Here is a 115,343-nt window from a genome sequence, read left to right on the forward strand (position 1 = left end):
CGGAATCTTCCAGGTAAAAGTTGCCGTTATAGGTGTTGACATTGGTGACGGCGGAAGTCCAGAAGCTTTCCACCCCGATCGGGTCGATGGTGTAAGTAACGGTCAGCATCGGCTTTTGCGAATTGTTGTCCGGATAGTCACTCGAACGGAACCCTTTCCAGTTATCGCTTTCCTGATTCAAGCGGAGCATCATGCCATAGTTGGAGGTGGTCCCACCATACCACTGTTTGACCAAAGATGTAATGTCAAAATCATAGAAACCCACATCAGAAACCGTGGTGCTGGTGATCAAGGACCCGGTTGAAGGCAATTGGCTCCATTTGATCCCAGTCGATTGCCAATCGCTTGCTACAGAGTAGAGGTCAACTTGTTCCGATTGGGTCGTTGCGTATTGGTACAACGTAAGTTTGGCGGATGTAATATTAGCTGAGCTCAATAGGGGAGCGAGTCCAAACTTGATGTAAGAGCGGTATACTCCCGTGCCATAGGTTGGGTCGGTGTAGGTACCCGTGAGCAAATACGAGTTGGTGCCAAAGTTGACGTTCTGTGCATTCCCACTACCGACCGTGGCATCATAGGTGTCGGTTGCGCCCTGTACCGAAATGGACGGGTCAATTGTCACCGGGAAAGCGCGGTTTGGATCTTTGAGCCAGTTATCGTCCGGTTTCAGGTCAATGTATGTTTTATTTCCTTCGGTTCTTAATGCAAATTTCACATTGTTTGATATCCCATCTTTCGCATCGTACATGCAGGGACGCGGAATAGAAAACAACGTTTTTCCCTTGGCATCGACAAACGTGATCGAACCGTCTTCCTGTTCTTTCGGTTGCACGTTTTTAGTCTTGATGGAAAGGGTATATACGGATTGTCCCGTATATTTGTGCAGTACCCACGCTTCTTTGACACCGGTGTTGGTGACGGTGTAGGTGAGATCGGTGTCCGGGTACACATCGGGATAGGTAACCTGATTCTCTTTTTTCTTTCCCGTGGTGTTTGCTCCGCCAATCAGGCCGAAATCCACTTCAGCCTGACCCAGGCGGAAGCGCACCACTTTTTTTCCGCGGCTATGGTTGGCAAAGCCGACCCGGAACTTGTTACCGCCATTGATATAGGGAAGATCGGAGTCAAGGGCACTTTTCCCTGCGGCTTGGACGTTGTTATTAATATCTACCCATTTCCCGTTTTGCTTATAGTGGATCGGTTGCAAATATTCCTGCAATACATAGGTCTTTTGGTCTGGCTTGAGGAATGTTTTGGAATTTTCCGTGCGCAACGCTTCGATTTCCACCGGTTTGGGGTCCGGTGCAGCCAATGCCTGGTAAACCCAGTCTGGCCACAAGGTGAGGATCAGGGTGAGAATGACGGCCAGAAAGACCATTCTGCGGTAAGGTAAGTAATGCCTGGAGTAGAAGAACTGCAAACGCATCCCTCGCTTTTCATAGAACTGTCTTCTTTTTGTAACAATATTTTCAGATTTACGAAATAAATTTACCTCTGCCACACCGAAATTGCAAGATAGTTTATATTAAATTTATATTACAAATTTTATATTTTAAATAAATATTCCTTATAAATGGGTAATTTTACTTTAGATATAAAATATAGTATTTATTCGATTGTATTTATTGGAAAATATTGGTGATCCTTCCTACTCATCCCTATCGTAAATCAGCATTTTTATCTGTCTTGAGGGGAAAAAGGGGCTTGAATCCCCCTTTCCCCAAATAATCCATACAACAAAAACCCCTGCCTTCTTTGCAAATGCGGCAGGGTCACATGCAGACTATATCTTTAATTCGCCCAGTCTTACCAACTCCACTACGGCTTGGGATCGTCCTTTCACATTCAACTTTTGCATAACGTTACTGATGCGTACCTTTTGCAAACTTTGGGACAGCTATATTGACAACTCTTATCTTTGAGAACACAAGGCAAAACCCTTAACATTCCTAATTTTTACCACATTGACGTTGATCTACCCCTAAGTATTGCTATTTTAATCGTACTGTACCTACCCTTTCTCTTGTTATCAAATAAAAAAGAATTTCATGGGTTATCAATGAGCCATTGAAAGAAGTCTTTCAACACTTCCCTAGGGTTTTCATAACATTCCTTTACCCGATACGGACGAATCAGGATGTTATGATTCTGGAACCATTTCATCCGGTCCCCTTCTTTTTCCACACTTGGATGGTACATGAAAATCGCCCATTTGCCCTTATAACAGATCAAAAAGTCCGGCTCTTTATGTTTATCTCTGGAAACAGCCAATATCTTTTGTCTGAAAGCGTTTTGGGTCAGGTATAATCCTCCAAAACGCTTATTCTTTAGGCGATCGAATTTGTAACAACTCAACAAATACTGTCTTTTTCATTTATGCAATGTAAGCAAGGTCTTGTCGCCACGCTTCCATAGGTTTCACCTTGTCCCGGAAAAAAATCAAGGAGTTTCTGATTCTTTAATGAAAAAGACTTCATACAAATGCTGTTGTTCAAACACATCGAGTTCAGGATCGACGGTGGAGCGGATTTCGTACCCCTGAAACGCACCAACAATCAAGTTACCGATGATCCGGGCATCTATATCCGACCGAATTTGCCCCAACTCCTGTCCTCGCCTGATCAATGTCGACATGAACCCTTCCCAAGATCGATATTGCTCTTGAAGCCACTTCCGAATGATTGGATTTTTCCGGTGCATTAGATAGACTTGATAAAAGGTGGAGGCCCATAAAGCCGGATCTGATCCTATGGAACCCTGATAAACCTGCTCCAGCATTTGCCGGATGATCTCCCGTACATCACACTGTTCCTCCTTCAACTTTTTGATTGTCTCTTCGGCAATGACTTCGAATTTCCGATCCAGCCGGGTTCGCATCACTTCGTACAGCAAGTCCTCTTTGCTTTGAAAGTGCGTGTAAAACGCCCCTTTTGTCTTCCTGATCTCCGACATGATATCGTCAATAGACATGGCATCATAGCCTTTCTCCGCAATCAAACGGAACGCTGTGTCAATGATTTGTTGTTTCGTTCGTTCACCAGACTGATATTTCATCATTGTTCCACCCAACCCAACAATTAAAATTGAATGAAATATTTAAATATTAATACATAAAGTGTATAATTAAATCGTACCAAACGTTCATTCATATTTCAATTACAAAACGGTGCATGAGGAAGAACCGTGTATACGAACTGTGATGGTGCAGTATATCTTGAGGATTGGGACTCTTAACTCCGCGATTTTCGTATGTTTATTTCATATGGTAAGTTGAAAGGAGGAAATTTGCTTGAGTAATAAACCAGTCAAAAGTATTTCATTATCTATATTTTTTTCGATATTTTTCTCAATATTCTTCTCTTCATTATTATTTTCAAGCATGTTTGGTTCAAAAGGAATAAAAATATTCTTAAACACATTTTTGTTACTCTCTCTTGCTTCAATCATGATTTTTTATATTCGCAAGTATTTTTTAATCAAACAAAATAAAGACAATACGCAAAAGGAATCAAAAAGTACAGAAGTAAAAACAAATCAAAAAGGAATGATTCAAATGGGTTACTATGATCAAACAAATGAAAATCAAAATCTCACATCAGATTCTCCACAGTCCACCCAAAACATTTTCAATATAACTGAATCAGAAAAAATAGTAGTAGCACAAGGGCAAAGTCGAGTTGTATCCGCCAAAAATTTCTTCCAAAACTTTATTTATACAATCGATAGAAAACCGGCATCTTGGAAGTTGATTTCGCTAATAATATTTGAATATATTCTCTTCATTGCTATTCCTTATCACGTTGAGCACTTTATTAATAACTTTCCTTACTTTTAGAACTGGCGTCAGACTTTATAGTCTTTGGGTAAGCTTCATGTGGGGAATGTATACCGTTCTCTTTCTGACTTTTGTTCTTAAGTTTCCTGATGTTATTTCTTTCCCGATTGGAATAGCAGTTTATGTTTGCTCTATATATTTACATTTTCTTGTATTTGGGGTGCAACAAATCATTGAAGTAAAATCGAAATCAAAATTACCCTTTGATAATAAAACTTATAGCGGATAGGAGGATCACTCAATGGAAAATGAAAAAGAAAACTATCAAGCTAAAAATGTTTGGAATATCAAGAACAGTAAAGACATAAGCATTGCACAAGACAAAGCCAAGATTATTATCAACAATGGGACAAGATTAGATAACAGTTATGTCGAAAAACTTATAAATTCGATCAAAAAATTCGAAGAAGCTTTAAGCCAACCACATGATTCTTTTACGAAAGAGCAATTAGAAGCCAAAGTGAAAATGCTTGAGTGTATTCCTGATATTAAGCAGGAGTTAGAAAAGCCCCAACCTAATGAAGAACCTATTCAGAACTTTAAGAAGGAACTTTCCCAATCCCCACTTCAAAGTGTTAGTGCTCTTACAGGGATTATTAGTATGATTATTGCTTTAATCGACCTTGTATTTAAGTAAGTTTAATTGATATTTAATATTCTCTTAGAATCCCAGCCTTTTAAAAAGCTGGGTTTTTTCTGGTTTAACGTTTTTTGCCGTTTGCTAAACCATTTTTTTAAATTGCCGTGTTACTATGTTACTAGGGCGTGTCTGGTGAATCAATAATTGATCCAAAGCATCAAAGAAACAAGAATGATAGCGGCATGAAAATAGACTGCCCTTTTCTCATAACGCATGGCGATGCCACGCCATTGCTTAAGGCGGTTGATACAACGTTCAATGACATTCCGACATGCATACCGTTCTTTATTGAAGGAAAGAGGACGACTTTTTCCATCACAAGCGAGATGGATTTTCGTAGTCAGTCCTCCACGACTACGTTCAAGTTCCTCATTTTGGAAGTGACATCCCCCCCTTTTTTTATTGACCGGCTTCGCAGATAAAAGCTCATTTTTGCTCACCTTTGGATTCAATAGGTAAACGTTCTTACTACTAGAGCCATTTGGACACTATTTTGAGACACATAAAAATAGGATATACCCACCAAATCAAAAAAGCCCATTCCTATTTGTATTAAAAGGGACAACAATATTAGCTCTATCAACGATGCTTATTGTGAAAAAGAGTAGGGACTTCAATGTGAGAAGCCCCCTCATTAAAATTAATCCTCTTCATTTATTCCAAACCATTGGAGGTCCAGGCTTTTGTCTTTAATAATCGCACCAATCATGCTTACTTTCTTTTCAATCATATCACAGAAATACTCGTCAATATCAAAACCTGGTGGATATTTCGTTCCCGATGTACGCATCCATTCTTCTACAAATACTTTTTGAATCTGTTTTTTGTTTTCTTTTTTGCCGCGTATAATGAGATAATCATAATCAGGTGTATCAAAATCAATATGGTATAACAAGAAAATATTTTTATCCTCCGGATGGGAAATGACTAAATCCTTAAATCGACCTTCAGATTCCCAAGCTTCCTCAAATTTTTTTCAACCTCATCCCGGTCAAATGGAATCTCCAGAACAGAAAGGAGCCGCTCCAATTGATTATCCAGTGCTGTAATTTCATAGATTGCCCAATTATGTTCAAACTGGCAGTAGTCGGTTAGTTTGCTCATATTTCTCTACTAATCCTTTTCATTTAATCTTCATTTATACCAATCCACTCTATATCTAAGGATTTATCTACAATAATATCTTCAATAATACTGATTCCAGACTCTATACGATCACCAAAGTATTTATCTACGTCCTGGTAAAAAGGCCGTTTTGGATGGGAAGTCCGATTCCATTCCTCCACAAAGACCCTTTGAATTTTTTCTTTATCTTGTTTTTTGCCACGAATAATAAGATAGTCATAATCAGGTGTCGCAAAAGAAATATGATACAATAAGAAGATATTTTTATCATCTGGATGCGTTATCAATATATCTGTATATTCTTCTTCCGACTCCCAAGCCTCTTTAAACTTTTTTACGACTGCTTCACGATTGTATGGAATACCTAAAACGGAAAGGATATTATCCAACTGATTTTCTAATGCAACAATCTCATAAATCGCCCAATTCTGTTCAAACTGGCAGTAGTCGGTTAGTTTCCTCATATCATTTACCTCCAGTTAGTTTTTTATATAAATCGGGATATTTTTTCTTTACTAACTCTGGATACTCTTTAAACACCAACTCCGGAAAATCGTCAATCCCTCTACGAATGAGCTTCCTTCCTTTGCTGTCATACATTTCAATCGTCACATTCGGGTGTTTTATAGCGAATTGCTCAATGACACCCATATATGGCTTTTTATTCCCATCTTTATCATATACATATCGAGTCACTCCACCGCAACTGGGGCAAACATCGTATTCAGAGAAAGCTACGATCTTGTCTGTTTCTTTTCCTGGATTTTTTTCACCCAACAGCTCTGATATTTCACTAAATACTTTTGGTTCTGTATCTTCAGATCGATCAGTGACACCATCTAACCTCTTTTCTCCATTATTTTTTAGAATTTCTGCTATCTTTTCTGGCGTAACATCTTCTTCAAAACCATAGTTTAAATCTTGTCGTGTAAACATCGTCTTAAAATTCACTTGCTTAGAACCTTCCGTCCATCCTTTTAGTAACCCCTCTGGCATACTCCCTGAAAAAGCCTTTAATTGAATCTCTTTGCCACCAATATTCGCTATTGCTGCCAAAAAGTTAGCCGGCCTTTTCCCTTTGGCCTTTTGTTTGAGGACTTTTAATTTTGAAATCACTTCGGGTGAATACTTTTTTTGGAACTCCTTGTCATTCTGCAATGCTGTAATCTCTTCGATTAATTGTTGTCGATCCTTCTTTACCTGTTCATAAAGGCCATGGGTTTGTTGGTTTAACTCTTCAGGAGTCGGTGGTTTGACTGGCGTATACCAACCATTCGAATCTGGTTTATCCTGATATTTAATCACATCTTTTTGTGCAATCTCCGTGACCTTAGGCGGCTTGGCTTCCCCATTTCCACCACCGCCCGTCCCTGCTTTATCCGGCGAATATAAACATTTAATTTCAAAAGAATTTGTAGCTATTGCGAAGTAGCCCGGCATTTGATTGTACGCGAAGCAATTATCCAAATTCTTGACGATCGGAATCTTGGCCAACAACGGTTTGATTGACGCTGTGGCTTTATCGATCACTGGTTGGGCAAAACTGACAACCCCTACCATTCCTGCTCCGAACAAACCGGCGAAAAACGCCATTTTCCAATTGATCTTTCGACCGTGCAACAAATCATCAGAAATGCTGGTTCCCGCACCCTCTACCGAACCGATAAACCCCGCTTTGGAGAAAATCTTTTGAATCGGACTAGGCAGTTTACTGATCAGCTTACCCCCGTATCTAATGAGGGGGCCAAATGCTCGGGATTCCACCAACCAAGTCACCAATCTCCGGCCAACTCCGCTCTCCAATGCTCGAGAAACCCCTCCGGCAATGCCGCCGCCAATCGGGCCGAGCAAACCGCCGATTGCCGCATCCATAAAGGTGTTTTTATCAATTTTCCCACCGTTCATCAAAACACTCATGATAAAAGACAAGGCCACACCGGCCAGAATCTCTTCCCCCAAAGGCGGGACCAAACATAACGCAATTCCTACGATTACAACTGCTGTAAAAGCTACATATTCTTTGTATTTTACAATCCAGTCCCAAGCGGATGACAACCCATCTACAACGACTTTCGTGATCTGGTCGCAGACCTTACAAATCCAGTCCCATGCTTCGGAACAGAAGTCCTTTGTTTTATTCCAGGCGCTGGAGACGGCTTCCTTGCTCCATTTCCATACACGAGAAACTGGCTTGGTAATCCAATCCCAAGTTCCATTCTCTTTTTTGGGTGCCTGAGACAATGACGATTCTTTCTCCGGTGCCGGGCCTTGTTGAACCTTTTCAAAATGGTCATTCACTTGGGGAACGTTAAAGCTGCCACCACTGGCATAAACTTCGCCGCTACCCAAAATGCCTACGCTAACAAAGGTTAAGAGAACGATGATCATGAATCGATAAAAATACTTATTCATATGCACCGTTACGGATAATTCATAGTCCGCTCTCCGTAACGGGACTCACCCCTCTCTACCAAAAATGATTCGATATAAGAGCAAAAAAGACAGACTCGACCTTAGGTCAACGCTGTCCAGAGAAATGTTTAAAAGGAAACTGCTTTCTTTGCACAAGAACCCTTGGTTAAGCTTGGTCCGTTTGGCGGAATTTCATGGCGATTTGGGTCAACGCTTGCGAAATGTTATCTAGAAGCTGCACGAAGTTGTCCATATTTCTCTTGGCTTCTTAAAAGTCTTGGAAAAAATGTTGCTTCGTCATCCCACCCCAGTGATCAAGCCCATGGATTCTTGGATCAAGACTATGTATGATTTGTTGGCTTGTTCACGTTTGACCTGACTCTTTTGCTACAGCATCCACTTCATCGGGATTAATCAAAATCCATGAAATCTTAAAACCCCTCTCCAATCTACTAAATTTATATACTTTAAAATTATACGCAAATATCTATTTTGTTTCTCATATTATTTGTTTTATTTTTGTCCAAATAGGTAATATTTCATATTCAAAAACTATAGTGCTCCATTTTAAAACACGACCGTTTACTGCGATTGATAGAATCAGAGAGGAAATCAGTAAAGCGTTGCGAATGGACCCCAAAGGAAAAAATGATTATCGTCTAGCGAAATTGAAGGGGAACATTTCGCTCGCTGAATTATACCGTCAGCACAATATCAGCGAAACCCTCTATTACCGTTGGAACAATGCTTTAGTCAAGCAAATACCCAATGTAGTACAAAGTTGGGAAACGGGTAAAAGGGGCTCCCATTCCCCTTTCCCCAAATAATCCATACAACAAAAACCCCTGCCTTCTTTTCAAATGTGGCAGGGTCACATGCAGACTATATCTTTAATTCGCCCAATCTTACCAACTCCACCACGGCTTGGGACCGTCCTTTCACATTTAACTTTTGCATGACGTTGCTGATATGGTTACGTACTGTTTTTTCGCTGATGAAGAGTTGTTGGGCTATTTCTTTGGTGGTCTTGTCTTGTACCAGCAGCTCAAAAACTTCCCTCTCCCGGTTTGTTAATAAGGGTTTGCCTTTTTGGTTAGTCAAATGATGCCACCCTTCCTTGCTCGAGCACTTGGAATACAAGGGGTCAGGGACCAGTCAAGTTATATTATGAGCGTGTATTTGTTGTCGTGAAGCGTTACTGAAAATTTAGGCTAAATCCCTTTGTTATTCTCAGTACTGCTGTTAATTTCTCCTTATCTTATGCCCCGGGAGGGGGGGATGTTACGGGGATGACAAGCGGGTAACGACGTGATCCGCAAAAAAGCATGGAGGAGGTTCTCCCTCCCCCCCATGCTCTTTACCATGTTCTTATTTTTCAGGAATGCGGATGATCTCTTCCGGAGCGATGGTGAGCGCTTTCAATCCTTCTGCGGTGACGACGTAGGTATTTTCAATGCCGATGACGCCGCGGCCGGGGAAGGTGAATTTGGGTTCGATGGCGATGACCATGCCTTCTTCAAGCGGTTGATCAAATCCGCGTGCCAGAATTGGCAGTTCGTCCATTTCCAGCCCGACGCCGTGGCCCAAAAATTTGACCTGGTCTCTGCCGTAGCCCATGAAGTTTTCACTCAGTCCCGCTTCTGCGGCCATTTCCAGTGCACGCTGGTAGAGCGCTTGCCAGGGAGTCCCGGGTACGCCCATCCGCTCGGCTTCGCGAATGATGCCAACTGCGATCTGATAGGCACGTTCCAATTCGGGATCGAGGTCACCGATTACGGCCATGCGGGTTTGGTCGATCAGATATCCTTCAACCACGTTACTGATATCTACCAGAATCGGTTCACCAGCCTGGAGCTTTTTGCGGCTGGCGCTTTGCGGACTGGCGATTGACAGCCCCAAACCGCCGGCCGGGCCGTCAAAATAGGTAGGCGTTGCCGCAGCCGATCCGGACGAAACCATGCCCAGGCAAAGCTCCTGGTTATATCCGCGCATCCGAAAAATCCCGATATTTCCTTTCAGGCGCAAGGCATATTCAATTTTGGCGGAAAGCTCCAATTCGGTCATCCCCGGCGCAATGATACCGGGAAGTGACGCGATGATCTCATTTAAATGTTTTCCCGCTTCGCGAATGTGTTTCAGTTCATATTCCGATTTCACTGCGCGAATCTGGCGCAGAGCAAAGGCGATATCTGCCGCTTCGGCTCCGGGAAAGAGGCTGAGATAGCGTTTCGCCAGTCCGTACGGCAACACATCCATTTCCAGTCCTATTTTTTTCGGCTGGCCAAACCGGCTGGCGATTTTCTGTCCCAATTCCCGTTGCCGCCCCATTTCGACAACAGGGATCACGGATTCAAAGCTGGCGCGGTCAATGCTTTTCTTCGCATAAAATAACGGTTCACCCGATTGTGGGACATACAGAAGGCCATTTTGCATGGTGCCGGTTAAGTAAAAAATGTCGATATTCTGGGTAATCAGTGCTCCGTCTATCGCAAGGGCACTCAAAGTATTTTGAAAACGCCGGACTCTGGTTTTGATTTCGGTTTCCGGTACTTTGGGCAATGGATGCATGACGGCAACATTCCTTTCCAAATGAATTGGCGGGGAATCGAACCTACTATTAAGTATAACAGAGAACGGAAAAAGCGATGACCCAAAAAACCGTATAACATCACGTCCCCGTGAAAAGACTAGAACTATCTTATGAACAGAGGATGAAATCCAAATGCTCTTAACCTGGTTTTTCCTTATTCTCGCGCTAATTGTCATTGTCTTGCTGTTGGCTGCAAAGCCGCCCGCAGGTGCAGGAAATCGCCCGGAAGAAAAAACGGACCTGGGCGCTTCAACCCGCCCGGTGATTTTAATCGTGATCGATTCTCTGATGGACGCTCCGCTCAGGGAAACGATCCAGGCGGGAAAAGCACCCGCACTAAAATACCTGCGGGATCACGGTCATTATTATCCACGGGTGATCTCTTCTTTTCCAACCATGTCGGCGTGCATTGACACCACGCTGCTCACAGGAATGCCTCCGAATCGGCACCATATATTCGGACTCACCTATTTTCACAAACAGGAAGGGCGGGTCGTCAACTTCGGTACCGGTCTGAAAGAAACCTTCACGATCGGGTTGAAAAACGTGTTAAAAGATGGCTTGCTCAACTTGAACCAGCATTTTATCAATAAAGAGGTCAAAACGATTCATGAAGAGCTGGCGGTACCGACAGCTTCGGTCAATGCCATCATTATGCGCGGGCCGCATGAGCAAACCCTGACCGTACCATGGATCGCGACTTTGTTGGGCTTGCTGCCCCGCACCATTGCCGCGAAGGCGCCGGCTTTCTTCTCTTTCGGGGCCATGGCCCGCCTCTTCCGTACAAGCAGACCGGCCAGCGGTTTTTTTCGCTACGGCTTTAATGATCGCTACAGCAGCGCTGAATTGGCTTCGCTCATACAGAATGGTCAATTGCCCTTGTTTACCATCGCTTATTTCCCATCCAACGATGATGCGGTTCACAAAAAAGGCCCCCAGGAGATCAAAGGGATTGCAAAGGCCGACGTCGAACTGCAGAAGGTTCTAAGCGCTTTTGGTTCATGGGAAGAAGCGATTCGCAAGGCGACTTTTATTGTGATCGGAGACAGCGGACAAACAGCAATGCTTCCCAACAAGCAAGAGGCTTACATCGATTTGACCAAACTGCTGCATCCGTTTCAGATTATGCCAACAAAAAGAAAGAAACCAAGTGCCCGGGATCAGCTGGTGCTGTGCGTCAACGAGCGGATGGCTTACATTTATTTGATCGATGAAACGCTGACGGTGGAACAAGTGATTCATGTTTTAAAGGAAGAGACAAGACTGGATGTGATCGCTTGGCGGGAACAGGACTGGGTTTACGTGGTCAGCGGAAGTACCGAGGGAAAATTGCAGTTCAAACCAGGCGGAGGATATACGGATACGTATGGACAGGCCTGGGAGATCAGCGGAGATTTGTCCATATTGGACATCCGAATCCAGGAAAATCAAATATTGGAGTTCGGCATCTTCCCCGATGTCTTGTTTCGCCTTTGCAATGTGATGGATACGGGGGAACGGGTTATCGTCGTTACGGCTGCTCCAGGCTATGAGTTGATCGGTGACAGTTCCCCGACGCACAAAGGGGCATGCCACGGTTCACTCCATCATCTGGATTCCATCGTACCGATGATTGTTTGCGGAACCGACTCTTCGCCGGACCATTTTCGCATCATTGATCTGAAAAAATGGATCATTGACATGTTAAGCCAAAAACAATAATGACGGGGCACTGGAGGGAAGAAGCTGGCCGCCGTGTTTTTTCCGTGAGGAATGGGTCAAGCCATATCAATCATACAACTTTATAAAAACGGCAGGAATGGAGGGAAAATGTGAATAAAACTACACCCTCAATCAGGCGGAAACACCTCCATGAAGTAACGTTGGACGATTGTCCCCAACTCCCCCCTTTTTATCTTTTTTTTGCGGAAATGGAACAGGACGAATTATATCCATACCTTTCCAAGGAACAAGTTCCTGCTCTCATCGAACAAGCAATCGCAACAGGCGAACGGATCGCCTCACTCCATGGGAAAAAACGCCCGCTGGGAAGTTTTATCAACCATCTGTTGAAACAAAAAGTGCGAATCAAATTCCTGGAGAAACATTCTGCTGATCCGTCCATCCGGGCCCAGTATATAAAAAAGCCGCCCACCATTGCCATTTACCGCCATTCCCTCAAACAGATCCGTCAGTTTTTTCAAAGAAACGGTGAGGAAGTGCCGGAAGAGGAAATTTGGTTACTGCATTTATATCATGAGTGGTTTCATCATTTGGAAGAAACGAAATACGGGCGGACGGACAAAGTTTTGCCCAAAGTGACGGTGAAGCAAAAAGGGCCTTTTGCCATTAAAAAACCTTTGCAGTGTTTACGTGAGATCGCGGCCCACACCTTTACGCAAACGGTTTTGGGATTATTGTGGTCCCCCCTGCTTTTGGACCATTTATTAACATTCAAAAACAAAGGATGGAGCAACGGACAGATCCGCGAGTATTTCGGAAGGTATAAATCCACCATCGATTCCTTGCTGGAGGAGGCAAAAAAACAGGAAGGCCCCCACGATCCTCAAGATGAACCACTGCCGACGGAGAAAATAATGTAACAAAGATCCACGGGAGTGGATGAGTGTATTTCCGCAGCGACCTGACCGGCATCAAGCGGGATTTTTTTGTGCCGGATTGGGCCAAGCAGTCCTGATCTCCCTTCGGTTCAAACGGACTGCCCCGTCTGACTTTCATCTTGACCAGAGACGAATGCTTTCCGTTTTATTCCCCGGGAAATGCAACGCGTATTGCCAACACCCTGGATTTAACAATTCTTCAAGCCGAATCAAACAACCCGCTTCAAACAAACAGCGAAAGATGCCAAGCCTGCAAACATCTGCTAAGATATAAGTGAGGTGAGAGGAATGGAACGTTGCATATGCCCGAAGTTTGAAGCGGCAATTGAAATACTCTCCAAAAAATGGACCGGTTTGATTATTCGCGTTTTAATGGAAAAAACCAGACGTTTTCGTGATATTCGTGAACAAATTCCTTTAATGAGCGAGCGGATGCTGGCAGAGAGATTAAAAGAACTGGAAGCGCACGGTATAGTCGAGCGGCGCGTTTATCCAGAAACGCCTGTCCGTATCGAATATGATTTGACTGAAAAAGGGAAAGCACTTGCCCCCGTACTCGATTCCATCCAAGACTGGGCTGAGCAATGGATCGGGGCAGAATTGCATGAGAGCATGACTAGACGGGAAACGTAATGTTGGAGGTGGTTATTTCCAATGCCGTTTCCTTATCTTTGCCCCCATTGCGGCAATAACCGCAGCCGGTTTAACCTGATTGAACAAGTGGTCACCCCTGTCAAAAAAGATGCGCAAACAGGGGAGATCATTGAACACGTCTCTGACCAGGATCCCTTTCAATACCGCTACCATGGTGAACAATACCGTGTGCAATGCGGAGTATGCGGAATGATTGATTCGGAGGAACTTTTTATTAAAAATGCCCTGCGAAGCTTGAATTAACCTGCTTTTATCCATCCCCCGGTCATCGTTTTGATGATCAGGGGTTTTTTTCATCTTTTAAGGAGCGATATAATAGAGGATGGATAAAAAATGGGAGCAAAGAGGGGTTATTCATGCACGCTTTAAAAGAATCCATTCTGAAACTGATTACCGAAACATCAACCAATTTGCCACCGGATGTCAGGGAAGCCATCCGCTCCGCGCGCGAAAAAGAGAACGCCGGCACCCGCTCCGCACTCGCGCTGGCCACCATCGACCAGAATATCAAAATGGCAGAAGAAAACGTTTCCCCCATTTGCCAGGACACCGGGATGCTCACTTTTAAAATCAAGGTTCCGGTTGGAGTAAATCAACTGAAAATGAGTGAACAAATACGCGAAGCGGTGAAGGAAGCGACAAAATTGGGGAAATTACGCCCCAATTCGGTTGATTCTTTAACAGGCGAAAACAGCGGTGACAACCTTGGTGAAGGCACCCCTGTGATTCAATATGAACAGTGGGAAAAGGATGACATCGAAGTCCGTCTGATCCTGAAGGGAGGCGGCTGCGAAAACAAAAACATCCAATACAGCCTGCCTTGCGAATTGGAGGGGCTTGGACGCGCCGGCCGTGATTTGGACGGAATCCGCAAATGCATCTTGCATGCCGTCTACCAGGCACAGGGGCAAGGATGCAGCGCCGGTTTTATCGGAGTGGGAATCGGCGGAGACCGGACCACCGGTTATGAACTGGCCAAAAAGCAGCTGTTCCGCAGGCTGGATGACACCAATCCCAATCCCTCGCTGGCCCAACTGGAAGACTATATCATGGAAAAAGCCAACACCCTCAGCATCGGAACGATGGGATTCGGTGGAAATGCCACACTGCTGGGATGCAAAATCGGAGCGATCAACCGTATTCCCGCCAGCTTTTATGTATCCGTGGCCTATAACTGTTGGGCTTTCCGCCGCCAGGGCGTTTACCTTGATGCCAATACCGGAGAGATCAAGGACTGGATTTATAAAGATACCGGCAAAAAGCCATCCGTTCAGGCTGAGGAAAAGACAAACCCGGTTGCAAGCGGCCGCAAGGTGGAACTGTCCGCGCCCATTACCGAAGAGCAAATCCGTCAGCTGAGAGTGGGGGACATCGTGATTTTAAACGGTCCCATTCACACCGGGCGGGATGCGCTTCATAAATATCTGATTGACCATGATTCACCCGTCGATTTGCAAGGCGGCGTCATCTACCACTGCGGTCCCGTGATGCTTAAAGACAAAGACGGCAATTGGGAAGTGAAAGCGGCCGGTCCCACCACCAGCATTCGCGAAGAGCCGTATCAAGGGGATATCATCAAAAAATTCGGCGTTCGAGCTGTCATCGGCAAAGGCGGTATGGGACAAAAGACGTTGAAAGCGCTTCAGGAACATGGAGCCGTTTACCTCAATGCGATTGGCGGCGCAGCGCAGTACTATGCCGATTGCATCACCCATGTGGATGGAGTCGACTTTATGGAGTTCGGAATTCCGGAAGCGATGTGGCATTTGCAGGTAAAAGGATTTGCCGCGATTGTGACAATGGATTCACATGGCAACAGCCTTCACGCCGACATCGAAAAAAGTTCGCTTGAAAAATTGGCGGAACTGAAAGAACCGGTTTTCAAATAACACAATCCTGATTGTTTGAACAACCCGAAGATCAACGTAAAACAAAATCGGGAAGGGAGTGGAGCCCGACTGACCGCCCATCAGAAACACAGAAAGGTTGGCAGGGTACCGCTCCCCTTGCCCGCAATGCACTTGGATTTCATTGCCTGAATACTGCTCCCTTGCTGTCTCCCCCTGGGGAAGCAGCTTTTTTTATTGATAAATATAAAGTTCCCTACTTTTTTCTTGTTCACAGATGACGCGGAACACGCTACAATTAGATTTGAGCCGCTTTTTGCTCACCGGATTTTCCCATTTTCGCCGTGAAAAAACATCCGGGTGTGCAGCGGAAATAGCGAAACCCATCTTTTACTTTTCTCGTTTTCTCTTATGAAAAGGGGGATTTCATTTCACATGAAAAAACACTGGAAGAAATTTAGTATTTTGACTCTTTCCTTCATCACGGCCATGACGATGTTGCTACCTTCGCTTGCCTCTGCTGATGCCATTGAAGCGCAGACTGTTGTCACTTTGGGTAAAGACTTGACAGGTACGCAACGTGACAATATCTTGGCAGAAATGGGTGTCGATGAAAATTCCGGCAATGTGCGGATCGTCGATGTGACCAACCAGGAAGAACACCAATATTTAGGGAAATACTTAAGTGATAATGTCATCGGAACCAAAGCGATTTCCTCCGCTAAAATCACGATAAACAACTCCGGAGGCATCTCGGTCAAAACAAAAAACATCACCAATATCACACCCAGCATGTATGCAAATGCCGCGATCACCGCAGGTATCAAAGATGCTGATATTTATGTGACAGCTCCGTTCCGCGTATCGGGAACGGCTGGTCTGACCGGGATCATCAAAGCATTTGAAACGGCAACCGGGCAAAAAATCGATGAAAACAAAAAAGAAGTGGCCAACGAAGAAATCGTCGTCACCTCCCAGCTGGCTGACCAGATCAAAGATCCGAACAAAGCAGTGCAGTTCATCAATAAAGTAAAAGAAGAGGTCTCCGATCAAAAACCGGAAACCCCGCAGGATTATCGTGACATTATCGTTAATGTATCGAACGATTTCAATATTAACCTGAACCAGGAAACCATCAATAACCTTGTTCAATACGCACAGAACTTCAACAAACTTGGAATCGACTGGGATCAAATCAGCAGCCAATTGCAAAGCCTGCGCGGCGACATTAAGGATATCCTGAACTCGGATACGACACAGGGAATTATCGATACGATCTTTGAATGGCTGGGAGATTTCTTCAGCTCGATCGGAGAATTTTTCACCAACGCTTCGGACAAAAAGAATTAATCGAAATGAACGGGAACCACGAATCAGTGGTTCCTTTTTTATACAGAAAAAACCGCCAGCATGTCGCTGACGGCCACTTTCTTAGAAAGACAACCATTTTTTAAACATGTGTTTGGTTGCATCGCGGTTGGACTTGGCAATCGCAGTGGTAAGCGGGATGCCTTTGGGACAGGCACGAACGCAGTTTTGTGAGTTTCCGCATTCTTGCAAACCGCCTTCGCCCAGCAATGCCTCAAGGCGCTCTTCCTTGTTCATGGCCCCTGTCGGGTGGGAGTTGAAGAGCTGGACTTGTCCGACGACAAACGGACCGATAAAATCAGATTTCGTATTGACGTTTGGACAAGCTTCCAGACAGACGCCGCAGGTCATGCACTTGGACAACTCATAACGCCATTGCCGCTCGTTTTCCGCAATGCGCGGCCCCGGACCAAGATCATACGTCCCGTCGATCGGAATCCACGCTTTTACGCGTTTCAGCGCGTTAAACATGCGGCTGCGGTCGACAACCAAATCGCGTACGACCGGGAAAGTTTTCATCGGTTCAACGCGAATCGGCTGTTCCAGTTTATCGATCAAAGCCGTGCACGCCTGACGGGGTTTGCCGTTGATCACCATGGAGCACGCACCGCAAACTTCTTCCAAACAGTTGGATTCCCACTGTACCGGAGACACTTTTTCGCCTTTGGAATTGACCGGATTGCGCTGAATTTCCATTAACGCGGAAATAAGATTCATGTTTTTTCGATAAGGGATTTTAAACTCTTCTTTGTACGGCTTTCCATCCGGACCGTCCTGCCGTGTGACGATGAGGTGTACAAATTGTTGTTCGCTCATTGTTTTTTGTTCCCTCCCTTATCCACATCATAGCGACGCGGACGAGGCTTGATCAGAGAAATGTCGACCGGTTCATACTCAAATTCAGGACCTTCCGGAGTGAATTTCGCCTTGGTTGTTTTCAGCCACTCTTCATCGTTACGATCAGGGAAATCAGGTTTATAGTGAGCCCCGCGGCTTTCATTCCGGTTGTAGGCACCAATGGTGATGACGCGGGCCAGTTGCAGCATGTTCCACAGCTGGCGGGTAAACGATGCTGCGCTGTTGCTCCATTTGCTGGTATCAACCATGCTGATATTCTGATAGCGCTCCATCAGTTCCTGGATCTTTTCATCCGTTTTCTTCAAGCGGTCGTTGTAACGCACGATGGTCACGTTGTTGGTCATCCATTCGCCCAGTTCCTTGTGCAGAACATATGCATTCTCGGTCCCGTCCATTTTGAGGATGTTTTCGTATTTTTCCTCTTCGGCTTTCACTTGGGACTCAAACTGGCTGGCATCAATTGAATCAATGTGTTTGTCAAGGCCACGCACATATTCGATCGCTTTCGGGCCAGCCACCATTCCGCCGAAAATGCTGGACAGGAGCGAGTTTGCGCCCAGACGGTTCGCCCCGTGATACTGATAATCGCATTCGCCGGCTGCAAACAGGCCGGGGATGTTGGTCATTTGGTTATAATCAACCCACAATCCGCCCATCGAGTAGTGAACGGCAGGGAAAATTTTCATCGGGACTTTGCGCGGGTCCTCTCCCATGAATTTCTCATAAATCTCAATAATACCGCCGAGTTTGATATCCAATTCTTTCGGATCTTTGTGCGAGAGGTCCAGATAGACCATGTTTTCGCCGTTGATCCCCAGTTTCATATCCACACACACTTTAAAAATGGCGCGTGTGGCAATGTCACGCGGTACCAGGTTTCCATAGGCTGGATACCACTCTTCGAGGAAATACCACGGTTTTCCGTCCTTATAGGTCCAGACGCGTCCGCCTTCTCCCCGGGCCGATTCCGACATCAGGCGAAGTTTGTCATCTCCCGGAATCGCTGTCGGGTGAATCTGGATAAACTCGCCGTTGGCATAATAAGCCCCTTGCTGATAAACAGCGCTCGCCGCCGTACCGGTATTGATCATGGAGTTGGTCGATTTACCAAAGATAATTCCCGGTCCGCCGGTCGCCAGAATGACCGCATCTGCCGGGAATGCCACAATTTCACTGCTTCTTAAATTTTGCGCAACAATCCCCCGACATACTCCTGCGTCATCCTGCAAAATTCTCAGAAACTCCCAATACTCATATTTAGTAACGCGTCCTTCCACTTCGTAGCGGCGCACTTGTTCATCAAGCGCATACAAAAGCTGCTGCCCGGTGGTTGCACCCGCGTAGGCAGTACGGTGGTGTTTGGTTCCGCCAAAGCGACGGAAATCGATCAACCCTTCCGGTGTGCGGTTGAATGGCACACCCATCCGGTCCATCAGATAAATGATTCCCGGTGCCGCTTCGCACATCGCTTTTACCGGCGGTTGGTTTGCCAAAAAGTCGCCGCCGTAGATCGTATCATCGAAGTGTTCCCACGGGGAGTCCCCTTCTCCTTTGGTATTCACAGCACCATTGATGCCTCCCTGTGCACACACGGAGTGAGAGCGCTTTACGGGGACAAGGGAAAAGAGTTGAACATCGGCGCCTGCTTCAGCCGCCTTGAGCGTAGCCATTAAACCGGCCAGCCCGCCGCCTACAACAATGATTTTTTCATTCATTGGCATGTGCTCCCTTCTAATGCTGTGCCAATTGTTGGATGAATTCTGGTCTTGCAAATGCTAACAGCGAAGACACACCCATGTAGGAAACGATCACGAAAACAACGCCCCAGACCCAGGTGGATACCCTTTGTGCGCGCGGTCCGACCGTTACCCCCCAGCTGACGAGAAACGCCCACATTCCATTGCTGAAGTGGAAGACGGCGGAGATCAATCCGATCAGGTACAGGGTCAGGAAAACCGGATTTTGCAGGATCGTTGCCATGAGTTCCGCCAGTTGTTCCGCTGTCAAATGATCCAGCGCCACATGAACCCGCGTTTCCCAGACGTGCCAAATGACGAAAATCAACGTGATCACGCCGGTAACCCGTTGCAGAAGGAACATCCAGTTGCGGAATGTACCAAAGTTCCCCACATTGTTTTTCGCCCGAAAAGCGATATACAAACCGTAAATCCCGTGATACAAAAGAGGCAAGAAAATAAAAACGATTTCCAGAACAGTTAAGATGGGAATATGCCAAAGCCACTTAACCTGCTCTACAAAAGCGCCTGCCCCTTTGGTGGCGTAATAGTTGGTATACAAGTGTTCAAGTAAAAAAAAGCCCACCGGTATTACGCCCAGCAACGAGTGTATCCGACGGTTGAAAAAACTGCGTTGCGTGCTCATCTTTTGCCTCCAATCCAGGTCATAATCGCAGTAAAGAGAATTGAAAACTCTTCCAAAATAACAATAATAGAAAAGGGTTTCAACTCGGTATTTATTTTACTCCCGAAATGGAAGTACCGTCAAGGAACCATCAAGGGGGGGAAACTAGCCGCTTACCTCCAAAAATTGCCGTATTTTGGGGCCAAATTGGTTAAATTCCACCAAAAAGGCATCATGTCCGTAATATGATGAAAATTCATGGTAAACTGCGTTTTTCCCTTTATTTAAACAAAGCTGATGAAAGGAACGCTGCTGCCTGACCGGAAAATACATATCTTCCGTAATCCCGATCGTTAAGATCCTGGCGCGGATCATCTCGACTGCTTTCTCGATTCCACCGCGTCCCCGCCCGATATCATGCCCGTCCATTGCGGAAAGAAACAGGAGATAGGAATTGGCATCAAACCGGCTGACCAGTTTTTCACCTTGGTACCGCAAATAGCTCTCAACCTGCAAATAAGGATTTTCTTCTCCCTCCCGGCGGAAGCGCCGTTCAAATAAATCTTCGGTCCGGTAAGTGACCATGCCCACCATGCGTGCCGTCGATAACCCGTTGAGGGGGCCGGAACCCGGGTAATAATCCCCGCCTTGCCACTGCGGATCCAGCATGATCGCCCGGCGCCCGATTTCGTTATGAGCCATCGACAGCGAGGACAAGGTTGCCCCGGTCGCAATCGGAATGCAGGCGTCCATAAAGTCGGGGTACATCACCGCCCATTCGAGGGCCAGCATGCCTCCCATCGATCCCCCGATCACCGCTTTCACGTGTCTGATCCCCAATTTTTCAAGGCAAATATATTGGGCCTTGACCATATCCCGGATGGTCACTTTGGGAAAACGGCTTCCATAAGGAGTGCCTGTCTCCGGATGGGGTGAGGAAGGCCCCGTGCTCCCGTTGCACCCGCCGAGCGTGTTCATGGTGATCACTGCATACCGCTGCGTGTCGATATAGCCTCCAGGCCCGATCAAGCCGTCCCACCAGCCTGGTGACTGTTCATCCCCGACGGTGTGAGTATCCCCCGTCAATGCATGACAAACGACAATCACGTTATCCTTTTCAAGCGTCCATTTTCCCGCCAGCTCGTACGCCACTTCCACCTCAGCGAGTTTTTCACCGGACTCCAATTGCAGCGAACCGATTTTTTCTGTATTTTTCCGGCTGATGGCCCGTGTCAACATCCTCATTCCTCCAATGATTTTAGGTAAAAGACCTATGTCATGAAAACAGAAAACCCTCTTCAAAAAGAAGAGGGCTTCTTTGCTCACGCTATTTATCTTCAAGCCTCTTCTCATCTCTCAGAACGATTCTGCGTTCTGCAGGAATTGGCACCAACCGCTAATGATCATAGCGAGGTTGCCGGGCTTCATCGGGCCAGTCCCTCCACCACTCTGGATAAGAAGAATTTTCAATTTTTCTTCATTCATCATTCTGATCATATCGCCAAACTGCCCGGGTGTCAAGCTGCTGTCTCTCAATCGGAGAAATGCACTGCCTTTTCGGGAAACTCAGCCGATGATTCGCTTTTTCCTCTCTACCGATGGCGCAGCCGGGTCTTCCAGCCAGCAAAAAACCTGATGGGTGGAGGTAATCTGGGTGACCGGCGGCATTTCTTCATGACAGATATTCATGGCATGAGGACAGCGGTCGGCAAATGGACAACCGGCTGGAGGAGAGAACAAGTCGGGGGGCGAGCCGGGAATCGGTTCCAGATGCCGGTCACGCGGCAGATCCAAGCGTGGCATGGAATCAAGTAATCCCCAGGTGTAGGGATGGCGCGCATCCGCAAATATTTCTTCCACCCCGCCGGTTTCCACCAGCCGTCCCCCGTACATCACCGCAACGCGATCTGCGGTTTCCGCGACAACCCCCAGATCATGCGTGATGAGAATAATCGCCGTATCCGTTTCCCGCTGAAGTTTTTTCATCAGCTCCAGGATCTGGGCCTGAATCGTAACATCCAGTGCCGTCGTCGGTTCGTCGGCGATCAGGACTTGCGGATTGCAAGCGAGGGCCATGGCGATCATCACCCGCTGGCGCATTCCGCCGCTAAATTCGTGCGGGTATTGCGTCAATCTTTTTTCTGGATTGGGAATTCCGACCAATTTCAGCATTTCCACCGCTTTTTCTTTCGCTTCGGTCACGCCCGTCTGCTGATGCCAGCGGATCCCTTCAATAATCTGTCTTCCCACGGTCATGGTCGGATTTAAGGAAGTCATCGGATCCTGAAAAATCATCGCGATCTTTGAGCCACGGATTTGAAACATTTCCCGCTCGGAGAGTTTTGTCAAATCCTTGCCGTCAAATATGATTTTCCCCTGCTTGATCCGGCCCGGGGGATCAGGGATGAGCCGCATCAGCGACAAGGCGGTGACGCTTTTGCCGCTGCCCGATTCACCGACTACCGCCAGCATCTCCCCTTTGTGCAAGGCAAAAGTAACACCGCGGACCGCCTGCACTTCCCCGCCGTCCACCTGAAACGAAATGTGCAAATCGCTTACCTCCAAAAGCGGATTCGTCCCCATTTTTCTCTTCCTTTCTATTTGCGCATCTTCGGATCAAGCGCGTCACGCAGTCCGTCACCGAGGGCGTTAAAAGCAAGCATTGTGATACAGAGGAACAACGAGGGAAAAAAGAGGCGCCACCATTCACCGGAAAGAATCGTGATCAGTGAATCGTTGATCATCGTTCCCCAGCTGGCAATCGGTGCCTGGACACCCAATCCCAAAAAACTTAAAAACGCTTCGGCAAAGATGGCCGACGGGACGGTCAAGGTGAGCATGATGATGATCGGGCCCATGGCATTCGGAATCAGATGCTTGAACAAAATCCGTTTTGTACCGGCTCCGAGAGTCCGGGCGGCCAGCACAAACTCCTGTTCTTTCAACTGAAGAACCTGTCCCCTTACCAAGCGGGCCATATTCAGCCATCCGGTCACGGTCAGCGCGAGAATAATCGTTCCCAACCCCGGCGGCATGACCACCATGAGCAAAATGACCGTCAATAAATAAGGCAGTCCCCATAAAATATCAACGATTCGCATCATCACTTCATCGGTTCTCCCTCCCCGATAACCGGCAATCCCTCCATAGATCACCCCGATCAGCAGATCGATCAATGCGGCCATCAGCCCGATCGTCAGGGAGATTCGTCCCCCTTCGCAGACGCGGACAAAAACATCCCGCCCCAAATCGTCCGTCCCGAACCAATGCTCGCTGGAAGGTTCCAGATTGATGCCGTCTTTCAAGTTTTGATCACTGTAATCATAAGGGGAGATCATCGGACCGAAAATGGACATCAGGGCGATCAGCAATATCAGGACAAGTCCGGTCATCGCCAGAATGTTTTTTCTCAGCCTCCGCCAAACATCCTGCCAATAGGTTGTATGCGGGCGGCTGATCTTTTCCAGTTCGGTACGCGACCGGACAGAGGGAAGAAAACGCGTTTGATCGGTTGCCGGTTCCACTTTACCTCTCCCCCTTTTTCGTGATCTGAATCCGCGGATCAATCCAGCCGTAAGCGAGATCCACCAGAAAGTTGACAAAGATGAGCAAGGCGGAATAAAACAGGGTGATGCCCATGATCATCGGATAATCGCGATTGGAAATGCTGTCGACAAAATACCGGCCGATTCCCGGCATGGAAAAAATGTTTTCAATTACAAAGCTGCCTGTCAATACCCCTACGGAAATCGGGCCGAGAATTGTCACCACCGGCAAGATGGAATTGCGCAGGGTATGCCGCAAAATCACCCGGCCGGGTGGCAGCCCTTTGGCCCGGGCGGTCCGGATATAATCCTGGGTCAGCACTTCCACCATGCTCGCGCGCATTAACCGCGTTATGGTCGCCAGCGGTAAGGCCGCCAGGGTGATGGTCGGCATGATGGTCGAGGTGAATCCCTCCCATCTGGCCACGGGCAGCAATTCCCATTCGACTCCCAGATACTTCTGGAGCAGGGGAGCCAACACAAAACTGGGAATCGAAATCCCCAGGACGGCCATAACCATTGCCGCATAGTCCGTCAGGCGATTTTGCCGAAGGGCGGCCACTGCGCCGAGAATGACGCCGGCAATGATGGCCACGACCAGCGCTTGTGCTCCCAGTTGCGCGGAAACCGGAAAACCGTCGGCAATAATGTCATTCACCGTCCGGGTCTGATCTTTTATCGAAAATCCCAAATCAAAGGTGAGTAAATCCTTCATATACACCAAATATTGAACCGAAACGGGTTCATCCAGGTGATAGTACGCCCGCAGGTTGTGAAGCACTTCTTCCGGAAGTTTTTTATCGCTTGAAAAAGGGTCTCCCGGAATCGCTTTCATCATGAGAAAGGTGATGGTCGCAATCACCCACAGCGTAACCACCATCTGAACAATGCGGCCCAAAATGTAGCGCAGCAAGCTTTCCACCTCCAAGGCAACGGGCATCTGAATAAAAAAATATTTTAATATATAATGCAATTTCTTAATCATTTTAATCATCCCTTAAACAATTGTTTTCAGTCAAGCCGATTCCATAAAAAAACCGGCAGGTTCACCTGCAACCAGGTGAATGCCGGTCAAATGATCTTTACACAACGGAAGGGTTTAATTCTTTTTTTCCCGACGCCGTTTCCTCGTGCCCATCCAGCCCAAACGCAGTGTGAAGCCGCTGAACCGCCGTTTTTGCAAGTTCACGGTCAATTACGCACGAGATTTTGATTTCAGATGTGGAAACCATTTTGACCCGGACTCCGGCTTCACTCAAGCAGGAAAACATTTTGGCGGCAACCCCCGGCTTGGTCATCATGCCTACCCCTACCGCCGATACCTTGGCCAAACCGGACTCCGCCAAAATTTTGACAAAGTTCAGCTCCTCTTTAGCGCTTTGCAGAACCCGCTCTGCTTCCGCTCCCTCGTTTTCGGCGACGCTGAAGGCGACATCGATGGTTTCCTGATCATGTTCACTTTGCACGATAATATCCACATTGATGTGCGCGTCGGCCAGAAGACTGAACAACCGGGTTAATGTATGTTCATGGTTGGGCAATCCCAATACTTTAATCCTGGCCACATTGAGATCGTGAGCGATCCCTCTCACATTTAATTCCTGTTCCATTGTGCTTTCCTCCTTCACCCAAGTTCCCGGTTCATCGACAAAGCTGGAGCGCACGATCAGATCAACCTGATTGATGAGCGCTGCCTCGACGGAACGGGGATGCAGCACCCCCGCGCCCAAATGCGCCAGCTCCAGCATCTCTTCATACGAGATCTCTTCCATCTTTCTCGCGCTGGGAACAATCCGGGGATCAGCCGTAAAGACGCCGGTGACATCAGTATAAATCTCGCAATACTCTGCTTTCAGGGCCGCCGCCAAGACCACCGCGGTCGTGTCGGAACCTCCGCGCCCGAGCGTCGTGATCTCGCTGTTTGGGGAGAGCCCCTGGAAACCGGCCACGACAACCACTTCGCCCCGATTCAGGCAGTTCAGAATCGCATCCGTGTTCACATGGCGAACCATCGCTTTCCCGTGAACGTGATCGGTTTCAATCCCGGCCTGCCATCCCGTCATCGAACGGGCCTTCAGCCCCTTTTCCTGCAGTGCCATCGACAGCAAGGCGATGCTCACTTGCTCCCCCGTCGTCAAGAGCATGTCCATCTCCCTAGGTGAAGGATTTTCACTGATTTCTTTCGCCATTGCGACAAGCTGGTCTGTTGATTTCCCCATGGCCGAAACCACGACTACGCACTGGTGTCCTTTTGCCGCCGTTTTCGCAACGATCTCTGCCACGGCACGAATGCGCTCGATGCTGCCGACTGAGGTGCCGCCAAATTTTTGCACGACGATGCTCATTGTTCCTCTCCTCTCTGCTCGGTACTCGCTCATCCACTACTCTCCTGAAAAAAAAACAGAAGGCCACAGCAGAGAGTCGCTAGCTGTCGCCTTGTACCTACCAATGCTCCAGTTCGCTCGTTCCCTGCGGATTAGCGCTCCACAAAAGCAGTGGCTTCTGTGACAATACCGCCCCTGTTCGGGCACGGTACCAGCCTGCTTCGGGCCGGCAACCCAAAACAAACTTCGGCGGCATTTTCCTTTCCCTGTCCTTCCTCGTCCCCGAACTCCAGACAAGTACTGATAAAAGCCGCACCTCTATTCCACATGATCAGCGAGTCATTTCATTTCAATTGTTGTTCAGATGATAACATATCCAATATTTATACGCAATAATAGAATTTTGGTCTCATTTATTTCCTTTTCCCTGTCGATCCCATCAGCGGCGCTCACGTGCAAACGGCAGCAAATATCACCGCAGAATGTTTGGATCGGGGCAAGTCTCAAGCGATTTTGCAAGATGCTTTTCCATGAAAGCAACTTTCGGTTCCGGTTTCAGGGCCGCCTCCAATCACCGGCGCTCGATTTTTTCCGGCAGCATGTGTGTCCACGAGTGATCCTCAGCAAAAATGAATAATCATGCACATCATCTTATAAAAGCTGCACTCACCTAACTGCTCCGGCTCTCATTTCCCCCTTCCAATCCTCCTCGATCCGCTTTGCCGTCCGAATACCACCCAATGCGGCAAAGGAAGGATCTTCGGCAAAATCGGCCACAGAACTCGTATAGTAAAGCCCTTTTATCTGCCGGTCCCGGATCGGATCGTGGAACCGGGGCCGGAAACGACGGACCATTTTCCCGGGCGATACCGCCTCCTGCGTACCAATCCGTAAATCCAACTCATCCGGCCCATATACCTCTTCCACTTCCAAGGATTCCTCCAATCCTTTCAACCCCCACACCTTTTCCAGCAGAAAAAGCAAAAGATCGCGATAAGCGGTGTAAGACGGCTTCTCATTGTCCATCTTCCGAAGCGGCACGTTCACCTTCACATGCAAACGGCTTTCCGTCGCCACTCTCCCCTGTCCGGAAGCAGATGGATTCCCCACATAGATAATGGGCGACTCCGTCCATCTTTGCTGATCAAACAAGTCAATATCATGCCGCCAGTAATCGCTCGGATAAAAATAATTGTGATGGTGCAAAAAAGGAAACGGCTGCTTGACGCCCCACAGGCAGAGAAAAGCGGAACTGCCCGGCTGGTCTGAGTGCTTGACCTTCGTTCGTTCGAGCAATTCCGTTTGTGTCTGTATATTGTCAACGGCGGAAACCACCAATTGCGCGCTCCAGTTCTCTTCTTTTGCCCGGACCCCTGCCACATGGCTGCCGGAGACAAGAATCCTTTCCACCGGACAGTTCAGATGAATCGCAACCCCCAGCGATCTGGCCCGTTTCTCCAACAGCTCAATCAACCGGCCGCTCCCCCCTTCCACAAAACAGGTTCCTTGCACCAGATGCAAATAAGCGATAAAGGAAAGAAACGAAGGGGCTTCATAGGGTGAAACCCGGCCGCCGGTCACCAAGCGATTCATCATGGCAATCAAACGGGGATCTGAGAAAAAGCGGCGATGAAACGAGTCGAGGGAAACAAAAGGATGAATGGAAAACCACGCTTTGAGCCACTTCGCCGAAAACCGTTTACCGCCCTGCCCTCCGCTCTCTTCCAGCATCCACTCTTCCACCGTCTCATAGAGCCGGCCTGTTTCTGTGAGATAATCGAGAAACCCCTGCCGGTCCTCCGGTGAAAACCCGTCCAGCTGTTCAGCCATAATATCAGGGTCTGCCGATAAATCAACAATGGTTTTGTTATAAAAAAAATGGCGGCTGTTGACCTCAAGCGGAACAAAGGGCAATGGCTCAGACTCTCCTGACTGACGCATGAAGCGTTCAAAAACCCAGGGCATCAGAACCGTTGAGGAACCCGTATCGAAAAAGTAATCCCCCGCCTGCACAGAGCGAAATCTCCCGCCCAAGGCCGCTTCTTTTTCAAAGAGCGTCACTTTTACTCCGCGGGCGGCTAACTGGATGGCCGTAACAAGTCCCGCTACTCCCCCTCCGATCACCACTCCCGTTCTCATCATTCTTTCCTTCCTTTCCTGCATAGTCGATGAGTTCAAGATAGAAAATTTATCATATCCTCTTATGGCGTTCTGCAAAAAGCAAAAAAAACCTTCGCCTGGGCAACCCTCTCCATAAAGCAAAAAAGACCGCTATGCAAAGTTGAACATAACGATCGTTGGATTTGGCTTTCCGTTATTTAAACAAATCTGTCAATTGCCCCAACTGGCTTTCGATGCGGTCCAGCTGTTTTTGAATCTGCTGGAACCGGATATTCACTTCCTGGCGCACTTCATGAAGTTGTCTGGCAATCAGGGCGATATTGGTCTCCACATATTCAGAGTTAAAACTGTCGAAATTTCGCGTTTTCTGTCTGTTCCCGGTTTTGCTTTGCCTGGAATCTGCCTGCAGATAAGCAAAAACATCCTGCGCGGTTCGCACCATTGCCGCCCCCAGCCGCTCTGCCATGTTCATCACATGGGAACGAACGATTTTATAATCATTTTCCTCCAGGCATACCTGAAACAAAGCATTGATCACACCGTTGGAGAAAGCATAATTTTTTTTCAGATCATAAACCAACTGGCCCAGCGGTTTGGCAACAGGCTGTCCGCCTGTGAACTGGCCCAAAAATTCAAGCGGATCCATCGTCTCCAGTTTATGTAGCTGCTTATCTGATCCTGTCATGGCAACCTCCCGGCAAAATGGTTTAATTCTATTATACCAGCGGGCAAAAGGAAAAAGTTTCAGAAATTGAAATTGATCCCCTAAAAAAAAGATATAGCAAATGTAAAAATGATACAAGTTATCAAAAAAATAATCATAAAATGTTTGAAATAAAAAAGTCCCGCCCCTTGCGATGCAAAGAGCAGGTTACTCTGTATTGCGCAGTGATTCCTTGATCGTATGCGCCAGCTTATCCCCGATTCCCGCTTTGCGAAACTCCTCGACGGATGCTTCCCTCATTTTAGCGATGGAGCCAAAATGACGATACAGTTGCTGCTTCCGCTTGGGCCCAATTCCGGGAATCTTGTCCAGTGCCGATTCGAGCAGGTGTTTCCCCCTCGTCTGCCGGTGGAAGGTGATGGCAAAGCGGTGAACCTCTTCCTGAATGCGCCCGATCAGATAAAATTCTTGACTCCCCCGCTTTAAATTCACATTTTGCGGCGGATCCCCGGCGATTAGCCCCGCCGTCCGGTGTTTGTCGTCTTTTACCATACCGGCCAACGGAATATAAAGGCCGAGCTCGTTTTCAAGCACATCACGCGCCGCGTTGATCTGTCCCTTTCCGCCATCGACCAGAATCAGATCCGGCAACGGAAGATTTTCCTTCAACACGCGGGTATAGCGCCGCCGGATCACTTCCCGCATCGTTTTCACATCATCCGGCTGGTCGACTGTGCGGATTTTAAACTTTCGGTACTCCTTTTTCGCCGGTTTTCCGTCAATGAAGCACACCATCGCTGAAACGGGATCGGTTCCCTGAATGTTGGAGTTGTCAAAAGCTTCAATGCGGCGCGGCAATCCGATGCCAAGAACTTCTGCCAAATTCTCCAGGGCGCGGACGGTTTTCTCTTCGTCTCTTTCCATCAGTTGGAACCGCTCCTTGAGAGCGATCCGTGCATTTTCCATCGCCATGTTCACCAGATTTGCCTTCACCCCGCGCTGCGGAATCTGCACGTGAACCTCGGGCAAAAGACCCTGTAACAGTTCGAGATCGATTCCCTGTGGCAGGTGAATCTCCTTCGGCAGGCCGGGCATTTCGTGGTAAAACTGGGCGACAAACGTCAAAAAATCCTCTTCCGGCTCTTGATGGTGAGGGAAAATGGAAACTTCGCGCTCGATCAATTTCCCCTGGCGCACGAAAAAGACCTGAACACACATAAGCCCCTTTTCGGCCGCATAACCAAACACGTCACGATCAATTTGATCCTGAAAGACAATGTTTTGCTTCTCCATCGTCGCCTCAATATCCCGGAGCAGATCCCGGTACTCTTTGGCCCGCTCAAACTCCAGCCTTTCGGCTGCTTCTTCCATCTTTTTCTTCAGCTCCCGCTTCAGTTCCGGATAACCGCCGTTCAAAAAGCGGGTAATCTTTTGAGTGATCGCTTCATACTCCTCTTTATTCACTTCAAATTCACAGGGAGCCAAGCATTGCCCCATATGGTAATACAAACAAACGCGTTTGGGAATCGTTTTGCACTTTCTGAGCGGAAACAAGCGATCAAGTAATTTTTTGGTGTGCTGCGCCGCCCCTGCATGGGGATAAGGGCCAAAATACCGTGAACCGTCTTTCTTCAGATTTCGCGTCACTTCCAGGCGCGGGTGACGCTCCTTGGTCAGGCGCAGGTAAGGGTAAGACTTGTCATCCTTCAGCATGATATTGTAACGCGGCCGGTGCTTCTTGATCAGATTGCACTCCAAGATGAGAGCTTCCAGAGGGCTGCCGGTCACGATATATTCAAAATCGGCGATATCCATGACCAATCGTTGCGTTTTTCCGTCATGACTGCCGGTAAAGTAAGAACGAACCCGGTTTTTCAAGCTCTTTGCCTTGCCGACATAAATAATTTCCCCATCTTTATTTTTCATCAGGTAGCATCCCGGTTGCTCGGGCAAAAGAGCCAGCTTATCCTGAATCAGTCCCATGATACCCCTCTTTCAACATATAAAAAACTTTAAAATATTATTGGTTATCTAGATATGCAAACATGGTATATTTATCTTATCTTAACTAAAGGAGGAATTTTCTTCGTGTTACGTTTTTCCGATATTCTGCGTCAGCACGGAGTCAAAGTATGGCTCTCCAACCTGGTCGGATCGCTTGCGGTCGGCATTGTTGGAGCCTTTATTTTTGTTCTCTTCTTCTTTGCGCTCATGATTGTCGGCGGTGCTCTCCTGGTCGGATCACTGCCATCGGGAATCAGTCTGGACACCATGACCGGTGACGAGATCATCCCGATGCTCGATTCCTTTTTCTCGTCCGGCACGTTATTGATCCTGCTCCTGTTTCTGCTCATCGGCGGGATTTTGTACTTGCTTCTCGAAGCATTTCAAAACGCCGGGTCGATCAGCGTCGCCGTCCAGGCTGTCGCGGAAAACAAATCAGACATCTCTACATATTTCAGCAAAGGCTTCAAATACATGCTGAAAGCCTTTCTCGTATACCTCTTGTCTAGTTTAGCATATCTCGTGCCAGGCTTGCTGCTGTTAATCGGAATTATCGCAGCCGGGATGAATTCGCCTGTCATCGGCGCATTATTGATTCTGATCGGACTGATCGGTTTCTTCATTTTGGGCCTGGCCTTCATGCATGCTCCCTATATTCTGATCAGCGAAGATACTGACGTGATCTTATCACTCAAAAAATCCTTCCGGCTTTTCACCAAAGCGTTCGGCCGGGTGTTTGGAAGTTTCTTCTTCGCCATGTTGTTGACTGTTGCAATCGTGGTTGTTTACTTACTGGTCAGCTTTGTCTTCGTCTTTCTCGGAAATTCGGGAAATCAGGGTGTGCTCGCTGTGATGGAGCTGATTCAGTTCCTGCTCCAGATCGCAATCACTCCGTTCATCATGATGATCATCACTTTGATGATCGCCTATCGATATCATAAATATTTGCGCCCATTGATTGTCAATGTGGAGGCCGAACCTGCCGCCCCGGCAACAGACGATGCGGATGTTTCCTTTTCCATTAAGAAATCTGATCCGGATTCCCCGTCAACCGAGCGCAAAGACGATGAATAGTAAAATGCCACCAGCTTGGCTCTGGTGGCATTTTTTCTTATAAATCGCTTTTGTTCCGGTTTAGATGTGCTCTTTAATCCAGGCAACCAGTTGTTCTTTCGGTTGCAGCCCGACGGCTTTGGAAACCATTTCGCCGTTTTTGAAGAGCATCAGGGTCGGAATGCTCATTACCCCGAACTTGCCGGCTGTTTCCGGGCTGTTATCCACATTCACTTTTACGATTTTCACCTGATCGCCCATTTCACCGTCCACTTCTTCCAGGATCGGAGCCAACATGCGGCACGGACCGCACCATGGTGCCCAAAAATCGACCAACACCGAACCGGCATCAGCAGATTCGACTTCTTTATTAAAAGTTTGATCTGTAATTTCTACAATAGCCATTTGAAAAATCCTCCTCATAATCTGTTGCAAACCTGCAAACCGAACAAGCCATATAGACTGTTCTACAGAGATAGTATACCACTTGAAAAAAAAAAGTTACAACCATTCCAGACGGTGACAATACAGCAAAGAGCACAATAATCATATTGTGCTCCAGCTTGCGAATGATTGCTGATGATTTTTAATTCTGGGCGAGCAGTTTTTTAAACTCCTCTGTCAACAGAGGGACCACTTCAAACAAATCGCCGACGATCCCGTAATCAGCCACCTGGAATATCGGTGCTTCCGGATCTTTGTTGATGGCCACGATCACTTTGGAGTTTGACATGCCCGCCAGATGCTGAATCGCCCCGGAAATTCCGCATGCAATGTACAAATCAGGTGTAACCACTTTCCCGGTCTGCCCGATCTGCAGGGCATAATCACAATAACCGGAATCGCAGGCACCGCGCGAAGCCCCGACAGCACCTCCGAGAAGGCTGGCCAATTCCTCCAGCGGCTTGAAACCGTCTGCGCTTTTGACACCGCGCCCGCCGGAAACAATGATTCTCGCTTCGGAAAGATCGACTCCGTCAGTCGATTTTTTAACCACATCTTTTACAATGGTGCGCAAGAGATCAGCCGGTACATCTACTCGCAATTCCTCAACGTTGGCCTTGCGCCCTGAATCCGCTTCTCCCTTTTCAATATTGTTGGGCCGAAGCGTGGCAAAAACCGTACCTTCTTTGAACACTTTCTTCACAAACGCTTTTCCGGCATAGATCGGCCGGGTAAAGACGATTCGTCCTTCTTCAAGCTCAACTCTGGTCACGTCGGAAACAAGCCCCAATCCCAAGCGTGCCGCAATTCGCGGGGACAGATCTTTGCCGACGGCGGTATGCCCGGTGAAGATCACATCCGGGTTTATATGTTCAATCACCTTTTTAAAGGCGGCGAAATAACCATCGGTCGTATACTGATCCAATTCATGATTGGTAACGACGAGTACTTTGTCAGCCCCATGCTCGGCAAGCGGATCAACCAGGTCTTTGGCAAAGCTGCCAAACACGGCGGCTGTCACGCTCCCTCCTTCTGCCACTTTACGGGCTGCCGCCAGGGATTCCAGACTCACGTTGCGCAATTTGCCATCGCGGACATCGGCCAACACAAGTACGTTTTTGCTCATGAATTCGTTCCCCCTCGCTGTTAAATCACTTTCGCTTCGTTCCTAAGCAGTTGAACCAGTTCTTTTGCTTGGTCTTTAATATCCCCTTGCAGGATTTTCCCCGCTTGTTTTTTCGGCGGAAGGAAGACATCGATCGTTTCCGTTTTGGCCGCGATCTCTTCTTCGTCTAGATCGAGATCATCCAATTCCAAGCGCGTAAGCGGTTTCTTTTTTGCTTTCATAATACCCGGAAGCGAAGGATAACGCGGGTCGTTCAGCCCCTGTTGGGCCGTGACCAGGATCGGAAGACTGGAGTCAATCAGCTCGACATCCCCCTCCACATCTTTTTCCACCGACACTTTGTTCCCATCGATATCCAGCTTGGTAATAGTGGAAATATGAGGGATTTCCAAAAGCTCTGCCAAACGCGGCCCCACTTGTGCCGAGCCGTCATCCACGGCCATATAACCGCACAGGATAATATCGAAGGCGAGATCCTCTTCCTTGATGGTGGCAGCCAGGATTTTTGCAATGGTATGTTCATCCGGCTCTTCTTCCAATTCTTCGATGTCCACGATCACCCCTTTGTCAGCACCCATCGCCATCGCCGTGCGCAAAGCTTGTTCCGCGCGCTCCGGCCCGATCGTGATCACCGTCACCTCGCCGCCGTGCTTCTCCTTGAGGCGAATGGCTTCTTCCACGGCATATTCATCATAAGGGTTGATGACAAACTCCACCCCGTCTTCGCTGATGCGGCCATTCTCAATGGTAATGCGCTCTTCGGTGTCAAAAGTCTGTTTGAGGCATACAAGGATGTTCATGGTCACTCTCCCCCTAACCTTACGCGAAGATTTTCTTTAATCCCCCATACCAGAGATGAACAAACGGTGAATCTCATCCACTTGATCGAGCAAACTGTATTTATGGTTGTTCATAATCCATGATGTCACCGTCTCATCCAACGTCCCGAAAATCATTTTCCTTGTGATGCGCACATCGAGATCGCTGCGGAAAATGCCTGTTTCGATACCACGCTCGATGATCTGGTCAATCACATTCAAATACCTTTTCAAGATCTCCCCAATCCCCTTGCGCACTTCAGGATTGGACTGCCTCAATTCGATCTGGGTGACAAGGGCGAGCTCATGATCCCGCTCCAAATGCTGAAAATGGAGTTGAATCAGTTTATAGAGCTGATCTGAAGGGGATTTAATCTGTTTGAGCTCCTCTTCAACCTTGGTGATGAAAGAACCCATTTTTTCACTGAACAAAGAGATCAGTACATCATCTTTGTTTTCAAAGTATAAGTAAATGGTACCGTCTGCCACCTTGGCTTCACGGGCGATCTTTGACACCTGTGCATTGTGATAGCCATATTTCGCGATCACGCGAATGGCAGCCTCAATGATCGCTTCATACTTTTCTCCGGTCCGTTTAGCCATGGCTCAAATCCTCTCAGTATTTTACGATGAATGACTATTCATTCAATTTAAGTTTAGGTTAATACTTCCCAATTGTCAATGCATTTATACACATTTTACAGGTTATAATTAAACGTATTATTTGACTTTTCCTTCCGGCATTTTCTGGAATTACTGCGCTTTTTGTTGCAACTTCACTTTTTCCTCTTCAACCAAAACGCGGCGCAATACTTTGCCAACGGAAGATTTGGGCAGTTCATCGCGGAATTCATACAAACGCGGAACCTTGTAACTGGCAAGTCGGGCCCGGCAAAACTGGTTCAGCTCATCTTCCGTCACCTGCTGTCCTTTTTTCAGCACGATGAAAGCTTTCACCGTCTCCCCCCGATACGGGTCGGGCACACCGACAACCGACGCCTCTTCAATCGCCGGATGCTCAAACAGGATTTCCTCCACTTCGCGCGGATAGATATTGAAGCCGCCGGCAATGATCGTATCCTTCTTCCGGTCGATAATATAAAAGTAGCCGTCTTCATCCATGCGCCCGATATCTCCCGTGCTTAACCAGCCGTCTTTCAATACTTGCTTTGTCTCTTCCGGCCGGTTCCAATATCCTTTCATCACCTGAGGCCCTTTCACTTGCAACTCTCCCACTTCTCCGGGCCGCAGCACCTCGCCAGTCTCGGGATCTACAATGCGCGCATCCGTATCCGGCCATGGCAACCCGATCGTCGAATTTTTCACGCGTTCCCAGACGAGATTGGAATGGGTCACAGGTGAAGTTTCCGTCATTCCGTAACCTTCCAGCAGCCTTCCTCCGGTCAGCTTTTCAAACTGTTCCTGCACTTCGACCGGCAGTGGGGCAGACCCGCTGAGACATGCCTCGATCGACGACAGATCGTACTGATCAATTGAGGGATGATTGATCAGCCCCACATACATGGTTGGTGCCCCGGGAAAATATGTAGGTCGGTATTTGTTAATTAATTGCAAAATCAAATCTCTGTCAAACTTGGGCACCAAAATAATGGTGGATGCCAGCCGAATTGCAAAATTCATCACCACCGTCATGCCATAGACATGAAAGAACGGCAAAGCGCCCAGGATCTTGTCCTTTCCCCTTTTCGCTTTGTACAGCCATGCTTCCGCCTGTAAACAATTGACGACCAAATTGCGATGGGTCAGCATGGCGCCTTTGGCCAAGCCCGTCGTTCCGCCGGTATATTGCAACAGGGCCAGGTCGTCCCCCGACTCGTACACGGCATCAACCGGCTTGGGAAGCGCTTTCTTTAGCAGCCTGACAAAAGAATGAACGTGATCGTTGTATTCCACCTTGACCGATGTCCCATCTATTTTTGATTTTAACGCAAACAGCCAATTTTTCGGGAACGGAAGATAATCTTTGATCCCGGTCACAATGATTCTTTTCAGTTCAGTGACCGGTTCTACTTCCCTGACCTTCGGCAGGACGGCATCAAGACAAACAATCGTTTCGGTCCCAGAATCCTTTAATTGATGCTCCAACTCTTTTCGCATATAGAGCGGGTTGATCTGGACGACGACTGCTCCCAAAAAAAGCGTCGCATAATAGGCGATAATCGCCTGGGGTGAATTGGGAAGCATGATGCCGACCCGCTCTCCTCTTTTAACCCCCAATGATTTCAAGGCATTTGCAAAGCGGTATACCTGGTCGAGCAGCTGACTGAAAGTGAGGCGTTTTCCCAAAAAAATAACTGCATCGCGATCAGGAAAATCCTTAGCCGCATCAATTAAGAAGCGGGTAATGGGGATATCGGGATAATTCAGTTTAGCCGGCACCTCTGGAGGATAATGCTTGAGCCAAATTCTTTCTGTCCCAGCCATGAGAACGCCCTCCTTTGCTGACTGAACAGTCATTCAAGAATGGGGTATAACTATTTAGAATATATTTTATGATCACTCAAAATTATTTTATCTAATTTTCCCGCTTTTTTAAACCTCAATTTTATGTTCTGCCGAAAATGAAAAAGGGATTTGCATGCGATATTCCGTCTTCACCACTATATGTTTGCAATCCATCCAATGATATGCTTGAAATGCCGGGACACGATCAAGAATGCCGGCTCAATCCCGGAATGAAAACTTAAGCATTGATCAGGGAGCGAGTGCACCACGCGCCGATCTGAAACCAATTTTTAAGAAAACGGGGGAAAGAGATGTATTTCAAAATTTTAAAATGGCTGGGATATCTCATTATGATTATGGCTGTATGCATCGCTGCCATCTTATTTCTCGTCAGTCATGACCCTGAAGTATTGCAAAAACTGAGTTATGATATGTTAATTTTGGGCTTGATCGGCTGTGCTTTGGTCTATTTCAGCCTGTTTGGGCAGCGCTTTCCTCAGTTCCATTCCCATATCGAAAGAATTGCCACGATCTCTTTGTTAATCATTTCATTACTTTTAATCAAGCCGGATGGAGAAGTGATTGCTTCGGTCATTTCCGCGATTGTCACCGCTTTAACCTTTGTCATCGGTCTCTACTTTAACACCCGGATCATCAACGAATCCAACCAAAACAGGCATGCAAAAGATATCCTCATGAACAGCCTGAAATGGGAACGGTTCATTCATGATCACCTCTGGCTTCTGCCTGACCAGATCCTCCAAGATGTCCTGGACATCCGGCAGATGTTGCACTCCATTGATCTGAAACTGCACGATCCTGCCTCCGCACAAACAAATGAGATATCAGAAGAGTTAAAAAATGATCTCCATTCCTTGCACGAAAAGATCGGACTCCTCTTTCTTCACATACGGTCAGATTTACAAATTCCAACCTCAGAAGCGTCTGTCTCCGTTCTGACCAGGCAAGCATCCGACAGGAGCAAAGGCGTCTGAAATGACGATCGCAAGGCAAATGCCAAACCGGCGCGGGAATCCGAAGTCTCTCATAACCGGGAAGTTTCGCATAGCGTTGCCTCGTTCTGTGTTAAACTGAATCCTGTAGCCGAAACAACGAAATGAACTCAGCAGATGGCAACTTCCAAGGAAGCGATTTTTGACAGGGGCACCTGCTTCGTTCCAACTTTCTAATCCATACCTTAAGCTGAATTAAAAGGAGCTATGATATGAACTACGATGTTATTGTCATTGGCGGCGGCCCCGCCGGTTTGATGGCAAGCGCCTCGGCTGGAATGCACGGGGCCAGGGTCCTGCTGTTGGATAAAGGCGAAAAACTGGGTAAAAAGCTGGCCATTTCCGGTGGCGGGCGGTGCAATGTGACAAACAATAAAGAAATTGATGAACTGATCCGGAATATTCCCGGAAACGGGCGCTTTTTGTACAGCGTCTTTTCCATTTTTAACAACCGTGACATCATCCGCTTTTTTGAAGATTTGGGGGTCAGTCTGAAAGAGGAGGACAACGGGCGGATGTTTCCGGTCACAGACAGCGCCAAATCGGTAGTCCAGGCTTTTATCAAAAAAGTGAAAGCCGTCGGCACGGAAATTCGCGTCAATCTGCCGGTCAAGCGCATCCTTTATGAAGGGGGGAAAGTAAAAGGCGTTGAATGCCGGAACGGGCAATCTTTTTTTGCCCCTGCCGTCATCGTGGCGACAGGCGGGAAAGCCGCCTCCCATACCGGTTCGACCGGTGACGGATATGCGTGGGCAACCGAAGCGGGCCACACGATTACCGAACTTTTTCCCACTGAAGTCCCGCTTACGTCCGCGGAACCCCTGATTAAAAACAAAATATTGCAGGGCTTGTCCCTTCGCGATGTAGTGTTAACCGTCTACAACCCAAAGGGAAAAAAACTGGTCGAACATCGCGGTGATGTCCTCTTCACCCATTTCGGGCTCTCCGGTCCCGCCGCGCTTCGCTGCAGCCAGTTTGTCGTGAAAGCACTGAAGAAATTCGGAACGCCTTCCATCCCTTTGGCAATCAATCTTTTTCCGGATGTCAGACCTGATCAACTGGAACAAGAGTGGGGAAAAGTTTGCCGAAAACAGCCCAAAAAAACCGTGCGCAACGCCCTGAAACCCTTTCTTCCCGACCGGATGATCCCTGTGCTCACCGAGCGGGCGGAGATTTCCGGGGACTTGACCTGCTCCCATCTCTCCCGTGAACAGCTGGAAAAACTCTGCCAGACAGCCCGGCATTTTACCCTGGCCATCAACGGAACATTGTCCCTGGAAAAAGCATTTGTCACCGGGGGCGGCGTCCATGTAAAAGAAATTGATCCCAAAACGATGCAATCCAAAAAAATGCAAGGCTTATATTTTTGCGGCGAAATTCTGGACATTCATGGCTATACCGGCGGTTATAACATCACAGCTGCCACCTGCACGGGATATGTCGCCGGAAAAAGCGCCGCGGAGCAGGTGATCGGGCAGCGGGCATCCCTATCATGACTTGACATGAAACCGAAGAAATCCGCCTCCTCTGACCAGACATCCGCTATCACGAAAAAGGAGACAAATGGAAGAGTCCTTTTCCCTTTTTTCCTGAAACGGGCTCTCATATAATAATAGAGAAGCACTCATCAATGGCAGGAGTGAATGGAAGTGAAAACAACTTGGTTGAAACGTTGCGGTTTCTGTTTGGCAGCCGCCGGTTTATCTTTGACTCTGGCTTTTGGTTCAATCTCTGATGCACATGCTGCGGCAGAGTATGTAAATCCGCACAGTGACGAGATTCAGTTTGAGGGTACCAGCGGATGGATCAACGGAGGAAAATATTTCGATTTTGACGGTAAAGACGACAACATCACCGGAAAACTCTTTTTCAACAAAGAGGGAGTGGCCGAAGTCATTTTTGACATTTATGATGAGCACGGAAACTTGGTGCGCACCCATCACAAGCTGGCCACAGAACCGCCAAATCCAGGCGGGAGTGATTTTGTCGGCTACAACTTTTATCCCAAACTCAAGGCAGGAAAATACCGGATCATGGTAAAACGGACAACCGGCCTGGGCATGGGCTGGGTTAACTATTAACCAATCCCCGTAACATTTCCCCCGGGAGGATGATCAGCGTTTGGCCGTAAAAAGGAAGCATGGGAAACTGCCGATGCCGTTATCCCTCTTCCTTTTCATTAATGAAGGCCAATCTGCGATAATCCTCCCCTTTTCATTTTCTCCCTGCAATGCCTTCCTTTTTAGATACTGCAAGCGGAAAAATATTAAATCTCTTCTTGCAATTTCATCGTTTCCTGTTTCTTCCAATCGAATCGTTATCTTAAACCTCCCTCTCTTTTTTTAAATCTTACCGTTCATACCTGTGCAATCTGATTAAATACGGATTTTTAAATTCATTTTTTTTAAAAACATCAAATTTGAACCTCTTTTTCGTCTAAAATATAGACAAACGAAACAGGAACCAATATGATAAAAGCGGAGAGGTGATTTTAAGTGAATGCACAAGATTTGAAATCCTTGGGCGAAGCTCTCCGAAGAATCCGAAAGGAAAAAGGGTTCCGTCTCAAGGACTTGGAAGATCATCGCATCTCCTTCGCCACCATCAGCAGCATTGAACGCGGTGTTCCAACAGTCAAACCGCAAAATCGCATTTACTACTGCCAAAAACTCGGGTTTGATATTGAGGATCTTCCTTCACTCATCAATAAAGAACGGGAAAACCGAAGCCAGATCGAAAACCTGTTGTTTCTGATCGAAACCTGCATCAATCTCGATTGCGACGGTGCCCTGGAACGGTTGCGCATGTTGCAACAAGAGAGCAAGGGGCAGTTTATGGATATTATCCTTTACTTAAAAGGTTTATGTTACATGAAGAAAAATAACTTAAAAGCAGCAGAAAAATATATAAACCAAGCAATCGAATTGATTGATTCCGGGAAAGGCACCATGAACGAAAATAATATTAAAGCTGCCTGTTTCAACGAACTGGGGCGAATCTACTATTTGCGGGATAATAACCTGAATAAAGCACTCGATTTTGTTAATAAAGGGCTGAACGTGTTCATCAAGAGCGGAGACCGCCAAGAATTGCAATATGAATTATTAATTGGAAAAGTTTCCTATCTGGAAAAATTGTACCGCACGGATGAAGCTTTGCAAACCCTCGATGAACTATGGGCCTCGATCCAAAATATAAATCGCCTGGATGTCAAACTCAATATGTATGAACTGAAAGCGACATTGTTAAACCAGAAGAAAAAATTTCAAACCGCCCTCACCTTTGCCAAAGAAGGCTTATACATCGCCAGGGCAAACGGAACGCATGAACAAGCGGTCCGCCTGTTGACAGTATGGGGCAATATCCTGCAGAATGCCGGTGATCTGCAAACGGCGGAAAACTGTTATCAACTGGCGCTCCGGTTGGAGAATAAATTGAAGGATAAGAAATATGTTCTCGTCTCCACCTTGACCCAACTGGGCAAACTGTACGGAAAAAGGGGAGAATGGGAACAATCGTTCAACTGTTTGAATATGGCGGTGAACAGGGGAAGAAAATATAATGATGCACACCGCTTCTGCGAATCGTTAATGGCACTGGGCGATTATTATCTGGAAACAGACGAATATGCCAAGGCGATCACCCCCTATGAAGAGGCTCTGGAAATAAGCACACAATATAATTTCTCCCGGCAAAAGGAAAAATCACTGCTCAACCTGTCAGAATGTTGGAAGAAGATGGGGAATACAGAAAAATATGTCGCCCTGCTCGACGAGTTGCAATCCGAACTCCGTCTTCGCGAACAAGAAGGGTTGGAAACTTGACACTGTCAAGGCCAATCCTTCTTCTGTTCTCCCCTCCCGTCCTCACCGGGAAGAGGCAATCCCGGAATGGATTGCTCAACCGGGATAATATCCCCTTTTCGGCCATAGTACAAAATCCGCAAATACTCTCCATAGACGATCTGCCGGTGATCAGGCCGGTTCATCCAACCCGTTTCAGTCACAGCCTCCTGATTGATCGAAGTATAAGCCGGATACGGGGCGCAATACAGATCGCCGGGCAGATGCCGACGCAGGGTCCGCCATTGCCGTCCGGCAGCATAAGCCTTGCACACAAACAGAAGCCGCCGGATTCGGGTAAAATCGAATATCTCCTTGGCAAACAGCACGTTTTCCAAGGAATTGGCCGACCGGTCCTCGATGAAAATGCATTCGCCCGGTACCCCGAGCTCCATTAACTTCTGCCTGATCACGCGGGATTCGGGAGTTTTGCCGTAAGTCCAGCTTTCGTGTCTGGTCGCTCCCTCCTTATATCCTCCCGTCACTAGAATCAACGGTGCCAACCCCTGATCGTAAGCCTTCTTCGCCGTCTCCCAGATCATCGGATAGGAACCGCCGAAGACAAAAAGCAAATCAAACGGTTTTTCATAGTCAAAGCGGTCACGATGCAGAAATGTCAATTTCGTGATTTCCTCCATCTGCTCCTGCGTCAAAGGAGGCAGTTCCGGAAATTTTGGAATATCCATTTCGGCTTCCCTCCCGCCACTAATGTTTGGAATCCATTTGTGGTATAATGGCACAAGCTTGAATGCGAAATGTTCCCGACCATTTTTGGGTACTGCCCAAAGGAGGACAACAATGGTTTCACTCCCTGTTGATTATCTGGAACAAATGAAACAACTGTTACAAGAGGAATACCCATCTTTTTACCATACCTATGAAGAGCCGCCTACCCGCAGCTTGCGTGTCAACATCTTGAAAACATCTCCGGAGCAACTGAAAGTACGGGTGCCTTTCCATCTTGAATCCGTTCCCTGGTGCCCGGAAGGATTTTATTACAATCACGAGCTTGACCGGCCGGGCAAACACGTCTATCATGCTGCAGGTCTTTATTATATCCAGGATGCCAGCGCAATGGCACCGGCAGAAGCCCTTGAACCCCAGCCCGGGGAAAACATTTTGGATCTTTGTGCCGCTCCAGGAGGCAAGACAACACAGATTGCCGCCAAAATGAAAGGGAAAGGGATCCTCGTCGCCAATGAAATAGACGCAAAACGAATTAAGGCGCTGGTGGAAAATCTGGAGCGCTGCGGTGTGACCAATGCGGTCGTGCTGAATGAGAATCCCGGCCATTTATCGGAGCGATTTTCCGGTTATTTCGACCGGATTTTGGTCGATGCCCCCTGTTCCGGTGAAGGAATGTTCCGCAAGGACGCCGATGCATGTGAGCGCTGGAGCATTCGGGCGACGGAAAAGTGCGCCGACCTGCAACTGGAAATTCTTGAGGCGGCCGCACCGATGCTTCGCCCCGGGGGACGTCTTGTCTATTCGACATGCACATTTAACCCCCGTGAAAATGAAGAGCTGATTTGGCGGTTTCTCCAGCTTCATCCTGATTTTAAACTGATTCCGGTTCCACAGCGGCAATATTATCGTTCCGGCAGGCCCGATTGGATCAGGGAGGCAGACAATAAACTGGTCAAAGCCGCCCGCCTCTGGCCGCATCACCTTCGTGGAGAAGGGCATTTTGTCGCTGTATTGCAAAAAGAGACAACAGCGGAAGGAAGTAAAAAACGCCCCGGCAAATGGCCTCCCGTCCATGCACAAGCCCGAAAGCTGTGGGAACGGTTCGCCAGTGAAACGTTGACGGATACAAACTTTTTGTCAAATGGCACTTTCACCCTGTACGGTGAACACTTATATTACGTTCCTGTTGACATCCCTTCGCTGAAAGGACTCCGGGTGGAACGCCCTGGGCGCTACCTGGGACAGGCCAAAAAAAATCACTTTGTTCCTTCTCACGCCTTGGCTCTGTCGCTGGATCCGCAGATGGTGAAAAGGCAATGCAACTTCACCGTCGATGACCCCGACTTGCTGCGCTACCTTCAAGGTGAAACCCTTCCCTCCGCTCAAAGCAAGGGATGGACGCTCGTCACAGTCGACCATTTCCCGCTGGGTTGGGGAAAAGTGTCCGGAGGGCTGTTAAAAAATCACTATCCCAAATGGCTTCGCTTCGACAAAAACGATTAAAAAGGCGGCCCGCCAAAGGGTCGCCCATTTTTTTCCTCTTCTCATAATTCAAGCGTTCAACCGCATATCTTATGGTAAGAGCCGAAGGAGGGATTCCCATGAGCAAGCCGGACGAAAAAACATATTGGACCCGCTATTTGCCCGTTGCCATGGGAATGATTCATCCGGAATGGCTGTTTATGGGCCATCTGTTTGAAAATGAAGAACCGGAGAATGAAGCAGAGAATGACACAGATGCTTCCGTCTCTCCCGTCCCATCCCTTCCCCTCAGGTCATCCATAAAGGAAATCCAGATCAATTTTCGTTCACGCAAATAGATTTCCATCCTATTGAGTGGAGATTCCTCGCGCCGCCCAGATTTGGTCAATTTTCGCCCCGTGCATCCCTCCGAACAAGATCACATCCGCTTGTTTGATCGCTTTTGCACCATCGTGGAAAGTCGCGTTTGGCGTTAATGACCAATGCGATTGCAAAATGATCTTGGTGGCCACATCCCGCCCAAATGCCTGAGCCATCTCATACAACCCCTGGGACCAAATTTCCCCGTCGGCATGAACCTCTCCCTGCAGATCGTCCGGATATACTTTGTTGGTATCGAGACGGCGCAAGCAAGGCGGGTTGCCCGAGGAATACGCGGTCGAATCCCACTCCGCCACACAGGCCTTTCCGAAATCATCCTGCGTCAGGGCATCCTCGTAGGTGGCTCCCATGTAATCGCCAAAACCTTCGCCCATCGCTCCTCCTTCTTCGCTGTTTCCAAAGCCGGGAACCTGATTGTCTTGGATCGCATGACCCAACTCATGAACAATCACACCGGCATCCTCTGCGTCATCCACGCCACCGGTGCCAAAGGTAAGATCTTTTTTCGTCGGCGAATAAAAGGAATTATCCTCTTTATAGGTATCCACATTGGCCGTGATCGTTCCGTTCATCACATTGGTAAAGCCAAGCCCGTGAATATACCGGATTATCGTATCCAGATGGTAGTAAGCCATCACATCCTCAAAGCTGTTTTGATTCCGGGTATAATTAAAGGTAAGAGTTTGAGAAAATGTTTTTGATCGCGATTGAATGTTCACAAACTGGCCTTTTAAGTTGCCGGATCCGTCCAGCCCCTGGAGAATCACGGGTTTCAATTGTGCATCCAGCGCCGGGGAGTCGGCATCGTTCCGATCAGAAAGACCGGAAACGGACCGCGCTGTCTCTACCGGGTTGGGCAGAAAAACTTTGCCGGAGCCGGTGGCATGCCGGTTCAAATCCCTTTTTGCCAACAGCTTGCCGTCGCCGGCTCGCAAATAGGTCTCCCATGCTCCAAACGGGTTGACGGAATGGACGACGACGCGGTAAACCGGAATCGCCTGTCCGTCTTGCACGAGATAGCCGAATTCTTGTTTCGTCGGTCCCCAGGTTTCTTTATCTTTGGCACCGATCTGTTCAAACGCCCGGTCTGTTCTTTCTTCCTGGGAAATTTGCTTGGACGGGATTTTTTGCACTTCCCGCGCCGGTTTAAAATCGGATACGACCAGTTGCACTTTGCCCGCCCGGCTGACCGTCACGACCACCTGGTTCGTAAACACAGGATGGTTGCCGATGACCTGTTGGTATCTGACATAATCCGCCAAAGGGGTTGTAATCGTGGTTGAATATTTCAATTCGGATAAATCTGACTTCAGATGATACGAACTTGCGTGTTCTTTTAAATATTGATCAGCAATTTGTTTGGCAACCGAAACGGTTAACATTTCCGGTTGATGCCCGGGTTCAGCCATCGCCAGCGGAATGCTCAACATGAACACCGACAGAAACGCGACCATCGCCCACAAGCGAAGCTTTTTCGATTTAACCAATCATTCATCCCCCAATTTAATCATATTCAAAAATATTTTATTATTCGGACCCGTATGCGTCCACCGTTTTTATATAAAAAAGCAGGAGCATTTTTCCGCTCCCGCTTGGTTCATCCGCTCTTGAGCCATCGAGGCAACAGTTTCCGCAGCATAAAAGGCTTCCCTTTCCGTCCTGAAGGTTTTAATGCTTCCTTGTGCAGATCCCGCTTGATAAGCAAATAGCGTCGCATCTCATTGAGAAAGTGCAACAAAGCAGCGCGCGTTTCAAATTCTTCCCGGGTGACGGGCAAAGGGGACTTTTTAAATTCCGCGCGCATCTGTTCAAGCTCTTCCAAAAAGAGATGCGCCGTATTCCCCGGGTGCACTGCATCGGAGAGTTTATCGAGGAAATGGGCGATGATATACCCCTGGACACAGCAGGTGTTTAAGGAAGAAACCGTAGGCGCGATCCGCTCCAAAATCTCAAATTGCTTTCCGCGCATTTCAAAGTAACGGTAATAACTGTAGTTAGCATCGTTCAGGCGATTTTCAATATCCTTCAAGGCCAATTCTTTCGCTTGTTTGAGCATATCGGATGTTTCGGTAATCTCTTTTCCGTCCCAGTCGCTGTTGCCGTTACGCAAATAACTGGCAAATTCCTTTAAAATCGTTTTAAAGTTCTGCTCAATCTCTTTGCGGATGCGCTCAAGATCCTTCTCGACATTGGGCATGTGCATATTTACCAAAACTGCTGTTCCGATCCCGATGATCAGGAGCATGGTTTCATTAAAAATTGTTTTGAGATCGATATTCTTTAACAGAAAAAAATGCAAAATGATGACCATGCTGGTGGTAATCCCATCCTTCAGGTTGAGAAAGACGAGCAACGGGATCAGGATAAACAGGAGAACAGACAAACTGAACAGATGGTAGCCGATGGTCTCAAAGATGGCAAACGACAAGCCCATGGCGATAAAACATGCCGCCAGCCGTTCCCATGCCGTTTGGTACGAACGCTTCTTGGTCGGCTGGATACAGAGGATGGTCAGCATGCCGGCGGAAACATAAAATTGAAGTCCCATCCATTCCGCCAACCCCATCGCCAAAGGCATCCCGATTACTGTTTTGATCACACGATATCCAATCTTCATGGGGCCTCACTCTTCTTCTAATAATCATTGCCCATTATAACGCAACCCCCGGCTTTGTAAACCGGAAAAAGCAGCGGGCATTCGTGAATGTTTTATTAACAGCACGATTCCCTAAACTTAACAAGTTTGGTATGATATTAGATGTGAGAACTGTCTGAATCAGGGAGCGATATATATGAGCACGATCACTTCGGCCGGCATTCCTGCCAAAAAAAGTTACTATCGTTTGCTTGAAGCCAGTTTTGACCGCGCCAAGCGCCTTTTGGATGAAATGAATTCCCATCCTGAGAAGTATACCCCCGAGCGAAAGAGGGATACACTGGCTTATCTCACACATCTGCAAAACGAAATGAGAAAATTAAAAATAGATCCGCAATGACTGAGCCATAAAAAGGATAGGAAGTAACGAGCGCATGCCGAAGCCTTTTTCCCGGAAAGGCTTCTTTTTTTCATCCCCCTGCCACCGGACTTTTGCCCGCCTTGCATGACAGAAAACAAATTCCAATCGCTTTCAAAAACCTCTTCATAAAATCCTGCAACACTAATGAAAAATGAAAAACAGCTGATTTCACCGGTAATAACTTCTATTCTCATCCTGTAATTTCAGAAAACGAACACCGACGGTCGCAGGATCAGCCATCAAGAAAATTTCCCTTCTTAATGGAAAATAATCAATAAACTGGCAATCCACTCTTTATATGATATACGGATTCGGATCAAAATTCTACATTTATAATGATGAATTATTTTTGTTTAGTTTGAAATATTTATATTATTTAAGAAATAAGGGAGGAATTTTCATTTGAAAAGAGAATGAATAAATAGATCATGCAAAAGGAGGGTTGCCGGATAAGAATAAAGTATCTTACTGTTATATGTCTGAATGATCGGAATTGGCGTTGAATTCATCAAAAAGGAGAGTGCCGTATGAAACGCATCTTGAGTGTAGTGGCAGCTTTGTTGATGTTGGCGCTGCTCATTGTTCCTTCGTCCATTTTCGCAAGCCCTGCCCATCCAACAAATTATGTTCCCGGGGAGTTAATCGTCAAATTCAAGCCGGGCGTTAATACCGCTTCCGTCGAATCGCTCAGTGACCAGCTTGGAGCAAAAGTGGTCGAATCATCAAAATACGGCTGGCAAGTTGTCAAGTTCGACAAAAATACCTCCATTCAGGACATGATCAAAAAATATAAAGCAAACCCCAATGTACAATATGCAGAACCAAACTACTATTTCCATGCAGAATGGACTCCGAATGACACCTATTTCAGCAGCCAGCAATGGGGCCCGCAAAAAATTCAGGCTCCGCAAGCCTGGGATGTCACCAGAGGCAGCAGCTCCGTAAAAATCGCTATCGTTGACACCGGAGTGCAATACGACCATCCAGATTTGAGCGGCAAGGTGATCAAAGGATATGACTTTGTCAATAACGATTCTGATCCTTATGACCAAAACGGGCACGGAACCCACTGCGCCGGGATTGCCGCCGCTGTAACCAACAACAGCAGAGGGATTGCCGGTATCGCGCCCAATGTGAGCATTCTGGCAGTTCGTGTTCTGGATGCTAACGGCAGCGGCACATTGGCCAATGTCGCCAACGGAATCCAATATGCTGCCGATCAAGGAGCAAAAGTCATCAGCCTGAGCCTTGGCGGTTCTGCCGGTACCTCCACTTTGCAAAATGCGGTGAACTATGCTTGGAGCAAAGGAGCCGTTGTCGTGGCTGCGGCCGGTAATGAAAGCACTTCTGCTCCGAGCTACCCGGCTTACTACAGCAATGCCATCGCCGTAGCATCGACCGATTCCTCCGACAGACTCTCTTATTTCTCCAACTACGGCAGCTGGGTTGATGTTGCCGCTCCCGGCTCCAGCATCTTCTCAACCTATCTCGGCAGCACTTATCAAACCCTGAGCGGCACTTCGATGGCCACCCCCCATGTGGCTGGTCTTGCTGGTCTGCTCGCCTCCCAAGGCAGAAGCAATTCGCAAATCCGCGCAGCCATTGAAAACACCGCCGACCGGATCTCCGGCACGGGTACTTACTTTACCTACGGCAGAATCAATGCTTATAAAGCTGTAAATTATTAATCCAAAAAATTGCCCGCAAAAAAACCAGCCCCCGCTTGAACCCGGGCGGCTGGTTTTTTTATGATAAACGAAAATCACCTGGCATAAAGCAGAAACCAGACAAGTCCGACCACAAAAAACAGTACGGCGATCGTTCCTAAAATCCGCGGCAGATATTGCATAGAAAACCTCCACTGCTCACCGGTAGTCAGCGCAATTCCACGATGGTTACGCCCGAACCTCCTTCGCCGTGGGCTCCGAGGCGGAATCCTTTCACACTGCGATGTTTCCGCAAAAACTCCTGTACGCCGGTGCGAAGTGCGCCGGTCCCTTTCCCGTGAATCAGCGAAACCTGTTTATATCCTGCGAGGAGGGCTTTATCCAGATAGCTGTCAATTTCCAGGATGGCTTCTTCCACCATTTTCCCGCGCAAATCAAGTTCCGGTTTTACATCGGTTCTTGAGCGTTTCACGGTTGATTTGATTTTGACAGCGGGAGCGGGTTTGGCTGACGCCCGCTTCTCGAGGCCGTCGCGGTGAATTTTCATTTTCAAAAAGCCGATCTGCACCTGAAATTCATCGTTATCCAGCACTTCCACCACTGTTCCGGTCTGATTGATCGAGAGCACCGTCACCTCGTCACCGACCTCGATTTTTCGGGATTTTCCGGCTGCCTTCTTCGTTTTTTTGGGCAACTCCCAGTCCGGAACAGCCTGATCCAGCCTTTTTTTCGCTTCAATCAATTGATGTTCCTTGATATCTTGCGGTTTCTGTTTCGCCCATTCGCGCAACTCTTTCAACACCGCTTCTGCTTCGCGCTGGGCCGTGCGCACGATTTCCCGCGCCTCCATGCGCGCTTTCTCCTTGATTTTCGCCTTCTCTTCTTCCCACTGATCCAGCTGCCGGCGCATATCCTCATACAGCGCTTCCGCTTCCCGGTGCAACTCCGCGGCTTTGATCCGTTCCTCTTCCGCTGCTTTTCTTTCCGCGGTGAGGCTGCTGATCATCTCTTCCAACCGGTTTTCCTCGCTGGAAAGATGCTGTTTCGCCACTTGGATCAATTCTTCCGGCAATCCGAGCCGTTTTGAGATCAGAAACGCATTGCTTCGCCCGGGAACACCGACGAGCAGACGGTAAGTCGGCCTCAATGTCTCCACATCAAATTCAACGCTGGCATTGACTGCTTGTGGATGCGTATGGGCAAACAATTTCAATTCGCTGTAATGGGTGGTGGCAATGACCAAAGAGCCACGGGAAATGACATGCTCCAGAATGGCGATGGCCAGTGCAGCCCCTTCGGTCGGGTCGGTCCCTGCTCCCAGTTCGTCAAATAAGACCAAACTTCCCTCATCGATTCGCTTTAAAATGCGGATAATATTCCGCAGGTGTCCCGAAAAGGTGCTCAAGCTTTGCTCAATGCTTTGTTCGTCTCCGATATCGGCAAATACTCCGCTGAAGACGGGCATCGTGCTCTCTTCTTCCGCCGGAATCGGAATTCCCGACTGCACCATCAGCGCAAACAAGCCTACCGTTTTCAGCGTCACTGTTTTCCCGCCGGTGTTCGGTCCCGTAATGATGACAGACCGGTATCGTTTCCCCATCTCAATATCGATCGGAACGACCTCTTCCGGCGAAATCAAGGGGTGGCGCGCTTTTTTCAGGCGCAACGTCTGATCGGTCGAAAGCTGCGGACAGACCGCTTTCATCTGATAACCGAACCGGGCCCGGGCCGCGATCAAGTCAAGTTCAGCCAGGGCGGCCACATTCGCTTGCAGATGCTCAGCCTCTTCCTGCACCTTGGCTGTCAGGAGACCGAGCACGCGATCCACTTCTTTCTGCTCCGACAACTCCAGTTCACGCAAGCGGTTGTTCAATTTCACCACCGCTTCCGGCTCAATGAACAGCGTGGCTCCGGAAGCTGATTGATCATGGATAATCCCGCCAAATTGCGCCCGGTACTCCTGCTTCACCGGAATCACATAGCGATCAAAGCGCTGAGTGATGATCGGTTCCTGCATCATTTTCTGATAGTGGGCACTTCGGATCATGTTATTTAACGTCGACTGAATTTGCCCGCGCACGTCCCCCATCTGCTGACGGATTCTCCGCAACTCCGGGCTGGCCTGATCCTTCACCATCCCCTGATCATCAATGCAGGCGAGGATTTCCTTTTCCAAATGATCCAAGCTTTCTATGCTCTCCGTCAGTTCCCTGAGCAAAGGGAGTTCGGCCGTTTCCTCTTCCAGTTGCCGCAACAGCGACTTCACTTTTCTTCCGGCGGAAACCGTGCTGGCAATCTCCAGGCACTCCGCTTCATTCAACAATCCGCCCAGAGCCGCACGGCGCAAACTGGCACGAATGTCGCGCACACCGCCGAGCGGAATATCCCCTTTTAAACGGAGAAGATCCATCCCCTCCTGCGTCTCCGCCAAACGGCGCTTCACTTCTTCCCATTGATCCGAGGGAACCATCGCCTCGACTTTTGCCTTGCCGAGGCTCGTCGCCGCATGGCTTTTAACAATCTCTTTTACTTCATCATATTCCAACGAATTCAGCGTCCATTGTTCCACGCCGACATCTCCTCTTTAATAAAAAAATCCCTTTCTATTATAGCACGACTGCAAACGGAAAAACCGAATCCCTGCGGGAAGGATTCGGTTATTTGCAGAAGACATGTTTTCCGATTCTCTTGATGATCGGCCGGCTCCAAATCCATTTGGATGTGGAACGAGCAGGGTTGAAATAATACAAAGCTCCGCCCGAGGGATCCCAGCCATTGATCGCATCCATTACAGCCTTGCGTGCGGTTTCATCCGGTTCCATCCAGATCTGCCCGTCAGCCACTGACTCAAATGCCAACGGCTGATAAATAATCCCCGGAACCGTATTGGGAAATTGGGAGCTGTCAACCCGGTTTAAAATAACCGCAGCAATCGCCACCTGGCCGACATAAGGCTCGCCCCGGCCTTCGGCGTAAACGGCCCGTGCCAACAGATTGATGTCGCTCTTACTAAATCCGTGACTGCTTTTGGGCAGCGTGAACGCCTTCCTGGCTTTTTTCGGAGCATAGTTCCTGGTTGCCTTGCGCAGCTTCGCCATCGTTTCCGGACCGGCGATCCCGTCGATTTTCATCCCAAAACGGTATTGAAACAGGCGAACGGCGTGATAAGTCCGATTGCCGTAAACACCGTCAATTTTCCCTGTATAAAAGCCGAGAAACCCGAGTCGCCCTTGCAGTTCCCAGACTCCCCCGCCGCGCGCCCCGCGTTTGAGCACCGGCCCTTTGGGCTTCTCTTTCGTCATCTCCGGTGTCCAATGCTTGGTTGCCTTCCACAGGCGAAGTTTCGTTTTGGGGCCGACGATCCCGTCGATTTTCATGCCAAAGGCATACTGGAACAGACGGACGGCCCGGTAGGTTCGGTTACCAAACACGCCATCCACCGGGCCCGTATAGTAGCCCAGCAATTTCAAACGGCCCTGCAGTTCCAGTACATCTTTTCCGGAAGAACCCTGCTTCAAAATCCCGGAGCCAAAGGCTGGAACCGGATTTGCCTTGGCGGCCGTCTGCGCCCACAGATCCGTGTGGATGCCGGTAACCGCCACCAAAACGACCGCCAAAAGAAGGAGCGCGATTTTGATAAAAGTTCGGTTTCGCATACGGAAAAACAACCCTTTCCAGGTTGGTATTTTCCGTTATTATGCTTACCTTTCCCGCAAATCATACGGAAACCCTTTGATAAGGAACGACGCCCGTGGACGGTTTCCGATGATCAGTGACATGTGAGACTGCCATGAAAACACAACATTAAATCGTCCATCCCTTTTTAACCGGGGTCATCCCAAGCGGGACATGATCAGCTACTTCCCATTTTCGGCTTTCGATTTCCCTGTCTTTTGTTTCAAGCGTTGCAAGAGTTCATGTAACGGCAACGTGTTCAGCACATCTTTCGGTTCCAGCCAACCCCGCCGGGCGGTGGCCACTCCATAGGCGATATTGCCCAGCTCTGCGGTGGAATGGGCATCGGTGTTAATGGCAAAGGTGAGTCCGTACTCTTCTTTTGCTTTTTTTATAAGCTCGTCGTTTAAATCGAGGCGGTGCGGGTTGCTGTTCAGTTCCAAAATCGTGCCTGTCTCCTTTGCCGCCTGAAAAATGCGGTCGACATCCACGGAATAAGGGTCGCGCCGCAGGAGAAGGCGCCCCGTCGGATGGGCGATCATGTTGACGTACGGATTTTCCATGGCCTGGATGATGCGTTTGGTCATTGCTTCCTCGTCCTGGTTAAACCGGCTGTGGATCGAGGCAATGACAAAATCCATCCGGGCCAGGATTTCATCAGGATAATCAAGACGCCCATCCGGTAAAATATCCATTTCCACCCCTTTTAATATCACGATGCCCTCCAGTTCGGCATTGATCCGCTCAATCTCCGCCCACTGTTCCATCAATTCCTCCACCGACAGCCCGCCGGCCACTTTCAGCGATACTGAATGGTCGGTGATGGCAATATACTCGTATCCTCTCGCCTTGGCTGCCAACGCCATGTTTTTAATGCTGTCGGCTCCGTCGCTGTACAGGGTGTGCATATGCAAATCCCCGCGAATCTCTTCCGGACGGATCAGCCCGGGCAGATTGTCCTGCTCAGCCCGCTCCATCTCGCCCCGGTCCTCGCGCAGTTCCGGGGCGATCCAGGGCAGATCCAGGGCGGCAAAAAACTCCCGCTCGTCGGCAAACGTCATCGTTTCATCCGTTTCGCTGTTAAAAATCCCGTATTCGCTCACTTTCAGGCCATATTTTTTGGCCCGTTGGCGAATGCGGACATTGTGTTCTTTGGAACCGGTAAAATGATGAAGGGCGCTGGCAAATTGAGCCGGTGTCACCAGCCGGAAATCGGCTCCCATTTCGATTCCCTCCACATTTACCCGCACGCTCACCTTGGTTTCTCCCTGACCGATGATCTCTGTCACGACGGGCAAGCGGACGATTTTCCTCCCCAGTTCCACGGGAGAGACGGTGGCGATGACAAAATCGATATCCTTGATTGTCTCTTTTCTCCGGCGGAGGCTCCCCGCCAGTTCCATTTTCAGGACTTCTTCCTCATCCTTGAGCTGTTCGGCCAAATGGCTGGCAACAAAGAGCGCCTCATGCAGCAAACGGCGTTCCGGCCTGTTCTGCACCTGGGCGATCGCCTCCAGGATCTTCTGCTCCTTTTTAGGGCCGAATCCCGGCAGAGAACGAATTTTTTGCTTTTCCGCCGCTTCTTTCAATTCGTCCATGTTTTTAATGTCCAGTTCCTTATAAAGCGTGTGAACCGATCGCGGGCCGAGCCCCGGAAGTTTGAGAAGTTCCGGAAGACCTGGCGGCAATGTGCTTTTCAGCTCTTCAAGCATGCCGATCGATCCGGCGGCAACCAGTTCCTCAATCACCCCGGCCGTCCCTTTTCCAATCCCCGGCAGTTCTTCCAGGCGATCCAATTGTTTTGCAATCGGAAACCGGCAGTTTTCCACCGTTCGGGAGGCACGGCGGTAGGCATTCACCTTGAAGGCATTCTCCCCGCTGATTTCCAGCAGGTCGGCCAGTTCAAGCAAAGCGGCGGCTATTTGTTTGTTATGCATTGCATCACGCTCCTCACAAAAAAGAGGCTACGTTTTCCGTAGCCCCGATTTTTCACGTCTGATGGGAACCATGCAGCAAATTCTGCACTTCTTTTGTCAAATCCGGTGTGATCTTCAGACAGGTTTGGGCCAGGGCCGATGATTTGACGGCATTCTGCCCCGGTGCCCATGGCAGGACATGAAGAATATTCACGACCACCACGATGACGACGAACGTTTTTACAAAAGCGAACAATACTCCGCCGGAACGGTTGAACAGAGACAGAACCGGCAATTTCGCCACTTGATTGATCACGGAAACCGCGATGGACAAAACGAATTTCGTTCCCACGAACAAAAGGAAAAATGCCATGGCAGAGTAAATCATTTTTTCCATCGGCAGGAGCGAAAGCCACCCGTTATGAACCGAATCGGGCATCTGCCACAATTTGCTCAATTCAGGTGCCAGCTCATCGGTAAATTTGTACGCCACCCACAAAGATGCAAAATAGGTGATCAGCGAGGCCAGCTGCAATACCAGCCCCCGCTGATACCCCTGAAATAACGCACCGATGAGAAGGAGTATTAAGATCCAATCAAACAAGTTCAATGACAAGTCCTCCTCAAGGTTGCTCATCTTCAATCAGATGCATGATTTCATCATATTCTTGTTTCAGCTTAAGATAATCATCCGCAATATTGACGGCAGACAAAACAGCCAGTTTCGTGGCATCCAGACGCGGATTGTTATCGGCGATCTGCCTCATCTTTTCATCAACATGGCCAGCCACCTGGCGCATATGACCAGGGCTCGCTTTTCCGGTCAAATGATACTGCTGACCGTAAATCTCCACAGTCAATTTGTTTTTCATTTTGCAGCGCCTCCCTCACCGAGTGAAGGTTACGGTCAGGGCAGGAATCGACAGCCCTTCGATGTTATTGTCTCAGCTTCGCACCAAATGCAGAAGAGAGGAACGCGACAACCGAATCATGCACCCGATTTACTTCTTCATCGGTCAATGTTCGGTTTGAAGCGCGGTACACCAATGAAAAGGCTACACTTTTCTTTCCTTCCCCAATTTGCTCTCCTGTAAACACATCAAACAAGGATACAGATTGAAGAAGTTCTCCAGCCTCTTCCCAAATTCCTTCTTCCAGCTCCCCTACGGGCACGTTTTCGTCAACGATGACAGCCAAATCACGGGTTACTGCCGGATAACGGGGAATCGGTTCATAGATGATTTCTTCATCAATGGCCGACAGCAGTTTTTCCACATCAATCTGGAAGGCGACCGGATGTTCGAGATCATATTTCCGGGCCAGCTGTGGATGGATTTCACCCAAAATCCCGATCACCTGCTCCTCGATCACCATTTCTGCCGTTCTGCCGGGGTGGAACCCTTTTGGCCGGGCAGCGCGGAATTCAACTCCGTAAACGCCGAGACGGGTGAACAATGCTTCCAGCATCCCTTTCACTTCATAGAAATCTCCGGCGGGAAGCTCTTTCTCTTTCCAGATGGACGGCTCTTTTTTGCCCGTAACCACGCCGGCCAGTTCATAGCGTTCCAGCGGGAGTTGCTCCAATTGCTCTTCTGACGTGAGATAGGTCCGGCCCAATTCAAAGATGGAAACCCGGTCATTTCCGCGATTGATATTGTAGGCAGCCGTTTCAATCAGTTGCGGAAGCAAAGTCGTACGCAAAATCGCATGCTCGCTGCTCATCGGCATCGCCAAATGAATCGGCCGTGCTTGCGGCTCGAGCGATTCCACTTCCGCTTCCGTTTGCTCGGAGGTCAAGCTGTAGGTCAAGACCTCATGAAGCCCCATGTTGCGGAGCGTATGGCGGATGGTGCGGCGCAATTTTTGCTCCCTGGTCAAACCGCCCGGCGGTTGCTGTCCCCACGGCAAAGTGGTCGGGATCCGATCATACCCGAAAATCCTCGCCACTTCTTCAATCAGATCGACTTCGATCATCACATCAGGGCGTCGGGTCGGCACCTGAACCTCATACAGCCCGTCATCCATACGTACAGGGAAACGCAAGCGGCGGAAAATATCCAACACCTCGGGCTGGCTGATTTGCACTCCCAGCAGGTTGACCAGCCGCTCGTGCCTCAATTCGACAATAATGTCATCGATGTCACCCACTTTGTGCACAACCGGCTCCGAACCGGCAACGCCTCCGGCCAACTGGCACAACAACTGGACGGCACGATTGAGGGCCGGCACGATTTGTTCCGGGTCAACTCCTTTTTCAAACCGGGCGCTCGCCTCCGTGCGCATGGCTAATTTGCGCGCTCCCTGGCGGACCAGCATCGGGTCGAAGAAAGCTGATTCAATGAGGACGGAAACGGTCTGCCCGGTCACTTCCGAAGACTCTCCGCCCATTACACCGGCAACGGCCAGCGGCTCTTCCCCATTGGTGATCAGAAGCATTTCCGGGTCGCAGGTTCTCACCGTTCCATCCAGCGTGGTGATTTGCTCCCCTTCCTGTGCGCGCCGGACCACAATCTGGCCTCCGCCGATCCGGTCATAATCAAAAGCATGAAGCGGCTGCCCCATTTCCAGCATCACATAGTTGGTGATGTCGACAATGTTGTTGATCGGACGGATTCCGGCAGAGATGAGCCGGTTCTGCATCCACTGCGGGGACGGGCCCACCTGCAGATTATGCACAACCTGGACGGCATAAAACGGGCAGTCTTCTTCCGATTCAATGTAAACATTCACGGGAGAGTCATATTGCGGCGCCGTTTCGGTAATCATCGGCAGGCGCAGTTCCCGGTCAAAGATGGCGGCGATTTCATAGGCGACACCGACCATCCCGAGACAATCGGAACGATTGGGCGTCAGCTGCAATTCGATCACCTGGTCATTCATGCCCAAGTACTCTTTAATATCCCCGCCGACCGGTGCTTCTTTTTCCAGGACAAGAATTCCTTCCGTCTGCTCTTTCATCAGCACTTTTTCCGGGAAGCCCAGTTCCTTCGCTGAGCAGATCATCCCGTTCGATTCGATTCCGCGCAACTCTGCTTTTTTAATATGAACACCGCCCGGCAATTTCGCACCGACGAGGGCGACGGGAACGCGTTGTCCGGCTGCGACGTTTTTCGCCCCGCAGACAATTTGCAATATCTGCCCTTTGCCGACATTCACCATGCAGACTTTGAGGCGGTCCGCATGGGGATGGGGCTCGACGGATAAAACCTCTCCGATGACCACACCGCTGACTCCGGGATCACGCGTATAGATCACTTCCACTTCGATCCCGGTACGGTTCAATTCTTCTGCAATATCCTCCGGCGTAATGCCTTCCAGATCCACATACTGGGACAGCCATTCATAAGATACAAGCATGATACTTGAACACTCCTCTCACACCGTTTTGAATTGACGCAGGAAACGCAAATCATTGTTGTAAAAATGGCGAATATCATCAATGTCGTACTTCAGCATGGCAATTCGCTCAACTCCCATGCCAAAGGCAAAACCGGAATAGCGTTCCGGGTTGTACCCCGCTTTTTCCAGGACGCGCGGATGAACCATTCCGGCACCCAGAATTTCGATCCATCCTTTTTCCGGGTGATAGATATCCACTTCCACGCTTGGTTCGGTAAACGGGAAATAGCTCGGGCGCAAGCGCATTTCGGTTCCTTCGCCAAAGATTTTTTCAATAAACGACAACAGGACGCCATTGAGCTCACTCATCGAAACCCCGCGGTCAACAACCAGACCCTCGATCTGGGTAAATTGGTGAGAGTGGGTGGCATCATCGTCATCGCGGCGATACACTTTGCCCGGGCAGATGATCCGCACCGGAACATATCCTTCTTTCTTTTCCAAGGTCCTCACCTGAACTGAGGAAGTGTGCGTGCGCAGCAGCAGTTCCGGCGTGATGTAGAATGAATCCTGCATGTCGCGTGCCGGGTGTTCCTGCGGCATGTTCAATGCTTCAAAGTTGTATTTATCCGTTTCCACTTCGGGTCCTTCAGCGACTTCAAATCCCATGCCGACAAAAATATCCTCAATTTTTTCAATGATCAAATGAAGGGGATGAAGCGAACCAACATTTCGTTTCACGCCCGGAAGCGTGACGTCGATTGTCTCTTTTGCCAGTTGCTCTTCAAGGGCTGCCGCCTGCAAAGCCGCTTCTTTTCCCGTTATCAACTGATCCAGGTGATTGCGGATTTCGTTGGCCAAACTCCCGATCACCGGGCGCTCTTCGGGCGACAAACTGCCCATCCCGCGCAACACGCCGGTCAGTTCCCCTTTTTTTCCCAAATACTTCACCTTCAGCTCCCGCAATTCTTCCAGCGTAGTCACCTGTTGAATCGCCAGAGCCGCCTCACTGCTCAAAGCTTCCAATCGCTCGCGCATGAAAAACGCTCCTTTCTCATCAAACTCTCATTTTTTTCGGCACAACCCCGGGACACAAAGCTGCATTTTCACATCCCAAGGCTGAAAGTTAAGTAAAACCAGGGGGCCCACGACCTGACATGCGATTCAAAAAATAAAAAAATCCCGTTCCCATAAGGGACGAGAGATTCCGCGGTACCACCCTTGTTGAAAAGAAAAGGGAAAGTCCCTTCCTTTTCCTCTTGGACTGAAATAACGGTCAACACCGGTTCCCTCTACTGTAGACATTCCGTCTGGTTCAAAGGACAGCTCCAGAGCGAACTTCGGCAGCCGTTTCCTGAAAGTGCTTCCAGTCACGGCACTTTCTCCCTGGTCAAGGACGTACTGCTTACTCCTCTCCATCATCGCCATGCCAATATAATAATTATCCATCTGAAAATTATTTTATTATTATAAGCGAACATATGCGAGCCAGCAACCTCTACTTATGCTGATATTGCTGACGCACGCGTTCAAAAAGGAGAATCGCTCCCACAGAGGAGACATTTAACGATTCCGTTTGCCCTGGCATGGGGATTTTGACTTGCACATCGGCACGGGCCAGCAAATCAGGGTGAACTCCACGGCCTTCGTTGCCCAATAAAATCGCCACCCGTTTGGGATAGGGATAATCGAAATGATACACACCGGCATGCGGTGTCGTCCCCACGACCGTCACCCCCTGTTCGCCAAGCATACCAATCGCCTCAGCCAGATCCGCCTGCACCAGCGGAATGCGAAAGATGGAGCCCATGGCGGCACGAACCGCTTTGGAGTTAAAAGGATCAACCGTTCCTTTGCCCAGCAGAATCCCATCGACTCCCGCCGCTTTGGCCGTACGGATGATCGTTCCCAAGTTGCCCGGATCTTGGATCGCATCGAGGAGCAGATAGGTGGCCTCTTGCTTTTGCCGGGCTAAGAGCTCATCCGGCGACCACTCGGGAAGACGAATAACCGCGGCAATCCCCTGGGGGGTTTCCGTTTCAACCAAGCGGCGAAAAAGGGGAGGAGCCAATTCATAGACGGGAACCCGTTCCCGAAAACGGTGAAGAAGCGGCTCTGTGATACCGGTTTTTCCCTGCTCCAGCAGCACCGCGAAAAAGGGAATTCCGGCCTTAAGCGCTTCCTCCATTAAATGTTCGCCCTCGATCAGCAAAGCCCCTTGCTGTAATCTCCCTTTTTTTGTTTTCAACTTTTGCCATTGTTTCACCTGTTCATTTGCCTGTGAAGTAATCAACCGGATTTTTGTCATTCTTCTGCGCCTTGTTCCTTCCTGTTTTATGATTTTTCTTCAAATTCTCCCGGGCCCTGCCCATTCCCTCGTACAACCAAACCGCTCCTTGTGCTCACACCGGGCCATATCAAAATGTTTCCCGGCACAGCCGCTGACGATCAACGGCATCGCCTGCCAATTTTTGCGATCAGCCTTAACTAACATATCCAATTTCCGGATAAAGTCCTTTTTTCCGCACATCCTAGTTAAAAAAGGAGGTCAGATGATGAATTTTGACATTCGCGGTGCAGTAATCCACAACATTCATACCATGAATACACAAGAACTGCAAGAGCTTGTGGTTGATTCCATTCAGCGCGGTGAGGAAAAACTGCTGCCCGGGCTCGGGGTTCTCTTTGAAGTGATCTGGAAAAACAGCAACCCCAATGACCGGAAGGCGATGATCCAAACCCTGCACAATTCCCTGCCCAAAAGTTGAATGCGAAAAGCAAGAAGTGAGTTCAAATCCTGGCTGCCGAGCTCACTTCTTCCCAAAACTCAACCAATAAAAAAAGCCCGTCCTTTTAAAAGAACAAGGCTCAAGAAATGATACCGCCCATCTTTTACCAAAATCCCCCGCCAAATCCTCCCCAGCCAAATCCGCCAAATCCCCACCACCAGAAGATAAAGAACAAGAAAATAATCACCAGAACGGCGATTACAATCCACCAAGCCCAACCAAACCCGCCGAAAAAGACGCTGGTCAACTTGGTTTTTGGCTTGTTGCGGTTCGCATCCAACGCCTGGACCGGAGTAATCTGGCGGTTTTTATCCCTGAGTTTGGGTTTGTTCATGGCACCGATCTGTCTCCTTTCTTATCCAGTTCACTACTAATGTATGTAGAAAATGGTTGGATGGTTGGACAGATGGTAACCCCCATCACCCAATTATTCGCTTTCTGTTCTGGCAAAGGAAAGAAACAGAGTAATCAGGATAAATGCGATGAGCGCCAAAAACGGAATCGTAATAAATCCAAGCCAGTTAATCCACTCCTGGGTGCAAGGGACTCCGACCTGACAGGAGGCCACTTTCGCCAGAGCCGGCACTTTTTGCTCCAGATAATGATACAGGGAAACACACCCACCGATGATGGTTAATGGCAAAACATATGGAATGATATTCCGGTCCGTGCGATAGGAGGCAATTCCCAGCAGAATCACCAGCGGGTACATAAAAATTCGTTGCACCCAGCATAATGTACAGGGGATGAAACCAAGCACTTCACTGAAGAAGAGGCTACCTCCGGTTGCCACAATCGCCACTATCCAAGCAAAATAAATACCGTACGTATTTAACAACCTCTTCATCTTTTTCCCACTCACTTTTGGTTCAGTTCATCGTTGATCAATTTTTTCAGGTCGTTGTAGTCAAAGGGATTTTCCACCATTTTTCCATTGATGAAAATGGTCGGAACCGAATTGAATCCCAATTTTTGCGCAAATTGGTTATGGGCTCTCACCTGCTGCGCATATGTTTTATTTTGCAGATCTTTCCTTACCTGTTCTGCGTTCACTTCAGGGATGTTCTGTTTGATCAAAGAGACGATAAAGTCGGGAGTGGCCCAATTCTGATCTTCTTTTCCCTGATTTGAGTAAACAGCGTCATAAAATTTCCAAAAAGCGTCGGGGTTTTGCCGGTAAACGGATTCTGCCGCTTGGCTCGTTATCTCGGAATTGGGGCCGAGGAATTCGAGGCTGGTAAAATACATTTGCGCTTTTCCCGTATCAATATATTCTTTTTTCAACTGCGGATAGATCACATCATGAAACTGCTTGCAGACCGGGCAGTTAAAGTCGCCGAATTCCATGATTTTCACCGGTGCCTGGGCACTTCCGATCCGCGGCATTCCGGTGTATGTAATCGCAGCCGCCTTATCCTCTTTGTCACTTAGCAAAGGCGCGACAATCGCGTAAATCCCCACAGCGAGAAAAAGAACCAAAATCGTAATCATGGTGATGGTACTTGCTGAACTCTTCTTTTTATGCTGATTAGCCATTTCCTCACACCTCCTTATAAATGTTACAATAAATCAATTGGAAATTCTATAGAAGGAATTCATAGAAGATTCAATCTGTGTTCATGATGGCTTCACTTTCCCCGATCATACCCCAACTTCATTGTAACCTCCGAATAATCCTGACAGAGAAAAAATTGAACAGAAAGGAAAGACGAGATGTTGTTAAAGAGAACCATCCGGCTTGGATTTTGTCTGCTCCTTTTTATATTGGCTCCGGGATGCAGTGCGGATGAATGGGGACCGCTGACCGAGGGGGTGCAACCGGACGTCGATTTGTCACCTGATGACCAAACGCTCTTATTTTCCTATGCTTTTGATCAGACAGCAGCGGTCTATACCGCCGACCTTCACGGAAAACACATAAAGCGCTTGACTCCTTCGTCCGATTCCTCCTTTGTGCAACCGGTTTTTTCTCCGGACGGCAGGAAAATCGCCATGATCAGGAAGCGGGGGAACAACGAACAAATCCTCTGTATCATGAACCGTGATGGAAGCGGATTAAAGGCGCTGACCGACAAACTCGACGGCTTGGTGACCGACCTCGCTTTTTCCCGGGACGGCCGTTATCTCTATTTCGCCAAGGCTTACGATTTGAGCGCCGACACAGAGAGTCCCGTCCTCTATCATATTTTCCGCATTCATCCGGATGGAACGGGACTTGAAATGGTGACACGGCAAAAAGAATATGAACTGCGCAGTTTAGCTGTTTCAGCTGATGACCAGACACTCTACTACGTAACGGGCCAAACGGATGACGACGATCTTCCGCGGCTGAAGGTTGTCCCGATTGCCCACCCGGAAAAAGCCCACTTTCTCGTGCCCAAGGGGAAACGGGAAGATCCGAGCGTAAACGATGTGGAATTGTCCCCTTCCGGCAACTGGCTGGTATTCACCGGAATTGCCGAAATAAAAGATGGATTGCCGAAGTACGAGCAATATCTGATGAATATGAAAACGAAGGAAACGAAGAGAATTTCTTTTCTGAGGTCTGAAACGGGCAGTGCCGTCTTTTTTCACAAGAAAAACCAGGTGCTGTTCACGGAAGATATAAATTGGAACCGGACCGGTCCTGACTCACCACCGCCGGAATACAAGGTGTGGATCACGGATTTCAGCGGATTGCATCAAAAATCGATCCCGCTTCATGTGCCGCTTCCCGAAAGGTAAGGTGGCGCATCTCATCGCGTTTTGCTATGTTAGTTATAAGATCAAACATGCAATCAACACTCTTGATGCAGCAGATATTTTTACCGAAAACGAAGGAGAGGACAACAAGTGATTGCGCGAACCTTAACGATTGCCGGTTCGGACAGCGGGGGCGGAGCCGGAATCCAAGCGGATATCAAAACGTTTCAGGAACTGGAAACCTTCGGCATGAGCGCGATTACCGCCATTACGGCGCAAAATACACTGGGTGTGCAGAAAGTATACCCGCTTGCCCCCGAAGCCGCTGCAGAGCAGATTCATTCCGTTGCAACCGACCTCGGGGTTGACGCCACCAAAACCGGAATGCTAGCCACGGCGGACATTGTAAAAACCGTGGCCCAAAAAATCAGGGAATTTGGTCTGTTTCCCCTTGTCGTCGATCCTGTGATGGTTTCGACCAGCGGCCATGTTCTGCTTGATGAAGATGCACGGATCGTCTATAAAAAAGAACTGATCCCCCTCGCTTCGGTCGTGACGCCCAATTTGCCAGAAGCGGAAGTTTTGACAGGGCTTTCTTTAGCCGATCCGGACTCCCGTCGTCAGGCAGCTCGCATGTTTGTTGAATGGGGGGCAAAAGCGGTCGTGATCAAAGGGGGGCACGGAAACGAGAGTACCGCTGATGACCTTTATTACGATGGAGAAGAATTCTCCGTTCTCAGCGCACCTCGCTTTGACACAAAGCAAACACACGGGACAGGCTGCACCTTTTCTGCGGCGATTACCGCTTTTCTGGCCAAGGGCGCTTCCACTTACGATGCGGTAAAACAGGCGAAAGAGTTTATCACCGCTGCGATCAGCCATCCGTTGAATCTGGGCCGGGGACACGGACCCACCAATCATTTCGCCTATCGCCACCGGAGGGAAAATCGATGAGTTTCGTAAAAAATTCGTTATCACTCTACTTTATCATGGGCAGTCAGGATTGCCCGCACCAAGATCCCGTCCGGGTATTGGAACAAGCAATCAACGGTGGAATCACCTGTTTTCAATATCGCGAGAAAAATTCGGGCCTGCACATGCACCAAACGGTTTTGTTGGGCAAGAAGCTGCGCCGGCTTTGCCGGGAACATGGCATCCCGTTTCTGGTCAATGACCGGGTCGATCTCGCTCTGATTTTGGAGGCAGATGGTGTACATATCGGTCAGGAAGATCTGCCAGCCTCTGAAGTGCGAAAAATCATCGGGCCCGACCGCATATTGGGCGTATCGGCCGAAACCCCTGCCGAGGCAGAGCAAGCCATGCTTGACGGAGCTGATTATATCGGCGTCGGCCCCATGTACTCCACTCTCAGCAAAAAAGACGCGGGCGAACCGATCGGCCCGGATGCGATTCAACAAATACGCAGGCAAATCGGCAGCGATTTCCCGATCGTCGGCATCGGAGGAATCACGCCCGAACGGACGCCGCAAGTGATGGAAGCGGGGGCAGATGGTGTCGCGGTCATCTCTGCGATCAGCAAAAGCGGAGAGCCGTCGGAAGCTGCCCGCCGTTTTCGCCAGTATCTGAGCGGTTCCACAAAATTGTAACGGCTGCCCGCAAACGGCAAAAGGCCAAGTGGTAAAATAAAATTGGAATCAAAGGAGGATCTGCAATGAAATATCGTTCTATGCCCGGTATTGATCGCCCTCTTTCCGAAGTGGGCTTTGGTGTCTGGTCCGTTGCTACCCCGTGGTGGGGAGTCAAGGACGAGGAATTGGGAAAAAAATTATTGCGATCTGCATATGAAGAGTACGGCATCACCTTTTTTGACACGGCCGATGTATACGGTCAGGGAAAAGGTGAAACGATTCTGGCCGATGCCCTTTCCGGTTTGCGCGACAAAGTCGTGATCGCGACCAAGTTCGGCTATGACATTTATGCCAAACGCGGAGACCGTCACGGCGGACACAGCGAATTGCCGCAACGCTGGGATAAGGAGTCCATCCGCAAATCCTGCGAGGAAAGCCTGCGGCGTCTGAAAACCGATTACATCGACATCTACCAGCTTCACAACGCCCGGATGGAAGCAATCGTCAGCGACGAAGTTTACGAAACGCTGGAACGCCTGAAAGAAGAAGGAAAAATCCTGACCTACGGCGTCGCGCTCGGCCCGGATATCGGCTGGCGGGATGAAGGGCTTGCAGCCATCGAAGGCGGACGCATGGATATGGTGCAAATCATCAACAACCTGATAGAACAAGATCCTGCCCGCGAACTGATCAAAGCGGCAGAGAAACAAAATCGCGCCCTGATCTCCCGCGTGCCCCACGCATCCGGTCTGCTTGACGGAACTTACGATCCGGACAAGCATTTTGACAAAACCGACCATCGCAACCACCGTCCGGTAAAATGGATGCAAGCCGGTTTGCAAGCAGTCAAGGATTGGGGATTTTTGTATAAAGAATCCGACCGCACCATCGGACAGGCAGCCATTCTCTTCTGTCTGGCCAGTCCGGCAGTCAAATCGGTATTGCCGAATATCACCAGCGAAGAGAACTTGCGCGAATTTGCCACCGCTCCGGAAAAAACCCCGCTCACCGCAGAGGAGTTGCAAAAAATCGAAGAGCTGTGGGAAAACGGTCAAAAAACGGCATTAAAACAACCATTTTCCAACAGCAAAACCAAGCCGACTCCGGTGGCAAAATAATGCTTCTCCCCCGGTTTTTTGACATTCCGGGGGAGTATTTTTTCGGAGGCAAAAAATTATCAATATTACCAATCATTTATTTACTTGCAAATATTTTTATACTAAAATAGTAGCGTAGTGAATTCAATTTTGTTGAATTCGCTCTTTTTCAGGCTAAACGCTGGAGGTGGTTTTTTTTGCAAAAACCATATGCCCTTTATCCCAGCAAGTGTGACAAATGCGGTACTCCTGATTGCAAATGTCCGGACTGTGATTGCAAAAAATAAGGCACATGGATCAATCAGCCCCCGCACTGCAAGTCGGTCGCGGGGACTGGTTTTTCTTTTTTAATCCGAACTTATTTTTCCATGCCGCCGCCAGAACATACAATTAATTTACTGATTTTCGGTTGTTGAGTAAAACGCTTAATTTTATAATATTGAATGATATTCGTAGAAACAAAGGGGGTTTACTTGGTTTGAAAAAGCATCTTTTATCCGGTTCGCTTATCTTCGTCCTCTTTTTCCATCTCTTTTTTTTGCCCCAATCTGTCTTTGCCTTCAGTTATACCGGCGATCAACTTTGCGATGACTATTACGTCTACTATCGCTGGGGCGGGAACATCACCGAGCCGCACAAAGAAGCGATCAGCCAATCGGTCACCGACTGGAACAACGCCCAGAACAAGCGCCGATTCGTGCAAAATCCATCCGCTTCCGGAGTCTTTGATTCATATTATTCGAGTACCGATGATTACTACGGGTATTCCTACTGGGAGACCGGACTGGATTCCTGTACCGACGACTGGGTCGTTAAAATGAATAAATTTTATGATTCCAATAATGATCTCAATTTTGGCCGCAGCGTGGCCGGGCATGAAATCGGACATATACTGGGATTGGCGCATACCAACTGGACGGCGCTGATGAATATCGACCGGGATCGCTACTCGATTTACATCCCCCAAACCGATGATATTAACGGGGTGAACAACTTATATTAGGAAGGTGTGGATGATGTTTCACAAATGGCCCCTCTGTTTAACCCTTCTTTCTCTGTTGGTATTAATGGCCGGATGCAGCCGTTTCAACAGCGAAACACAGGTGAATATGCATATGGACCTCGCCTTGGAAAACAACCTGAACGATATGATTCATCAATCCCCTCTCATTGTCATGGGTACCTATCAAAGCGCGGCGGGAAGCATCAACGGCGCCCGCAACCCCCGAGATCCGTCAAAGCCGGCAGCCGATGTTTATAACGAGGTCAAACTGTTTAATTTCAAGGTTAACAAAGTATTAAAAGGAGAGCTGGATGCAGATATAATTAAAGTGGGTCAATCACACACCCTGCAATTGGATCGTTTGCGTGAAAATGAAAATATCCATATCACCAATCCGCTTTATATCGAGCCGGAAATGGGCAAAACATATATCCTGTTTCTGAAAAAATCTCCTTATGCCGATTTTTACTCTTTTCCTTTCGTCCCCAATTCGATCCAACTGAACGGTCAAGGAAAAGCTCTGTTGCAGATCCCCTCTCATCACCTGCTAAAACAGACGGTAACCCAGGATGACCAGACAATTCATGTGTCGATCGACGGGTTTCCGACAAACTACAAAGATCAAGTGACAGGGCTGAATCTGCAGGGAATCTTAAACAGGGTGGAAAATATTGAAAATACTCTGTTGCAATAATGGTAAACAGAATCGGAATTTCTTAAAAAGAGAGGAGCACCTCACCATGAACAATCAGGTTGCCATCGTTACCGGAGGAAGCCGGGGCATTGGTGCGGCCACTGCCAAACTGCTGGCCCGGCGCGGGGCAAAAGTGATCGTCAATTATCACAACAACCGACAGGCAGCTGATACAGTCGTCGAGTCGATTGTCCGGCAGGGCGGAGAAGCAACGTCCATTCAGGCAGATGTAAGAAACCCGGAAGCGGTTCGCCATCTGGTCGACCAAACCATCTCTACATACGGCAAAGTGGATATTCTGGTCAACAACGCTTCCATCTCCTTTCCGATTCAACCACTCATGGAAATGAGCTGGGATGATTTCGCCCAAAAGGTGAACGACGAGCTGCGCGCCGCTTTTGAGCTGACGAAAGCGGTCCTTCCCCACATGATCAAACAGAAATATGGCCGCCTCATCTACGTTTCCAGCGGTTTGGCACGCAGCACATCACCCGGTTTTATCGCGCACGGCGTGGCCAAAAACGGCTTGGAAGCGTTTGTTCGCTATGTCGCCGGTGAAGTTGGGCCGCATGGCATTACGGCCAACATCGTTGCCCCGGGAATGGTGGATACCGATGCAACGGCGGAAATTCCCCAAGAGAGGAAAGAGATGGCGGCCAACTTCACCCCGATGCGCCGAATCGCCCAACCGGAAGATGTCGCAAATGCCATCGCCTTTTTTGCCAGCCCGGATACCGGCTTTGTCACCGGGGGATATACCTCCGTTTCCGGCGGCTCACTGATGATTTGAATTTCACTGCAAAAAGCGCCGTTCCCTTCTTTGGACAACGGCGCTTTTTGTTTCTGCCCGACCAATTTGTCCAAATATTTTGTTATAATTAAATAGACATTTTATTGAAAATTGATTCTTGCAGGGGGAATCACATGAGGAACCGTTCATTTTGGCGAAAAGCCGGTGTTTTTTTCCTTTCTTTTTTGTTAACAGGAAGCCTGTTCCTTACGTCGAACATTCCATCCGCCCGTGCCGGGGACAACGACGGCACCCTCTCACAGGAAACCACATGGAAAAAACGACAGTTAAGGGCCCTGTGGGTTGCTTCTGTCACCAATATCGATTGGCCTTCCGCACCGGGCCTCTCGATCGGACAACAGCAACAGGAATTTATCCAAATCTTGAATGAAGCGAAGGAACTGAATATGAACGCCGTTGTGGTGCAAATCCGCCCGACCGCGGATGCTTTTTACCCTTCCAAATTAAATCCCTGGTCCAAATACCTAACCGGTACACAGGGAAAAAACCCCGGTTATGATCCGCTCGACTTCATGGTTCGCGAAGCCCATAAGCGCAATCTGGAATTTCATGCCTGGTTCAATCCTTATCGCGTCAGCATGGATACAGAAACCGACCAGTTGGCGCCAAACAACGTGGCACGGTTGCACCCCGACTGGGTTCGATCCTACGGCGGAAAGCTCTACCTTGATCCCGGTCTTCCCGAAGTGCGAGCCTACATTATCAACAGCGTGATGGAAGTCGTCAACCATTATGATATTGATGCTGTTCATTTTGATGACTACTTTTATCCCTATCCCGTTTCCGGAATCGATTTTCCTGATGACCCAACTTATCAGAAGTATGGAGCCGATTATCCCGATAAAGGGGACTGGCGACGCCACAATGTCAATTTATTGGTAGAGCAACTTTCCCATGCGATCAAAGAGGCAAAACCTTATGTAAAATTCGGGATTTCCCCTTTCGGCATCTGGCGCAATCAAAATACCGACCCGACCGGTTCCGATACAAACGGTCTGCAAAGTTATGACTCGATTTACTGTGATACCCGCACCTGGATCAACGAGGGATGGATCGATTATGTCGCACCGCAGATTTATTGGAATTTCGGCTACGCTCCGGCTGCCTACGAAAAACTGGTCGATTGGTGGGCCCATGAGGTAAACGGCAAAAATGTTCACCTGTATATCGGACAAGCGGCCTATAAAATTGGCCACAGCACCGAAGCTTGGGACGATCCGGAAGAAATGCCCAACCAGCTGCTCTTCAACAATCAGTTTGCTGAGGTAAAAGGAAGTATTTTCTTCAGCTATAAAGACGTGAAGGCCAATTATCTCGGTTTCCGGGACCGTCTGAAAAATGATTTATTCAAATATCCGGCACTGATTCCGACGATGCCGTGGCTGGATGACAACCCACCGAAGAAGCCGAAGCTGTTAAAAGCGGAAAACAAAAGCGGTTCGGCTGTTCACCTGGTTTGGAAGGACCAGTCGAAAGGGGACAGCACAGCCTTTGCCATCTATCGTTTCTCCAGCGCAAAAGAGATCAGTCTCAATCGTCCGCAAAACCTGATCGCCACAGTCAGAAAAAACGGGAATGGCCTGCAAACATTTGATGACCGAACGGCTGAAAACAAACCTGCAATCTATGTAATCACCGCCCTCGATCGGCTGCATAATGAAAGTAAACCAAGCAATCCGATTTTTGTCCGTTAAAAACCGTTTCAGGCATGGAGTTCGTTCCGTGCCTTCCCTTCCCCGAATTCACACATGAGGCCGATTTTTAATAAATTGTAAAAGACTTGAAAAAATAAGCTGAGAGTCTGCTTTATAATGAAATTAATAAGCAATGTTCTATCATATGGAGCACAAACATTGGAATTAAAAGGATTTTTTCAATCGTTCCATAAAAGCTAAAATAGAGATAGAGAAACGAATCGGCAGCCAATCCCCTTGCTGATTCGTTCCGAAGTGGGCAGGGCTCTTTTGGGAGAGGGAAACCATGATGAAAACAAAACGAAAGCATAATTGCATAAAACGGCTGGGCAGGACCTTTCGCTTTAATTTTCTCAAGTTGTTGCGTTCACCCGGCGGGGCGAAAAAAGTATCGCTGGGGTTTGCGCTTGGTTTCGGTTTGGAAATGATCGTCATCCCCACATGTTCGCTGATCTATATCCTGTTTTACCCGATCGTCCGCCTGTGCAAAGGTTCGCTTCCGGCAGCGATTATCGGCAACATCATCGGGAAATTAACCTTCTTACCCGTCATAATGCTCCCGATCTCCAAGAAACTGGGCGAATGGATCTACCCGGTGAATACCGGGACGATGAATTTTGAAGATCACTCTTTTACCGAGATTTTTTCAGGTAATTTGCAAATTCTTTGGGACATTTTGCACGGCGGATTGCACGTCCTGATCGGGCAGTCCATTTTGGGAGCGCTGTTCGGGTTTATCTCCTACTTTATTATTTATCGTTTGTATGAAAGTAGAAACTTCTATAAATTGCTACGAAACTGTTCATAATTTACGCCCCTTCCTTCATGGGAATCAGGGGCGTTTCTTTTTCCGCAATAGCGATTTTCAGATCAACAGATTTTCTATTTTAAAATAGAAGGCCCCCGCTTTTCCGTTTGGGCCAAAGGGAACGACAGGGAAGTGCGGGGGCCGTGGATTCATGTCTTCAGGCGGTCTCCTCGATCGGCCACTCCGTCCGGCGTAACTCTTCAACCACGAGATCGCCGAACTCCTCCGTACTGACCGCCAGTTGATTCTCGCTGGCCAAATCAGGTGTCCGCACCCCTTTTTCGAAAACGGTGCGAACCGCTTGTTCAACCGCGGCGGCGGCTGCCTCATAACCGAAGGAGTGACGAAGCATCAATGCCGCGGAGAGGATCGCTGCGGCTGGATTGGCCACGCCTTGCCCGGCGATATCCGGTGCTGATCCATGAACCGGCTCATACAGACCGATCGTACCTTCTCCCAGGCTTGCGGATGGCAACATTCCGATCGATCCGGTTAAAATCGCCGCTTCATCGCTTAAGATGTCGCCAAACATATTCTCCGTCACGATGACATCAAAAGTGGCGGGGCGGCGAATGATTTGCATCGCACAGTTATCGACCAACATGTGCTCCACCTGGACATCAGGATAATCTTTGGCTACCCGGTTGACCACTTCCCGCCAGAGCCGGGAGCTTTCCAAAACATTGGCTTTGTCAACCGAAGTAACCCGTTTTTTCCGGCCGCGTGCAATCTCAAACGCCAAGCGAACAATGCGCTCAATCTCGAACTCGTGATAAATCAACAGATCCGTCGCCACTTCTCCCTCAGGCGTTGTTGTCCGCTCTTTGTCGCCAAAGTAAATGCCGCCGGTCAATTCGCGAACCACCACCAGATCAACTCCGGCCAGCACCTCAGGCCGGAGAGTCGAGCTGTTTTCCAAGCCTGCAAACAGGGTGACGGGACGCAGGTTGGAATACAGTCCCAACCCTTTCCGGATACCGAGGAGAGCTTGCTCCGGTCTCAATTCCGGCGGATAGGAATCCCAGTCGGGTCCGCCAACGGCTCCGAGCAGAACCGCATCGGATTTTTCGCAGAGCTCCATCGTTTCCGGGGGGAGGGGAATGCCCACCCGGTCGATCGCTCCTCCCCCGATCATTCCGTACTGAATGGAGAACGAAAATCCAAATTCTTTCTCAACTTGCTGCAAAACTTTTACCGCTTCCTGGGTGATTTCCGGACCGATGCCGTCTCCCGGCAAAACGGCAATTTTTTTCACTTCGCTCACCTGACTCCACTCCTCTCAAGATGCCGTTATCTTCGCCATTCCGTCCCCGGCAGCCGCGCCTGTTCGCCTGAGCAGGCGATTCACCGCATCCAGATATGCCCGGGCGCTCGCTTCCAACACGTCGGTGCTGACTCCTCTTCCTCTCACGGTCCACTCACCTTGGCTCAACTGAACAAAAACCTCTCCCAATGCGTCTTTTCCCTGTGTAACCGAATGGATGCGATAATCTTTCAATTCCACCTGTACGCCGGTCAAACGGTCAATCGCCTTAAAGATCGCATCGACCGCCCCGTTTCCGCAAGCGGCTTCTTCCGATACCGAACCATCCGAAACCCGCTTGATCTGAAGGGATGCGGTAGGCAACGAATGACTCCCGCAGGTGACCAGCAATGACTCAAGTGTATAAGCATCTTTTGCATCGCTCATTTTTTCCTCGACCAAAGCAATGATATCCTCGTCCGCGACATCCTTTTTGCGATCGGCGAGTTCCTTAAAACGGATGAACAATTGATTTAATTGCTCTTCATTCAATTCATATCCCAACTGCAACAACTTATCCCGGAAAGCATGCCGGCCGGAATGTTTTCCCAAGACAAGGCGGCTTTCCGTCAGACCGACGGTCTCCGGCCTCATGATCTCGTAAGTTTCCCTGTTTTTGAGCATTCCGTCCTGATGAATGCCGGATTCATGTGCAAACGCGTTGGCACCGACCACCGCTTTATTGCCAGGAACCATCATGCCTGTCAATTTGCTCACCATGCGGCTGGTGCGATGGATTTCCCGCAAATTGAGAGTCGTTTGCAGCTGGTAATACTGCTCCCGCGTCTTGATCGCCAAGGCAATTTCTTCAAGCGCGGCATTGCCGGCCCGTTCACCGATTCCATTGATCGTGCATTCCACCTGGTCGACCCCGGCTTCAATCGCCGCCAGGCTGTTGGCCACCGCCATGCCCAGATCGTCGTGGCAGTGTGCGCTCAAACGAACCTGCTCCACTTCAGGCACGGCCTTTCTTACATTCATGAACATCTGCGCATACTCATTCGGAGTGAGATACCCCACCGTATCCGGCAGATTGATCACGCCTGCCCCCGCTTTAATCGCTTCCCGGACTACTTCGGCCAGAAAGTCGATTTCCGTTCGACCCGCATCCTCACATGAAAATTCTACAATCGGGAACAGCCGTTTAGCATACCGGATCGCTTCTCGCACCCGCTCAATGACCTGTTCCCGGCTCATCCGGAGCTTATACTCGCGATGAATTGGCGAGGTTGCCAGAAAGAGGTGCAGATAGGGTGATTCGGCTGCGCGCAACGCCTCCCACGCCTGATCGATATCTCCCTTGACCGAGCGGGACAAACTGCAAACAGAAGCATTTTTCACCCGGCTGGCAATCTCACGCACTGCTTGCATATCTCCGGCTGAGGAAGCGGCAAACCCGGCTTCGATCACATTTACTCCCAACCGTTCCAGCTGGATGGCAATTTCCACTTTCTCACGAGGGCTGAGGTTCACACCGGGCGACTGCTCCCCGTCGCGAAGGGTTGTATCAAAAATGGTGATCGTGCGCATAACCGCTTCCTCCTTTATGATTTATCTTTATTGTTGAATCGGTTCTTTTTGGCTCACCCATACCATCATCTCTCTCAGCTTCGCTCCGACTCTCTCAATCTCATGCTCTTTCTCCGCTTCTCTCATCGCCGTAAACTGCTTGCGGCCGGTTTGATTCTCCTCAATCCAGCGGCGGGCAAATGTTCCGTCCTGAATCTCTTTTAACAGCTGCTTCATCGCTTCACGACTGCTTTCAGCCACAACCCGTTTTCCGCTCACATAATCCCCGTACTCCGCCGTGTCACTGATGGAGTAACGCATGCCGGAAAGGCCGTTTTCATACATCAGGTCAACGATCAACTTCAACTCGTGCAAACACTCAAAGTAGGCGACTTCCGGCTGGTACCCGGCCTCAACCAGCGTCTCGAATCCGCTTTTGATCAACTGGCTGACCCCGCCGCACAATACCGCTTGCTCTCCAAACAAATCCGTTTCGGTTTCTTCTTTAAATGTCGTTTGGATCACTCCCGCTTTGGTGGAACCGATTCCTTTGCAGTAAGCCAGAGCGAGCGCGTGCGCATTGCCGGTCGCATCCTGATGAACCGCGATCAGGGCGGGAACCCCGAAGCCTTCGCAATATACCCGTCTTACCAAGTGACCCGGCGATTTGGGGGCTACCAGAATCACATCGACATCTTCGGGCGGAACAATCTGGCCGAAGTGGATGTTAAAACCGTGGGAGAAAAAGAGAGCAGATGCCGGTTTCAGGTGCGGTTCCACTTGCTCCTTGTATACTTTGGCCTGAAGCTCATCAGGAAGCAGAAGCTGCACCACATCGGCCCGTTTCACCGCTTCATCCACTTCAAACACCTGGAATCCATCGGCTTCGGCTTTTTCCCATGACTTTCCTTTTCTCAGCCCCACGATCACGTGTACCCCGCTGTCACGCAGATTTTGCGCCTGGGCATGCCCCTGGCTTCCATACCCGATTACCGCTACTGTTTTTTCCGAAAATAATGACAAATCTGCATGATGCTCATAGAACATTTGTGCCATCATCATTCCTCCTCAGAGAATTGGTCCTTTTTTTATTGGTCAAACAGTCGCTTTTACCTTGTTTAAACCGCGTTCCAGGGCAATCGCACCGGTGCGGGCAATCTCAATGATGCCGTACGGGCGCAGCAGTTCAACCATTGCTTCCAGTTTCGCCGGTTCGCCCGTTACCTGAATGGTAAGCGACTGTGGACTCACATCGACGATCGAGGCGCGAAAAGGTTCGACAATGCCGAAAATCTCGGCTCTCACCGCCGAAGTTGCTTCCACTTTGATCAGAAGCAGCTCCCTTTCGACGGTCTTTTCTTTTTCCAAATGTTCAACCTTAATCACATCAATCAATTTTTCCAATTGTTTTCTTACCTGTTCCAATGTCTGGTGATCGCCGCCGGTGATAATGATCATGCGGGACAGGCCTTCTTTCTCCGACTCTCCTACGCTGATGCTCTCGATGTTGTAATTGCGTTGCCCGATCAGACTGGCAACGCGGGCCAACACCCTTGGCTGATTGTTTACCAGTACGGAAAGGATATGCCTCATCTAGATCTCATCTCCCATTACCATCTCATCCAAGCCTGATCCCGGCGCCACCATCGGATAAACATTCTCTTCCGGGGAAACCCAAAAGTCGACGAGGGCCGGTCCCGGGTGGGCCAAAGCTTCTTCCCAGCATTTTTTCGCCTCGTCTTTGGTGCGGGCCCGCCAGGCTTTTACGCCATAGGCTTCCGCCAGTGTGACAAAATCAGGGCTGCCAGCCAGATCGACTTCGCTATACCGCTTTTTGTAGAAAATTTCCTGCCACTGGCGTACCATGCCGAGGCACTGATTGTTGATGAGCGCCACTTTCACGGGGATATTTTCCAGTGAAACGACGGCCAGCTCCTGCGCTGTCATCTGAAAACCCCCATCGCCGACGACTGCGATTACCGTCCGATCCGGATAAGCGAGTTGTGCCCCGATCGCTGCCGGAAAACCGAATCCCATCGTTCCCAGCCCACCGGAGGTCAGCAGGGAACGCGGATGGTGGAAACGGTAGAACTGAGCCACCCACATCTGGTGTTGTCCGACATCGGTCGTAATGATCGCTTCCCCTTGAGTCGTGCGGTAGATTTGCTCAATCACCCATTGCGGTTTCAGGCCATCTTCCGTCTCTTTGTATTGAAGAGGGAACCGCTGCTTCCATTCATCCAGCTGATCCATCCACTTGTTTGAGCGACTGCGTGGAACCTCCTGATTGATCAACTGAAGCACGGATTTGACATCCCCGTTCAACGGAATGTAGGTCCGCACATTTTTGCCGATTTCCGCCGGGTCGATATCGATGTGGGCGATTTTGGCTTTTTGCGCAAACTTGTCAATGCGCCCCATGGTAACCCGGTCATCGAATCGCGCCCCGATCCCGATCAGAAGATCACACTCCAGCAGGGCGTGATTGGCTGCATAAGTCCCGTGCATTCCCGGCATCCCGAGCCAATGCGGATGGGTTCCGGGAAAACCGCCGATGCCCATCAAAGTGGTCGTGACCGGAATGCCCGTTTTTTCCGAAAACGCGATCAATTCACCCGCCGCACCGGAGCTGACAACCCCGCCTCCAGCCAAAATCAGCGGTTTTTTCGCCTCGGCAATGGCTTCGTAAAGCTGTTCGACTTGTTCCCTTCCGGGCGTTCGCCAAGGATGAAACCCGGGAATCTCAACGCTTTCCGGATATTCAAAAGCGGCTTTCGCATTGGATACGTCCTTCGGGATGTCGATTAACACCGGACCCGGCCTGCCCTGAGTCGCAATCGTAAACGCCTCTTTGACGATCCGCGGCAGGTCACTCACATCGCGCACTAAATAATTGTGCTTTGTAATCGGCATGGTAATGCCCGTGATATCTGCTTCCTGAAAGGCATCGGTTCCCAAAAGGGACTGATCCACATTGCCGGTGATGCAGACCAGCGGAACGGAATCCATCATCGCGGTGGCAATCCCGGTCACCAGGTTGGTTGCTCCCGGACCGGAAGTGGCCACGACGACGCCAGGTTTCCCCGTCGCACGCGCATAACCGTCCGCCGCATGAATGGCACCTTGCTCATGGCGGGCCAACAGGTGGCGGATCTGCCCATCATAAAGCGAATCATAAATCGGTAACACAGCTCCACCCGGATAACCGAAAATCACCTCGACTCCTTCCTGGATCAAACATCGAAGCAAGATTTCTGACCCGGTAAACTTTCTCTCCTCAACCTTCGTCTCAACTAACTGACCAGACAGGGTTTCCATCTGGGGAGCCACTGGCATTTCTCCTCCTTTTAAAAAAGCAAAAATAAAAAGAACCTGATCCGCCCTTTGCTCGCATGCCAAGCAGCGCTCATTGGGACGAACAGGTTCGTGGTACCACCCAATTTTGTCGACTTCTCGCGAAAATCGACCTCACTGAGTATGGATCAACTCCATACTCCTGCCGTTAACGGGACAACCGGTAGTGTACTACTCAGCGCTGCAAAGCGCCTTTCGACACTCAACTCCAAGGTGAGAGATGTACAAGGCTGCGGTTCCGGTCTCAGCAAACCCGGACTCTCTGTATCGCGCCTCCTTGCCATCGTCCTTTTCATCGTCTTAACTTATCGAATTATCCGACGAATCGGCATTGCAAAAGCAATCCCTGCAATTATTGGAGGAAATATTGGATCGGATAAATAAAGAAGCTTCAATCTTGTAACCCTCGGGTAAAGATTTTGATTATTTAGCTGATATTATAGTCATCATCCTAAACAGCTGTCAACACAGTTTCTCTCATTTTTTTATTACAAATTTGCAAGCGTTTACAAAATTCTAATAATCCGCTCCCGACAGGGAACGGAAGAAAAGTCACACCTCTCTTAACACAGCTCCGGTATTGGCCGAAGTGACAAGACTCGCATACCGGCGCAAATATTTTCCGGAAACCTGAACGTCCGGAGCTTGCCAGCGGGCACGTCTGGCAGCCAGTTCTTCTTCATGGACATCCAGATGAAGGGTTCCTTTTTCCAAGTCGATCTCAATCCGGTCTCCCGACTGAACCAAAGCAATCGGTCCGCCTTCTGCGGCTTCAGGTGAAACATGGCCGATGCAAATGCCCCTTGTCGCTCCGGAAAAGCGGCCGTCTGTGATCAGCGCGACTTCCTTGCCCAGGCCCATTCCAACAATGGCCGAGGTCGGTGAAAGCATTTCAGGCATTCCCGGCCCGCCCTTGGGACCTTCATATCGAATGATGACCACATGGCCCGGTTTTACCTTGCCCAAGGCGATCCCGGCCAAAGCGGAATCCTGTGATTCAAAAACAATGGCTTCGCCGGAAAACTTCGTGATTGACGGATCAACGGCTCCCGCTTTGATAACTGCGCCATCCGGAGCAAGATTTCCGTACAAAATTTTCAGACCTCCCGTTTGGCTGTGGGCCTCTTCCACCCGTTTGATCACACGGGGATCTTTTATTTCGGCTCCGGCGATATTTTCCCCAAGCGTCCCCAGTGTCACCGTCTTCGTGTCGAGATGAAGCAAACCGTCGATGCGGCTTAACTCATTCAAGATCGCCGAAATCCCGCCGGCGCGGTCCACGTCTTCCATATGCCACTGCCCGGCCGGGCTCACCTTGCAAATATAGGGAACGCGTTTGGAAAGTTCATTGATGCGGGACAACGGATACTCCACCCCGGCTTCATGGGCGATCGCCATCGTATGCAGAACGGTGTTGGTGGAACCGCCCATCGCCATGTCCAGGATAAAGGCATTGTCCAACGCTTTTTCCGTCACAATATCCCGCGGTTTGAGATCGGCTTCGATCAAGCGGATGATTTGCCGTGCCGCGCGCCGCGCCAATTCTTCCCTCTCAGGAGTCCGGGCGAGAATGCTTCCGTTCCCCGGCAGAGCAAGCCCGAGCGCCTCGGCCAAGCAGTTCATCGAATTGGCGGTGAACATGCCGGAACAGGAACCGCATCCCGGACAACCGAATTTCTCAAGGGTTTCCAATTGCTGTTCATCAATTTTCCCCGCCTGATACGCTCCGACGCCTTCAAAAACGGACGAGAGGTCCACTTTGTCTCCTGCCGGCGTCACACCTGCAGCCATTGGACCACCGCTGATGAAGATCGTGGGAATATTAACCCGGAGCGCGCCCATCATCATACCGGGTGTAATCTTGTCGCAATTGGGGATGCAGATCAGCCCGTCAAACCAGTGAGCGAGCGCGACCGTTTCCACCGAATCGGCGATAATTTCCCGGCTGGGCAGAGAATAGCGCATTCCGATATGGCCCATGGCAATCCCATCGTCAACACCAATCGTATTAAACTCAAACGGAACGCCACCAGCTTCCCGTACGGCTTCCTTCAAAATTTCGGCAAAACGGTTAAGGTGGATGTGCCCCGGAATAATTTCCACAAACGAGTTGCATATGCCTATAAACGGTTTGCCAAAATCCTCTTCCTTGACGCCGGCCGCACGGAGCAATGCACGATGGGGAGCCCGGTCAATTCCTTTTTTGATTCGGTCACTTCGCATCTTATCACCTTCCCTGGATGGTGCAAACTTTTTTTCATATCAGTTTATATCAAATATTTTTTTATGTCACTCTCTTATTTTCGTAAATGTTAGTTGCCGACCGGGTCGATGGAGAAGCGCTCACGCCGGACCGAAACGGGATGAGCGTTCGGTCTCCAACATTCCTGAACGAAATACGGTATTTTCCTGCGTGCAAATTAACCTGCCTGACTGGGCAAATTCCACACTCGGCTCTATATAGATAAATTAATATTTTTAATAAATAAATTTATATTGCCTGAATAAACGAAAAAAGATATAATGATGGTTAAACTATTTCACTTACTTAAACATTAGTATTATGAATCCAACTGTATGAATTAAGGAGATTTTCTTATGTCAGACCGATTGGAAATGAGTCTGGAACTCGAACAGGTTTTTCGCCATATTTTGCGTGATTTGCGACGGGATTTGGCAGAAATCTGGGGTGATCGAATTAACGGAGCGGAGTTTGGCGTCTTAAAACAATTGGAGCAAAAGAGCCCGCAAATCGTGACGGCGCTGGCACAGGAATTTAATGTTTCCGTAAGCCACATCACCCATGTCGCCGACCAGCTGGAAAAGAAAAACCTGGCCTACCGAAAGCGTTCCAAGCTGGATAAGCGGGTGGTGGAATTGCACATATCCGAACTCGGAAAAAAAACAATTGAAGAATTGTCTTATAAAAAATCGGAGTATTTTCGCCGTAAGTTTGAAAAATTAACCACCGAAGAGATTGAAACACTTTTGACTTTGCTGCAAAAGATAAGTTAAACAGATAAACAGATAATCTCTTTTTGCTCCAGTCCGGGATCATGACAGCAGTCGACCCTTGACCATTCAATCATTCCAAAAAGGGGTTACCAGTCGGTGGAACACTTATCCTCCAAGCAGAAGATGACCATCATGGTCGCGATTGTTGCCAGTTTGCTGTTTGCGGCATTGAATCAAACGATCGTGGGAAACATCATGCCGCGGATTATCGCCGAACTGAAAGGAATGGAGTATTTCCAGTGGGTGTTCACCATCTATATGCTCACCTCGAGCATTACCGTGATTTTGGTTGGAAGGCTGTCAGACATCTATGGGCGGAAGCCATTTATCCTGATCGGCTTGGGCATCTTTGTGATCGGGTCACTTCTTTGCGGTACTTCATCGACAATTCTTGAATTGATCTTGTACCGCGGATTGCAGGGATTTGGCGGAGGGATGGTGATGTCCACCGCCTTCAGCGCTGTCGGAGACCTGTTTTCACCCAGAGAACGCGGGCGCTGGCAGGGAATCATGAGCGGATCGTTTGGCCTGGCCAGCATTTTGGGGCCTGCCCTGGGCGGGTATATCGTGGATCACTTGGCGTGGCATTGGTGTTTCTGGATTTTCCTGCCCTTTGGCATTATCGCATTCGTCTTGATCTGGTTCCTTTTCCCGTCCGTTCCCAGAAAAGGGCCTGTCTCAATCGACTACCTGGGCTCCCTTTTCCTGATGATCACCATGATTCCCTTGCTGCTGGCCTTTTCCTGGGCCGGCACGCGATATGCATGGACATCACCGGTCATTCTCGGACTCTTCGCCGGATCTGCCGCTTTCCTGATCCTTTTTCTGCTGATTGAACGATCGGCACAAAATCCGGTTTTACCCCTCAGCCTTTTTCGCACATCCATTTTCTCCCTGTCCAATACGGCTCTTTTTTTGATCGGATTTGCCATGTTCGGTTCGATTATGTACACCCCCTTCTTCATTCAGGGGGTGCTGGGGCTGTCGGCAACCCATTCCAGCTTTCTCATGATGCCGATGACCCTCGGCATGGTGCTCGCCAGCACCGGGTCCGGGCAAATCGTGACCCGCACCGGACGGTATAAATGGATTGCGCTTACCGGGCTGGTCATCATGGCCTTTGGCGTATTCAGTATGACAACCCTCACGGAAAACGCCGACAATTGGCAAATCGCCTGGCGCATGCTGTTGATCGGCATCGGGCTGGGCAGCAGTTTCCCGATCTTCAACCTGACGATTCAAAATGCAGTCAATTACAGGTTTCTCGGGGTGGCCACTTCCGCTTCCCAATTATTCCGCCAGATGGGCGGTACGGTTGGGGTTTCCATCATGGGAACGGTGATGAATACAGCGATTCAAAGCCGGATGGGCACCTTGATGGCCAATATCCGCCACCATTTGCCCGCTGCGGCCAGAACCCCGCAGATGCTGAAGAAAATCGCATCGCTCGGCAATCCGCAACTGCTGATGGATCAAGCCCAGCTCATCCAGATTCGCTCCCGTTTGCCCGGTTCGCTCATTCCCGTGTTCGACACCATCGTTTCATTCTCAAGGGGAGCGCTTACCATCGCGATTCACCATGTTTTCTTCATTGCCGGCTTGATTTTGCTCATGGCGATTCTCATCGCGCTTTTGGTCAGGGAAATCCCGTTGCGCACCTCCAATGCGCAGGCGGTGGAAGAAGATCCCGACTGGCAGCGAAAAACAGCTTAATTCTCTTACACTCTCGCCACAGAGAGTGTTTTTTATGCAAAAAAGGCCCTTTTCCTCCCGGGAAATCCGGGCCGGAAAAAAGCCTTTTTGTGAGTCTGGGTTACTTTGCGTTTTTCGCAACGTTGACCAGTTCAGCAAATGCTTTTTGATCGCTGACGGCCAGTTCAGCCAGCATTTTGCGGTTGATGTCCACACCTGCCACTTTCAAGCCATGGACAAATTTGTTGTAGGAAAGACCGTTCATCCGCGCAGCAGCATTGATCCGGGTAATCCACAGTTTGCGGAAATCGCGTTTGCGTTGACGGCGATCGCGATAAGCGTACATCAAGGATTTCATCACTTGTTGTTTCGCCGTGCGGAACAAACGGTGTTTGGAACCAAAATAACCTTTCGCCAGTTTCAGTACCTTTTTGCGACGAGCGCGAGTAACGGTACCACCTTTCACTCTAGCCACAATAAATCCCTCCTGAAGTAACTTCTGTCTCTAATCAATTGCTTACATATATGCGATCAGTTGCTTAATCCGTTTTACATCGCCGGAATGAACGAGTGCGCTTTTGCGAAGCTTGCGTTTGCGCTTGGCAGTTTTTCCTTCGAGCAAGTGGCTTTTAAACGCATGGTTGCGTTTCACTTTGCCTGTTCCCGTTTTTTTGAAACGCTTTGCTGCAGCGCGTTTGGTTTTCATTTTTGGCATCGCGTGTATCCTCCTTGCAACTACTGTTTCGGTGTTAAAATCATAATCATTTGACGGCCTTCAAGCTTTGGCGGACGCTCGATGTCCGAGATCTCCTTCACCTCGTCCGCCATGCGATCCAAAATCCTGCGGCCAAGCTCCTGGTGCGTGATTTCACGTCCGCGGAAACGGATGGTCAACTTCACCTTATTCCCTTTTTGCAAGAACTTCTTCACGTTGTTCAGCTTGGTTTGGACATCATTTTCTTCGATCGACGGACTCAGACGGACTTCTTTAATCTGAATGATCTTTTGGTTTTTGCGGGCTTCTTTCTCCCGTTTGCTTTGCTCATAGCGGTATTTGCCATAGTCCATGATTCGGCAAACAGGCGGCTTTGCTTGCGGTGCGACATTGACAAGATCCAGATTCGCTTCCTGCGCCAAGCGTAATGCTTCCCTGAGCGGTTTAATCCCCAACTGCGACCCATCGACTCCGATCAAGCGAACCTCACGAGCACGGATCGACTCATTAACTTGGTGCTGATGTTCCTTGCTGATAACCTGCCACCTCCGGAAAAGTATTGAAAACAAAAAAATGCGGGCGCAAGTAAACGCCCACATTTAAATCCCATTATCACAAGGAAATTCAACCGTTTCCTAATGACCTGTCAACAGCAACACAGCGTCGATCAGGTGAGAAGCGGGCGCTTCTTCTTGCATGATGAAGATATCGTATCATACGCTAACAGGAAATGTCAAGCTTACGCCGTTTCACGATCACAGACAGACAACAGGGTATCGAAAAATATCCCTGCTGTCAAGCGAGTCCTGATCTCATCCTGCGAAGCCCCTTTATGCCCATTGAAGGCAAGGGCACTCCGAGCGGATTGGCCTACAACCTGCCTGTGCGGTGGCCTTATCTTCTTTCGCCGATCTCCTCTTTCAGCTCACGGATTACCTCATCCAGCGGTTTGGCGCCGAGATCCCCTTCGGTGCGCTTGCGGACGGCTACCGTTCCGGAATTCAGCTCTTTTTCCCCGACGACAAACATGTACGGCACTTTTTGCACCTGAGCTTCACGGATTTTATAGCCGACCTTCTCGTCACGCGCATCCAGTTCGACGCGGATGCCGGCTCTTTGTAATTCATCCGTCACTTTTCGGGCATATTCATTATAATCGCGGGAAACCGGAATCACGCGCACCTGAACCGGCGCCAGCCAAAGCGGGAAGGCACCGCCGTAGTGTTCGACGAGAATGCCGATAAACCGATCGATGGAACCGTAAATGGCGCGGTGAATCACCACTGGCCGATGCCGTTCATTATCTTCGCCGATGTAGGAGAGATCGAATTTCTCCGGCATCTGGAAATCGAGCTGAATTGTGGCGCATTGATGGCTGCGTTTCAGGGCGTCACGAATGTGGAAATCGATTTTCGGACCGTAGAAGGCGCCATCCCCTTCATTGATCCGGTAGTCGATTCCGGCGCGGTCCAACACGCTTTTCAGAGCGGACTCCGCTTTTTCCCACAATTCATCGGATCCCATCGAATCTTCCGGACGGGTGGAAAGCTCAACGGAATAAGGGAATCCGAAAACAGAATAAATTTGGTCAATCAGTTTCAGCGCATTCATCACTTCTTCTTCGATCTGGTCCGGGCGCACGAAAATGTGGGCATCATCCTGGGTAAACGTGCGAACGCGCAACATTCCGTTTAAAGCGCCCGACAACTCATGGCGGTGCACTTGACCGAACTCGGCCAGACGGAGCGGGAGATCACGGTAAGAGCGAATCTCATTTTTAAAGATCAGCATGTGCCCGGGGCAATTCATCGGCTTGACGGCAAATGTGGCTTCGTCCACATCGGTGAAGTACATGTTTTCCCGGTAATGATCCCAGTGGCCCGATTGTTCCCAAAGGCGCTGATTCATCATGAGCGGCGTGCGCACTTCTTTGTATCCCGCTTTGGTTTGCATTTCGCGTGAAAGCTGCTCCAACTCATTGCGCAGGGTCATCCCGTTCGGCAGGTAGAACGGCATCCCCGGAGCCTCTTCGGAGAACATGTACAGCTTCAGTTCACGCCCCAGTTTGCGATGATCCCGTTTTCTGGCTTCCTCCAGAAAATGCAGGTACTCTTCCAACTCCGATTTTTTCGGCCAGGCCGTGCCGTAAATGCGCTGGAGCATTTGGTTGTCGGAATCGCCGCGCCAGTACGCCCCGGCCACACTGAGCAATTTGAACGCTTTGATTTTCCCCGTCGACGGCAGGTGCGGACCGCGGCAGAGATCGAAAAACTCTCCCTGCTCATAAATGGTGATCACGGCATCTTCCGGCAGGTCGCGAATAATCTCCAATTTCAAATGGTCTCCCACTTTTTCGTAAAGGCGGATCGCTTCTTCCCTGCTGACCACTTTGCGGACGATCGGCAGATTCTCTTTGACGATCTTGTTCATCTCCGCCTCGATCTTCGGAAAGTCTTCCGGCGTCAGGCGCACCGGCAAATCGACATCATAGTAAAAGCCGTCTTCGATGACCGGACCGATTCCCAGTTTCACGTCAGGGTAAAGCCGTTTTAAAGCTTGTGCCAGCAAGTGCGCCGTACTGTGCCGGTATACCTCGACTCCGTCTTTGTCTTCCAGTGTCAGAATTTGCACTTGGGCCCCGTCGGGAACTTCCCGGTTCAAATCGACCACTTTTCCGTCGATTTTTCCCGCCACCGCTTTTTTGAGCAAACTTTTGCTGATCGATTCCGCCACGTCGCTTACAGTTACCCGGCGGTCGTATTGGCGAATCGAACCGTCAGGCAATTTCACTGCCATTTCCATTTTGCTTCTCCTCCTTCAGTATAGGAAAAAATAAAAAACGCCCGATCCCCGGAAAGGGACGAGCGTTGCTGTCGTGGTTCCACCCTTTTTCAATCCCGTTGCAAACAAAAAGAAAACCAACGGAATCCTCCAACACAATAACGGTGTGTTGCCGGCAACGGATACTGGCAAACTTCCGCGTTCCCCGTTGCAGCTTGAAGGGGGTAAGCACCTTCCCAGCGGGTACAGGGGTTTGCAGCCGGTGACCCCCGCTCTCTGAAACCATGGAAAACTGCTCGTGTCCTTCGCATTGCCGCTAAAATTGAAATTTTTATGTATTATACTCATTTCCCCGCATTTTAGTCAAGCATCTTCTCCCCATTTTACTGCCGGTTTGCACCGGCTGCAACCATCACAAAGCATAATGCGGCCTTTAAAGATTTGCAGCAGGGTGCGGATCACATTTTCATGCCGTTGTTCCGTATGTACGACCACCCGTTCAGGCACGGCTGTCAGCAAGGCGCCCAGAATATAATCCTCATTGGAAAAAGGAGTTTCCCATCCTTCATACCCCCATTCATTCAATTCTTTTTGCGGAAGCGTCCGGCCGTCTGCCAACAGCAGCCGAAACCCGCCATCCGCCTGGTGAACAACATGAATCAAGGGAACCTTGGGAACTTGGAGTTGAACAAATTGGCGCAACAGACGGATAAATTCCTTATATTCCTGATCAAGGCGATAGGAGGCGACTGCTTCTTTGACACAGGAGGCCAGTACGCGGAAATGTCCTTTCATGCGAAAGCGCACATAACCGTCAACAGCCAGCCGGCAATTCTCCCGCAAGTACCATTCCACTTGTTCCGCCAATTTCTCCCTGCGGTCAGCGTAGACGGATTTCTTGTACTCCCAGGCGCTCGACTTCAGTTGCCTGAACACCTCCCGCCTGATTCTCCCGACCTCTTCATGCGAACGAAAAGGATCATACCGGCGGATCATCCAATTGATCAGGTCCGGTTCAATCTGATCGCATATGTAGCGCGCCACGGCCCAACCCACTTTTTTTCTTATTTCTTCTTCACGTCCCGGCGGAAATTGGAACCAAAAAAAATGTCTTCCTTCAATTTCCGCCAACGTCAACGAACAACGGCGTTCGGCCAACAGATTTTGCAGATAGGGCCGCAAGCGCAGTTCTTTTTTTCGGTCATGAAAGCGAACGGAAATTAAATAATTCACCCAATTCCCCCTTTCGGCAAAAGCTTAATAACAATATATGGGATTGTGGGAATCTGTATACACAAATCGCCCGGCTTTACAGAAAACCCTGTCGCAACAGCCGGTCAATCTTGCCTCCCGCCACAAGCATGGAACGCGCCATTTCCTTCGGTGTATCACATTTAAGCCGGGGGAATTTGGATGCAGCCGGCAAGGCGGACAGCGCACAAAAGAGCCGGATTGAATAATAACAATTTTTATTCTTCTGTCCATTGTTTCGTTTTCATGTTAAAACACCTCCCGCCATCATGGAATTGCAGGTAACAAGGAAGAGGAAATGAATCTCCACCTGCTTCCAAAAACCGGTCTGAGAACCACTCGTACAAATATTCTTCAGCGCATTCGTCAAATTCTTCCATTTCACCATCATCCAGTTCGGTTGGATCAAAGTAACGAACAGATGAGAAGTCAAACCCCAGATCTTGTAACTTCGCTTCATAAATCGAACAGGACCCTTTCATTGGTATTGGACGAATTCCATAGAATCCCTCATATCCTTCTACATAAAATAAGATCCATTGGGTATCCGGAGGATAAGCTTTCCAACGATCGTTCTCTCCATCATCCCTTAATCACCTGCGATATTTTTTCTAAGTTTGTGATTCACATATGAATGGCGCTTGGTCCCCCTTATACAAACGGGGAACTCTTCTTTCACGTCTGCGGCTTAAACCATCTGCCAAGTTTACCTCCTGGCAGAGGTCAAGGGCAACACCCTGCCCCGACCTGCAACAGCGGTTTAAAACCAGCCCGATGAAGCCGCCTGCTGATAAAAAATATGGCCGACCAGATAAACAAATCCGATTGCAGCCAAAACCAGCGATAACGTGCCGATCAGATGATCTTCCTTTCCCCCGCTTTTAATATGAATCCCCAGTTTTTTCAGATTGAATTTTTTATGATAAGGCCACAAATAAGGTACACCGGCCGTGGTTAATGTGTCCGCAAATAAATGGGACAAATAGCCCATGACCACTGCAAATACATACGGGGGCGAAATCAGGTACGTAACCCAGCCAACGTAGAATACCGACAGAACCGAATGGGTAACCGTCCGATGAGGAACATAAGCCACCCCGGCTGCATAAATGCCAATGAGAAGAACCCACAACGGCAATCCTTTCACAAAATAAAGCGCAGCCATAATCACCCCCAATGCCGCTAACGCAAAGGAACGATAGGTTCGCTTCAATGAGGGAAAGATAAAGTTATTGATCAGACTCCCGTCTTCATCAATGTCCGGCAGAAGCGAAGCGAATCCCGACAGCACAATTGTCAAGCTGAGTTCGGCTACGTCATCACTCCCGGATGAACAGGCCAGTCCCACTCCTGTGGCGATTCCGATAGCCACATGCGTTTTTCCTTGCACTGTTTCTCCTCCTCCAAGAATGTCAATATGTAAAAAGTTCCATACAACCTTCTTAAAAATATCAAAGTTTTATAATAAAATCCATTTCACAAGAACAGTTTTATTATTTATAAAATAAATTACCAAAGAAAAAAACCCTGATCAGAATATACTCTGACCAAGGTTTTTGTGGTGTTCTCGCTAATTCTGCATGACAAAATCGCGGGCGGCAGTCTCGTTCTCCCCGAACACATGCAAAATTTGATATTTGGTATTGCGTTGGGCGGGGATTTTTCCTGCTTCCCGGATCAGGCGCAAAATCAGATTGGTATTCACTTTATGTGTCGTTCCCGCAGCTGACACCACGTTTTCTTCAATCATCGTACTGCCAAAATCGTTACAGCCATACTGGAGCGACAACTTGCCGATTTCCGGCCCCATCGTCACCCAAGAAGATTGGAAATTAGGGATATTATCCAACATCAGCCGGGCAATCGCCACCGCTTTCAGATACTCTTCCGGCGGAAGTTTTTCCCGTTTCAGATTGGTATGATCCGGCTGGAACGTCCAGACGATGAAAGCGAGGAAGCCTTTGGTCTCGTCCTGCGCTTCCCGGATGCGAAGCAAATGGTTAATACGGTGTTCGTAGGTTTCACCAAATCCGATCACCATCGTCGCGGTCGTATGCATGCCAACCCGGTGCGCTGTCTGCATCACATCCATCCAGTCACGCCAAGACCCTTTCAAACGGCTAATTTTCCTTCTGATCTCATCATCCAGAATCTCAGCCCCGCCGCCCGGAAGCGAATCAAGGCCGGCTTCCTTGAGCTGGCGAATCACTTCTTCCAGTGATAATCCGGATACTTCCTTCATTTTGAGAATTTCCGCCGGTGAGAAGGAGTGCATCGTAATGCCGGGAAATCGCTTTTTGATCTCACGGAGCAAATCAGTATAATATTCGAACGGCAAATCCGGATTTGTTCCGCCTTGCATCAGGATTTCCGTCCCTCCTACATCAACGGTCTCCTGGATCTTTTGAAAAATCGTCTCATTGGGCAACACATACCCTTCCGGAGACCCCGGCGCGCGATAGAAAGCGCAAAAACGGCAGTAAGTATCGCAGACATTGGAATAATTGATATTTCGCCCGATCACAAATGTAGTTACCGGCTCGGGATGCCACTTCTTCATGATCTGGTCAGCGGCCCGGCCCATTTTTTCGATTTCGTCGCTTTCCCATAATGCGATCCCATCTTCCAATCCCAAACGCTCACCGGCCAATGCCCGTTCCAATATGGAATCGATCTTCGTCATATATTCTCACCCTCCCTGACCAGGTCGGACAATCATTTGATTCAGGCGTGTTGAACGGATATCCTGTATCGGTATCAACATACCCGAATGAGATTACCTTGTTTATCGTATCACAAATGACGGGAAATTGTCATAGCCAGGGATAACGGCAACTATCCGATCCAGGTGGTTTTATCAGCAAACGGGGTCCGTTTTGCGGCAGGAGGCCGGAGATCCGGATAACCGGTATAAACAAAGCCGACGATTTTCTCATGGTCTGCCAGTGCAAATTCCTGTCTGGCCGCCGGATGATATGCCGCTTTTCCGGTTCGCCAAACGGCTCCCAAACCAAGCGCATGCGCGGCGAGCAACATATTTTGCACAGCCGCATGACAAGCCGCCAGCTCCTCTTCCTCAAGCACATTGGGACGGCCGGCAGGAGAAGCGACCACCACGATTACCACCGGAGCGCGAAACGCCTTGTTCAATTCACGCCGTAATTGCTCCTCTTTTTCCGCCGGCGAGAGTTCCTCGTTCTTTTCGTTCGCCACGGCCATCATCACATTGCCCAAACGCTTCCGGCCTTCCCCCGTCAGAACCAAAAAGCGCCACGGCTCAGTCCGGTGATGATTCGGAGCCCACGTCGCCGCTTCCAGCATTTTTTCGATTTTCTCTTTCGGCACCGGGTCCGGCTTGACCTTGCCGATACTCCGCCTTGTGCGAATCGCTTCAAAAAGTTCCATCCGTTTCCCCTCTTTCCGCTCCATCAATTGATAATCGTTCTCATTTTACTTCATTGTACGCCAGAAGCCGTTCACCCGTCAATCAAAACAAAAAGCCCCCGTCAATCAAACGGAGGCAAAAAAATAACCTTCCGGGTGGAAGGACTTGGACCTGGTGCCGAGGGTCGGACTCGAACCGACACGGTAGTACACCCACCGCAGGATTTTAAGTCCTGTGCGTCTGCCAATTCCGCCACCCCGGCTTATAAAAAATGGAGCGGAAGACGGGATTCGAACCCGCGACCCTCGCCTTGGCAAGGCGATGCTCTACCCCTGAGCCACTTCCGCAAGATGGTGGTTCGGGACGGAATCGAACCGCCGACACGAGGATTTTCAGTCCTCTGCTCTACCGACTGAGCTACCGAACCAAACAAAGCTATTTGATTGGCTGACAAAAGAGATTATAACACGGGGAAAGATGGATTGCAATTGTTTTTATTATTTTTTTGTGATCACAAATTCCGAGAAGTATCATCCATCGGTCTCCCCGTGATTTGCTCAGGGAGTATTCTTATTTTCTTTTTGCGCAGCGCTAAATTTTTCGTTCATTAAACGAAGCTTTGCCCGGATTTGTGCCTGCCTGTCCTCCGTTTCCCTCTGCTGCGCCGGTGAATCTGCGGAAACGGCCTCCGCTTCAAATTGCTTTTTCAGCATTTGCGGCAACTTCTCCTCCTGTTTGGCCTGTCCCTTCAGACGCGTCTTTTTCCGTTTTGGTTCCCATATTTCCTTCCGAGCCTGCTTCAGGGCATCCTGTATAGTTTCAATCCCCAGCCGTTTCCACTGGCCGGCAATTTTCTCGACGAGATTGCGCGGCAATTTATAATCATATTTCAGCAGCACATATTCCAGCAGGACGTTAATCACTGCCGGCGGCAAACCATATTGGCGAATAAGCCTTTCCACCAATTCCACATCGCTGTCGGGAATCCGCGTTCCCTTATGATAATAGGAAAGCAATTCCAATGGGGAAATTTGGGCCAGTTGCTTAAAATGCTTCTCCTCTTCCGACAGAGACGCTTCGTCATGGCTCTTCGGGGCCTCCGGAGTTTCGTCGGTGCTGGTTGACGGTTTCAGCGGCTTGCGGGTTACGACCGGATTGTCGCCAAACCGCAACCGGTATTCGCTTTTTATATAGGAGCGCAGCCGATCTGTGTCGATCTGCCCATTTCTCGTAACATAAGGATTTTGCAATGCCTTCAGGAGATCCCAGTCATCGAGCTGATACAAAAAGCAAATCTCTCTCAATTCCCTTTTTAATTCATCTGTCCAGGCATTTTCATCAACCAAGGATGAAAGTCTCATTTTTATCAGGGCAAAACCATCGTCCGGGCCATCCAATTGCGGCCACTTTCCTTCATGCAAGCTCTCATCGATCTTTGCAACCGGCCCGACCGCCTCTTTCCCCAACTCCGCGGCCCGCGCCAACTCAGCCGGAGAAAGGCTTTTAAATACTTCCTGAAATGAACGGGTGAGATTGACCGTCAACGTGTTTTGATTCTTCTCTTCCTTTTCCTGTCCGCCAGTCAGCCAATCTTTCATCGCCAAGAAACGCTCTTTGCCGATCTGGTTATATAACGCGAAGCTGAGAACATCGCTTTGGAAAAATTTAGCCGGAGTGAGAGGCGGGATCAGCTCATATTCATAAAAATGGCCGTGCTCCTGATCTTTGATTTCGAAGGTGGAAATCAAACCGACTCCTTCGAGCAAATAGCGTGATTCCAAAAGTTGGTCAAATGTAAGCCGACAGAGATTAAGCAAATAAGAATGGCTGTGAAAATCGGAAAAACCGGCACGATGAACCGGCACTTGATAATAAAGCGTCATGTATAGAGAGATCGCCGTCGTGCCCACAATCGGCTGGTACAGATGAAGCAGGCAAAGCGAATCGGCGGTGTGAAGCGGACGGTGCGTACGGCATCGCCAGCCGAGATCTTTCCAAAAAAATGACATCGTCAGTCCCCCTCTACTTACAAAAACCCCGAAACGCTGTACCATTTTATCAGGTGATCCGGCATCTGCCAAGGATGCTTTTCCGGTTCATACAGACGAGGGATCAAACGTTTTTTGCGAAAATGTGTTGCAGATCAGCCGGCAGGACACCGCCGCCCTCCCGGTTTTTCAGGTCAGGATTGACGCTTTTTTTCTTCCTGCAGGGCGCGGCGCGAACGGTTGAGCAAATCTTCCAGTTCATTGACAAAAACGTTGATATCCTTAAATTGGCGATAGACAGAGGCGAAGCGGACATAAGCCACTTCATCAATATCCACCAGGCGCTCCATCACCATTTCACCGATCTCCTTTGAAGGAACCTCCGCCGAACCGGCCTGGCGCAAGCGGCTTTCGATCTCGGCCACCAGCGACTCCAACTTGGCCAGCGGAACCGGCCTTTTTTCACACGCGCGAATCAGCCCCCGCAACAGCTTCTCACGGCTGAATTCCTCACGGCTGCCATCTTTTTTGATCACGATCAGAGGTTGCTCCTCCACCATTTCAAAGGTGGTAAACCGCTGTTCACACTTTTCGCATTCTCTCCGGCGCCGGATGGCCCGCCCATCGTGAACGGGACGTGAATCAAGAACCCGGCTGCCGTTATTGCCACAAATTGGACATTTCAAAGATACTCTCCCCTTCATTCCGATTTTGATCCCATAACACACCCGAAGTTTTATGACCGTTTATTCTATTCACATCCGTAATCTGCTCGCATCGGCCCGACTACTTCACACCACTGTTTTCTGATCCATCGGGACCACTTTTTCCTCTTTTTTGCGTGACAAAATCGCAACAGTGGAAATGATGCAAAGTCCTCCCGCCAACTCAAACGCTCCGGGAATATGATGAAAGCAAAAAACCGACATCACCGCCGCCGACAAAGGTTCGGCGCTGCCCAGAATTCCCACTTCATCCGGAGATAAATAACGAAGGCTGTCCAGATACAGATAAAAAGAGAGCAGCGTGCCAAATATGACCACAAAACCGACCAATGCCAGTACATGGGGCGTCATCATATCGGCTTTTATCCTCCCCGGGGCATTCAGATTGACCAGCCCCATGCCGATCCCCCCGACCAGCATCCCCCACCCGACGATGACAACCGAACCGAAGCGGCTAATCAATCGTCCGGGGTAAACGGTGTAAAAAGCGGCGGTCAGTGCGGACACAAGCCCCCATAAAACCGCGGGGAGCGGTACGGTCAGCCCTTTTAATGAACCATTGGTTACCAGCAAAAACGTGCCGAGCATAGCCAGCACAAGCGCAACTATATCGTTTTTCCCCGAGAGTTGCCTTATTTTCAGCGCCATATACACGGTGATGAAAACCGGGCCGAGATACTGCAAAAGCGTCGCAGTCGCAGCATTGCCCGATTGAATCGAGGCATAGTAACTGTATTGCACTCCGAGCATCCCGATCAAACCAAAAATAAGAATTTTCAACCCGGTCCGCGGATCTTTCCAAACAGCCCAAATTCCCTGTTTCTTCATCCCCGCCCAGAACAACAGGAGAATCCCGGCACACAGCAGACGGATCGTCACAAGCCCTCCCGCCTGGAAACCGTATCGTTGAAACAGAACTTGGGCCACGGTTCCGGAAATTCCCCACAGGGAACCGCCGACAATCACCATTGCAATTCCCTTCAGCCGCTTACGAAGCAAAGCGTTCACACGATCCCTCCAGCGTCCTTCTCTCTATTTCTCATCCTTTTACCAAATCCAATAACTTTATCATAGCGGATTAAGTTTATCGGGAAAAGAACCGCTTCTTACTTGTTACTTTTTGAATTTTCCTTTACAATATCAACAAGAACATAGATTCCTTTTCCTTCACCAAGGGGGGCCACATGCAAGGTCGAATTTTAACCAAAGACTCTTTCCAAGTGGTCGGGATCGGTTGGACAGGACCCTATACCTTGTCACGTGAGATTCCGAAACTGTGGGAACAGTTTGTAAAAAGGATACACGAAATTCCGCACCAAGTGAAACCGGGCTCTTTTGTCTGTCCTTGCCATGACCGTGTCACCGATTTCACCTGCTATATTGCCGTTGAAGTATCCGAAGCGGAAAATGTACCCGACGGAATGCTGGCGTTGACGGTTCCAACTCAGCGGTACGCTGTTTTTACCCATAGAGGATCGATTCGCAATGTTCCGGCAACCTATCAACGCGCATGGAAATGGATCGAAAAGATGGGTTATCGCAAGGATCACAGCACATTGGGGCTGGAGGTTTATGACCATCGCTATACGCCGGTCACCCACTCGCTCGATGCTCCGGACAATATGTTTGACATTTACATCCCAATTAAAAGATAAGAAATTCCCCTGAATTTTTCAGGGGAATTTCCGCTTGTTTACGCAATAAAAAGTTGAAATTTGTGAGACCTCGATATATTTTTCCAAGCTCCCTGGCCCATCGTCGCTGCCGAAAAAAACCCGTCCTCTTCCATCGAACACTTGGCGCTGATCCTGCCAACTTTCCAACACCGTTTTCTTCATTTTACCGACAGCCTCAAATTCTCCTGTTTTTTCAGGAGTTTGCTTATGCGGTCACCTTTTTCGCCGCCAGGAGCCGTTCACCGACATATTCGACCAAGTCCACAACCCTGCAGGAATATCCCCACTCGTTGTCATACCAGGCCAGCACTTTTACCTGCTTTTCTCCGATTACCATGGTGGAAAGGGCATCGATGACCGAGGAATGATCATTTCCGTTAAAATCCGACGAGACCAGCGGTTCCTCGGTGTAAGCCAGAATCCCTTTCATCGTCGTTTCCGCTGCTTGTTTCAGTACTGCGTTTACTTCATCTGCTGTTACTTTTGTCTGCAAATCGGCGACCAGGTCGACAACAGAAACGTTGGGAGTCGGCACCCGCAGCGCAAATCCGTTCAATCGTCCCTTCAATTCCGGAATTACCAGACCCAGCGCTTTGGCAGCACCCGTTTTCGTCGGGATGATCGATTGGGCACATGCCCGCGCCCGCCGCAGATCTTTGTGCGGATTATCCAGATTTTTTTGATCGTTGGTATAGGAATGAACAGTGGTCATCAGTCCGTATTCAATGCCAAACGCTTGGTGCAATACCTTGGCTACAGGCGCCAGACAGTTGGTCGTACAGGATGCGTTGGAGATAATATGATGCTCTCCGGGGTTGTAAACTCTTTCATTAACCCCCATCACAATGGTCACATCTTCATCCTTGCCCGGTGCCGTGATAATCACTTTTTTCGCTCCGGCCTTCAGATGCTTGGACGCCCCTTCCCGGTCGCGAAACTTCCCGGTCGCTTCCACCACGATATCGATATCCAGCTCAGACCAGGGAAGCTGTTCCGGGTCCCTGTTGTTTACCAGTTGAATGAATTGATGATCAACGATCAGTCCGTCTTCTTTGGGGGTCACTTCTTTATCAAACATCCCGTGGATGGTGTCGTACTTAATCAGATGGGCAATCGTTTCCGGCGGATAACTGGCATTGATTGCGACCACTTTCACCATTGAATTCTGAATCAACCGGCGAAAAACCATGCGCCCGATCCGACCGAAACCGTTTATCGCGATGCGAATTGCCATAAAGATAATCTCCTTCCACCATATGTTACATACCAATTCCCTCTTATTATTATAATCAGTATGTCACATTTTGCAACAGACAAACATAAAACCCATTCCACAGCGGAATGGGTTTTCTCAATTTTGCCTGTGATTTTTTTGTTTTTGCAGGTAATTTTCATAACGGTCATTATATAACTGCTTATATTTTTCATAGTAGAAGCTGACGCGCTGGACATAATTACGCGTTTCCCAGAAAGGGATTTGCGATGCGTGCTGGCTTGTTCCATCCCAAGTCCCATTTTTAAGCCAGCGGTCCACTTTCCCCGGACCGGCATTATAAGCGGCCATGACCGCCACTTTGTTTCCATGGTACCTTTCCGTCAGGGAAGCAATATACCAGCTGCCCAGCTGAATATTGATCGCCGGGTCTTTAATGTAGTTCACAATTCCCGGGGAAAAACCGCCCCGTTTCACAATATCATCCACCGTTCCCGGCATCAGTTGCATCAGCCCCTGGGCTCCGACACGCGATTCACCGTCCGGGTCAAACTGGGTTTCGGCCCGGATGATCGCCATGATCAAAAAGGGGTCGGCTCCCGTATTTTGAGCGCTATTAAAGATGTTTTCTTCATACCTCAGCGGATACATCAAACGATTAAAGAGTGGAGATGCCACAAGCAAAAAAATCAATAACAGCACAAAGGCGATCAAAAGGACTCGTTTGGAAGGCAAGGCATCTACGGCTGGTCTGATCCACTTTTTAATGTTAGATATCTCCATAACTGATCAACCTGTCTTTCTGTTTCTTCCAGAGATCCGCTGTTGTCAATTATATAATCGGCCACCTTTTTCTTTTCTTCGATACTGAGCTGGGATTGCATCCGTTTGATCGCTTCCGTTTTCGTCAAGTGATTCCGCTCCATCAGCCTTTTCAGTTGAATCGCTTGAGGTACATATACCACAATAACTTGTTCAACAAATTGTGTCAAATTTTCTTCTATTAAGAGCGGAACATCCCAAATAACAATGCTTTTCGGGTTTTTGTCCAGACTTTCCGCCGTCATCCGTTTCATCTCATCCATAATCAGCGGATGCAACAGAGCATTCAGACGCAATCTCGCTTCCTCATCAGCAAATACGAGTTCCCCCAGTTTCGCACGATCCAGCTGCCCGTCCGCTGTCAACATTTCGCTGCCGAAAGTCCCTTTGATCCGGTTCAGGCCAAGACTCCCCGGTTCCACCACTTTCCGGGCGACCTGGTCGGCATCAACCACGACGGCGCCACGCCTTTTCAACATTTCAGCCACGGTGCTTTTGCCGGTGGCAATACTCCCTGTAAGTCCAAGCAACATCTCATCATCGCCCCTCTAAAAAAAACGAAGCAATCCCAATACGATCAAAATCAATCCGGGCGCATAAGCCACGAATCGCTGGTTAAAGCGCCCGGCATAGGAAAAACCGAGCCAGATGCCCAGCCGCAAAAAAAATGCGCTCATCACCATGATCACCGCCGCTGTCGGCAAAGGTGAAAAGCCGGCCAACGCCACTCCCAATCCGGCGCCAAACGAGTCCAGTGACAGGGCGGCCCCCAGCAACAACGCTTCCGAACTGGAGATGGAGCCCGAATTATCCAGATCCGCGGCAAGGGGTGTCTTCAAGATTTGCACGACGAGCCCGAGCTGGCGGATTTTAATCGTCCATACTTTGGGTTCCATGATGGCGGGATTTTGCCTTGCACCCGTTCCATTTTTCATCTCAAGTTTATTTTTGTCTCCCTGGTACAGTGCATAACTTCCGAGCAAAATCAAAATAAAAGCACCGACAAAATGGGTGACTGCGGGCGCCAGCCAGACAGCGATCCATTTTCCCACGACCATCGACAAGTAAATAACAGCCCCGGAACATCCGGCAATAATCACGGTCGATAGCAACGGGATACGAATTTTTCGCATTCCATATGTCGTGCCGGCTCCGAAGCTGTCCAAACTAAGTGCAAAGGCAATCCCGATGATCGAAAATATATGCCACATCACCGTCACCCCTCATCTCAGTAGGCTGTTGCGTATCCTATCTTATGATGAAGGGCTCAAGCATGTGTTATTTTTGGCATTCCGGACAGAAGTGAGTGCCCCGTCCCGCCACCACAATCCGCTCAATCGCGTTGCCGCAGCGCAGACAAGGCTCATTTTTCCGCCCGTACACTTGAATCTGGAGCTGAAACATCCCCATTTCGCCCTCGCCGTTGACATAGGAGCGAACCGAAGAACCTCCTGATTTTATCGCTTCGGACAATGTCTTTTTTATACTGTGGTACAAACGCTCCACCTCGGCCGCCAACAAGGAAGAGGCCGGCCTCTCCGGATGAATTCCGGCTGAGAACAGCGACTCGTCCACATAAATATTGCCGAGCCCGACCAGAAATTCTTGATTTAAAAGAACGGCTTTGATTTTGGTCATCCGCCTCGTCAACGCCGCTTGAAACCATTCAAGTGTAAACTGATCGGACAGCGGCTCCGGCCCCAGTTTTTTCAAAGGAAGATGCTGTTCTTCCTCTCCCGCGGGGAACAAATGCATCGTTCCAAACTGCCGCACATCACGATAGCGCAGTTCCGTTCCGTCCGTGAAGTGAAAAATCACGTGCGTGTGTTTCTCATACGGCTCATTTTGCCTGGCCAACCGGTATTTACCCTCCATGCGCAAATGAGAAACAAGAACCCATGGCGGGCAAACAATCTTCAAAAATTTGCCCCGGCGCCCGATTTCCGTGATCGTCGTTCCGACCAACTCTTTCCTGAACAGCTCGACATCTGCGGGCTCCCGGATCAGACGGGGCAAATGAACCGTCACATCGCAAATCGTTTTCCCCACAACAAGTTTGTTTAATGTTCTGCGTACAGTCTCTACCTCTGGTAACTCCGGCAACGCTGTTTCCTCCTGTCACTTCGCTTCATACCAGTTTTTCCCGCAATTGACATCAACCACAAGCGGAACCGACAGTTCAAGAGCGTGTTCCATCACATCCCGGACGAGTTCTTGCATCGCAGGCAGCTCGCTTTCCGGCACTTCCAAAATCAGTTCGTCATGAACCTGAAGCAGCATGCGTCCTTTCAGCCCGCGCTCTTGGATCTGCCGGTCAAGGCGAACCATGGCGATCTTAATGATATCCGCTGCCGTTCCCTGAATCGGAGTATTCATCGCCGTCCGCTCGGCAAAACTTCTCTCCCCGAAATTGCGGGAATGGATTTTGGGCAAATAGCGGCGGCGTCCGGATAAAGTGGTCACATAGCCTTCCTGTTTCGCCTGGGCGATAATCGAATCCATATACTTTTTCACCCCAGGGTACGTTTCAAAATAACGCTCAATAAATTCCCGAGCTTCTTTTTGCGGGATATCGAGGCCCTGAGCAAGTCCGTACCCGCTGATCCCGTACACAATCCCGAAGTTGACGGCTTTAGCCTGACGGCGCATCAGGCTGGTCACTTCATCTTCCGCCACGCCGAAAACATCCATCGCTGTCTGCGTATGAATGTCTTTGCCTTCCTTAAACGCTTTTTGCAAATTGGCATCGCCGGAAATATGGGCCAGCACCCTCAGTTCAATTTGCGAATAATCGGCGGAAAGCATGTACCAACCCGGCTCGGACGGGATAAAAATCTGTCGGATTCTCCTCCCTTCCTCCATCCGGATCGGGATGTTTTGCAAGTTGGGTTCCGTCGAGCTCAAGCGGCCGGTTGCGGTGACCGTTTGATTAAACTGGGTGTGGATCTTGCCATCAGATCCAATCTCTTTTTTCAATCCTTCTATATAAGTAGAATACAGTTTTCCTACCTGTCGGTAGTGTAAAATTTTCTCGACAATTTCATGTTGCGGGGCCAGTTTTTCCAGGACATCGGCACTGGTGGAATACCCCGTTTTCGTCTTCTTGATCACCGGCAGGCCCAATTTGTCGAACAGGATTTCTCCCAATTGCTTGGGGGAATTGATGTTGAAAGGCACCCCGGCCAGTTCGTAAATCTCCTCCTGAAGCAAATCCATGCTCCGTTTCAGCTCCACCCCGAGCTCGTCCAAGCGTTCCCGATTAACCAAAACCCCGTGCCTCTCCATGTTGGCCAGCACGGCAGCCAGGGGCATCTCCAAATCAAACATCAGCGCATCCAATCCGGCCTCTTGCAATTGCCGGTCAAGCACTGGATACACTTGATAAATCGCTCTGGCTTTGCGAGCCAGATGTTTTTCCAATTCCTCTCCCTGCAACTGGCGACGTTTGGCCCCTTTTCCGTAGACTTCCTCATCAGAAGGCAGGTAACCCGCTTCAGCCCGTTTCACGATTTCATTCAGTTCCATCTGCGACTCCGACGGATCCAGCAAATAGGCGGCCAACAGCACATCAAAGGAAAGGCCGGCCACATCGAGTTCCTTTCGCTTCAGCGCGAGACTCGTCTTTTTGACGTCGTAAACCACCTTGTGTCGTTCGCCGTCCGCCAGATATTCGCGAAACGCCTGCCAGTCCATAGCCTCTTCAATCGGAATGTAGAGCTGTTTTTCCCCGTCTGACAGTGCCAGGCCGATCACATCGGAATGGTGCGGATTCTCCCCGGTCATCTCCACAAACAGCGCCAATCCGCTTTGTTTTAAAAACGGTTCCCACTCGTCCCGCGCTTCCTCGCCAAATACTGTCACTGATTCGATCGCGTCCTGTTCTTCACGGACGGTCTTCGTCTCCTCTTCATCGGCGCCGCTGAACTTCTTCAAGCGATCCAGGAGCGTTTTAAATTCCACTTTCCGGAAGAAGTCGGCAATCCGGTTCACATCCAATTCCGCCAGCAGCAGATCTTCCAATTGCAGATCAAGGGGAACTTCCGTGTAAATCGTCGCCAGCTTTTTGCTCAACAAGGCTTGATCACGGTATGTTTCCACTTTTTCCCGCAATTTTTTCCCGGGCAACTCGCTCACATGGTCAACGATCTCTTCCACGGTCGGAAATTGTTTAAGCAGTTTCAGCGCTGTTTTTTCTCCCACTCCGGGGATGCCGGGAATATTGTCGGAAGCGTCTCCCATCAATCCCTTCAGATCAATAATCTGTTGCGGGGTCAATCCATACCGGTCCGCCACGGCCTTCCGGTCGTACCGTTCCGTCTCGGTGACGCCTTTTCGGGTGAGCAATACGTTCACTTGCTCATTCACCAATTGCAGCAAGTCTTTATCCCCGCTGACGATCAGGACTTCCAAATCCTTGCCGGCCCCTGCGCGGGCAAGTGTCCCGATAATATCATCGGCTTCATAATTCTCAATCGCATAATGCCGAATGCCAAACGCGTCAAGCATTTCCCGGACAAGCGGTATTTGCTCGGCCAGCTCTCCCGGCGTTTTTTGCCGTGTTCCCTTGTATTCCTGGTAATCTTGATGCCGAAACGTCGTTTTTCCGGCGTCAAAGGCAACCAGCATATGCGTCGGTTTTTCTTCTTCCAACACCTTCAGCAACATCATGGTGAATCCATAAACGGCATTGGTGTAGATTCCGCTCGAGTTGGTCAGGAGCGGCAATGCAAAAAACGCCCGGTAAGCAATACTATTGCCATCGATCAACACCAGTTTACCCACTTTTTTCACACCTTTATCCTTAATTCGCCTTTTCCGGTCCGTTTGTACAGGTTCAGGTCAACATTCTCATTCTATCATGCCCGTTTCCCCTCCTTCCAGCAAATTGGTAACAAGTTCCGAACAAATGATCCTACTTCAAAAAACAGAAAAAAAACCGCCTCCGCCGAAGCGGAAACAGTTTGCCCGCGATTCCCCCAATCAGGCTCAGTTCAGATCAGCCTGTTTTCCTGTTTCGATATAGATGATGTTTTCCGCAATATTGGTGGCGTGATCAGCGATCCGCTCCAGATAACGTGCGACAAAGCAGCATTTTAACGCAACCTCGGCATAACGGTTACCGGTCGGAAAGTACACTTTCATCTCCTTAACAATGGAATCATATAGCCGGTCCACCTCATCATCGTCTTCGGCCAATCGTTGGGCCAACATCGTATTTCCGTCTATATAGCTGTTAATCCCGTCATTCACCATTTTCTGAACCCGTTTGGACATGGTTACGATTTCTTGCAAAGGATTAAACTCCGGAAAATTCATTTTCGCCAAGGAAATCGTCTCGATGGCGATATCTTTCGCCAGGTCTCCCATTCTTTCCATGTCGGCCGCTATTTTCAGCGCAGAGATCAGTTTTCGCAAGTCACCGGCAACCGGCTGTTGTGTTGCAATCAGTTTTGCCACCAGTTCATCGATCTGAACCTCGATTTCATCGATCTGACTGTCTTGCCTGACAATCTCATCCGCCAACAGCTCATCGCGGCCGACAAGTGCTCTCATTGCTTTATCTATCGCAATTTCAATATGGGCTCCCATTTTCAGGAGCATCGCCTGCACATCGTTTAACGACTGGTCAAATTGGCGCGTAATCATGTCCGTCCTCCCATCCCCGTGCGAGCCTATCCAAATCGTCCGCTGATATAATCTTCCGTGCGCGGATCACTTGGATTGGTAAAGATCTGATCCGTAGGACCGCTTTCGACAATTTCTCCGTTCAAAAAGAAAACGGCAGTATCGGATACGCGTGCTGCTTGTTGCATATTGTGTGTCACGATAATAATGGTGTACTGGTCTTTCAGCCTCATGATCAATTCTTCCAACCGTTCAGTGGAAATGGGGTCCAATGCGGATGCAGGCTCATCCATCAGAATCACTTCCGGCTGCACCGCCAATACCCTGGCCAGTATCAGGCGCTGTTGCTGTCCTCCGGACATTCCCAAGGCGGAGCGGTGCAAACGATCTTTCACTTCGTCCCATAAATTGGCCTCCGTCAGTGTCCGTTCCACGATCTCATCCAATCTCTTTTTATCCCTGATTCCGTGTAGTCTCGGCCCATAGGCGACGTTGTCATAGATGGAAAGCGGAAACGGATGGGGCTGTTGAAACACCATCCCCACCTTCTTCCGCAATTCCACCAGATCCACTTTTTCACCATAAATATTTTGACCGTCGATATGGATCGTTCCGGTCGTTCGCACACCCTTGATCATATCGTTCATGCGATTGATACTGCGCAAAAATGTGGACTTGCCGCAGCCCGATGGACCGATCAGTGCGGTAACCTGATTTTCTGCGAGATCAAGATCAATATTTTTCAATGCATGATTGGTTCCATAGTAAAGCTGAAAACAGCGAACACGAACTTTTTGCGACATCCTTCCCCCTCCTTTCCCCCGCTTAACCAAACCGCCCTGTCAAATAATCTTCCGTCTCTTTTTTCCTGGGATTAACAAACAATACATCCGTCCGGTCATGTTCAATCAATTCTCCCATGTAAAAATAGGCGGTGTAATCGGAGATGCGGGCAGCCTGCTGCATATTGTGCGTCACGATGGCGATGGTAAACTCGTTCTTCAACTCTTGGACCAACTCTTCGATTTTTCCTGTTGAAACCGGGTCAAGGGCGGAAGCAGGCTCATCAAGCAGGATAATCTTGGGCTTCATGGCAATGGCCCGGGCAATGCACAAGCGCTGTTGTTGCCCGCCGGACAACGCCAGGGCGGAAGTATGCAAACGATCTTTCACTTCATCCCACAATCCCGTTTTTCTCAAGCTTTCCTCGACCAACTTCTCTTGTTCCTTCTTGGAAATGCCGTAAAGGCGGGGAGCAAACACGATATTTTCATAAATGGATTTGGCAAATGGATTGGGCCGTTGGAAAACCATGCCGATCTGGCGGCGAAGCTGAGTCACATTAATTCTGGAATCGTTGATATTCACACCTTCGACCAAAATCTTGCCCATTACTCTTGTCCCGGGAATCATATCATTCATCCGGTTAAGGCAGCGCAAAAAAGTGGACTTTCCACAACCGGATGGGCCGATTAATGCTGTCACCGTGTTTTGATATAGCGGAAGATTGACTTGTTTAATCGCATGCTTTTCACCATAATAGACATCCAAATCCAGTGTTTCCAGCTGGATCGGCCGCGTTTCATCCGTCAACAACGATCTTCCATCGGTTTTCGGCTGGAACCGGAAAGGGGTGATTAATTTTTCCATCCGCCATCCTCCTCACCTTGTCGAAGTCAAACGGGCATGGATCAGGCGCCCAAACCACCGTGCAAACAAATTAAAAATCAATACGGCGATGACCAGCAGTGCAGAGGCCCCGCTGGCAATCTCTTTCGCATCCGGAACAATTCCCTCGGAATTGATTTTCCAGATGTGAACTGCCAGCGTCGATGCCGGCCGGAAAGGATTGAGGGGTGAAACAGGCGAGGTAATATCCCAATTGCTGAAATCGAGATCAGGCGAAGACATCCCCGCCGTGAACATCAGTGCCGCCGCTTCCCCAAACACCCGTCCGGCCGCCAGGATCGTTCCTGTCAAAATGCCGGGAAGCGCCGCCGGCAAAAGAACTTTGACAATGGTGTGCCAATGGGTGACTCCCAAAGCAAAACTCGCTTCTTTTTGTTCCCGGGGCACGGTTCCGAGCGCCTGCTCCACAATCCTTACCATCAACGGCAGATTAAACACTGTCAGCGTCAACGCGCCGGCAGCCAAAGAGAACCCCCAACCGGTGTATTGGACAAATACCATCAATCCAAACAATCCGACAACAATGGAAGGAAGGGATGATAATACCTCAATGCTTAACCGCAGGACATTCGTAAGTTGACCCGGTTTGGCATACTCCGCCAGATAAATTCCGCCGCCGAGACCGAGGGGAACGGTGATGATCATGGTTAAAACAAGCAGATAAAAGGAGTTAAACAGCTGGGGGCCGACTCCTCCGCCGCCGGTTAAAACCGAACCCGGCGCTTCGGTAACAAAATCCCAATTGATCACATGCAAACCTTTAAACAAAATAAAACCGATCATCCCGGCCAAAATGCCAATTATCAGGATGGCGATCAAATAAAAACAGAGAGTCGCGATCCGGTCTGTCACCTTCGCCCTCATATCAAACCTCTCTCCTTCGCGCAATAAAACGGATTGCCAGGATCAAGATGAGAGTCATCAGCAGCAAAATAAGCGCCATCGACCATAAGACGTTGTTATAAGTGGATCCTTGCACCGTATTTCCCATATTGAGTGTAATCACGCTCGTCAATGTGCTCATCGGTTTCAGCAGGTGAAAAGGGAGATCCGCCGTATTTCCGATCACCATTTGCACGGCGAGCGCTTCGCCGAATGCGCGGGCAATCCCCAAAACGACAGCGGTCAGCAATCCCGGCTGTGCCACGCGGATTACCAGCCCGGAAATCGTTTGCCATCTCGTCGCTCCCAATGCATAGGAACCTTCACGGATCCCCTGCGGAACCGAATGGATGGCATCGGCACTGATACTGATGATCGTCGGCAAAATCATGACCGACAAGACGATGATCCCGGCCAACAAGCCAAATCCCACCTCGCCGAAAATCGAACGAAGTGCCGGGACGATGAGGGTAAGCCCGATAAAACCATACACAACCGACGGAATGCCCACCAGGATTTCCACCGCAGGCTGCAAGATTTTCCGGCCTGCCTTCGGAGCGATCTCCGTCATGAAAAGAGCGGCCCCAATTCCAAGCGGCCCGCTGATCACGGCCGAACCCAGGGCCACCATCAGCGATCCCAGGATAAAATCGAGGGCGCCGTATTGCGGTCCGCCCTGCTCAGCAGATAAAGAAGGCCCCCAATTGCCGGAAAAGAAGTCGGCGAGGGTAACCTCTCCGTGAAGAAAAGGGGCGATCCCTTTGAAAGCGATAAAGTAAAGCAACGAAAACAGGGTGATGATCAATACCCATGCACTGACCAGCGTCATCACTTTTCCTCTATATTCAATGCGAGTCCATTTCTGATTCGGTTTGGTCAGCTCTTTTTCCATCGATGAAACGCGAACGGCTGCTTGTTCCATCTTCCCACACCCTTTCCGAATAAACAGCACAAGGGATAGAGAGAATTCTATCCCGCGCTTGAATCATCAATCTTTACTCCGGTTTGACGCTCCCGTCGGCATCACGCTCCACCTTCATTTGGCTGACGGGAATATACTCCATTTTTTTGACCAGCGCTTGTCCTTCCCCGGAGAGGATATATTGAATAAAAGCATTTTCCGTTTTGCTGTTTTTGCCGTTTTTATTGGTGTACATATGCTCATAGGACCAAACTTTCCATTTGTTCGTACAGACATTTTGGTTGGTCGGTTCGACACCGTCCAGCTTCAAAGCTTTCACCGAGGAGTCGATATAGGAGAAAGCGAGATATCCAATCGCACCCGGCGTTTCGGAGACGATCTTGCGCACCGTGCCGGAAGAATCTTCTTCAATGCCTCCCTTCGCGCGGAACTCCGTATTTCCTTTCAAAGCATATTTGGCAAATGTCGCCCGGGTTCCGGAACTTTCCGGACGGTTGACCAACACGACAGGCAGGTCTTTTCCCCCGATCTCTTTCCAATTTTTGATTTTGCCCGTGAAAATGTCGATCAGCTGCTGCTGGGTCAGGTTATCCACACCCACATCGGGGTTGACAACCGGTGCGAAACCGACGACAAACACTTTATGATCAACCAATTGGGATGGGTCGATATTCTCATTCGATTTTTCTTCCGCAAACAAATCGGAATTGCCGATGTCGGCCGTATCATTCATCACCGAACTGAGTCCCTGTCCGCTTCCCCCGCCTTGAACATTGATTTGGACGTTTGGATTTTTGGCGGAATATGCTTTGCCCGCTTCCTCAACCAAGGGTTGCATGGCCGTAGAGCCAACGATGGTTAAAGAACCGCCTGCCTGCTGTTGTCCGGACGTACCCTCGCTGCAACCTGTCAGCGCTCCGAATGCCAAGGCAAATACGCCTCCAAGTAAGAGACTTTTTTTCAACATGATGAAAAGTTCCCCCTAATCAACGTCATGATCATCGCAAAAACAATGATTTCAATTTGAACTATAATCTACTTCTTTTATATAAAAATGAATGCAATGTAAATGTTTGATAAACAAAAAAAGGGCATCTGCCCTTTCTACAGCGATCAGGCGGTTCAGATACCTTGAATACAGAAATTTTTAACAATAACATGCACAATTGGGTTTCGCACTTCTAAAAGCGAAACGCAGCGGCCGATCAAACCATCAGCCTGATCCGCCGCTGCATTCTCTGTAAAAGAATTATTTCGCCGTACAGTCAATCAGACGGGGATAACGGAAAAGTGAGGATAAACGACGTCCCTTCCCCCACCTTGCTCTCGACCTGAATTTTCCCATGGTGCACTTCGACCAGGTGCTTGACGATCGCCAGACCGAGGCCGGTACCACCCGAATTTCGCGCCCGTGCTTTGTCGACGCGGTAAAACCGTTCAAAAATGCGAGGAAGATCACTCTCTGGAATACCGATCCCTGAATCGCCGATGATCAATTGCCAATCTGATTTTCTCCGCCGCGCTACCACGGTGATATGCCCTCCCGCAGGGGTATAGTGAATGGCATTGGTCAGCAAGTTTAAGATAATCTGCCGGAAACGGTCAGGATCCACCTCAACCTCAAACAGCTCGTCGATCTCAATCGTCAGATTTTGGTCTTTGGCCTTCAACTGATCCCGCACCATTTTTTGGGCAGAGTAAATCAGCGTATCAACCGGGACTATTTCGGTCTTCAAATGAAATTGTTTGGATTCGATCCGGGACAAATCGAGCAAGTCGCCGATTAATCGCTGCAACCGCAAACTCTCCTCATGGATGATTTGCAAAAATTCCTGACATGTCTCCCGGTCGTGCATCGCCCCGTCCAGCAGCGTTTCGGCAAATCCGCGAATGGAAGTGATCGGGGTTTTCAATTCATGTGAAACATTGGCCACAAAATCCCTGCGCAGTTGCTCCAAGCGGCGGATGGCCGTCAAATCATGGAAAACCACAACCACACCGACACCGTTTTTCTCCACCCACATCGGAGTGAGATGCGCGAGCAACATCCGTTCTTCAGGGTAATAGAGATGAATCTCTTTCCGCAGGCGAATGCCCGATTCGGCACACTCGGTGATCAATTCGCTCAGATCATAGGGATAACTCAGCTTCTTGTAAGACTGGCCGATCAAATCAGACGCCGGCATGGAGAACATGCGTTCAAAGGCGCGGTTGGCCAGGCTGACATTTCCCGTCGGGTCCACCATGATCAGGCCGCTTTCCATCGATTCAATCACACTGTTCAATCTTCGTTCAGACTTGCGAATCGTTTCCATCTGCTTTTGCAAACTGCGGGCCATCCGGTTGATCGCCTGCCCCAGATGGGCGACCTCATCCCGTCCCTCCTGCTGAACCCGGCGATAAAAACGTTTCTCCGCGATATCCCTGGCGACTTGCGTGATTTCTTCAAGCGGGCGGGTCACTCCGCTGGCGATGCGCGAACTGAAAAAAGCGGCCAATGCATAGGCGAACAAGAGTCCAAGAGCCAGTGAGAACCAAACTTGATGCAAAGAACGATTGACTTCCCGGATGTCCAATGATAAGCGAACAGCCCCCACGATATGACCATTCCGTTCGACAGGTAATGCCGCATGTAAAAAGTCATTGCGGATGGTCGGATCGGGAATGTGGTTTTTCAGGGCTTCTGCCACTTCCGTAAACTCTTTGCCGTCGAACGATTTCCCTTCAGAGTCGCCAAGCACCCGTCCGTTCCGGTCAAAAAAGGTAACCCTCACGTCAAGCGTCTGTGCATAGACCTGCGCCTGATGCTGTAACGATCTGTCCGAATCCCACCGGGTTGTTTCCGCCAGCATTTTCCCTTCTTTTTGCAAACGGCCGGACAGGGAATCCAGATAGGATGTTTGTAACAGAAGCGCGACAAAAATCCCTGTCCCGAGAACGGAACAGCCGATTAAAAGCAGAAATGACCAGGTAATTTTCGCTTTTAACGTTTTCATGCTCGTCTCGGGCCTTCAAATTTGTAACCGATTCCCCGAACGGTTTTAATGAAGAAAGGATTTTTAGAATCGGTTTCAATCTTATCCCTGAGGTGGCTGACATGGACATCCACGATCCGTGAATCGCCGACATAATCATAATTCCATACCGCATTGAGCAATTGGTCGCGCGATAGCACTTTTCCCCGATGATTGGCCATATACAACAGAAGTTCAAATTCCTTCGGCGTCAGTTCGATTTCTTCCCCGCTTCTGCTCACAACATATCCTTCCGGGTCGATCTCCAGGTCACCGATCTTGATCAGCTCTTGATGCTCCCCGCTTCCGAGATTCTTTTTCAGCTGATCCACCCGTCGGAAAATCGCTTTCACCCTCGCTGTCAGCTCACGGGGACTGAACGGCTTGGTCATGTAATCATCGGCGCCCAATTCAAGCCCCAGCACTTTGTCGAATTCATCTGTTTTCGCAGTCAGCATCAGGATGGGGATATGGGTTTTTTCCTGCCGCATCCGGCGACACACTTCCAAACCGTCAACTTTGGGCAACATCAGATCCAAAACAACCAGATCCGGTTGGCTTTTTTCGAGCATCGCCAGTGCCATCTGGCCATCATAAGCGACTTCCACTTCATATCCTTCTTTTTCCAAATTAAACTGCACCAGTTTGACAATCGATGCTTCATCATCAACGACCAGGATCTTCTTACCCAAGGTGATCCCTCACTCTCCGAAATCATGTTTGAACAAAATAAATCATACCATAACAAAGTTAAGATTCCGTTAAAAATGGCACCCAATACATCGGGTACCAAATAAATGCATTCTTTTCTGTCATCCCTGTTGAATCGCTGACACCGGCAACAGCCACTCGTTTGCATGCCAGTTTTTTCACTTTTGGAAGCGCTGTCAAAAAAGAGCCTGCTTTGTTTCTCTTTTCAGAAATTATCTAGCAAACCTTGGAGCGGTTTGAGCGGTTCGGGCGGCACAACGGAGAATTCGCAATTCAAAATCACCTTCTCTCCTCTTCGAGCGCTTGCCTCTATGATAATCCGCTTCTCAGTCTCGATTTTGCCGGCAACTTGCAAATACAGTTCCATTTCTTCGTCGAGATGGGCCACTCCCGGCATGTTCACCTTCATTTCCCGAACGACGCTCCCCGGGCCAGGCAATCGCGTGGAAACGAGCGCGGTCAACCAGCCGACAAGCAACCCCGGCGGTACGATCACCCGTTCAAATGGCGTTTGTCCGGCATAATTTTCCGTCAAATACAGCGGGTTAAAATCACCGGCGATCCCAAGATAGCCGAGCACATCACGAAGCTCGACAATTCGTTTTTGCACGACGCTCTCTCCGATTTGCACCTGATCAAAGCATTGGCCATCTGTCAAAATTCTCCCAAAATCCAATCGAATCCCCTCCTTATGTATATTTTTATTTTACTTAAAAAAGAAGCCCGGAGGAAGGCACCCCGGGCAATTCGTTTCTCCGATTATTTCAATTTAAAACTTTCATCACTTTGCGCACGGACTCAGCAGATTTATCGAGTGCTTTTTTCTCTTCGTCTGTCAATTCAAGCACGATCACTTTCTCCAAACCGTTGCCGCCCAAAATGGTCGGTACACCGAGATAGAGGTCATTGTAACCGTACTCCCCTTCAAGGTAGGCAACAGCCGGCAGAATGCGCTTTTTATCTTTCAGGATCGCTTCCGCCATTTGCACGAGAGAGGCCGCCGGTGCGTAATACGCGCTTCCGTTGCCCAGCAGGCCGACGATTTCACCGCCGCCTTTCCGCGTGCGCTCGACAATCGCTTCCAAACGCTCTGCCGGAATCAGTTTTTCCAGCGGAATGCCGCCTGCATAAGAGTAACGCACGAGCGGAACCATATCATCCCCGTGTCCGCCGAGCACAAATCCGGTCACATCTTCAACCGACACATTCAGCTCCTGCGCCACAAAAGTGCGGAAACGTGCAGTATCCAGGACACCGGATTGACCGATTACGCGGTTTTTCGGAAAGCCGGAGGTGCGGTAGACTTCATAAGTCATGGCGTCAACCGGGTTTGTCAGGACGATGATGATACAATTCGGCGAATACTTCACAACATTCTCCGTTACCGAACGGACGATCCCCGCGTTGATGTTGACCAGATCATCCCGGCTCATTCCCGGTTTGCGGGCCATTCCTGCAGTGATGATCACCACGTCGGAATCTTTGGTATCTTCATAGTTGCTCGTACCGATGATGTTGGCATCGAATCCTTGCACCGGGCTTGCCTCAAGCATGTCTAACGCTTTTCCCTTGGTTGGGCCTTCCGCTTGGGGAATATCAACCAATACGACATCGCCCAGTTCTTTTTGAGCCAGCATAAGCGCTGTGGTACTTCCGGTAAATCCTGCACCGATGACGGAAATTTTTCTGCGACGAATGGCCATCTTCGTTTCCTCCTTCAATCCACTTACATATTTTTAATCAGATGATCGGCGAACTCGGAGCATTTCACTTCGGTCGCCCCTTCCATCAGACGGGCAAAATCATAGGTGACCGTTTTTTCACGGATGGTTTTGCCCATGGCTGCATAGATTAAATCGGCTGCTTCTTGCCATCCCAAGTGCTCCAGCATCAGGACGCCGGACAAAATAACCGAACCGGGGTTAACTTTATCCAGGCCGGCGTATTTGGGAGCCGTGCCGTGAGTCGCCTCAAAGATGGCATGGCCCGTGCTGTAATTGATATTGGCACCCGGAGCGATCCCGATTCCGCCCACCTGTGCGGCCAGCGCATCGGAAATGTAATCCCCGTTCAAATTGAGTGTGGCGATTACATCATACTCGGCCGGACGGGTTAAAATCTGCTGCAGGAATGCATCGGCAATCACATCTTTTACGATCACTTTTCCTTCTGCTTCCGCTTTGGCCTGAGCGCTGTTCGCCGCATCCGTTCCTTTTTCCGCCTTGATGCGGTCATATTCAGCCCAGGTAAAGACGCGATCCTTGTAGTCACGCTCTGCCACTTCATAACCCCAGTTTTTAAATGACCCTTCGGTAAACTTCATAATATTTCCTTTATGTACCAGGGTTACGCTTTTGCGCCCGTGGCGAAGTGCATACTCAATCGCAGCTTTTACCAGCCGTTCGGTTCCTTCACGCGAAACCGGTTTAATGCCGATTCCGGAAGTTTCCGGGAATCGAATTTTCTTGACGCCCATTTCCTCTTGCAAGAAGCGAATCACTTTTTTTACTTCTTCGGATTCGGCTTCCCACTCAATCCCTGCGTAAATATCTTCCGAGTTTTCCCGGAAAATGACCATATCGACATCTTGCGGGCGTTTGACAGGGGAGGGGACACCTTCAAAGTAACGAACAGGACGGAGGCAGACATAAAGATCGAGCTCCTGGCGCAAAGCGACATTCAGGGAGCGGATTCCTCCGCCTACAGGTGTGGTGAGCGGTCCCTTGATGGCAACCAAATACTCGCTGATCGCGCTCAGGGTGTCTTCGGGCAGCCATTCCCCAAATTTTTGGTATGCCTTTTCACCGGCGAATACCTCATACCAAGCAATCTCTTTTTTTCCGTTGTACGCCTTTTTCACGGCCGCGTCAAGCACGCGTTTGGCGGCAGCCCAGATATCCGGCCCCGTCCCGTCTCCCTCGATAAAGGGAATGATCGGTTGATCCGGAACATTCAGCTTTCCGTTTTCCACGGTTATTTTTTCCCCTTTGACCGGGGCTTCAAGATGTTTAAATTGTGCCATGCTACCACTCCTGACTTTATAGATCGAAGAAAGGACGGTAAAAAACCCCGTCCCATTTATTCTAAACGATTTTCTCAGCGTTGGTCGATTGGAACATATGACTGGTTGGTCAGTCCGGTGTATTCTGCACGTGGCCTGATGAGACGGTTATTCGCATATTGTTCCAGTACATGCGCGGTCCAGCCGGTCACACGGCTCATGGCAAAAATCGGCGTGAACAGATCGCGCGGGATTCCAAGGTAGGTATAAACCGATGCAGAATAGAAATCAACATTCGGCTTCAAGCCTTTTTTCTCATATACCAGCTTTTCGATGGCGGCAGACATTTCATACCACAGGGAGTTCCCGCTTTGCTCGGCCAAGCGGCGAGACATTTCACGCAAGTGTTTGGCGCGCGGATCACCATCTTTATAAACGCGGTGGCCAAATCCCATGATTTTTTCTTTGTTGTCCAGCTTACTTTGGATATACGGCTCGATCCGTTCAAAAGTACCAATTTCTTCAAGCATTGCCATCACGCGCTCATTGGCTCCGCCGTGCAACGGACCTTTCAGGGTACCGATGGCAGTCGTGATCGAGGAGTACAGATCCGACAGGGTTCCAGTTGTGACGCGGGCGGCAAACGTAGAAGCGTTCAATTCATGGTCTGCATGGAGTACCAGCGCTTTATCAAAAGCTTTAACAGACACATCCGAAGGAATTTCTCCATTGAGCATATAGAGAAAATTGGCGGCAAAGCCCAGTTCTGCTTTCGGAGAAACCGGTTCCAATCCTTGGCGAATACGAGCGATCGCCGTGATAATGGTCGGCAATTTTGCCGTCAATTTAATCGCCTTAATATAATTGGCATCCTCACTGTTTACTTCTGCCTCTTCATCATAAAGAGCAAGGGCGGAAACAGCTGTTCGGAGGAGTGACATCGGATGGACGTTCTTCGGATACGCTTTCAATTGTTGCAAAAGTTCATCAGGAATGGATGCGTGCTGGCTCAGATCCTTTTTCAATTGGTCGAGCTCGGATCGGGTCGGCAATTTGCCGTGCCACAAGAGGTAAGCCACTTCCTCGAAATTGGCATATACCGCCAAATCATCAATATTATACCCGCGGTAGGTGAGTACGCCATCCACGATGGAGCTAATTCCAGAAGTACAAGCAACTACGCCTTCTAACCCTTTAGCAACCGTCATATGATCCGCTCCTTTTCTGAAAACTTGCAAGAGGGCACTCTGACTTAAAACTTGCAATTGAAATGTTTAAGACAAGAGACGATGAATGAATCATCATTCTCTTTATTTATTATAAAATATCTTTTTGAGTAAAACAGCACTTGTTCGTATTTACACAAATTTTGCAAGATTCGAGTGCAGGAATCAAGTACAATGTTTGCCCTTAATATCACTTAAGTATGCAATATTAAAGGAGAGTCAGTTTTTTTGGTCAGTGCCCACTCTTCCTACCGTTTTTTATTTTATCATAAATTGAACAAATTCGCACATAACGCGTATTTATTTATTTTTAACATGCGCACCCTGAAAGTGGAAGATAACTGGACTTCACTGTGGATTTCAACAAAAAATGGTATAATGAGTCAGAAAGGATTACACACGAGGGGGTCCATACAGATGAATTTAAACCCTTGGGTTGGACCGGTTACCCGAGCCGTCATCGTGCTGGCAATCATTATTTGTACATATTTGCTCATCTCCTTTGCCCTCCCTCTGGTTTATCCGTTTTTGATCGGCTGGCTCATCGCCATGGCAATCGAACCGATGGTCAGGTGGCTTGAACGGCGGGCCCGTATGCCCCGTTGGGCGGGTGTCACTGTGATTCTGTTTATATTGCTGGTTCTCCTGAGTTCTTTACTGATTTTCATCGTGGCCGAAGTGGTCGTTGAACTGGCCAAGCTGGCCGAATTTCTGCCGGTTCTGTTTAACAAGGTCGGCCAGATGGTCGTGGGTACATTTACCAAAAATCAGGACTTTCAGCGGATCATCGACACCGTTCAGTCCTATTTGGAAAAAAATCCCGAACATCAACAGCGCATTGCTTCCAGTATCCAGGAGAACATCGGCATTCTTGCCAATAAAGGGACGGAGATGATCACCGACATTCTCTCGGGAATCGGGTCGTTCCTCAGCAACTTGCCTTACTACATCACCGTGCTGGTTTTTATCACACTGGCTTCGCTGTTTATCGGGCTGGAATGGCCGCGGCTCCGCTCGATCTTGATTTCGCTTATACCAAACAAGATTCACAAGACAGTCGGCTTTGTGCTGGATGATTTGAAAAGAGCGCTGTTCGGATTTATTCGCGCCCAGCTCACCCTGGTCTCCATCACCGCGTTGATCATGTTTATCGGTCTGGTGATTTTGCGGGTTCCCTACGCCTTTACGATCGCCATCATCGTGGGTGTCGTCGACCTGCTCCCTTATCTCGGGGTCGGGGCAGTGGTCATTCCTTGGATTATCTATCTTTTCCTGACCGGAAATATTCACCTCGCTGTCGGGCTGTCGATTGTCTACGGAGTGATTATCATCGTCCGGCAATTGCTGGAACCGAAACTGGTGGCAAGCAATGTGGGAATCGACCCCTTGTTGACGCTGATCGCCCTGTTTATCGGATTAAAGCTGATCGGATTCTTCGGATTGATCTTGGGGCCGGTTACCGTCGTTTTCCTGCAGGCGCTTCATCGCACCCATGTGTTTAAGGATATTTGGCAGTACATTGTTGGCAAACCTGCTGAGTAGGGACTAATACCGGAAACAGGTTGCGTCCCGTACCTTGTATGCTCATCATCCAATCCCATTGCCCGCTTCACGCCAACGGTCAACTCATTCCCCGGGCAATGGGATTCTCTTGCCTGAAATATTTTTTGAAAGATCCGTCATGAAACTCTCCTTTCCACATTGGAAATCTTCACAAATCACCTCTGACAGGAGCCATCAAGATGAAAACAACAAAGAAATGGTTTATCGGCATTCTCATTGCTCTCCTGCTTCTCGTCTTTG

General features: G+C 49.1%; 107 protein-coding genes, 3 tRNA genes, 2 pseudogenes, 2 riboswitches and 2 other annotated features (1 of these 116 running past the window's edge). Of the genes and pseudogenes, 32 read left to right on the forward strand and 80 right to left on the reverse strand.

What is annotated here, in order from left to right; genetic code table 11:
* The 4 genes and pseudogenes from I8U19_RS05095 to I8U19_RS05110 form a co-directional block, all read right to left on the reverse strand.
* The coding region (locus tag I8U19_RS05095) for a DNRLRE domain-containing protein (RefSeq protein WP_198055361.1) at nt 1-1,426 on the reverse strand (1,426 nt) is incomplete at its 3' end.
* A 357-nt stretch (nt 1,427-1,783) separates the two neighbouring features.
* Nucleotides 1,784-1,873: pseudogene (locus tag I8U19_RS05100) on the reverse strand (helix-turn-helix domain-containing protein); the annotation flags it as partial.
* A 173-nt stretch (nt 1,874-2,046) separates the two neighbouring features.
* Nucleotides 2,047-2,232, reverse strand: coding sequence for a hypothetical protein (locus tag I8U19_RS05105; RefSeq protein WP_198055362.1), 186 nt, complete (start codon nt 2,230-2,232; stop codon nt 2,047-2,049).
* Between the two features lie 207 nt (nt 2,233-2,439).
* A complete protein-coding gene (locus I8U19_RS05110; RefSeq protein ID WP_198055363.1) occupies nt 2,440-3,054 on the reverse strand; it encodes a TetR/AcrR family transcriptional regulator in 615 nt (204 codons plus the stop codon).
* A 235-nt stretch (nt 3,055-3,289) separates the two neighbouring features.
* On the opposite strand from I8U19_RS05110, the gene I8U19_RS05115 reads away from it, so the two are divergent.
* Nucleotides 3,290-3,835, forward strand: coding sequence for a hypothetical protein (locus I8U19_RS05115; RefSeq protein WP_198055364.1), 546 nt, complete (start codon nt 3,290-3,292; stop codon nt 3,833-3,835).
* Between the two features lie 241 nt (nt 3,836-4,076).
* Nucleotides 4,077-4,472, forward strand: coding sequence for a hypothetical protein (locus I8U19_RS05120; RefSeq protein ID WP_198055365.1), 396 nt, complete (start codon nt 4,077-4,079; stop codon nt 4,470-4,472).
* A gap of 299 nt (nt 4,473-4,771) precedes the next feature.
* On the opposite strand, the pseudogene I8U19_RS17595 reads toward I8U19_RS05120, so the two are convergent.
* The 7 genes and pseudogenes from I8U19_RS17595 to I8U19_RS05150 all read right to left on the reverse strand — a co-directional run.
* Nucleotides 4,772-4,846, reverse strand: a pseudogene (locus tag I8U19_RS17595) (IS5-like element ISNeu3 family transposase); the annotation flags it as partial.
* Nucleotides 4,847-5,115: 269 nt separating this feature from the next.
* Nucleotides 5,116-5,370 carry a hypothetical protein gene (locus I8U19_RS05130; RefSeq protein ID WP_198055367.1) on the reverse strand — a complete coding sequence of 85 codons (255 nt, stop codon included), beginning with the start codon at nt 5,368-5,370 and terminating at the stop codon, nt 5,116-5,118.
* A 232-nt stretch (nt 5,371-5,602) separates the two neighbouring features.
* Complete coding sequence (locus I8U19_RS05135; protein ID WP_198055368.1) at nt 5,603-6,064, reverse strand: hypothetical protein; 462 nt, start codon at nt 6,062-6,064, stop codon at nt 5,603-5,605.
* Between the two features lies 1 nt (nt 6,065).
* The gene (locus I8U19_RS05140) at nt 6,066-8,012 is read right to left on the reverse strand and encodes a deaminase domain-containing protein (RefSeq protein ID WP_198055369.1); all 1,947 of its coding nucleotides are present in this window, start codon (nt 8,010-8,012) and stop codon (nt 6,066-6,068) included.
* 166 nt (nt 8,013-8,178) lie between these two features.
* Nucleotides 8,179-8,265 (reverse strand): hypothetical protein, encoded by an 87-nt coding sequence (locus tag I8U19_RS17600; RefSeq protein ID WP_370589260.1) that lies wholly within the window; start codon nt 8,263-8,265, stop codon nt 8,179-8,181.
* 629 nt (nt 8,266-8,894) lie between these two features.
* The gene (locus tag I8U19_RS05145) at nt 8,895-9,113 is read right to left on the reverse strand and encodes a helix-turn-helix domain-containing protein (protein WP_198055370.1); all 219 of its coding nucleotides are present in this window, start codon (nt 9,111-9,113) and stop codon (nt 8,895-8,897) included.
* A 267-nt stretch (nt 9,114-9,380) separates the two neighbouring features.
* A complete protein-coding gene (locus tag I8U19_RS05150; protein WP_033102124.1) occupies nt 9,381-10,580 on the reverse strand; it encodes a M24 family metallopeptidase in 1,200 nt (399 codons plus the stop codon).
* A gap of 154 nt (nt 10,581-10,734) precedes the next feature.
* Here I8U19_RS05150 and I8U19_RS05155 point away from each other — a divergent pair, with 154 nt between their 5' ends.
* The 6 genes from I8U19_RS05155 to I8U19_RS05180 all read left to right on the forward strand — a co-directional run bounded on the left by I8U19_RS05155 (nt 10,735) and on the right by I8U19_RS05180 (nt 17,053).
* A complete protein-coding gene (locus tag I8U19_RS05155) occupies nt 10,735-12,303 on the forward strand; it encodes an alkaline phosphatase family protein (protein ID WP_198055371.1) in 1,569 nt (522 codons plus the stop codon).
* 110 nt (nt 12,304-12,413) lie between these two features.
* Nucleotides 12,414-13,184, forward strand: a complete 771-nt coding sequence (locus I8U19_RS05160) for a hypothetical protein (protein WP_033102122.1) — start codon at nt 12,414-12,416, stop codon at nt 13,182-13,184.
* A gap of 306 nt (nt 13,185-13,490) precedes the next feature.
* Complete coding sequence (locus tag I8U19_RS05165) at nt 13,491-13,835, forward strand: winged helix-turn-helix transcriptional regulator (protein WP_033102121.1); 345 nt, start codon at nt 13,491-13,493, stop codon at nt 13,833-13,835.
* A 21-nt stretch (nt 13,836-13,856) separates the two neighbouring features.
* Entirely contained in the window at nt 13,857-14,099 is a 243-nt protein-coding gene (locus tag I8U19_RS05170; protein WP_033102120.1) for a hypothetical protein, read from the forward strand.
* A gap of 113 nt (nt 14,100-14,212) precedes the next feature.
* Nucleotides 14,213-15,745: a fumarate hydratase gene (locus tag I8U19_RS05175; RefSeq protein WP_198055372.1), complete on the forward strand. Its 1,533-nt coding sequence runs from the start codon at nt 14,213-14,215 to the stop codon at nt 15,743-15,745.
* A 393-nt stretch (nt 15,746-16,138) separates the two neighbouring features.
* On the forward strand, nt 16,139-17,053 hold the full coding sequence (locus I8U19_RS05180) for a DUF1002 domain-containing protein (protein WP_033102118.1): 915 nt from the start codon (nt 16,139-16,141) through the stop codon (nt 17,051-17,053).
* 81 nt (nt 17,054-17,134) lie between these two features.
* Here I8U19_RS05180 and sdhB read toward each other — a convergent pair whose 3' ends face one another.
* The 11 genes from sdhB to uvrC all read right to left on the reverse strand — a co-directional run bounded on the left by sdhB (nt 17,135) and on the right by uvrC (nt 30,927).
* Nucleotides 17,135-17,887, reverse strand: a complete 753-nt coding sequence (gene sdhB, locus I8U19_RS05185; protein WP_033102117.1) for a succinate dehydrogenase iron-sulfur subunit — start codon at nt 17,885-17,887, stop codon at nt 17,135-17,137.
* A complete protein-coding gene (gene sdhA, locus I8U19_RS05190; protein ID WP_033102116.1) occupies nt 17,884-19,644 on the reverse strand; it encodes a succinate dehydrogenase flavoprotein subunit in 1,761 nt (586 codons plus the stop codon). Before sdhA ends, sdhB begins: the two co-directional genes overlap by 4 nt.
* A gap of 16 nt (nt 19,645-19,660) precedes the next feature.
* On the reverse strand, nt 19,661-20,311 hold the full coding sequence (locus I8U19_RS05195; protein ID WP_033102115.1) for a succinate dehydrogenase cytochrome b558 subunit: 651 nt from the start codon (nt 20,309-20,311) through the stop codon (nt 19,661-19,663).
* 144 nt (nt 20,312-20,455) lie between these two features.
* Nucleotides 20,456-21,529, reverse strand: a complete 1,074-nt coding sequence (metX, locus tag I8U19_RS05200; protein WP_198055373.1) for a homoserine O-acetyltransferase MetX — start codon at nt 21,527-21,529, stop codon at nt 20,456-20,458.
* A 107-nt stretch (nt 21,530-21,636) separates the two neighbouring features.
* Nucleotides 21,637-21,750: riboswitch (SAM riboswitch) on the reverse strand.
* Between the two features lie 106 nt (nt 21,751-21,856).
* Nucleotides 21,857-22,873 (reverse strand): ABC transporter ATP-binding protein, encoded by a 1,017-nt coding sequence (locus I8U19_RS05205; protein WP_198055374.1) that lies wholly within the window; start codon nt 22,871-22,873, stop codon nt 21,857-21,859.
* 14 nt (nt 22,874-22,887) lie between these two features.
* Nucleotides 22,888-23,814 (reverse strand): ABC transporter permease, encoded by a 927-nt coding sequence (locus I8U19_RS05210; RefSeq protein ID WP_198055375.1) that lies wholly within the window; start codon nt 23,812-23,814, stop codon nt 22,888-22,890.
* 1 nt (nt 23,815) lies between these two features.
* Nucleotides 23,816-24,775 carry an ABC transporter permease gene (locus I8U19_RS05215; protein ID WP_052154403.1) on the reverse strand — a complete coding sequence of 320 codons (960 nt, stop codon included), beginning with the start codon at nt 24,773-24,775 and terminating at the stop codon, nt 23,816-23,818.
* 142 nt (nt 24,776-24,917) lie between these two features.
* The gene (locus I8U19_RS05220; RefSeq protein WP_198055504.1) at nt 24,918-26,180 is read right to left on the reverse strand and encodes an aspartate kinase; all 1,263 of its coding nucleotides are present in this window, start codon (nt 26,178-26,180) and stop codon (nt 24,918-24,920) included.
* Between the two features lie 124 nt (nt 26,181-26,304).
* A riboswitch (Lysine riboswitch) is annotated at nt 26,305-26,488 on the reverse strand.
* Between the two features lie 337 nt (nt 26,489-26,825).
* On the reverse strand, nt 26,826-28,298 hold the full coding sequence (locus tag I8U19_RS05230) for a phytoene desaturase family protein (RefSeq protein ID WP_198055376.1): 1,473 nt from the start codon (nt 28,296-28,298) through the stop codon (nt 26,826-26,828).
* A 175-nt stretch (nt 28,299-28,473) separates the two neighbouring features.
* On the reverse strand, nt 28,474-28,965 hold the full coding sequence (locus I8U19_RS05235) for a replication initiation and membrane attachment family protein (protein WP_198055377.1): 492 nt from the start codon (nt 28,963-28,965) through the stop codon (nt 28,474-28,476).
* Nucleotides 28,966-29,151: 186 nt separating this feature from the next.
* On the reverse strand, nt 29,152-30,927 hold the full coding sequence (gene uvrC, locus I8U19_RS05240) for an excinuclease ABC subunit UvrC (RefSeq protein ID WP_033102109.1): 1,776 nt from the start codon (nt 30,925-30,927) through the stop codon (nt 29,152-29,154).
* Nucleotides 30,928-31,032: 105 nt separating this feature from the next.
* On the opposite strand from uvrC, the gene I8U19_RS05245 reads away from it, so the two are divergent.
* Nucleotides 31,033-32,022, forward strand: a complete 990-nt coding sequence (locus I8U19_RS05245; RefSeq protein WP_198055378.1) for a hypothetical protein — start codon at nt 31,033-31,035, stop codon at nt 32,020-32,022.
* Between the two features lie 60 nt (nt 32,023-32,082).
* On the opposite strand, the gene trxA is transcribed toward I8U19_RS05245, so the two are convergent.
* From trxA to I8U19_RS05270, 5 genes are all read right to left on the reverse strand, one after another.
* Complete coding sequence (gene trxA, locus I8U19_RS05250; protein ID WP_033102107.1) at nt 32,083-32,406, reverse strand: thioredoxin; 324 nt, start codon at nt 32,404-32,406, stop codon at nt 32,083-32,085.
* A gap of 181 nt (nt 32,407-32,587) precedes the next feature.
* Complete coding sequence (locus I8U19_RS05255) at nt 32,588-33,571, reverse strand: electron transfer flavoprotein subunit alpha/FixB family protein (RefSeq protein ID WP_198055379.1); 984 nt, start codon at nt 33,569-33,571, stop codon at nt 32,588-32,590.
* Between the two features lie 20 nt (nt 33,572-33,591).
* The gene (locus I8U19_RS05260) at nt 33,592-34,371 is read right to left on the reverse strand and encodes an electron transfer flavoprotein subunit beta/FixA family protein (protein ID WP_033102105.1); all 780 of its coding nucleotides are present in this window, start codon (nt 34,369-34,371) and stop codon (nt 33,592-33,594) included.
* Nucleotides 34,372-34,407: 36 nt separating this feature from the next.
* Nucleotides 34,408-34,992 (reverse strand): fatty acid metabolism transcriptional regulator FadR, encoded by a 585-nt coding sequence (locus I8U19_RS05265; RefSeq protein WP_033102104.1) that lies wholly within the window; start codon nt 34,990-34,992, stop codon nt 34,408-34,410.
* Between the two features lie 150 nt (nt 34,993-35,142).
* Nucleotides 35,143-36,834: an AMP-binding protein gene (locus I8U19_RS05270; RefSeq protein WP_033102103.1), complete on the reverse strand. Its 1,692-nt coding sequence runs from the start codon at nt 36,832-36,834 to the stop codon at nt 35,143-35,145.
* 332 nt (nt 36,835-37,166) lie between these two features.
* On the opposite strand from I8U19_RS05270, the gene I8U19_RS05275 reads away from it, so the two are divergent.
* The 4 genes from I8U19_RS05275 (at nt 37,167) to I8U19_RS05290 (ending at nt 41,692) form a co-directional block, all read left to right on the forward strand.
* Nucleotides 37,167-37,850, forward strand: a complete 684-nt coding sequence (locus I8U19_RS05275) for a hypothetical protein (protein ID WP_198055380.1) — start codon at nt 37,167-37,169, stop codon at nt 37,848-37,850.
* Between the two features lie 230 nt (nt 37,851-38,080).
* On the forward strand, nt 38,081-39,364 hold the full coding sequence (locus tag I8U19_RS05280; protein WP_033102101.1) for a BaiN/RdsA family NAD(P)/FAD-dependent oxidoreductase: 1,284 nt from the start codon (nt 38,081-38,083) through the stop codon (nt 39,362-39,364).
* 153 nt (nt 39,365-39,517) lie between these two features.
* On the forward strand, nt 39,518-39,949 hold the full coding sequence (locus I8U19_RS05285; protein ID WP_033102100.1) for a hypothetical protein: 432 nt from the start codon (nt 39,518-39,520) through the stop codon (nt 39,947-39,949).
* A gap of 414 nt (nt 39,950-40,363) precedes the next feature.
* A complete protein-coding gene (locus I8U19_RS05290) occupies nt 40,364-41,692 on the forward strand; it encodes a helix-turn-helix domain-containing protein (protein WP_198055381.1) in 1,329 nt (442 codons plus the stop codon).
* Nucleotides 41,693-41,697: 5 nt separating this feature from the next.
* Here I8U19_RS05290 and I8U19_RS05295 read toward each other — a convergent pair whose 3' ends face one another.
* Nucleotides 41,698-42,396 carry a YdcF family protein gene (locus I8U19_RS05295; protein WP_198055382.1) on the reverse strand — a complete coding sequence of 233 codons (699 nt, stop codon included), beginning with the start codon at nt 42,394-42,396 and terminating at the stop codon, nt 41,698-41,700.
* Between the two features lie 112 nt (nt 42,397-42,508).
* Between I8U19_RS05295 and I8U19_RS05300 the strand changes: the two genes are divergently transcribed.
* Both I8U19_RS05300 and I8U19_RS05305 read left to right on the forward strand, forming a co-directional pair.
* Nucleotides 42,509-43,900, forward strand: a complete 1,392-nt coding sequence (locus I8U19_RS05300) for an RsmF rRNA methyltransferase first C-terminal domain-containing protein (protein WP_033102097.1) — start codon at nt 42,509-42,511, stop codon at nt 43,898-43,900.
* A gap of 98 nt (nt 43,901-43,998) precedes the next feature.
* Nucleotides 43,999-44,217, forward strand: a complete 219-nt coding sequence (locus I8U19_RS05305; RefSeq protein WP_033102096.1) for a hypothetical protein — start codon at nt 43,999-44,001, stop codon at nt 44,215-44,217.
* Nucleotides 44,218-44,226: 9 nt separating this feature from the next.
* On the opposite strand, the gene I8U19_RS05310 is transcribed toward I8U19_RS05305, so the two are convergent.
* A complete protein-coding gene (locus I8U19_RS05310) occupies nt 44,227-45,714 on the reverse strand; it encodes a M36 family metallopeptidase (RefSeq protein WP_033102135.1) in 1,488 nt (495 codons plus the stop codon).
* Between the two features lie 143 nt (nt 45,715-45,857).
* A complete protein-coding gene (locus I8U19_RS05315; protein WP_081943988.1) occupies nt 45,858-46,877 on the reverse strand; it encodes an aromatic acid exporter family protein in 1,020 nt (339 codons plus the stop codon).
* A gap of 175 nt (nt 46,878-47,052) precedes the next feature.
* On the opposite strand from I8U19_RS05315, the gene I8U19_RS05320 reads away from it, so the two are divergent.
* Both I8U19_RS05320 and I8U19_RS05325 read left to right on the forward strand, forming a co-directional pair.
* Nucleotides 47,053-47,256: a hypothetical protein gene (locus I8U19_RS05320; RefSeq protein WP_033102095.1), complete on the forward strand. Its 204-nt coding sequence runs from the start codon at nt 47,053-47,055 to the stop codon at nt 47,254-47,256.
* A 584-nt stretch (nt 47,257-47,840) separates the two neighbouring features.
* Complete coding sequence (locus I8U19_RS05325; protein ID WP_370589259.1) at nt 47,841-48,965, forward strand: S8 family peptidase; 1,125 nt, start codon at nt 47,841-47,843, stop codon at nt 48,963-48,965.
* A 187-nt stretch (nt 48,966-49,152) separates the two neighbouring features.
* Here I8U19_RS05325 and I8U19_RS05330 read toward each other — a convergent pair whose 3' ends face one another.
* The 8 genes from I8U19_RS05330 to I8U19_RS05365 form a co-directional block, all read right to left on the reverse strand.
* Nucleotides 49,153-51,513 (reverse strand): endonuclease MutS2, encoded by a 2,361-nt coding sequence (locus I8U19_RS05330; RefSeq protein ID WP_198055383.1) that lies wholly within the window; start codon nt 51,511-51,513, stop codon nt 49,153-49,155.
* 88 nt (nt 51,514-51,601) lie between these two features.
* Nucleotides 51,602-52,600 (reverse strand): spore cortex-lytic enzyme, encoded by a 999-nt coding sequence (gene sleB / locus I8U19_RS17605; protein ID WP_038020990.1) that lies wholly within the window; start codon nt 52,598-52,600, stop codon nt 51,602-51,604.
* A gap of 201 nt (nt 52,601-52,801) precedes the next feature.
* Entirely contained in the window at nt 52,802-54,556 is a 1,755-nt protein-coding gene (gene polX, locus I8U19_RS05340; protein ID WP_198055384.1) for a DNA polymerase/3'-5' exonuclease PolX, read from the reverse strand.
* A gap of 52 nt (nt 54,557-54,608) precedes the next feature.
* Nucleotides 54,609-55,145, reverse strand: a complete 537-nt coding sequence (locus tag I8U19_RS05345; RefSeq protein ID WP_033102091.1) for a CvpA family protein — start codon at nt 55,143-55,145, stop codon at nt 54,609-54,611.
* 13 nt (nt 55,146-55,158) lie between these two features.
* Complete coding sequence (gene zapA / locus I8U19_RS05350; RefSeq protein WP_033102090.1) at nt 55,159-55,407, reverse strand: cell division protein ZapA; 249 nt, start codon at nt 55,405-55,407, stop codon at nt 55,159-55,161.
* Nucleotides 55,408-55,471: 64 nt separating this feature from the next.
* Entirely contained in the window at nt 55,472-57,892 is a 2,421-nt protein-coding gene (gene pheT / locus I8U19_RS05355) for a phenylalanine--tRNA ligase subunit beta (protein ID WP_198055385.1), read from the reverse strand.
* An 18-nt stretch (nt 57,893-57,910) separates the two neighbouring features.
* The gene (pheS, locus tag I8U19_RS05360; RefSeq protein ID WP_033102088.1) at nt 57,911-58,912 is read right to left on the reverse strand and encodes a phenylalanine--tRNA ligase subunit alpha; all 1,002 of its coding nucleotides are present in this window, start codon (nt 58,910-58,912) and stop codon (nt 57,911-57,913) included.
* Nucleotides 58,913-59,064: 152 nt separating this feature from the next.
* Nucleotides 59,065-59,305: a binding site (T-box leader), on the reverse strand.
* A gap of 67 nt (nt 59,306-59,372) precedes the next feature.
* Nucleotides 59,373-60,182, reverse strand: coding sequence for a TrmH family RNA methyltransferase (locus tag I8U19_RS05365; RefSeq protein WP_198055386.1), 810 nt, complete (start codon nt 60,180-60,182; stop codon nt 59,373-59,375).
* 247 nt (nt 60,183-60,429) lie between these two features.
* On the opposite strand from I8U19_RS05365, the gene sspI reads away from it, so the two are divergent.
* Nucleotides 60,430-60,642 carry a small acid-soluble spore protein SspI gene (gene sspI, locus I8U19_RS05370; RefSeq protein WP_033102086.1) on the forward strand — a complete coding sequence of 71 codons (213 nt, stop codon included), beginning with the start codon at nt 60,430-60,432 and terminating at the stop codon, nt 60,640-60,642.
* 124 nt (nt 60,643-60,766) lie between these two features.
* Here sspI and I8U19_RS05375 read toward each other — a convergent pair whose 3' ends face one another.
* From I8U19_RS05375 to I8U19_RS05385, 3 genes are all read right to left on the reverse strand, one after another.
* Nucleotides 60,767-60,997 (reverse strand): hypothetical protein, encoded by a 231-nt coding sequence (locus I8U19_RS05375; RefSeq protein WP_033102085.1) that lies wholly within the window; start codon nt 60,995-60,997, stop codon nt 60,767-60,769.
* Nucleotides 60,998-61,090: 93 nt separating this feature from the next.
* Nucleotides 61,091-61,510 carry a disulfide oxidoreductase gene (locus I8U19_RS05380; RefSeq protein WP_033102084.1) on the reverse strand — a complete coding sequence of 140 codons (420 nt, stop codon included), beginning with the start codon at nt 61,508-61,510 and terminating at the stop codon, nt 61,091-61,093.
* Nucleotides 61,511-61,521: 11 nt separating this feature from the next.
* Nucleotides 61,522-62,199, reverse strand: a complete 678-nt coding sequence (locus I8U19_RS05385; RefSeq protein WP_033102083.1) for a DsbA family protein — start codon at nt 62,197-62,199, stop codon at nt 61,522-61,524.
* Nucleotides 62,200-62,376: 177 nt separating this feature from the next.
* Between I8U19_RS05385 and I8U19_RS05390 the strand changes: the two genes are divergently transcribed.
* The 9 genes from I8U19_RS05390 (at nt 62,377) to I8U19_RS05430 (ending at nt 71,041) form a co-directional block, all read left to right on the forward strand.
* A complete protein-coding gene (locus tag I8U19_RS05390; RefSeq protein ID WP_198055387.1) occupies nt 62,377-63,387 on the forward strand; it encodes a TolB family protein in 1,011 nt (336 codons plus the stop codon).
* Nucleotides 63,388-63,495: 108 nt separating this feature from the next.
* On the forward strand, nt 63,496-64,299 hold the full coding sequence (thiD, locus tag I8U19_RS05395) for a bifunctional hydroxymethylpyrimidine kinase/phosphomethylpyrimidine kinase (RefSeq protein ID WP_033101151.1): 804 nt from the start codon (nt 63,496-63,498) through the stop codon (nt 64,297-64,299).
* On the forward strand, nt 64,296-64,952 hold the full coding sequence (thiE, locus tag I8U19_RS05400; protein ID WP_033101150.1) for a thiamine phosphate synthase: 657 nt from the start codon (nt 64,296-64,298) through the stop codon (nt 64,950-64,952). The genes thiD and thiE overlap by 4 nt, the downstream gene beginning before the upstream one ends.
* 65 nt (nt 64,953-65,017) lie before the next feature.
* Nucleotides 65,018-66,052, forward strand: a complete 1,035-nt coding sequence (locus I8U19_RS05405; protein WP_033101149.1) for an aldo/keto reductase — start codon at nt 65,018-65,020, stop codon at nt 66,050-66,052.
* A 457-nt stretch (nt 66,053-66,509) separates the two neighbouring features.
* Nucleotides 66,510-67,034 carry a matrixin family metalloprotease gene (locus I8U19_RS05410; RefSeq protein WP_198055388.1) on the forward strand — a complete coding sequence of 175 codons (525 nt, stop codon included), beginning with the start codon at nt 66,510-66,512 and terminating at the stop codon, nt 67,032-67,034.
* A gap of 13 nt (nt 67,035-67,047) precedes the next feature.
* Nucleotides 67,048-67,728: a hypothetical protein gene (locus I8U19_RS05415; RefSeq protein WP_198055389.1), complete on the forward strand. Its 681-nt coding sequence runs from the start codon at nt 67,048-67,050 to the stop codon at nt 67,726-67,728.
* 46 nt (nt 67,729-67,774) lie between these two features.
* A complete protein-coding gene (locus I8U19_RS05420) occupies nt 67,775-68,518 on the forward strand; it encodes an SDR family NAD(P)-dependent oxidoreductase (RefSeq protein ID WP_198055390.1) in 744 nt (247 codons plus the stop codon).
* Nucleotides 68,519-68,652: 134 nt separating this feature from the next.
* Complete coding sequence (locus I8U19_RS05425; protein WP_198055391.1) at nt 68,653-70,233, forward strand: glycoside hydrolase family 10-like protein; 1,581 nt, start codon at nt 68,653-68,655, stop codon at nt 70,231-70,233.
* A gap of 286 nt (nt 70,234-70,519) precedes the next feature.
* Nucleotides 70,520-71,041 carry a DUF2062 domain-containing protein gene (locus I8U19_RS05430; RefSeq protein ID WP_232336326.1) on the forward strand — a complete coding sequence of 174 codons (522 nt, stop codon included), beginning with the start codon at nt 70,520-70,522 and terminating at the stop codon, nt 71,039-71,041.
* Between the two features lie 157 nt (nt 71,042-71,198).
* Here I8U19_RS05430 and leuB read toward each other — a convergent pair whose 3' ends face one another.
* The 6 genes from leuB to ilvD form a co-directional block, all read right to left on the reverse strand.
* Nucleotides 71,199-72,305 carry a 3-isopropylmalate dehydrogenase gene (gene leuB, locus I8U19_RS05435; RefSeq protein WP_033101144.1) on the reverse strand — a complete coding sequence of 369 codons (1,107 nt, stop codon included), beginning with the start codon at nt 72,303-72,305 and terminating at the stop codon, nt 71,199-71,201.
* A gap of 15 nt (nt 72,306-72,320) precedes the next feature.
* The gene (locus I8U19_RS05440; RefSeq protein ID WP_370589206.1) at nt 72,321-73,892 is read right to left on the reverse strand and encodes a 2-isopropylmalate synthase; all 1,572 of its coding nucleotides are present in this window, start codon (nt 73,890-73,892) and stop codon (nt 72,321-72,323) included.
* A gap of 9 nt (nt 73,893-73,901) precedes the next feature.
* Complete coding sequence (ilvC, locus tag I8U19_RS05445; RefSeq protein WP_198055393.1) at nt 73,902-74,909, reverse strand: ketol-acid reductoisomerase; 1,008 nt, start codon at nt 74,907-74,909, stop codon at nt 73,902-73,904.
* 39 nt (nt 74,910-74,948) lie between these two features.
* A complete protein-coding gene (ilvN, locus tag I8U19_RS05450) occupies nt 74,949-75,446 on the reverse strand; it encodes an acetolactate synthase small subunit (RefSeq protein ID WP_033101141.1) in 498 nt (165 codons plus the stop codon).
* Nucleotides 75,447-77,171 carry a biosynthetic-type acetolactate synthase large subunit gene (gene ilvB / locus I8U19_RS05455; RefSeq protein WP_198055506.1) on the reverse strand — a complete coding sequence of 575 codons (1,725 nt, stop codon included), beginning with the start codon at nt 77,169-77,171 and terminating at the stop codon, nt 75,447-75,449.
* 588 nt (nt 77,172-77,759) lie between these two features.
* Nucleotides 77,760-79,430: a dihydroxy-acid dehydratase gene (gene ilvD / locus I8U19_RS05460; RefSeq protein WP_033101140.1), complete on the reverse strand. Its 1,671-nt coding sequence runs from the start codon at nt 79,428-79,430 to the stop codon at nt 77,760-77,762.
* Between the two features lie 375 nt (nt 79,431-79,805).
* Between ilvD and I8U19_RS05465 the strand changes: the two genes are divergently transcribed.
* The gene (locus I8U19_RS05465; protein WP_052154221.1) at nt 79,806-80,222 is read left to right on the forward strand and encodes a MarR family winged helix-turn-helix transcriptional regulator; all 417 of its coding nucleotides are present in this window, start codon (nt 79,806-79,808) and stop codon (nt 80,220-80,222) included.
* Nucleotides 80,223-80,318: 96 nt separating this feature from the next.
* Nucleotides 80,319-81,935 carry an MDR family MFS transporter gene (locus I8U19_RS05470; RefSeq protein WP_198055394.1) on the forward strand — a complete coding sequence of 539 codons (1,617 nt, stop codon included), beginning with the start codon at nt 80,319-80,321 and terminating at the stop codon, nt 81,933-81,935.
* A 100-nt stretch (nt 81,936-82,035) separates the two neighbouring features.
* Here I8U19_RS05470 and rplT read toward each other — a convergent pair whose 3' ends face one another.
* The 15 genes from rplT to I8U19_RS05545 form a co-directional block, all read right to left on the reverse strand.
* Nucleotides 82,036-82,389, reverse strand: a complete 354-nt coding sequence (gene rplT / locus I8U19_RS05475; protein WP_033101139.1) for a 50S ribosomal protein L20 — start codon at nt 82,387-82,389, stop codon at nt 82,036-82,038.
* Between the two features lie 42 nt (nt 82,390-82,431).
* Nucleotides 82,432-82,629 carry a 50S ribosomal protein L35 gene (gene rpmI / locus I8U19_RS05480; RefSeq protein ID WP_033101138.1) on the reverse strand — a complete coding sequence of 66 codons (198 nt, stop codon included), beginning with the start codon at nt 82,627-82,629 and terminating at the stop codon, nt 82,432-82,434.
* Nucleotides 82,630-82,649: 20 nt separating this feature from the next.
* Complete coding sequence (infC, locus tag I8U19_RS05485; RefSeq protein ID WP_198055395.1) at nt 82,650-83,228, reverse strand: translation initiation factor IF-3; 579 nt, start codon at nt 83,226-83,228, stop codon at nt 82,650-82,652.
* Nucleotides 83,191-83,329: a sequence feature (ribosomal protein L20 leader region), on the reverse strand. (Overlaps the previous gene by 38 nt.)
* Before the next feature lie 194 nt (nt 83,330-83,523).
* Nucleotides 83,524-85,431, reverse strand: coding sequence for a threonine--tRNA ligase (gene thrS / locus I8U19_RS05490; RefSeq protein ID WP_033101137.1), 1,908 nt, complete (start codon nt 85,429-85,431; stop codon nt 83,524-83,526).
* Nucleotides 85,432-85,773: 342 nt separating this feature from the next.
* Nucleotides 85,774-86,643 (reverse strand): sporulation protein YtxC, encoded by an 870-nt coding sequence (ytxC, locus tag I8U19_RS05495; RefSeq protein WP_198055396.1) that lies wholly within the window; start codon nt 86,641-86,643, stop codon nt 85,774-85,776.
* A gap of 236 nt (nt 86,644-86,879) precedes the next feature.
* A complete protein-coding gene (locus I8U19_RS05500) occupies nt 86,880-87,143 on the reverse strand; it encodes a hypothetical protein (RefSeq protein WP_198055397.1) in 264 nt (87 codons plus the stop codon).
* A gap of 278 nt (nt 87,144-87,421) precedes the next feature.
* The gene (locus tag I8U19_RS05505) at nt 87,422-88,051 is read right to left on the reverse strand and encodes a metal-dependent hydrolase (protein ID WP_033101133.1); all 630 of its coding nucleotides are present in this window, start codon (nt 88,049-88,051) and stop codon (nt 87,422-87,424) included.
* 180 nt (nt 88,052-88,231) lie between these two features.
* Nucleotides 88,232-89,344 (reverse strand): cyclic dehypoxanthinyl futalosine synthase, encoded by a 1,113-nt coding sequence (gene mqnC / locus I8U19_RS05510; RefSeq protein ID WP_033101132.1) that lies wholly within the window; start codon nt 89,342-89,344, stop codon nt 88,232-88,234.
* 152 nt (nt 89,345-89,496) lie between these two features.
* Complete coding sequence (locus tag I8U19_RS05515; RefSeq protein WP_198055398.1) at nt 89,497-90,066, reverse strand: nitroreductase family protein; 570 nt, start codon at nt 90,064-90,066, stop codon at nt 89,497-89,499.
* Nucleotides 90,067-90,218: 152 nt separating this feature from the next.
* Nucleotides 90,219-90,308, reverse strand: a tRNA-Leu gene (locus tag I8U19_RS05520).
* Nucleotides 90,309-90,318: 10 nt separating this feature from the next.
* Nucleotides 90,319-90,393 (reverse strand) — tRNA-Gly (locus I8U19_RS05525).
* 4 nt (nt 90,394-90,397) lie between these two features.
* A tRNA-Phe gene (locus I8U19_RS05530) sits at nt 90,398-90,473 on the reverse strand.
* Between the two features lie 130 nt (nt 90,474-90,603).
* Nucleotides 90,604-92,055: a replication initiation and membrane attachment family protein gene (locus tag I8U19_RS05535; RefSeq protein ID WP_198055399.1), complete on the reverse strand. Its 1,452-nt coding sequence runs from the start codon at nt 92,053-92,055 to the stop codon at nt 90,604-90,606.
* Between the two features lie 173 nt (nt 92,056-92,228).
* Nucleotides 92,229-92,720 carry a transcriptional regulator NrdR gene (gene nrdR / locus I8U19_RS05540; RefSeq protein WP_033101129.1) on the reverse strand — a complete coding sequence of 164 codons (492 nt, stop codon included), beginning with the start codon at nt 92,718-92,720 and terminating at the stop codon, nt 92,229-92,231.
* Between the two features lie 105 nt (nt 92,721-92,825).
* On the reverse strand, nt 92,826-93,767 hold the full coding sequence (locus tag I8U19_RS05545; RefSeq protein WP_370589762.1) for an EamA family transporter: 942 nt from the start codon (nt 93,765-93,767) through the stop codon (nt 92,826-92,828).
* A 176-nt stretch (nt 93,768-93,943) separates the two neighbouring features.
* On the opposite strand from I8U19_RS05545, the gene I8U19_RS05550 reads away from it, so the two are divergent.
* A complete protein-coding gene (locus tag I8U19_RS05550) occupies nt 93,944-94,414 on the forward strand; it encodes a GyrI-like domain-containing protein (protein ID WP_052154219.1) in 471 nt (156 codons plus the stop codon).
* A gap of 226 nt (nt 94,415-94,640) precedes the next feature.
* Here the strand turns inward: I8U19_RS05550 and I8U19_RS05555 are convergent, their stop codons facing one another.
* From I8U19_RS05555 to citZ, 18 genes are all read right to left on the reverse strand, one after another.
* The gene (locus tag I8U19_RS05555) at nt 94,641-95,669 is read right to left on the reverse strand and encodes a glyceraldehyde-3-phosphate dehydrogenase (RefSeq protein ID WP_198055400.1); all 1,029 of its coding nucleotides are present in this window, start codon (nt 95,667-95,669) and stop codon (nt 94,641-94,643) included.
* Nucleotides 95,670-95,786: 117 nt separating this feature from the next.
* On the reverse strand, nt 95,787-96,431 hold the full coding sequence (locus I8U19_RS05560; protein WP_052154218.1) for a lytic transglycosylase domain-containing protein: 645 nt from the start codon (nt 96,429-96,431) through the stop codon (nt 95,787-95,789).
* Nucleotides 96,389-97,003, reverse strand: a complete 615-nt coding sequence (gene coaE, locus I8U19_RS05565) for a dephospho-CoA kinase (protein WP_198055401.1) — start codon at nt 97,001-97,003, stop codon at nt 96,389-96,391. The genes I8U19_RS05560 and coaE overlap by 43 nt, the downstream gene beginning before the upstream one ends.
* 15 nt (nt 97,004-97,018) lie before the next feature.
* Nucleotides 97,019-97,681, reverse strand: a complete 663-nt coding sequence (gene ytaF / locus I8U19_RS05570; protein ID WP_052154217.1) for a sporulation membrane protein YtaF — start codon at nt 97,679-97,681, stop codon at nt 97,019-97,021.
* Between the two features lie 67 nt (nt 97,682-97,748).
* A complete protein-coding gene (gene mutM / locus I8U19_RS05575) occupies nt 97,749-98,573 on the reverse strand; it encodes a DNA-formamidopyrimidine glycosylase (protein WP_198055402.1) in 825 nt (274 codons plus the stop codon).
* A 15-nt stretch (nt 98,574-98,588) separates the two neighbouring features.
* Entirely contained in the window at nt 98,589-101,252 is a 2,664-nt protein-coding gene (gene polA, locus I8U19_RS05580) for a DNA polymerase I (protein ID WP_198055403.1), read from the reverse strand.
* 204 nt (nt 101,253-101,456) lie between these two features.
* Entirely contained in the window at nt 101,457-102,116 is a 660-nt protein-coding gene (phoU, locus tag I8U19_RS05585; RefSeq protein WP_232330856.1) for a phosphate signaling complex protein PhoU, read from the reverse strand.
* A 26-nt stretch (nt 102,117-102,142) separates the two neighbouring features.
* Nucleotides 102,143-102,898, reverse strand: a complete 756-nt coding sequence (pstB, locus tag I8U19_RS05590; RefSeq protein WP_198055404.1) for a phosphate ABC transporter ATP-binding protein PstB — start codon at nt 102,896-102,898, stop codon at nt 102,143-102,145.
* 22 nt (nt 102,899-102,920) lie between these two features.
* A complete protein-coding gene (gene pstB, locus I8U19_RS05595; protein ID WP_370589205.1) occupies nt 102,921-103,691 on the reverse strand; it encodes a phosphate ABC transporter ATP-binding protein PstB in 771 nt (256 codons plus the stop codon).
* 66 nt (nt 103,692-103,757) lie between these two features.
* Entirely contained in the window at nt 103,758-104,648 is an 891-nt protein-coding gene (gene pstA / locus I8U19_RS05600) for a phosphate ABC transporter permease PstA (protein ID WP_033101120.1), read from the reverse strand.
* 1 nt (nt 104,649) lies between these two features.
* Entirely contained in the window at nt 104,650-105,588 is a 939-nt protein-coding gene (gene pstC, locus I8U19_RS05605; RefSeq protein WP_198055405.1) for a phosphate ABC transporter permease subunit PstC, read from the reverse strand.
* A gap of 73 nt (nt 105,589-105,661) precedes the next feature.
* Nucleotides 105,662-106,555, reverse strand: coding sequence for a phosphate ABC transporter substrate-binding protein (locus I8U19_RS05610; RefSeq protein WP_081943863.1), 894 nt, complete (start codon nt 106,553-106,555; stop codon nt 105,662-105,664).
* Nucleotides 106,556-106,853: 298 nt separating this feature from the next.
* Entirely contained in the window at nt 106,854-108,584 is a 1,731-nt protein-coding gene (gene pnpS, locus I8U19_RS05615; protein WP_198055406.1) for a two-component system histidine kinase PnpS, read from the reverse strand.
* Nucleotides 108,581-109,294 (reverse strand): response regulator transcription factor, encoded by a 714-nt coding sequence (locus tag I8U19_RS05620; RefSeq protein WP_198055407.1) that lies wholly within the window; start codon nt 109,292-109,294, stop codon nt 108,581-108,583. Before I8U19_RS05620 ends, pnpS begins: the two co-directional genes overlap by 4 nt.
* A gap of 224 nt (nt 109,295-109,518) precedes the next feature.
* On the reverse strand, nt 109,519-109,989 hold the full coding sequence (locus I8U19_RS05625; RefSeq protein ID WP_052154216.1) for a hotdog family protein: 471 nt from the start codon (nt 109,987-109,989) through the stop codon (nt 109,519-109,521).
* Nucleotides 109,990-110,077: 88 nt separating this feature from the next.
* Nucleotides 110,078-111,016 (reverse strand): malate dehydrogenase, encoded by a 939-nt coding sequence (gene mdh / locus I8U19_RS05630; protein ID WP_033101116.1) that lies wholly within the window; start codon nt 111,014-111,016, stop codon nt 110,078-110,080.
* 23 nt (nt 111,017-111,039) lie between these two features.
* Nucleotides 111,040-112,335, reverse strand: a complete 1,296-nt coding sequence (gene icd, locus I8U19_RS05635) for an NADP-dependent isocitrate dehydrogenase (protein ID WP_198055408.1) — start codon at nt 112,333-112,335, stop codon at nt 111,040-111,042.
* Between the two features lie 74 nt (nt 112,336-112,409).
* The gene (citZ, locus tag I8U19_RS05640; protein ID WP_033101114.1) at nt 112,410-113,522 is read right to left on the reverse strand and encodes a citrate synthase; all 1,113 of its coding nucleotides are present in this window, start codon (nt 113,520-113,522) and stop codon (nt 112,410-112,412) included.
* Nucleotides 113,523-113,957: 435 nt separating this feature from the next.
* Between citZ and ytvI the strand changes: the two genes are divergently transcribed.
* Nucleotides 113,958-115,082: a sporulation integral membrane protein YtvI gene (gene ytvI, locus I8U19_RS05645; RefSeq protein ID WP_033101113.1), complete on the forward strand. Its 1,125-nt coding sequence runs from the start codon at nt 113,958-113,960 to the stop codon at nt 115,080-115,082.
* A 200-nt stretch (nt 115,083-115,282) separates the two neighbouring features.
* Nucleotides 115,283-115,343, forward strand: the 5' end (the start) of a protein-coding gene (locus I8U19_RS05650; RefSeq protein ID WP_052154215.1) for a glycerophosphodiester phosphodiesterase family protein. 884 nt of this gene lie beyond the right edge of the window; the window shows 61 of its 945 coding nt (coding positions 1-61); it begins with the start codon at nt 115,283-115,285; its stop codon lies beyond the right edge, outside the window.

The organism is Thermoactinomyces sp. CICC 10523, from assembly GCF_016055105.1.
In the GTDB taxonomy this organism is placed as follows: Bacteria; Bacillota; Bacilli; order Thermoactinomycetales; family Thermoactinomycetaceae; genus Thermoactinomyces_A; species Thermoactinomyces_A daqus.

Excerpts from the sequence above, each read along its gene's own strand:
- I8U19_RS05110 (WP_198055363.1), bottom strand. The coding sequence starts at position 3,054 with ATGAAATATCAGTCTGGTGAACGAACGAAACAACAAATCATTGACACA.
- I8U19_RS05120 (WP_198055365.1), top strand. The coding sequence starts at position 4,077 with ATGGAAAATGAAAAAGAAAACTATCAAGCTAAAAATGTTTGGAATATC.
- I8U19_RS05135 (WP_198055368.1), bottom strand. The coding sequence starts at position 6,064 with ATGAGGAAACTAACCGACTACTGCCAGTTTGAACAGAATTGGGCGATT.
- I8U19_RS05140 (WP_198055369.1), bottom strand. The coding sequence starts at position 8,012 with ATGAATAAGTATTTTTATCGATTCATGATCATCGTTCTCTTAACCTTT.
- I8U19_RS17600 (WP_370589260.1), bottom strand. The coding sequence starts at position 8,265 with ATGGACAACTTCGTGCAGCTTCTAGATAACATTTCGCAAGCGTTGACC.
- I8U19_RS05150 (WP_033102124.1), bottom strand. The coding sequence starts at position 10,580 with ATGCATCCATTGCCCAAAGTACCGGAAACCGAAATCAAAACCAGAGTC.
- I8U19_RS05155 (WP_198055371.1), top strand. The coding sequence starts at position 10,735 with ATGCTCTTAACCTGGTTTTTCCTTATTCTCGCGCTAATTGTCATTGTC.
- I8U19_RS05165 (WP_033102121.1), top strand. The coding sequence starts at position 13,491 with ATGGAACGTTGCATATGCCCGAAGTTTGAAGCGGCAATTGAAATACTC.
- I8U19_RS05170 (WP_033102120.1), top strand. The coding sequence starts at position 13,857 with ATGCCGTTTCCTTATCTTTGCCCCCATTGCGGCAATAACCGCAGCCGG.
- I8U19_RS05175 (WP_198055372.1), top strand. The coding sequence starts at position 14,213 with ATGCACGCTTTAAAAGAATCCATTCTGAAACTGATTACCGAAACATCA.
- I8U19_RS05180 (WP_033102118.1), top strand. The coding sequence starts at position 16,139 with ATGAAAAAACACTGGAAGAAATTTAGTATTTTGACTCTTTCCTTCATC.
- sdhB (WP_033102117.1), bottom strand. The coding sequence starts at position 17,887 with ATGAGCGAACAACAATTTGTACACCTCATCGTCACACGGCAGGACGGT.
- sdhA (WP_033102116.1), bottom strand. The coding sequence starts at position 19,644 with ATGAATGAAAAAATCATTGTTGTAGGCGGCGGGCTGGCCGGTTTAATG.
- I8U19_RS05195 (WP_033102115.1), bottom strand. The coding sequence starts at position 20,311 with ATGAGCACGCAACGCAGTTTTTTCAACCGTCGGATACACTCGTTGCTG.
- metX (WP_198055373.1), bottom strand. The coding sequence starts at position 21,529 with ATGTTGACACGGGCCATCAGCCGGAAAAATACAGAAAAAATCGGTTCG.
- I8U19_RS05205 (WP_198055374.1), bottom strand. The coding sequence starts at position 22,873 with ATGGGGACGAATCCGCTTTTGGAGGTAAGCGATTTGCACATTTCGTTT.
- I8U19_RS05215 (WP_052154403.1), bottom strand. The coding sequence starts at position 24,775 with ATGCCCGTTGCCTTGGAGGTGGAAAGCTTGCTGCGCTACATTTTGGGC.
- I8U19_RS05220 (WP_198055504.1), bottom strand. The coding sequence starts at position 26,180 with ATGAGCATCGTCGTGCAAAAATTTGGCGGCACCTCAGTCGGCAGCATC.
- I8U19_RS05230 (WP_198055376.1), bottom strand. The coding sequence starts at position 28,298 with ATGAGAACGGGAGTGGTGATCGGAGGGGGAGTAGCGGGACTTGTTACG.
- I8U19_RS05235 (WP_198055377.1), bottom strand. The coding sequence starts at position 28,965 with ATGACAGGATCAGATAAGCAGCTACATAAACTGGAGACGATGGATCCG.
- uvrC (WP_033102109.1), bottom strand. The coding sequence starts at position 30,927 with ATGGGACTGATTCAGGATAAGCTGGCTCTTTTGCCCGAGCAACCGGGA.
- trxA (WP_033102107.1), bottom strand. The coding sequence starts at position 32,406 with ATGGCTATTGTAGAAATTACAGATCAAACTTTTAATAAAGAAGTCGAA.
- I8U19_RS05255 (WP_198055379.1), bottom strand. The coding sequence starts at position 33,571 with ATGAGCAAAAACGTACTTGTGTTGGCCGATGTCCGCGATGGCAAATTG.
- I8U19_RS05260 (WP_033102105.1), bottom strand. The coding sequence starts at position 34,371 with ATGAACATCCTTGTATGCCTCAAACAGACTTTTGACACCGAAGAGCGC.
- I8U19_RS05265 (WP_033102104.1), bottom strand. The coding sequence starts at position 34,992 with ATGGCTAAACGGACCGGAGAAAAGTATGAAGCGATCATTGAGGCTGCC.
- I8U19_RS05270 (WP_033102103.1), bottom strand. The coding sequence starts at position 36,834 with ATGGCTGGGACAGAAAGAATTTGGCTCAAGCATTATCCTCCAGAGGTG.
- I8U19_RS05275 (WP_198055380.1), top strand. The coding sequence starts at position 37,167 with ATGTATTTCAAAATTTTAAAATGGCTGGGATATCTCATTATGATTATG.
- I8U19_RS05280 (WP_033102101.1), top strand. The coding sequence starts at position 38,081 with ATGAACTACGATGTTATTGTCATTGGCGGCGGCCCCGCCGGTTTGATG.
- I8U19_RS05295 (WP_198055382.1), bottom strand. The coding sequence starts at position 42,396 with ATGGATATTCCAAAATTTCCGGAACTGCCTCCTTTGACGCAGGAGCAG.
- I8U19_RS05300 (WP_033102097.1), top strand. The coding sequence starts at position 42,509 with ATGGTTTCACTCCCTGTTGATTATCTGGAACAAATGAAACAACTGTTA.
- I8U19_RS05305 (WP_033102096.1), top strand. The coding sequence starts at position 43,999 with ATGAGCAAGCCGGACGAAAAAACATATTGGACCCGCTATTTGCCCGTT.
- I8U19_RS05310 (WP_033102135.1), bottom strand. The coding sequence starts at position 45,714 with ATGGTCGCGTTTCTGTCGGTGTTCATGTTGAGCATTCCGCTGGCGATG.
- I8U19_RS05315 (WP_081943988.1), bottom strand. The coding sequence starts at position 46,877 with ATGAAGATTGGATATCGTGTGATCAAAACAGTAATCGGGATGCCTTTG.
- I8U19_RS05320 (WP_033102095.1), top strand. The coding sequence starts at position 47,053 with ATGAGCACGATCACTTCGGCCGGCATTCCTGCCAAAAAAAGTTACTAT.
- I8U19_RS05325 (WP_370589259.1), top strand. The coding sequence starts at position 47,841 with ATGTTGGCGCTGCTCATTGTTCCTTCGTCCATTTTCGCAAGCCCTGCC.
- sleB (WP_038020990.1), bottom strand. The coding sequence starts at position 52,600 with ATGCGAAACCGAACTTTTATCAAAATCGCGCTCCTTCTTTTGGCGGTC.
- polX (WP_198055384.1), bottom strand. The coding sequence starts at position 54,556 with ATGCATAACAAACAAATAGCCGCCGCTTTGCTTGAACTGGCCGACCTG.
- zapA (WP_033102090.1), bottom strand. The coding sequence starts at position 55,407 with ATGAAAAACAAATTGACTGTGGAGATTTACGGTCAGCAGTATCATTTG.
- pheT (WP_198055385.1), bottom strand. The coding sequence starts at position 57,892 with ATGCTTGTATCTTATGAATGGCTGTCCCAGTATGTGGATCTGGAAGGC.
- pheS (WP_033102088.1), bottom strand. The coding sequence starts at position 58,912 with ATGCGCGAGCGATTGGAAGCTTTGAGCAGTGAGGCGGCTCTGGCGATT.
- I8U19_RS05365 (WP_198055386.1), bottom strand. The coding sequence starts at position 60,182 with ATGACAAAAATCCGGTTGATTACTTCACAGGCAAATGAACAGGTGAAA.
- sspI (WP_033102086.1), top strand. The coding sequence starts at position 60,430 with ATGAATTTTGACATTCGCGGTGCAGTAATCCACAACATTCATACCATG.
- I8U19_RS05375 (WP_033102085.1), bottom strand. The coding sequence starts at position 60,997 with ATGAACAAACCCAAACTCAGGGATAAAAACCGCCAGATTACTCCGGTC.
- I8U19_RS05380 (WP_033102084.1), bottom strand. The coding sequence starts at position 61,510 with ATGAAGAGGTTGTTAAATACGTACGGTATTTATTTTGCTTGGATAGTG.
- I8U19_RS05385 (WP_033102083.1), bottom strand. The coding sequence starts at position 62,199 with ATGGCTAATCAGCATAAAAAGAAGAGTTCAGCAAGTACCATCACCATG.
- I8U19_RS05390 (WP_198055387.1), top strand. The coding sequence starts at position 62,377 with ATGTTGTTAAAGAGAACCATCCGGCTTGGATTTTGTCTGCTCCTTTTT.
- thiE (WP_033101150.1), top strand. The coding sequence starts at position 64,296 with ATGAGTTTCGTAAAAAATTCGTTATCACTCTACTTTATCATGGGCAGT.
- I8U19_RS05405 (WP_033101149.1), top strand. The coding sequence starts at position 65,018 with ATGAAATATCGTTCTATGCCCGGTATTGATCGCCCTCTTTCCGAAGTG.
- I8U19_RS05415 (WP_198055389.1), top strand. The coding sequence starts at position 67,048 with ATGTTTCACAAATGGCCCCTCTGTTTAACCCTTCTTTCTCTGTTGGTA.
- I8U19_RS05420 (WP_198055390.1), top strand. The coding sequence starts at position 67,775 with ATGAACAATCAGGTTGCCATCGTTACCGGAGGAAGCCGGGGCATTGGT.
- I8U19_RS05425 (WP_198055391.1), top strand. The coding sequence starts at position 68,653 with ATGAGGAACCGTTCATTTTGGCGAAAAGCCGGTGTTTTTTTCCTTTCT.
- I8U19_RS05430 (WP_232336326.1), top strand. The coding sequence starts at position 70,520 with ATGATGAAAACAAAACGAAAGCATAATTGCATAAAACGGCTGGGCAGG.
- ilvC (WP_198055393.1), bottom strand. The coding sequence starts at position 74,909 with ATGGCACAAATGTTCTATGAGCATCATGCAGATTTGTCATTATTTTCG.
- ilvN (WP_033101141.1), bottom strand. The coding sequence starts at position 75,446 with ATGAGGCATATCCTTTCCGTACTGGTAAACAATCAGCCAAGGGTGTTG.
- ilvB (WP_198055506.1), bottom strand. The coding sequence starts at position 77,171 with ATGGAAACCCTGTCTGGTCAGTTAGTTGAGACGAAGGTTGAGGAGAGA.
- ilvD (WP_033101140.1), bottom strand. The coding sequence starts at position 79,430 with ATGCGAAGTGACCGAATCAAAAAAGGAATTGACCGGGCTCCCCATCGT.
- I8U19_RS05465 (WP_052154221.1), top strand. The coding sequence starts at position 79,806 with ATGTCAGACCGATTGGAAATGAGTCTGGAACTCGAACAGGTTTTTCGC.
- rpmI (WP_033101138.1), bottom strand. The coding sequence starts at position 82,629 with ATGCCAAAAATGAAAACCAAACGCGCTGCAGCAAAGCGTTTCAAAAAA.
- infC (WP_198055395.1), bottom strand. The coding sequence starts at position 83,228 with ATGTGGGCGTTTACTTGCGCCCGCATTTTTTTGTTTTCAATACTTTTC.
- thrS (WP_033101137.1), bottom strand. The coding sequence starts at position 85,431 with ATGGAAATGGCAGTGAAATTGCCTGACGGTTCGATTCGCCAATACGAC.
- I8U19_RS05500 (WP_198055397.1), bottom strand. The coding sequence starts at position 87,143 with ATGAAAGGGTCCTGTTCGATTTATGAAGCGAAGTTACAAGATCTGGGG.
- mqnC (WP_033101132.1), bottom strand. The coding sequence starts at position 89,344 with ATGACGAAGATCGATTCCATATTGGAACGGGCATTGGCCGGTGAGCGT.
- I8U19_RS05515 (WP_198055398.1), bottom strand. The coding sequence starts at position 90,066 with ATGGAACTTTTTGAAGCGATTCGCACAAGGCGGAGTATCGGCAAGGTC.
- I8U19_RS05535 (WP_198055399.1), bottom strand. The coding sequence starts at position 92,055 with ATGTCATTTTTTTGGAAAGATCTCGGCTGGCGATGCCGTACGCACCGT.
- I8U19_RS05550 (WP_052154219.1), top strand. The coding sequence starts at position 93,944 with ATGCAAGGTCGAATTTTAACCAAAGACTCTTTCCAAGTGGTCGGGATC.
- I8U19_RS05555 (WP_198055400.1), bottom strand. The coding sequence starts at position 95,669 with ATGGCAATTCGCATCGCGATAAACGGTTTCGGTCGGATCGGGCGCATG.
- I8U19_RS05560 (WP_052154218.1), bottom strand. The coding sequence starts at position 96,431 with ATGGAGATATCTAACATTAAAAAGTGGATCAGACCAGCCGTAGATGCC.
- coaE (WP_198055401.1), bottom strand. The coding sequence starts at position 97,003 with ATGTTGCTTGGACTTACAGGGAGTATTGCCACCGGCAAAAGCACCGTG.
- ytaF (WP_052154217.1), bottom strand. The coding sequence starts at position 97,681 with ATGTGGCATATATTTTCGATCATCGGGATTGCCTTTGCACTTAGTTTG.
- phoU (WP_232330856.1), bottom strand. The coding sequence starts at position 102,116 with ATGATTACGCGCCAATTTGACCAGTCGTTAAACGATGTGCAGGCGATG.
- pstB (WP_198055404.1), bottom strand. The coding sequence starts at position 102,898 with ATGTCGCAAAAAGTTCGTGTTCGCTGTTTTCAGCTTTACTATGGAACC.
- pstA (WP_033101120.1), bottom strand. The coding sequence starts at position 104,648 with ATGAGGGCGAAGGTGACAGACCGGATCGCGACTCTCTGTTTTTATTTG.
- pstC (WP_198055405.1), bottom strand. The coding sequence starts at position 105,588 with ATGGAACAAGCAGCCGTTCGCGTTTCATCGATGGAAAAAGAGCTGACC.
- I8U19_RS05610 (WP_081943863.1), bottom strand. The coding sequence starts at position 106,555 with ATGTTGAAAAAAAGTCTCTTACTTGGAGGCGTATTTGCCTTGGCATTC.
- pnpS (WP_198055406.1), bottom strand. The coding sequence starts at position 108,584 with ATGAAAACGTTAAAAGCGAAAATTACCTGGTCATTTCTGCTTTTAATC.
- mdh (WP_033101116.1), bottom strand. The coding sequence starts at position 111,016 with ATGGCCATTCGTCGCAGAAAAATTTCCGTCATCGGTGCAGGATTTACC.
- icd (WP_198055408.1), bottom strand. The coding sequence starts at position 112,335 with ATGGCACAATTTAAACATCTTGAAGCCCCGGTCAAAGGGGAAAAAATA.
- citZ (WP_033101114.1), bottom strand. The coding sequence starts at position 113,522 with ATGACGGTTGCTAAAGGGTTAGAAGGCGTAGTTGCTTGTACTTCTGGA.
- ytvI (WP_033101113.1), top strand. The coding sequence starts at position 113,958 with ATGAATTTAAACCCTTGGGTTGGACCGGTTACCCGAGCCGTCATCGTG.